Below are 112,234 nucleotides of genomic sequence, written 5' to 3'. Positions count from 1 at the left end.
AACTCCCCGGCCAGCGGCTTGCGGCTGTTCTCCCAGGCGGCGTTCGCCGGGTCGATCCGGCCGGGGGACAGGGTCAGCGCGGCCTCGCCCCGCTCCCGTACGACCGCCGTCGCGGTCGTCGCGTCGCCCCCCGGGCGGTCCGTGAACGAGACCCGCTCCGGGTTGAAGAGGAAGACCTGACGGATGTTGCCGCCGGGCTCGCCGCCGTCCTTGTTGTTCTCCGGGTCGACGGTGCGCCACTCGTACGCCGGGCCGCCCGCCGCCGTGATCGCGGCCGTGAACTTCTTCAGCGTCTCGCCGGCGGCCACGGTGCCGGTGTTCTTCGCACCGGTGTCGTCCTGGATCTCCTCCAGCGCGATGATGTCGGGCGAGGCGAGGTTGTTCACCACCGCGCCCGCCAGCGCGTCGAACTTCGCCTGCGGGTCGGACGGGTCGAGGTTCTCGACGTTGTACGTCGCGACCGCGAGCTCGTCGCGCCGCTGCGCGCGGGTCTTCTCCGGCTCCAGCGCCCGGCCCCGGTCGGTGACCGTGCCCAGCGTGCGGGCGACGAGCGTGTAGCCGCCGAACTGGTTGAAGTCCAGCGGGCCTTCGGTCGTCCCGGCCAGGTAGTCGCCGACGTTCGCCTTCGGGAAGGGCTGCTGGGCGATCGGGGCGAGCTGCTGGATCTGCAGCCGGCCGGTGTTCTGGGAGGTGTACGAGCCGTAGACGGTGCCGCCGCGGCGGTTGTCGTTCTCGTGCGGCTTGACCGTCACCCACAGCTCCGAGTACGGGTCGGTGGCGCCGACAATGCGGGAGGAGCCGATGCGTACGTTGCTGCCCTCCAGCGATTCGTACAGGTCAAGGGCGTACCAGCGGGGCTTCAGCGGCAGCGCGTTGATGCTGTTGGCCGCCGCGGGGTCGCCTTCGGGGGCGTATGCGTACGGCACGGACTTCGCGGAGATCGTGACGGGCGCGGGCAGCGCGTTGCCCGAGGAGACTACGGTGATCGTGGGCTTGGAGATCTGCGTGATCGACTGGTTGCCGGAGGAGGTGCCGCCGGGGATGTACTCGCCGACGAGGCCCGAGACCTTGACCGCGTCGCCCACGGCGACGGTCGGCACGGAGCTGGTGAAGACGAAGACGCCCTCGCTGGTGGCCGCGTCGCCGTCCGCCTGCGGGTCCTGGAACCAGAAGCCCCTGGAGCCGTAGGTCCGTACGCCGGTGACGATGCCGGAGACGTCGGTGACCTGCTGCCCCATCAGCGGGGATATGCGGGTGGAGCCCTGGATGTCGTGGATCCGTACCTCGGCGGTCGAGGCGGCGGAGGCGGCGGAACCGGCGAGCAGGCCCGCGGCGAGCGCGGCGGCGACGACGGCCGAGAAGGCGGCGGATCTCGGTACGGCGGAGGAAGGCATCACGGAACTCCGGAGTGAGGGTGGGGGAGCGGGCTGTGCGAAGAGTGGCCGAAAGAGTTCTACGCGCGTCAATCTCTTCTTTGGGCGGGGCAGTTGTCAAGGGTCGGCGGGTGTACGCGGACCGACGGGCGGATGAACCGGCTGCCGCGGGGCGCGGTGTCGTGGGCGAGGGCCCGCGGGGGTGGTCTGCGGGGCGGCCGGGGGTGGTCCGGGGTGGCCCGGGCGGTGCCCGCGTTTGTGCTGGGCGTACTCCCGGGGCGCGGCGAAACCCGGTGAAATGCGTCTACGCTGGGGGCTGCCCACGGGGCAGCCGTACCCCGTACGTCCGCACGCCCGAGGAGAACCACCAGATGCCCGAAGACCGCCCTACCCTGCCGCCGGTGCGGCTTCTCTCGGACGCGGAACTGGCGCGGCAGGCACTCGCAACACCGCTGCTGACGAGGGCTGTCAAGCTCGCTCGCTGGGCGGGGCCGGAGACGAGGGTCGGGGCCGGCGGGGAGTTGGTGGAAGAGCAACTGTCCGCGGCTGCCGAGGTGCTGGGACTCGGCGACGAGGACGGTGAGGGTTCCGCATACGCGAGCGAGGCGTGGCGTACGGCTGTTGACGCCGGGCTGGTGGATGTCCAGGAGCCGCAGGACGCGGGTATGGAGGACAGCGGCACGGTCACCGCGGGCGAGAGCCTCGCGCTGATCGCCTCGGGCGGGCCCCAGGACATCCTGGCGATCTGGCTGGACTCGCTGGAGGCTGTGCACGCGGATGCGACCGCTCCTGTGCTGGACGATCTGGCCGAGCTGGCGGACGCGATCGGCGAGGACGGCGAGATCGATTTCGACGCGCTGGACTGGGACCCGGACGAGGAGGCGGAGTTCCTCGACGGGGTCCTCGGGAACCTGTATCTGCTGACCGCGGTCGAGGACGGCGCGTCCGAGGAACCCGTGCCGCTGCCCGCGCTCGCCGCGTCGATGATCGTCCCCGACGACATGGGCGAGCCCACCGACGACATACTGGAGCAGGTGTCGGAGGCGATGATGCGGCTGGACGAACAGTTCCGGCTGCTGGAGCCGATCGGTCTGGTCGAATACCAGCCGGTGGACGAGGCGCTGATGGCGGAGGAGAGCGAGCTCTCCGGCGCGGAGCCCGCGGCTCCGGTCGATGAGGAGGACGTCTCCCGGTACGGGCTGGTCAAGCTCACCCCCCTCGGGCGGTACGGGATCAGGGCGCGGATGCTTCAGGCGGGCATCCACGCGCCGGCGGTCGGGGACCTGGCGGACAAGGGGGCGGACGTGCTCCTGGACGGGGTCGCGTACTTCCCCGAGCTGGCCGCGCGTGCCGAGACGGAGCAGTGGCTCGCCCGGCGCGACCCGGTCGGCGCGGCGCGCGAACTCCTCGCGGCTGCCCGCGGCACGGACAAGGGCGCACCGCTGCGCCGCCTGCACTGCCAGCAGGCGCTGGCCCTGGTGGGCCCGCAGGCGGAACCGGCGGTCCGGGAGGTCCTGGACGACGCGGAACTGGGCGGCCTGGCGAGGGTGTGGCTGGCGGAGCGGGGCGCGTCGGAGGTGCCGGTGCCGCCGGAGTCGATGATCTTCTGGCTGGCCATAGACACGATTGCCGCGCAGCTGGACGCGGAGGGGGAGCTGGAGGAGCTCCAGGACCTGGTGGAGGGCTTGGTCGGCAGGCACAGCGGCTTCTTCGACGCGGCGTGGCGGGTGGAGCATCCGGCGACGGCGGAGGTGCTGGAGGCGATGGGGAGGCTGCACCGGGAGAAGGGGGCGTCGAAGGACGCGCGCAAGGCGGCGTTCAAGGCGCGGTCACGGGCTGGTGGGTGACTGTGCCGCTCCCTGGGGCTTGCTGTAGCCGGGGCGGTGCGCCGGGGGCCCCGCGGGATGCGGGCTGAGTCCGCTTCGCGGGGCGGGGCGGGGCGGGGCGGGGGAGCCTAGGGTTCCGTTCCTCGCCCGAGGCCAAGCTGCGGCGGTGCGGGGTGCGGCGCCTGCGGCGGGCCTTTCCCCACCCCGCCCTTTCCCGTAACTGGGGGCTCCGCCCCCAGACCCCCCGGTCCTCAATCGCCGGACGGGCTCTAAAGAGCCCCGCCGGCGATTGAGGCGCTGGGGGTTCCCCCACGCCCGCCAGGGCGTAGGGGGCGGGTTCGGGGGCAGCGCCCCCGACACGGGCCCGCGCCGTAGACGTCAGGCTCGTACGGGATTCAGGACACCGAACCGCACGAGCAGCCGCACGCCGGGATGGAGCGAATCGCCGGTGCCGCGACACGGGACGTGACGTGGATCGCGGGGCGGGATCGAAGTGACCGTGACTCCTTCCGGTCTGCGGCCGGAGTCGGCAGGCGGGGCGATCGGCCTGGTCATATGGGGTGAGACCGACACCGGAGTCACCGTGCTCTATGTCATGTACCGCGACAGCCCGCGCTCGGCGCATAGCGCGCGCCGTCCCGACGTGGCGTGTCGAGGGCCCGAGGGCGCATACTCAAGGTAATGACAAAGTCAGCCGGATCCCGGCGCTACCTGCCCTCCAGTCCCTTCAACAAACCGGCCGCGGCTGCCCCACCGATTGAGCGTTATGAAGTGGGCGACCGGGTTTCGCATGACCAGTTCGGACTCGGAAGAGTCCTCGCAGTAGAGGGCGACAATGCCGCTGTGCTCGTCGACTTCTCCGGGCGTCAGGGAAGAATCCTGAGCCCTTATACCAAGTTGGCCAAACTCTGAGGACGCGGCCCCCGGGCCCGCCATCACGGTAAGGATGGCGGACCCGGAGGCGCCGGGTCCCAGCCTCGTTCCAGCCTTTATCCAGCGTCCCCAGCAGTCAGGTCACAGTGCCTGGGCGGCCGGTTTCACCATGCCGCGTACCGTGCGGGACTTCACAAAGTCGCCCATGGCCGTCATATCCCATTCGCCCGTGAACTGCTTGATCAGCTTCGCCATCATCACGCCGGTCTGCGGCTCCGTACCCGTCAGGTCGAAGCGGACCAGCTCCTCGCCCGTCGCCGCGTCCAGCAGGCGGCAGTACGCCTTGGCGACCTCGGTGAACTTCTGTCCCGAGAACGAATTGACGGTGAAGACCAGCCCCGTCGCCTCCGCCGGGAGCCGCCCCAGATCCACGACGATCACCTCGTCGTCACCCGCGCCCTCGCCCGTCAGATTGTCGCCGGAGTGCTTGATCGCTCCGTTCAGGATCGAGAGCTTGCCGAAGTAGCAGCTGTCCAGGTGATTGCGGTTCGGGCCGTACGCGATCACGGACGCGTCCAGGTCGATGTCCTTGCCGCGGAACGCGGGCTCCCAGCCCAGACCCATCTTGACCTGGGAGAGCAGCGGGCGGCCGCCCTTCACCAGGGAGACGGTCTGGTTCTTCTGGAGGCTGACCCGCCCCTTGTCCAGGTTGATCTTCCCGGGCGCGGCGGGGGCGGCGGGCGCCGACGGGGGCGACGGCGGGACGGGCGGAGCCTGCACCGCGGGGCGGGCCGCCGGAGCGGGCGGGGCCATCGGAGCGGCAGGGGCGGCCGGAGCAGCAGGAGTGGGTGTGGCCGTGGGCTCCTCGTCGACCGAGACGCCGAAGTCCGTGGCGATGCCCGCCAGCCCGTTCGTGTAGCCCTGGCCGACCGCGCGGGCCTTCCAGACGCCGTTACGCAGATAGATCTCCACCACGACCAGCGCGGTCTCCGCGCCGAGCCGCGGCGGAGTGAACGTGGCGAGCGCGCTGCCGTCGTCCGCGCTGCGGATGGTGGCCGTGGGCTCGACGCCCTGGAACGTCTGGCCCGCCGCGTCCGGGCTCGCCGTCACCACGATCTTCTCGATGCCCGGCGGGACGGCCGAGGTGTCCACCACGATCGCGTCGGGCGCGGTGCCGCCGCCGGAGCGGTAGCTGACACCGGGGCCCGTCGGCTGGTTGTAGAAAATGAAATCGTCGTCGGAGCGCACCTTGCCGTCGGCCGTGAGCAGCAGGCCCGATACGTCGAGCCGCACCGGGGCGGCGACGTCCACCGCCACGCGCGCGACGGAGAGAGGGATGTTCGAGCCGGGGGTCATAGCTGTCATGCCAGGGGTAACGAGCGAAGTCGCTTTGCCGTTCCCTTACTCTTCTCGGCTCTGCTCGGTTTCTAGCGGTTGCGGGGATGGTTCCTGGCAGTGCGCTCATTGCCGAATTTGTATGCGCCGGTCCAGCGCGCCATTACCACCTGCGCGTCCCCCGACTCCACCTCCGCCAGGAACTTCTCGGCCCGGGAGCCGCGCAGGGTCGCGGCCGTACGGCCACGGTGGGTGATCACGACGCTGCCGTCGCTGTGGACCGCGTAACTGAATCCGAAGGGCCTGGCCATCGCCGGTCGTCAGCCGGCCGTCAGTAGGGCCACTGGGGCGGGTTGATGGTGAAGTGCCCGCCCAGATGCGTGTGCTCCGGGTTGTCCGGGTCGAGTTCGCCCTGTTCCGCGATGAGCTTCGCGGCGTACGGCTCCGAGTCGTCCTCGGGCTCGTAGCCCAGCGAGCGCGCCGTCGACAGGTCCCACCACAGGCGCGTATTGGCCGAGGAGCCGTAGACGACGGTGTGGCCGACGTCCTCGGCGGTGAGCGCGGCGTGGAGGAGGCGCGCGCCGTCGCCGGGGCTCATCCACACCGACAGCATCCGTACGGACCTCGGCTCCGCGAAGCAGGAGCCGATGCGGACGGAGACTGTCTCCAGCCCGTGCAGGTCCCAGTAGAGCTGGGCCAGGTCCTCGCCGAAGCACTTGGACAGGCCGTAGAAGGTGTCGGGGCGGTGCGGGGTGTTGATGGGGATCAGCTGGTCCGGGCCGAACGGCGGCTCTCCGGCGGGGCGGGGGGTGAAGCCGACCGCGTGATTACTGGAGGCGAAGACGATGCGTTCGACGCCCTCCTCGCGGGCCGCCTCGTAGAGGTTGTACGTTCCCTCGATGTTCGCGCGCAGGATCTTCTCGAAGGAGGCTTCCAGCGAAATGCCCGCAAGGTGAATGATCGCGTCGACGCCCCGTACCGCTTCGCGCAGCGCCTTCTTGTCGGCGAGGTCGGCGATGATCGCGTCCGGCGCTCCCTCTATCGGGGTGATGTCGAGGAGCCGGAGTTCGTAGCCGTACGCGGGCAGCAGCCCCCGCATCAGTGTGCCGAGGCCGCCGGCGGCGCCGGTGAGCAGGACAATGCGGGGAGCGGGCATGGACGGATCTCCTTGAGATGCTGATGCCGGCGCTGATGCCGGTGCTGATGCTGAGGCTCAGAAATGCTCAGGTCCGTAGAGCAACGCTCAGGTTCCTAAACCGCATTCACATGTGTGGACACGCTAAGGAGTCGCCCCGGACGCCGTCAAGTGTTGCGCGGATGGACCGATTCCGCCGCTGATTTGCGGTTTTCGTCTTGACCGGCGCGGCGCGGCTGCCCTAGCGTGACGGCGTTCAGAAATATAGACAACGATCATAATTGTGCACGGAGCTTCTGGCTCGGTGCCCGGCCCAGGGAGTGCCCGTGACCTCAGCCCCGCTCGCCGCCCGGCTCACCCGGGTCCAGGCACCGCTGTTCTTCCCCGTCACCGCGTACGGGCCGGACGGCGGCCTCGACCTCGATGCCTTCCGCGCCCATGTGAGAAGCGGCGTCGACGCCGGCGCGGCGGCGGTCTTCGCCTGCTGTGGCACAGGCGAGTTCCACGCCCTGACGCCCGAGGAGTTCCGCGACTGTGTCGCCGCGGCCGTCCAGGAGACGGCGGGCGAGGTGCCGGTCGTCGCGGGCGCGGGCTACGGCACCGCACTCGCCACCCAGTACGCGAAGCTCGCGGAGGACGCGGGCGCCGACGGGCTGCTCGCCATGCCGCCGTACCTCGTCGTCGCCGACCAGGCGGGGCTGGTGCGCCACTACGCTGCGCTCGCCGCCGCGACCTCCCTCGATGTCATCGTCTACCAGCGCGACAACGCTGTCTTCACGCCCGAGACCGTCGTCGCGCTCGCCCAGGTCGAGGGCATCATCGGCCTCAAGGACGGCTGCGGCGACCTCGATCTGATGCAGCGCATCGTCTCCGCCGTCCGCCGCGAACTGCCTGACCAGGATTTCCTCTACTTCAACGGGCTGCCCACCGCCGAACTCACCGGCCTCGCCTACCGCGGCATCGGCGTCTCGCTCTACTCCTCCGCCGTGTTCGCCTTCGCCCCCGACATCGCCCTCGCCTTCCACCGCGCGCTGGCCACCGGCGACGACAAGACGGTGGGCCGGTTGCTGGACGGCTTCTTCGTACCGCTGGTCGAACTGCGCAATCTCGGCCGCGGATACGCTGTATCCCTCGTCAAGGCGGGCGTACGGCTCGAAGGGCTGGACGTCGGTGAAGTGCGGCCGCCGCTCAGCGAACCCCAACCCGCCCACATCGAGGCGCTCGCGGCGCTCATCGAGCGCGGGCGGGCGCTGCTGGAGGAGAGCGCGTGAAAACCTCGGCCTTTCTGTACCCCTGGGACGTCGTCGGCGACCCGGACGCCGCGGACCGTATCGCGGAGCTCGGCGTGCAGCAGGTCACCCTCGCCTCCGCGTACCACTCGACGCGCGCGCTGACCCCGCGCCATCCCCGGCACCGGATCGTCACGGCGGAGCACGCCGCCGTGCTCTATCCGCCGGACGCCGAGCGGTGGGCGGGCCGGGAGCTGCGCCCGTACACCGCCGGGGACTGGGCTCCGGGGGACGCGTACGGGGAGGCCGCCGCCGCGCTCGCCGACGCCGGGCTCGAGGTCCACAGCTGGGTGGTGCTGGCGCACAACTCCCGCCTCGGCGCGGAGCATCCGGAGACCTCCGTGGTCAACGTGTACGGCGACCGCTACCCCTGGGCCCCGTGCATCGCGCAGCCCGCGGTCCGCGAACTGCTGGTGGACCTCGCGGCGGAGGCGGGCGCGCGGCCGGGGGCGCGCGGCACCGAGCTGGAGTCGTGCGGCTGGTACGGCCTCGGCCATCTGCACGCGCACGACAAGACGGCCGGGGTGGGGCTCGGGCAGGCGGCGCAGTATCTGATGTCGCTGTGCTTCTGTGCGGCGTGCCGTGAGGGGTACGGAGGAGCGGGCGTCGAACCGGAACGGATCGCGGCGGCGGTGCGGAGCGGGCTGGAGCCGGTGTGGCGGGGGGCGGTGGCGTCCGACACCGGGATCGGTGATCTGCTGGGCGCCGAACTCGCCGCGGCGACGCTGGAGTTCCGGACGGGGGTCGCCCGTACGCTCCAGGAGGCCGCGGTCGCGGCGGTACGGGGGGCCGCGCCGGAGGGCTTCCAGGTGCTGCTGCACGCGGACCCGGTCGCGTACCGCTGCGGGGCGAACGCGGCGGTGGACCCGGCGCACATTCTGTCCGTCGCGGACGGCGTTGTGGTGCCTTGCGCGGGCGGGGTGGGGTTGCTCGCGGCGTTCGCGGAAGCGGAGGTGGAGGTGGAGGGTGCGGTGCCGGTGCTCGCTGCGAACTTCACGGTCGTGAGCGGGATGGGGGGCAGTCCGGGGACGCTGGCGAAGGATGCGGCGCGGGCGGGTGAGGCGGGGGCGAATGAGCTGCGGCTTTACCATGCGGGGTTGGCGTCGGACGGGGACCTGGGGGTTGTGCGGGAGGCGGTGGCGGGGCTGGGGTGAGGGGGTTGCGGGGTGCGGTGCGTTGCGGGTGCGCCTGCGGCGGGCTTTCCCCTGCCCGCCCTCCCCCAGAGCTTCGCCTGGGAGGGACCCCCATCCCGAACTGGGGCTCCGCCCCAGACCCTCCCCCTACGCCTAGCGGCGTGGGAGGTACCCCCAGTCCTCAATCGCCGGACGGGCTGGAAACCCAGCCTCGCCGGCGTTTGAGGCGCGGGGTTCGGGGCGGAGCCCCGACAAGGGCCCGAGCGCGCCCGACAGCGGACAACCCGTAACACGCGGATAACCTGAAACGCTCTCCCCACGGGAACAATCCAGCTACCCGCCAGCCGGATTGCCCCTACGAGGAGAGCCATGTCTGCACAGGTCGACCGCTACTTCCACATCAGCGCGCGAGGTTCGACCTACGCGCGCGAAGTACGCGGTGGCTTCGCCACGTTCTTTACGATGGCCTACATTCTTGTGCTCAACCCGATCATCCTGGGCAGCGCCGAGGACAAATTCGGCGCCCACCTCTCCGGGCCCCAACTCGTCACCGCCACCGCCCTGGTGGCCGCCGTCATGACCGTCATCATGGGGCTCGGCGGCAATCTGCCGCTCGCCATCGCCGCCGGGCTCGGGCTCAACGCCGTCGTCGCCTTCCAGATCGCGCCGCTGATGAGCTGGGCCGACGCGATGGGGCTCGTCGTCATCGAAGGCATCCTCATCTGCGTCCTGGTCGTCACCGGGCTGCGCGAGGCCGTCATGCATGCCATCCCGGCCGCGCTCAAGCAGGCCATCAGCGTCGGGATCGGGCTCTTCATCGCGTTCATCGGGTTCATCGACGCGGGCTTCGCCACCCGCATCCCCGGCGACACCGGCTCCGTACCCGTCCAGCTCGGCGCGAGCGGTCAGCTCTCCGGGTGGCCCGTGCTGGTCTTCTGCCTCGGCGTACTGCTCACCGTCGCGCTGATGGCCCGCAAGGTGAAGGGCGCGATCCTCATCTCCATCGTGGCGATGACCCTCCTCGCGATCGTCATCAACGAGATCGCCGACATCAAGCCGCTCGCCTGGGGCCTGACCGTCCCGTCCGTGCCCGACGACATCGTGGCCGCCCCCGACTTCGGGCTCGTCGGCGACTTCAGCCTCTTCGGCGCGTTCGACGAGATCGGGATCATCACCCTCGTCCTGCTGGTCTTCACCCTCATCCTGAGCGACTTCTTCGACACCATGGGCACGGTCGTCGGCGTCTCCAACGAGGCCGGGCTCCTCGACGAGAAGGGCAAGGTCCCCAACCTCGGCCGGGTGCTCCTGATCGACGGCGCGGCGGCCGTCGCGGGTGGCGCGGCCTCCGCGTCCTCCAACACCTCGTACATCGAATCGGCCGCCGGCGTCGGCGAGGGCGCGCGGACCGGGCTCGCCTCCGTGGTCACCGGCGCGCTGTTCGGGCTCGCGCTCTTCCTGACCCCGCTCGCCACGGTCGTCCCGGCGCAGGCCGCCGCGCCCGCACTCGTCGCCGTCGGCTTCCTGCTGATGGCGCAGGTGCGGCACATCGACTGGGAGCGGTACGAGATAGCCATCCCGGCCTTCCTGACGATCGCGGTGATGCCGTTCACGTACTCCATCACCAACGGCATCGGGGCCGGTTTCCTCGCCTACGTCGTCATCAAGACGGTGCTCGGCAAGGCGCGGGAGGTGCACTGGCTGCTGTGGGGCACGGCCGCGCTCTTCGCGGTCTACTTCGCCATCGACCCGCTTGAGCAGCTGCTTGGCGTCAACTAGGCCGTCACTCGGTCCGTCACTCAGTCCGTCACTTGAGGGCCGCCTCCATCATCTTCTGGGCGATCGGGGCGGCCAGACCGTTTCCGCTGACCTCCGAGCGCGCCGCCCCCGAGTCCTCGATCAGCACCGCGACCGCCACCTCCTTGCCGGTGGACGCGTCCTTCGCGTACGACGTGAACCAGGCGTACGGCGTCAGGCTGTTGTTCTCGCCGCGCTGGGCCGTGCCCGTCTTGCCGCCCACCTCCGCCCCGGCGATCTTCGCGTTGGAGCCGGTGCCGTCCTCCACGACCGTCACCATCGCGCTCCGCAGCTCCTCGGCCGTCGAGGCGGAGACGATCCGCTTACCCTCGTCGTCCGCGAAGGACTGCAGGGTGTTGCTGCCTGAGTCCACCACCTCGGAGACCATGTGCGGCGACTCCATCACACCGTCGTTGGCGATCGCCGCCGACACCATGGCCATCTGGAGCGGCGTCGCCGTCACGTCGAACTGGCCGATCCCCGACAGCGCCGTCTCCGCCTTGTCCATGCCCGTCGGGTACGTGCTCGCCAGCGCCCGCACCGGCACGTCCTGGCTCTGGTCGTTGAAGCCGAACTTCTCCGCCATCGCCCTGACCTTGTCCTGCCCCAGGTCGACGGCCATCTTCCCGAAGACGTTGTTGCAGGAGTACTGCAACGCCGTACGGATGGTGGCGTCCTCGCAGGGCGCGGCGGCGTCCTCGTTGTCCAGGAACCGAGTCGAGCCGGGCAGTTTGTACGGATTCGGGCTGTCGGTCTTCTCGTCCACCGAGCCGTAGAGACCGTCCTCCAGCGCCGCCGCCGCGACGACCAGCTTGAATGTCGAGCCGGGCGCCAGCGGCTGCCGCAGTGCCCGGTTCAGCAGCGGCTGGTCCTTGTCCGCGAGCAGCTTCCCCCAGGCGTCGCCGTCCGTCATCCCGCTGATCGTCGTCGGGTCGTACGAGGGCGTGGACACCATCCCCAGGATCTCCCCGGTCTTCGGGTCCGTGGCGACGGCCGCGCCCTTGTTGTCGCCGAGCGCCTCGTACCCGGCCTTCTGCACCGCCGGGTCGATGGTGGTCACCACGTCGCCGGGCTTCTCCCGCTTGCCGGTGAGCGCGTCGATGGGGTTCTTCAGCCGACTGTCGGTGCCGTCGAGAACCCCGCTGTAGATGCCCTCCAGCTGGGTGGCTCCGTACGCCTGCGAGCTGTAGCCGGTGACGGCGGCGTAGAGCGGGCCGTCGGTGTAGGTGCGCTCGTACGCGAGATCGCTGTCCTGTGTCTTCTTCGAGCCGGTGACGGGTGACCCGCCCACGATGATGTCGCCGAGCGGCTGCGCGTACTGCGCGATCACCGTTCGCCGGTTCTGCTTGTTGTCCGCGAGCGCCTGGCCCTCGTACGCCTGCACCCAGGTCGCCCGCACCAGCAGGGCGAGCACCAGCAGCAGACTGAAGACGGCGGCGTGCCTGATTGTCTTGTTCATCCCATACAAGGGACGTACGGAGGGGAGCGGGCGTTCCCCCCTCGAACGCCTTCTCAGCCAATCCTCATACGGGCAGCCAGGGCGGGCCCGCGCTCAGCGTGGCGAGATGAAACCCGACTCGTACGCCGCGATCACCGCCTGCGTACGGTCCCTGGCGCCCGTCTTCGCGAGCACCGCCGCCACATGCGTCTTCGTCGTCGCGGGGCCCACGCCCATCCGCCCGGCGATCTCCGCGTTCGTCAGCCCCGTCGCCATCAGCCGCAGCACATCGGCCTCGCGCTCCGTCAGCCGCGCCGCCCACGGCGGGGCAGCGGCGGGCTGCCCGCGGCCGTACTCGGCGGCCAGTGAGCGTACGGCGGACGGGAAGAGCAGCGAGTCGCTGCTGGCCACCAGCCGGACCGCCTGGACCAGTTCCTCGGCGGCGGCGCGCTTGAGCAGAAAACCGGCCGCTCCGGCGCGCAGCGCCTCGTACACATACGAGTCGTTCTCGAACGTCGTCACCACCACGATCCGCGGCGGCTCGGCCAACGTGCCCAGGATCTGTTCGGTGGCCCGGATGCCGTCGATCTCCGGCATCCGCACATCCATCAGGACCACGTCGGGGCGCAGCGCCCGCACTACCGACACCGCCTCCGCGCCCGTCGCCGCCTCGCCGACGACCGTCAGGTCCGGCTCGGCGTCGAGGATGACGCGCAGCGCCGTACGCACCATCCGCTCGTCGTCGGCGATGACGACCCGGAGGACCCGGATGGCGCTCACCGGAGGCCCAAGGCGCCCGCACCGCCGCCGCCCGCGCGGCCCGCCAGCGGGAGCCGGGCCGACAGCCGCCACACCGCGCCGTGCGGGCCCGCCTGCGCCTGTCCGCCGAGCAGCGCGGCCCGCTCGGCGATGCCGCGGATACCGCGGCCGCCTCCCGGGCGGACCACCGGGGCTTTGCCGGGCAGCGGATTCTCCATCGTTATCTCCAACTCCTCGCCGCGCAGGGCGATCCACAGGGACACCGGAGATGCTTCGGTGTGGCGCAGCGCGTTGCTGAGGCCCTCCTGGACGATGCGGTACGCCTCGCGCGAGACGGGCGCGGGGACCTCGGCCAGGTCACCGTCCGCGGCCAGCGACACGGACACACCGCTGCGGGACAGCAGGCCCTCCAGGGCGTCCAGGGTCGGGCCAGTGGTGACAGGGCCACCTCCGTCGTACTGGCGCAACAGGCCCAGTACGGAGTCGAGTTCGCCCACCGTACGCCGCGCGGTCTCCTCGATCGCCGTCAGCGCCTCCCGTACGAACTCCACATCGCTGTCCCGGTCGCTGTCCAGGACCCGGCGGGCCGCGCCCGCCTGGAGGGTGACCGCGCTCAGCGCGTGGCCCACCGAGTCGTGCAGCTCCCGGGCGAGGCGGTTGCGCTCGGCCAGTTCGGTGGCCCGCCGCTCGGCCGCGGCCAGCCGGTCCGCGGGGGTCGGGCCGAGCAGTACGGGGGCCTGGCGGGCCAGCAGCGCCCCGGCCGCCGCCGCGCAGGCGGCGAGGGCCAGCAGGCAGGCGATCCCGGCGAGTGGCGACAGGGCCAGGACCCAGGTCCGGTCGAGGGAGTCGGGGAGCCGTGCCCAGTCGCGTACCCCGGACGCGAGCGGCAGCAGCATCAGCGTCACCGCGAACGGCGGCACGGCGAGAGTGGCTCCGCTGACCAGCGCGCCGAGCCCGGCGTGCAGCGTGAACCAGGCCGAGGTCCGCAGCCGCGCGGCCCGCGAGCGCGCGGGCCCGTCAGCGAACCGGTCCGCGTCCACCCCGCACAGCGCCCTGGCCGCGGCGACCGACAGAGGCCTGGTGACCGGGAACAGCGCGACGACGGCGGCCATCGGCAGAGCGAAGACGTACGCCCCGAACTGGAGTGCCGGCGACCCCGAGAACGGGTCCCGCGCGCCGACGAACGGACCGACGACCGTGACGCCCACGAGCCAGCACGGCATCAACAGCGCGCCGCCCACGATGAGATGGAGCCAGCGCAGTCTGGTCCGCGAACCGAACAGCGCCCGGAGGGACGTCTTCACTGGCTGCGACGCCGCAGCAGCGCAGCAGCACCGCAGCAGAGGAGGACGCCGACGATCATCTCCACAGAGTAGGTCAGCGTCATCAGTCCCGTCGCGTGCTCGGTCTCGTCCTGTGCGGGCATCAGCGACGCGAGCGCCAGCCAGCCGCCCCACGCGGCCAGGACGCTCGACCCCACCCAGCTCAGCGCGAGGGGCGTCTTCACCGGCAGCCAGGGGGCGCGGCGGAAGGCGAGCAGCAGCGCGCCGGCGACGGCGGTGAGCACGAACAGGATCCGCACGCCCTCCAGGAGGTAGAAGTCGGCGGTGCGCTCCTCGATCCCGTCCAGGGGGAGCCCGGCGGTGGAGCCGGAGGCCCACAGGGCGTGCATGACGAGGGGGAACAGGGCGAGCAGCGAGCCGAGCACGGCGGTGGTGCGCGCGAAGGTGCCCGTCACAGCGGTGGGCAGCTCCCAGATCGAGCCGCGCCACAGATTGCTCCAGCGGCCCCTGGCGTACAGCAGGAACAGGGCGCCCAGGGCGAGACCCTGGACGATGAAGCCGCCGTAGACGACGCCGTAGACCCAGGAGTCGAGGAACTGCTCCTTCCCGCTGGAGCCCCGGGCCGGGGCGGAGCCGAACGCGGCGGCCAGCAGCTGGAGCGGGAAGCCCACCATGATCGGGGTCAGCAGCCCGGTCGCCACCCAGACCGGGAAGGCCAGCAGCCAGCCCTTGACGCGCGCTCCCCAGGGCTGGGTGAGCAGCAGGGCCAGCACAATGACGGCCGCGTCCATCACGACGGTGACGCTGTTGGCGACGAGCATCAGGGCGCGGTGCTCCAGGAGCATGCTGCCTTCGGGAACGCCGATGTGGCTGCCCGCGATCCATGCGGCCTTGAGCGAGAGATACGGCAGGCAGGAGGCGATCGCGACGGCGCGCAGCACCGCGCGAGCGCCTCCCGTGCCCCCGCCGGGTACCGGAGGAGCGGAAGTGAGCAGTGTCTGTGTCATGACACCCACGCTTCAGGACCGGGCGCTCCCGCACCTCCTGCCCCGCGATGATCCCCCTCCGCCGCGCGGGGGAGACCGGGCGGCGGAGGAGAGCTCAGAGCCTGCGGGTGGCGAGCGTGAGCCGGTCGCGTGCGTCGAAGAGCGCGTCCTTGATCATCTGCTCATGGCCGGGGGTGAGTCTGGCCACCGGCACCGAGCAGCTGATCGCGTCCCGCGCCGGAGTGCGGTACGGAATCGCGATGCCGAAGCAGCGCAGCCCGAGGGTGTTCTCCTCGCGGTCCACCGCATAGCCCTGCTCGCGGATGAGGTGCAGCTCCTCGATGAGCTTCTCGCGGTCGGTGATGGTGTGCTCGGTCAGCGACGCCATCGTCTCCGGCAGCAGCTTGCGCACCTGCTCGTCGCTGTGGGTCGCGAGCAGCGCCTTCCCCAGCGAGGTGGAGTGGGCGGGCAGCCTGCGGCCGACGCGCGTGAAGGGGCGCAGATAGTGCTGCGACTGGCGGGTGGCGAGATACACCACATTCGTGCCGTCGAGCCGGGCGAGGTGGATAGTCTCCGTGGTGTCGTCGGAGAGCCGGTCCAGCGTGGGACGGGCGGCGGCGACCACCTCGTCGCCGTCGATGTACGAGGTCCCCACCAGCAGGGCGCGTACGCCGATGCCGTACCGCGTGCCCGTGGCGTCGGTCTCCACCCATCCCAGCTCAACGAGGGTGCGCAGCAGCATATAGAGGCTGGATTTGGGGTACCCGACAGCCTCCTGCACGGCCGCGAGGGAGTGCATGCCGGGACGCCCGGCGAAATATTCGAGCAATTCCACCGTCCGTACCGCGGACTTGACTTGTGCTCCGCCGGAATCCGCAGTTGTCATTGCTCTTCCACCCCTTCTTGACCGCACATAACGCACGGAAATAGAGTCCCCATACATTCACCATCAGGAACGATGTTCAGAATACCGAACAACAACCCGCTCCTGATGGGTGACAGGAAGACCCGGAAGGAAACCCGCGGTGACAGCAGTACCAGTCTGGAGCGTCGACCCCCGTACCGGAAACCCGCGTGAGCAGGTTGCCATGGAGTCCACGGTCGAGGAGATCGACCAGGCCGTGCGCTCCGCGCACGCCGCTCGCCCCGCGCTCGCCGACCGGAGTGTACGCGCGCTCCTGCTCCGCACCGCCGCCGACCTCCTCGACGAGGCGAGCGAGCACGTCATCGAGGCCGCCGACGCCGAGACCGCGCTCGGCCCCACCCGCCTCACCGGTGAACTCAAGCGCACCACCGGCCAGTTGCGGGCATTCGCCGAGGCTGTCGCCGACGGCGGCTACCTCGACATCCGCATCGACCACGCGGACGCCACCAAGACCCCGCCGTGGCCGGATCTGCGCCGCTACAAGATCCCGCTGGGCGTCGTCGCCGTCTACGCCGCCAGCAACTTCCCGCTCGCCTTCTCCGTGCCCGGCGGCGACACCGCGAGCGCGCTCGCGGCCGGCTGCCCGGTCATCGTCAAGGCGCACCCGGACCACCCGGCCACCGCCGAACTGTGCGCGTCCATCCTGCGCAGGGCCGCCCAGCGCGTCGGCCTGCCCGAGGACGTCGTGATCCTGGTGCACGGCTTCGAGGCGGGCGTCGAGCTGGTCAAGCACCCGCTGATCTCCGCGGCCGGCTTCACCGGTTCGATCCGCGGCGGGCGCGCGCTCTTCAACGCCGCCGCCGCCCGGCCCGCGCCCATCCCCTTCCACGGCGAGCTCGGCTCCCTCAACCCCGTGGTGGTCACCGAGGCCGCCGCCGGGGAGCGGGCGGAGCAGATCGGCGCGGGGCTCGCGGGCGCGATGACCATGGGCGAGGGGCAGTTCTGCACCAAGCCCGGCTTCGTGCTGGCCCCCGCGGGCGACGCGGGCGACCGGCTGCTCAAGTCGCTGACGGCCGCGGTGAGCGAGACCGAGCCCGGCGTGATGCTCGACCACCGGATGCGCGGCGCCTTCGTCGATGGCGTACGCGAGCGGGCCGCGCTGCCCGAGGTGGAGGCCCCGATCACCCCCGGCGCGGGCGGCGAGCACACCGTGAGCGCGGGCTTCCTCTCCGTACCGGCCAGGCTGCTGGTCGCCGAGGGCGAGCACGACCTGCTACTGGAGGAGTGCTTCGGCCCGGTCACGGTCGTCGCGCGCTACGAGTCCGACGCGGAGATCACCGCGGTACTCGGCCGCCTCCCCGGCAACCTCACCGCCACCCTCCACCTCTCCGACGGCGAAGCCGCGGGCGAGGGCCGGGGCGCGGAGCTGCTCACCGAGCTCACCCCGCTCGCGGGCCGCGTCCTGGTCGGCGGCTGGCCGACCGGAGTGGCCGTCGCCGACGCCCAGCACCACGGCGGTCCGTACCCGGCGACGACCTCGACCTCCACCTCGGTCGGGGCCACCGCGATCGAGCGCTGGCTGCGCCCGGTCGCGTACCAGACGACCCCCGAGTCGCTGCTCCCGCCGGAGCTGCGCGACGACAACCCCCAGGGGCTGCCGCGCCGGGTGGACGGCCGTACGGAAACCACGGGAACCCCCGAAGGCAGCTGACCGCGACGGCAGCTGACCTGGCGGAATGCTTTGGGCACGGCGTGTGTTGAGAACGCGGCGGAGGGTTCCCCTTCGCCGCGTTCCCATACCCATTGATCCGTACGAACCAGCCTGAAGAGAGAAGCAGCATGCGCGTCGAGATCTGGAGCGATATCGCCTGCCCCTGGTGTTACATCGGGAAGGCCCGCTTCGAGAAGGGCCTCGCGGCCTTCGCCCACAGCGACGAGGTCGAGGTCGTACACCGTTCCTTCGAGCTGGACCCGAACCAGGCCAAGGGCGAGACCGCCCAGGTGATCGACATGCTGGCGCAGAAGTACGGGCGCACCCGTGAGCAGGCGCAGGCCATGGAGGCCAACGTCGCGTCCAACGCGCGCTCCGAAGGCCTCGGTTATCTCGTCGAGGGCCGCGACCACGGCAACACCTTCGACATCCACCGGCTGCTGCACCTGGCCAAGGCCCGCGGACGCCAGGACGAGCTGCTTGGCCTCGCCTACCGGGCGCACTTCGCCGAGGAGCGGTCGATCTTCGAGGCCGAGGTCCTCGTGGACCTCGCCGTCGCGGCCGGTCTGGACGCGGACGAGGCCAGGGCGGTCATCGCCGACGAGAACGCGTACGCCGACGACGTACGGGCCGATGAGCGCGAGGCCGCCGAGCTGGGCGCGAACGGGGTGCCGTTCTTCGTCTTCGACCGTCGCTACGGGGTCTCGGGCGGCCAGCCGGCGGAGCTCTTCACCCAGGCGCTGGAGCAGGCGTGGCAGGGCCGGGAGATCATCACCCCGCTCGCCGAGGACGCGGGCGTGTGCGATGCGGACGGCGCCTGCGAGGTTCCGCCGTCCGGAGCCCGTGCGTAATTTCCCGATTGACTGGCGGTTGAGAAAACCCGCAGGGTGATCCCATGGAGACCCTGGGCGGCGACGAGTTCGCGCCGGAGACGACGTATCTGAACACCTCCACCTGCGGGCTGCTGCCCCGCCGGACCGTCGCGGCGGTGAAGCTCCTGGCCGACGAGCTCGCCGCCGGGCGGCCCGGCGGCGCGGGTGACTTCTCGGAGGTGACCGCCGCCCGGCAGTCCTTCGCCCGCATCGCGGGTGTGGACGAGGAGCGGGTGGCGGTCGGCGCGTCGGTCTCCGTCCATGTCGGGCTCATCGCCGCCTCCATGGAGCCGGGTGCGGAAGTCCTCTTCCCCGAGGGGGAGTACGCCTCCGTCATCACGCCCTTCACCGTGCGCGGTGACCTCAAGCCGCGGTACGCGCCGCTGGAGAGCCTGGCCGACGCGGTCCGCCCGGGTACCGCTCTGGTGGCCTTCTCCTCGGTGCAGTCCGCGGACGGCCGGATCGCCGACATGGCGGCTGTCCGCGCCGCCGCCGCGGCACACGGCGCGCGCACGCTGGTCGACGCCAGCCAGTCGGCGGGCTGGCTGCCGCTGGACGCCGGTGACTGGGACTACACCGTCACCGGCGGCTTCAAGTTCTTGCTCTGCCCGCGCGGCGTCTCGTTCCTCACCGTGACCGAACAGGCGCAGGAGACGCTGGTGCCGATCCACGCTGGGACCTTCGCCGCCGAGGAGCTGTGGTCGACCACGTACGGACCGGTCGAGGAGCTGGCGCGCTCGGCCCGCCGGTACGACGAACCCGCTCCGTTCCTCTCGTACCACGGAGCCAGGCAGTCGCTCGCGCTGCTGGAGGAGATTGGCCTCGACGCGGTGTACGCGCATGACACGGCGCTCGCCCGGCGGTTCAGGGCGGGTCTGAGGGAGCTGGGCCACGAGCCGGTGCCCGCGTCCGTATCCGCGGCCGTATCCGCGTCCGTATCGGCGTCTGCCTCCGTGCCTGGCGGCGACTGCCCTGTCGTCGCCGTGCCGGGGCTCGGCCATCGTGTCCCCGAGCTGGCACAGGCCGGAATCATGGTCGCGGAGCGGGCGGGCAATCTACGGGTGACCTTCCACCTCTACAACTCGGCCGCGGATGTGGACCGGGTGCTGGACGTACTCTCCGGCTGAGGGCGCCTCTCCGGCTGAAGACGCCGCTCCGGGCAGTCAGCGGTCTCGGTGCACAGGTTCTCCTCGACCTTGGCCAGCAGCCGCGTCAGCTCGCTCCGCTCCTCCGCGTCGAGCCCGGCGACCGTGTGCTCCTCCAGCTCGCCCCAGGCGGCCGTCACATCGGCGAGCAGCGCGCAGCTGTTCTCCGTGGCCTCGACCAGCACCGCGCGCCGGTCGTCCGGGTCCGGGCGGCGGCGGACATGTCCGGTGTGCTCCAGACGCTGGAGCATCTTGGTCACGGTCGAAGGGTCGAGTTCGACGGCCTTGATGAGCTGCGACTGGCGTACGGGACCGACGTCCCACAGGTGCATCATCACGAACTCCTGGCCCGGGTAGAGGCCGAGCCCCTTGAGCCATTTGCCCGCGGCGATGCGATGGAGGCGGGCGACCCGGGAGATGGCATGGCTGACCGGGCCGTTGTCCGCGAACTGTGGCGGTGGCGGTGGTGCGCCGGCGCAGAGGGGAGCGGTGGCCTGCTCCGCGGGCTTGGCGGACATCGTGGCCTCCTCAGACCTCCGGGGTTCGAGCTGCGTACGTACGCGGTGCCTACTCTCGCACTACTCGCTGTCGAGCTGCTCCCCACCCGAGCTGTGGGCTACGGAGAGTACTCATGGAGAGATTACCTTGGTCGGCCAATGAATGCGCTACAGTTGCGCCGACCGGGATTACTTGGTCGACCATAGAAACCTGAGGGCACTGCTATGACCACCGCATTCGACCCGATTGACCTTTCCGGCACGCAGCTCGCCAACCGGATCGCCATGGCTCCGATGACTCGCAGCAGGGCGCACGGCGAGGGCCTGACCGTCACCGAATCCGTCGTCGAGTACTACGCCCAGCGCGCCTCGGCCGGTCTGATCATCACCGAGGGCATCCAGCCCTCGGTCGTCGGCCAGGGATACCCGTACACCCCGGGCCTGCACACCGCCGAGCACGTCGCCGCCTGGCGCAAGGTCACCGACGCCGTACACGCCAAGGGCGGGAAGATCTTCGCCCAGATCATGCACGCGGGGCGCATCGGTCACCCCTCGATCTGGCCCGACCAGGAACTCCTCAGCGTGGCGCCCTCCGCCGTCACCCCCGCCGGGCAGCTCTACACGGGGGAGGGGATGCAGGACTTCATCGCTCCGCGCGAGCTGACCGCCGACGAAATACTCTCCGTCATCGGTGAGTTCGTCCACGCCTCACGCAGTGCCATTGAGGCCGGTTTCGACGGCGTGGAGCTGCACGGCGCCAATGGCTACCTCATCCACCAGTTCCTCACCACCAACACCAACCTGCGCACCGACGAGTGGGGCGGCTCCGTCGAGAACCGCATCCGCTTCGCCGTCGAGGTGGCGAAGGCCGTGGCCGAGGCCATCGGCCCGGAGCGGACCGCCATGCGGCTCTCGCCCGGCAACCCGTACAACGACATGGCCGAGGCCGACACGGAGGTGATCTACCCCGCGCTGGTCAAGGAGCTGGAGCCGCTGGGCCTCGGTTACCTGCACGTCACCGAGGTCGCCCCGGGCTTCCGGGACGTGACGCTCGCGCTGCGCAAGCAGTTCAGCTCCACGTTCATCCTCAACCCGCTGACCGAGGGCCCGACGGACCACGAGGCGCTGAGCCTGATCGAGGACGGGATCGCGGACATCGTCGCCTTCGGCCAGCTCTTCCTGGCGAACCCGGACCTGCCGGCGCGCCTGAAGAACGCGGGCCCGTACAACCCGGCGGACGGGGCGACGTTCTTCGGCGGTCACGACGAGGGGTACATCGACTACCCCTCGCTGTAAGGCAGTCGCACTCGCAGTCACGGTCGTACGAGGGAAGGCCGGGCGCTCCTCGCCAACAGGAGAGCCCGGCCTCCCCGTTACGCGACGGGGGCCAGGGCGTGTTTGAGAAGTCCCTCCCCCTGGACTTCGTCCGGTGGGGGTCCCCTGGGGGCACTTCCCGTGCGAAGCCACGGGGGAGAAGCCGGGGGGAGGACCCCCAGCCCCGCGACGCCTGGCACGCGCACTCGCGGTGTTGCACGCGCACTCGCGGTGTTGTCGGAGTCGCCCAAGTACTCCCCCAGAGCTTCGCCTGGGGGTGCCCCCCATCGCCTTGCGATTGCACGCACCAGACGCCGCAGGGCCCGCCCTACGGGTGGACGGCGCTACTTCTCAAACACGCCCTAGCGCACAGGGGTGAAGTCCCGCGCCCCGATGAACGCCGGCCTCGGCACCGGCGCGGCGAAGGGCCGCACCGCCGCGTTCTCCACGCTGTTGAAGACGATGAAGACATTGCTGCGCGGGTACGGGGTGATGTTGTCCCCGGAGCCGTGCATGCAGTTGCAGTCGAACCAGGTCGCCGAACCGGCCTGCCCGGTGAAGAGCCTGATGCCGTGCTCGTCGGCCAACCGGGTCAGCGCCTCGTCCGACGGGGTCCCGGCGTCCTGCATCTGCAGCGACTTCTTGTAGTTGTCCGTCGGCGTCTCGCCCGCACAGCCGAGAAATGTCCGGTGCGACCCCGGCATGATCATCAGGCCGCCGTTGGTGTCGCGGTTCTCGGTCAGCGCGATCGAGACGGAGACGGCGCGCATATTCGGCATCCCGTCCTCGGCGTGCCAGGTCTCGAAGTCCGAGTGCCAGTAGAAGCCCGACGCGCCGAAGCCCGGCTTCACATTGATACGGGACTGGTGGACGTACACATCCGAGCCGAGGATCTGCCGGGCCCTGCCCACCACCCGCTCGTCGCGCACCAGGGCGGCGAAGAGCTCGCTGAGCCTGTGGACCTCGAAGACCGAGCGTACGTCCTGCGACTTCGGCTCGATGATCGAGCGCTCGTCCGCCCGTACCGCCGGATCGGCGATCAGCCGGTCCAGCTCGGCGCGGTAGAGGGCGACTTCGTCCGGGGTGATCAGTTCGTCGACGGTCAGGAAGCCGTCCCGCTCGAAAGCCGTCAGCTCGGAGCGGACGATCGGCCCCGGGGCGCCGGGCGCGGACCAGACGATCGGGTCCTGGCGCGAGGTCATCACCTCGCTCGCGCCACGGGTCGGGTACAGGTCGGCGCGTACAGGTGCGGTGGTCATCGTTCAGGCCTCCTCGGTCATCAGGGGATAGACGCCGTTCTCGTCGTGGTCCTCCCGTCCGGTGACGGGCGGATTGAAGACGCAGACACAGCGGAAATCGGTCTTGGGACGCATGGTGTGCCGTTCGTGGCCGTCCAGCAGATACATCGTGCCGGGCTCGATCCAATGCGTCTCGCCGGTCTCGTCATTGGTCAGCTCGGCCTCGCCCGCCACGCAGAGCACGGCCTCGATGTGGTTCGCGTACCACATGGACGTCTCGGTGCCCGCGTACAGCACGGTCTCGTGGAGCGAGAAGCCGGCCTTCTCCTTGGCGAGCACGATGCGTTTGCTCTCCCAGGTGCCTGAGGCGGCCCGCACATGGCGATCGGTGTTCTCGATGTCTTTGAATGATCGGACGATCACGGTGGCGTGTTGCCTTTCTCGTGTCTGCGTGTCTGCGTGTCTGCGGGGCTGTGGCTCTGTCAGGCCGTCTCGCGCACGGATCGGGCCAGGATGCGCAGCCCCTCGTCCAGCTCATCGGCGGAGATGGTGAGCGCGGGCAGCAGCTTCACCACTTCGCCCTCCGGGCCCGAGGTCTCCAGCAGCATCCCCAGCTCGAACGCGCGGCGGCAGACCGCTGAGGCGCGTGCCTTGTCGGTGAACTCCAGGCCCCAGACCAGGCCGCGGCCCCGGAAGCTCATGCCGGACTCGGCGCTCGCGGCGCTCTCGATGCTCTCGTCGACGATGGCCAGCAGCGCGCGTTCGACCTGCTGGCCGCGCGCGAAGGTCTGCTTCTCCATCTGGTTGTCGGTCCAGTACGCGTTGAGCGCGGCGGTGGCGGTGACGAACGCCGGGTTGTTGCCGCGGAAGGTGCCGTTGTGCTCGCCCGGCTCCCAGATGTCCAGCTCGGGCTTGAACAGGCAGAGCGACATGGGCAGTCCGTAGCCGCTGATGGACTTCGACAGCGTGACGATGTCCGGGGTGATGCCCGCCTCCTCGAAGGAGAAGAAGCCGCCGGTGCGTCCGCAGCCCATCTGGATGTCGTCGACGATGAGGAGCATGTCCTGGCGGTCGCACAGTTCCCGCAGCGCGTGCAGCCATTCGGCGCGGGCCACATTGACCCCGCCCTCGCCCTGCACCGTCTCGACGATCACGGCTGCGGGCTTGTTGAGTCCGGAGCCCTGGTCCCCCAGGAGGCGTTCGAACCAGAGGAAGTCCGGGACCTGGCCGTCGAAGTAGTTGTCGAACGGCATCGGCGTGCCGTGTACGAGCGGGATGCCGGCGCCGGCCCGCTTGAAGGCGTTGCCGGTGACGGCGAGCGAGCCCAGCGACATGCCGTGGAAGGCATTGGTGAACGAGACGACGGACTCGCGGCCCTTCACCTTGCGGGCCAGTTTGAGCGCGGACTCGACCGCGTTGGTGCCGGTGGGGCCGGGGAACATGACCTTGTACGGCAGGTCGCGCGGGCGCAGGATCACATCCTGGAACGATTCCAGGAAGGCGCGCTTGGCGGTGGTCGCCATGTCCAGGCCGTGCGTGATGCCGTCGCGTTCGATGTAGTCGATCAACGCGCGTTTCAGTACCGGGTTGTTGTGCCCGTAGTTGAGTGATCCGGCTCCGGCGAAGAAGTCGAGGTAGGTGTGTCCGTCCTCGTCGTGCAGGTGGCTGCCCTGCGCGCGGTCGAACACGGCGGGCCAGCCGCGGCAGTAGCTGCGTACCTCGGACTCCAGGGTCTCGAAGACACTCAGGGCGGGCGGGGTGATGGTCACGGCAGTCTCCAGTGAGATGGGGGTGTCAGACAGAGAGACGGACAGAGGCTCAGACGGGCAGAGCACCGATGGGGCCAATGCGGTAGAGCACTTCCGGCTGGTGTGCGGTCCCTTCCGGGAAGAGACCGCCGTCGAAGAGAACCTCGCGCTCCAGCCGCGCGCCGTGGCGCTGGGCGTACGAGGTGAACAGCCGGTCGGACGCGGTGTTGTCCGGGGTGACGGTCGTCTCGACCTCGCGTATCCCCGGCCCGCCGACGACTCTGGCCGTCAGCGCGTCCAGCAGGACGCCCGCGAGTCCCTGGCCGCGGTGGGAGCGGTCGACGGCGACCTGCCAGACGACGAGGGCCTCGGGGTGGTCGGGACGGACGTATCCGGTGACGAAGGCGATGGGCTCACCGTCGGAGCCGCGTGCCACGGCGGAGGTGGCGGCGAAGTCGCGACACCACAGCAGGTAGCTGTACGAGGAGTTCAGGTCCAGAACCTCGGAGTCACGGGCGATTCGCCAGATCGCGGCTCCGTCCTCCACTCGTGGGGCGTCGATCCGTACAAGGCTTTCTTGTGCGCCGGTCATAGGGAGGAAATTTACCGAGCAAATTCAGAAAATGCATTGAGGGAAGGGCTTGGGTGGCGGGCACATCTGTGTTATCGCGCGGGCGCGGTGGCGGTCGCGACAGGCCGAAGATTTGGGCGTTTCGTCCCGGGAATATGGCGCAAAACGGGCGCTCTGTGGGGTCGGTCACATATTTGTAACGTCCGTGAGAACTGTTCGAATTGCGTCTGATCGGGTCCGTCGATGCGGTGAAAAACACGGTGTTTAGGATCGGGAAACGGGGGCAGAAGAAAACGGGTAGCTGCCCGCAATAAAGCAATTTTCCGTTTCCTTCAATTCACGTCGACTTTAATATCCGGAAGAATGTTGTTCGTCGCCCGGTCGTCGCCCGGTGGTCAGTGCCGGGCGGCGGTGACCGCGCGCCGGGCCGCTTCCAGGTCCACCGTCGCACCCGTCTCGGCGAGCGCAGCGCCCAGCGCCGCGAGCGAGGACGCCACTACGTCCCGCGTGGCGTCCGCCCCGTAGTGGTTGACCCGTAGCATCTCCTTGGCCAGTGCTCCGCCGCCCGCGATCAGCGGCAGCGAGGGATCGGCCGCGAGCGCCCTCGCGACCAGGGCGGAGGCATCGGCCCCGGCCGGGACACGCAGCGTCGTCGCCACCGGAGCCGCGTCCCGCGCCTCGTACACATACGGCTCAAGACCGCCGCCGAGCGCCGACGCGCCCGCGCGAGTGGCCGCCGCGGCCGAGGCGTGCCGCGACATCACCGCGTCCATGCCCTCCGCGTCGATGCGCTCCATGCAGGCCTGCAGCGCCAGCATCTCCAACTGGGCGGGAGCGTGCGGCAGCACGCGGCGGCCACCGTCGATCCAGCGCTCCTTCCAGTCGAGGAGGGAGAGGTACGAGCGCCGGGGCGCGGCCGGATTGGCGGCGAACCGCGCCCAGGCGCGCTCGCTGACCGACACCGCGGACACCCCGGCCGGACCGCCCATCGCCTTCTGCGCGCCGATCACACACAGGTCCACGCCCCAGACGTCCGGCAGCAACGGCTCGGCGCCCACCGAGGCCACCGCGTCCAGCATGAACAGCGCCCCGTGTGCCCGGACCACCTCGCCGATCTCCGCGACCGGGTTGGTGTTGCCGGTCGCTGCCTCGGCGTGCACCAGCGACACGAAGTCGATCTCGGGGCCGGCGTCGAGCGCCTGCGCCACTTGCGCGGCACTCACCGCGGCGTGGAACGGGACTTCGAGGTCGACCACGTTGGCCCCGCTGTCGCGCAGCCAGTTGCCGAAGGTCTGCCCGTACGGTCCGGTGACCACGTTCAGTGCGGTGGATCCCGGCCGGGCGCCGCCGCGGATGCAGCCCTCCAGGGGGAGCAGCGCCTCGCCCTGGGTGATCACCACGTCCTGCTCGGTGGAGAGGAGCGAGGCGACCTGCCGTTCGATGGCCGCGAAGTGCGCGGCGGTGAGCGGGGCGAGGTCGAGGAGGTGGTGGGTGGGGTGGTGCGGGTGCGTCACGGCGGTGCTCTCTTCGCGCGGGTGGGGATGGGGCCGGGCTCTCGGTCGAGGGTACTGAGCGCCTCACACACAGCTCGTACAGTGCTGATATGAGCGATCGCACGGTGCTGCATGTGAAGGGGCGGGTCCTCGTCGGGCCCGATGAAGCGCGGGACGAACTGTGGGTGGTGGACGGCCGGATCTCGTACGAACGGCCCCGTGCCAGTGGTGAGACGGTCACCGTCCGGGGCTGGGCGCTGCCCGGTCTGGTCGACGCGCACTGCCATGTCGGACTCGACCACCACGGCGCGGTCGACGAGGCGACCAGCGAGAAGCAGGCACTCACCGACCGGGAGGCGGGCACGCTGCTCATCCGTGACGCCGGATCGGCGTCCGACACCCGCTGGATGGACGACCGTGCCGATCTGCCGAAGATCATCAGGGCGGGCCGTCATATCGCGCGTACCCGCCGCTACATCCGTAACTTCGCCCATGAGATCGAGCCGGGCGATCTGGTCGCGTATGTCGCGGCGGAGGCGCGGCGAGGGGACGGCTGGGTCAAACTCGTCGGCGACTGGATCGACCGGGAGGCGGGCGACCTGACCGCCTGCTGGCCGCGCGCCGAGGTCACGGCGGCGATCGCCGAGGCGCACCGGCTGGGCGCACGGGTGACCGCGCACTGCTTCGCCGAGGTCGCGCTGCGGGACCTGGTGGAGGCGGGGATCGACTGCATCGAGCACGCGACCGGGCTCACCGAGGACACGATCCCGCTGTTCGCGGAGCGCGGTGTCGCGATCGTCCCGACGCTGGTCAACATCGCGACGTTCCCGCACCTGGCGGCGGGCGCCGAAGCGCGGTTCCCCCGGTGGTCGGCCCATATGCGCCGCCTGTACGACCGCCGCTACGACACGGTGCGCGCGGCGTACGACGCGGGCGTCCCTGTCTTCGTCGGCACGGACGCGGGCGGCTCACTGGCCCACGGCCTGGTGGCGGCGGAGGTGGCGGAGCTGGTGAAGGCGGGCATCCCGTCCCTCCAGGCACTGTCGGCGACGACGTGGGGGGCAAGGCGGTGGCTGGGCCGCCCGGCGCTGGAGGAGGGCGCACCGGCGGACCTGGTGGTGTACGACGAGGATCCACGGGCGGATGTGAGGGTGCTGGCGGGGCCGCGGCGGGTGATCCTGAACGGGCGGGTGATCGGCTGAGGGATTGGTTGAGGGATTGGTTGAGGGGGGCGTGTCGGGCGCTTGTCGGGGCTCCGCCCCGAACCCCGCGCCTCGATCTCCCCCATAGCCTTCGGCATGGGAGGTGCCCCCAGCGAGGCTGAAAGCGGCTGACCGGCGGGTCAGGGTTTCAGTTGGCGTCGGCCGCGGTGAACGCTGCGGCGTGGTCGCGGACGAAGTCGGCGAGGTCGCGCGGGGGGCGGCCGAGCAGGTCGGCGACCGTATCGGTGGTGAAGTCGCCCCAGCCGGAGGCATACGCCTGCGCGTACTCCTCAAGCATGCTGACGATCCAGTTCGGAACGCCGTAGCCGAGCAGCGTCTTGCGCTGGGCGTCGTCGCTGACCGGCAGGTACGTGATGGACCTGCGGAGAGCCAGACTCAATTGGTCGGCGACCTGGTCAAACGTCAGCGAGCGCGGGCCGGTGAGGGTGTACGTCTGGCCGTGGTGGCGGTCCGGCGCGTCGAGGAGCACGCGGGCAGCGCACTCGGCGATGTCGCGTACGTCGACCATGCCGATCCGGGCCGAGGCCATGTTCAGCGACATCGCGCTGGTCGCGGAGATGTCACCCGCCTCGTTCAGCAGGTTCTGCATGAACCAGTGTGGACGCAGGATCGTCCAGCGCATGCCGCACCGTTCGGTCTCCCGGTCGGACAGCGCGTGCAGCCTGCCGCTGCGGTTCGGCGCGTCGTGTGCCGCGCCGACGACGGACAAGCGCACTATGCGCTCCACACCGGCCTGGCGTGCGGCCCACACGGCGTTCATGTTGTTCTCCGGAGCGCGCGGGCCGTTCGGGGTGAGCAGCCACACGTCCTGCACGCCCTCGAAGGCGGGCGGCAGCGACCGGGCGTCTTCGAGGTCACCGACGAAGACCTCGGCGCTCTGCTCGCGGGGGCCGTCCGCTTTGGATTCTTGGCGGACGAGGGCACGAAGGTCCACATCGGCCCCTTCCAGCGCGTTCATGAGTGCGGTGGACACGGTCCCGGTGGCTCCGGTGATCAGCACGGTGCGCGACATGTTCATTCTCCTTTGGCGGTAGCGGGGGTACGGACGAGGTTGCGGACGACGTCGGGGCTCAGCTGCGCGGCGGCGATGGCGGTCAGCGCGAGCAGGACCCCGACGCCCTGCCACGGCGTCAGGGATTCATCGAGGAACAGCCAGCCCAGGATCGCGGCAACCGCGGGTGAGAGCAGGGCGAGGAACGACGCGGCGACCACGGGCAGCTTGCCGATGCCGTGAAACCAGACCATGAAGGAAAGCAGGGCGCCTACGAGGGACAGCCATGCGTAGCCGCCGAGCGCACGAAGATCCAGTCCGGGTGGAAGTCCTTCGAACGCGAGCGCGAGCGGGACGAGTACGAGACCGCCGGCGGTGAGCTGCCAGCCGGCGATGGTCGCCGCGCCGGCGCCCTCCGGACGTCCCCAGCGTTTGGTCAGGACGATTCCGCCGGCCATCACCCCGGCGGCTGCGATGCCGGCCAGGATGCCGAGCAGGTCGAAGGAGAGCCGGCCGCGCAGAACGATCAACCCGACGCCCACCACGCCGACCAGGCCCCAGCCGAGCAGCCAGCGTGTGGGTTTCACATTCAGCAGCAGGAACGCCAGGCCGGCGACGAACAACGGCAGGACGGCGACGAGTATCGCCGCTATGCCACCCGGTAGTCGATAGGCGGCGACGAACAGCAGTGCGAAGAGCGCGCCGATGTTGAGGGTGCCGAGCAGCAACGAGCGCCACAGCCACTTGCCGTGCGGCAGCTTGCGCGTGATGGCGAGCAGGATCAGCCCTGCCGGCAGCGCGCGGATCACACCCGACATCAACGGGTAGCCCGGCGGGAGGAACTCGGTGGTGACCAGGTATGTGGTCCCCCAACTGATCGGCGCGGCAGCGGTCAGCGCGGTCAGTCCCAGGGTGCTGACGGGCAGGGACGCGCTGACCGCGTCCGACCGGCTTGAGGCCTGGGTCATCTAATCTCCTTAACGTTGAAATGTTCAACGTTGAGCGAGAGTAGCTGTCTGTTAGGCTAGCGTCAAACAGTTTCACGTTGAGATGTTCTGGAGGTGGCAGACTCGTGGAGGACAACGTCGACTGGCGGCTGAACCAGTGGCGGACCGAGCGGCCGGACATCGACCCCACGCCGATGGGCGTGGTGGCCCGGATCCAGCGCGCCTGCCGACTGCTCGAACGCGAGCTTCGTGACCACTTCGCCACGCATGACCTGCAGCTATGGGAATTCGACATGCTGGGGACGCTGCGCCGGTCCGGGCAGCCGTATCGGCTCACTGCGGGGCAGTTGGTCGAGTCGTCGATGGTCACCTCCGGAGCGATCACCAACCGGATCGACCGTCTTGTCGCCAAGGGGCTGGTGACCCGCGAGGTCGATCCCCTCAACCGGCGCAGCGTGTTGATCACGTTGACGGAGCGTGGCCGGGAGCTGATCGACGGAATCGTCGTTGACCATGTCGACCTGGAGGCGAAGCTCCTCAGTCGACTGAGCGGCCGTGACCAGGAACAGCTCGCCGGGCTACTGCGCAAGCTGCTGACCAGCCTCGGCGACTACTCGCCTGCCAATCCCCTGAGTTCCGCAGAGACTGACGTGTAGGGATCTTGTGTCCTTCGGGTCTGAGCGCCGTGTCAACCACCAGGCTGCCGCGGTGCGTAGTGCAGTTGACGCCTCCGACACCCAACATCGCCGTCACCACCGACGGCACCCCGACACCTGCCAGGCGTTCTGCCGGCACTTCTTGAGGCAGTTCAAATCTGACTCATGAGGTGTCGCTCAGGCTGATGAACGGGGCACTGTCTCACAGTGAGTCGGAGATGCTGCTGTTCTCGGTGGACTCGAAGGTGGCGACGCGCTACCTGGAGGGTCTTGCGTTGTCGGGCGAAGAGACCGCCCGGCTGTTGGAGTACCGGTCGATCGGGGACGGCTCGCCCTCCTTGCCGCGGCCCGCGCCGGGTCCAAATTCCGTGTACCGGAAGAGCCCTGCCCCGAAGAGCACGACGAGGACCGTAGCAATCATCGATATCCGCAGCCCGGCATCCATGCCTGCGGATGTACTCACGAACCCCGGCGCGAACCCCTGCGCTGTCCTGGCCCGCAGCGGGCGAATGGCGAGGCAGAGACCGTTGCGGCAGCATTGAAAGAGAACGGCTCTTCAGCTCAGGACGATGTCAGGAGCTACGCATGACCACGAACGACCGAGTCCAGCACACGGAAGACGCTGCATTCTTCGACGAGGTCAAGGCGGTCTCGGAGCGGTACCCAGAGGCGAAACTCAGGTATGCCATCGCGAACCTGGCGCTTGAGAACGAGATGGGGATCGATTACGACCGGCAGGTCGGGGTCTCCCGCATCGAGGACGGTCGGATCGTCAGAAGTTTCGTGGACCGTGACGACCCGATGCTGGCGAGAATGCAGCTCTGCCTCCTGCGTGACATACACGGCAAGTGCCTCGACTGGATGGAAGCCCCGGAATGACGCGGTAGTTGGCTGCCTCCCAGGGAAGCGGACGCTCCACCGGCTCCGCCATAGCGCGCCGGCACACGACGCGGAGGACGGCAGCTCAACGCCGATGCTGCCGGCCCGGGCACCGTCGACCCCTTGGCCGCTCCGAGGTGCACCGAGGTGACGCCCCGACGTCATACTCACCACCACCCCTGGCGGCCTGCACGAATAACAAGAGGGCCGCGCCCCTTGTCAGGGCTCCGCCCCGAACCCCGCGACTCAAACGCCGGCGAGGCTCACGTTGCCGGCGGCCCGGCAAACTGAGCCCGTCCGGCGATTGAGGACACTCCCCCTACGCCCCAAGTGGCGTGGGGGGACCCCCACCCGAAGGGCGGTACGGGGTCTGGGGGTGGAGCCCCAGTTGCGGGAAGGGGCGGGTAGGGGAAAGCCCGCCGCAGGCGCATCCCGCACGCAGGCTAATCGCCCACCATCGTCAGGGCCTGGTCCAGCGCCTGCAAGAAACGGTTCGTCGTCACGCGGTCGCGTACCGCCACCCGCAGCCACCCCGGCCCGAGCCCCGGGAACGTGTCACCGCGCCGGGCCGCGAACCCCAGGCCGCGCAGCCTCTCCCGTACCTCCGCCCCCCGCCGTACGTGCAGCAGCACAAAGGGCCCCTCGGCCGCCTCCACCACCCGTACCTCATCGAACTCCGCCAGCCCCGCCAGCAGATGCGCCCGCTGCGTCGCGATCTCCACCGCCGCGTCGGCCGCCTCCTTGAGCGCGCCCGGCTCCATGCACGCCTCGGCGGCGGCCAGCGCGGGCGTCGACACCGGCCAGAGCGGCTGGGCCCGTTCCAGCGCCGTGATCGTCTCCGGCTCGGCGAGTACGTAGCCGATCCGCAGCCCCGCAAGGCCCCACGTCTTGGTGAGGCTGCGCAGCACCACCAGACCCGGTATGTCGCTACGGCCCGCCAGCGCCTCCGACTCGCCTGGCACCGCGTCCATGAACGCCTCGTCCACCACCAGCAGCCGCCCGGGGCGGGCCAGTCCGGCGATGTCGGCGGCCGGATGCAGTACGGATGTGGGGTTGGTCGGATTGCCGATGGCGACCAGGTCCGCGCGGTCCGGGACGGCCGCCGGGTCGAGCCGGAAGCCGTCCGCCTCGCGCAGGACGAGCCGCGCCACCTGGTGGCCCGCGTTCCGCAGGGCCGCCTCAGGCTCGGTGAACTGTGGATGCACGACGAGCGGGTGGCGTACGGGCAGGGCGCGCGCGAGCAGTACGAACGCCTCCGCCGCCCCCGCCGTCAGCAGCACCCGCTCCACCGGTACGCCGTGCCGCAACGCGACCGCCGCTCGGGCCGCCCGTCCGTCCGGGTAGGCGGCCAGCCCGGACAGCGAACCGGCGATCCGTTCACGGAGCCAGTCCGGGGGAGTGTCCGCCCGGACATTGACGGCGAGGTCGGTGAGACGGGCGTCTCGCACCTCGGCATCGCCGTGGTGGAGGAGATCATGTCCGTCAGTGTGAGTGTGCATGGCTGCCGCGATGCGTGTGATGGTGCCCGTCGTCGTCCGGGTGGAAGTGCGGCTGCTGCGGCAGACCCACCTTGTCCTCGAAGCCCGGCAGTGCGATCCGGTACACGCAGGAGTCGCAGTTCATCCGCACGCCGCCCGCGACGGCCTCCCGGTAGCGCTCCATGACCAGGTCGAGCAACTCCTCGGCAGGCCCGATCACCTCCGCCGAGACCACCTCCACCTCGGGGTGCGCCTGAGCCCACTCCTGCGTCTGCAGGACCACCCGGTCCGGGAGGATGCCGGTGAAGAGGAAGTACGGGAGTACGACGATCCGCCGCGCCCCCAGCCGTACGCACCGGTCGAGACCGCTCGGCACATCTGGGGCGGCGAGGGAGACGAAGGCGGTCTCCACCCCGGCGTAACCCCGCCCCTCCCACAGCAGCCGGGACGCCTTGAGGACCTCGGAGTTGGCGTCCGGGTCGGTCGAACCGCGCCCCACCAGCAGCACGGTCACATCGGCGCGATCGGCGCGATCGGCCGATGAGCCCAGTGCCTCGTCGAGCCGCCGTTCCAGCACTCGCAACAGCCCCGGGTGTGGGCCGAGCGGGCGGCCGTAGGTGTACGAGATCCCGGGGTGGCGCTCCCGCTCGCGGGCCAGCGCCGCGGGGATGTCGCCCTTGGCGTGCCCGGCGGACACCAGCATCAGCGGCACGGCGGCGAAACGATTCACGCCCTGCCCGACCAGCTCGGTGACGGCATCGCCGAGAGGCGGCGCGGACAGCTCGATGAAGCCGCCGGCGACGGGGAGTTCGGGATGACGGCGCCCCAGCTCCCGTACGAAGTCCCGGAAGGCCTCGGCCCCCGCTTCGTCTCGGGTGCCGTGGCCGGCGATGAGTAGTGCGGGCGGCGGGGTGGTCACGCGTTCTCCTTGGTGTGCGGGTGGTAGAGCAGGGCGTTCAGCGCGGCTGCGGCGACGGCGCTGCCGCCCTTCTCGGACACGTTGCTGACGGCGGGCAGCCCGCTCTCGCGGAGCGCGGCCTTGGACTCGGCCGCGCCGACGAAGCCGACAGGCAGCCCGATCACGAGCGCGGGCGCGGCGTCGAGGACGAGCAGCTCTTCTAGGGCGGTGGGCGCGCAGCCGACGACCCAGATCGCGCCCGGCCCGACCTCCTCGTACGCCAGACGGACGGCGTGGGCGGAACGGGTCAGTCCGCCAGGGCCTGAGCGGGCGTCCTTGAGACGGCAGACGGTCTCGCGCCGGGTGATGCCCGCGGCGACCATCTCGACGTCCGCGACGACGGGCGCACCGGCGTGCAGCGCGTCGTGCGCGGCACGGAGAGCGGCCTCGTCGCAGACGAGATCGGTGGCGTAGCCGAGATCGGCGGAGGAGTGGATGACCCGCTCCACGACGGCGCGGGTGAGCGGCGGGAACCCGCTGGTGTCGAGGCGGGAGCGGAGCCGCCGGAAGGACTCCTGTTCGATGGGGTGAACGACGCGGGTCATGGGGCGACTCCGGTGCGGGGTGCGGGGGGAGTGGTGCGTATCGCGTCGTCGGCGCGGTGTCGGTCCGCGCTCGTGTGGGCGCGGTACGGCAGGTACGGCACGGGGACCCCCACCCCGCAGGCGCGGCGGGCACGCGACATCGGCGCTCGCGCGCGGGCCCCGCGACTGGTCGCCGCACGCGTCGTCGCGGCTCCCCGCGCCGCGCCGGGCGTCGGCCTCATGACTGCCACCGGTAGCCGCGCGGGGTCACCATGCGGCCCGCGATTTCTCGCGTGGCCGTGTTGCCCACCGTCACGACCGTCATCATGTCCACCGTCGCCGGATCCAGTCCGGCCAGTGTCGTGACGCGGCTGGATTCGTCCGCCCGCGACGCGTTGCGTACGACACCCACCGGCGTCCCCGGCTCCCGGTGCTCCGCGAGGATCGACAGCGCCTTCGGGAGCTGCCAGTCCCGGCCCCGGCTGCGCGGGTTGTAGAACGTCACGACGAAGTCTGCCTCCGCCACGGCCCGCACCCGTCGCTCGATGACCTCCCACGGCGTGTGCAGATCCGACAGGCTGACCGAGACATGGTCGTGGCCGAGCGGCGCGCCCAGGATCGCCGCAGCGGCCAGCGCCGCCGTCACCCCCGCCACCCCGACCACGTCGATGTCGTCGGACGCCTCAGCCAGCGCCGGTGACGCCATCGCGTACACGCCCGCGTCACCGCTGCCGATCAGCGCCACCGCATGCCCCGCACGCGCCTCGGCGACCGCCGTGCGGGCCCGTTCCTCCTCGGCCCCGAGGCCGGACTCGAGCACGCGCGTCCCGGGCCTGAGCAGATCGCGGATCTGGTCGACGTACTGGTCGAGGCCGACGAGCACCGAAGCGCGCCGCAGCTCCGCCGTGGCGCGCGGGGTGAGCAGATCACGCGCGCCCGGTCCGAGCCCCACCACGGCCAGCCGGCCGCGCGGCGGCCTGCGTACGATCGCGCACGTCGCCATCGCCGCGCCCGCCCCGGCTTCAGGCGTCGACTTCCGCTTCGGGACGAGGAGTTCGCCCCCGCCCGCGAGCGCCGCCGCCTCCGCCACGGACGGCGTCCCCACCGCCGCGAGCGGTGCGCCGGACGGGTTCGGCACCGCGATCCCCGCCAGCCGCTGCGCGCCGTACGTCACCAGGGGCACCCCGAGCCGCTCCGCGGCCCCGACGATCCCCGGCTCCGCCGCCTTCGCGTCGACGGTCGCCAGCTCGGCGACGCTCAGCGCCGAGAGCCCCGCTCCCCGCAGCGCCTCCTCGATCAGCCCGAGGACCTCATCGACGGGTGCGCCCTTGGACGCCCCCACCCCGACCACGAGCGACGGCGGGCGCAACACGGCCTCCCGAGCCCCCAGTTCTACGATCCGGTCCGTGACCCGCAGCACCGAGTCACCGTCGCCGCCCTCGCTCACATTCACCGGCAGCGGCGGCAGCGGCCACACCCCGCCCGGCGACCGCAGCGCCACCCGCTCCCCGTCCAGCACCGCCCGCGTCACCGCCGCGACCGCGCCCTCCACCGGCCACCCCAGCGTGTCCAGACCCGGGACGTCCGCCGCGTCCGTCGCCGTCGTCACCACCGGGGCGCAGCCCAGTACATCCGCGACCTCGGCCGCCAGCTCGTTCGCGCCGCCCCCGTGGCCGCCCAGCAGCGACACCGCGTACCGCTGCCCCTCGTCCACGCACACCACACCCGGGTCCGCCGCCTTGCCCGCCAGCAGCGGGGCGATCAGCCGTACCACCGCGCCCGTCGCCAGGAAGCACACCAGCTGCTCACACTCCGCGAACGCGCGCTCCACCGACTCACGCACCGACTCGCCCGCCGGGCCGCCCTCGTACACCCGGGTACGGCCGGGCCAGGCCGCGGCCAGCCGGTCGCGGGCCGCGGCGCCCGCCGCCGTCGCGGAGATCAGGCCGATCACTGAATCGCTCCTTCGTTCAGAACCACATCTGACACAGCTGTGGGGCGGTCGCCCCACAGCAGGAAGACCGGGTTCGCGGCAGCCAGCCGCGTCACATCTCCCGGCAGCGGCGCCAGCCGCGACGAGTGCAGCAGCACGCCCTCGGTCGCGAACCCCGCCGCGGCCAGCGCCCCCCGTACCGCGGGCACCCGGTCCACGGCCGCCAGCGCCACCACCACCGTGCGCCGGGCCCGCCGCGCGCACGCGGTCACGATCGTGGGCAGTTCCGCGCCCCCGCCCCCGATGAACACCGCGTCGGGGGCGGCGAGCCGGGACAGCACCGCGGGCGCCTCGCCGTGCACGGGCCATACGTCCACGCCGTGCGCCGCCGCGTTCGCGCGGATCCGCTCCACGCCGTCGGCGGTCTTCTCCACGGCGGCCACGGCCGCGCCGAACCGTGCGCACTCCACCGCCACCGAACCGGACCCCGCGCCGATGTCCCACACGAAGTCACCCGTACGCGGACCCAGCCGCGCCAGCGCCAGCGCCCGCACCTCGAACTTCGTGATCATCGAGTCGCGGTGCTCGAACTCGCCCTCGTCCAGCGCCCACCGGTCAGGGCCCCCGGGTACGGAGAGGGTGCGCTGCACCGGCGACAGCACGCGACTCTCGTCCAGGCAGAGCACCACGTTCGCCGCGTCGCCCCACTCACGCGCCGCCGCCTGAGCGGGCGTCAGCCGCTCGATCCGCTCGTGCGCCGGATCACCGAGCGCCGTCGCCACCACCAGGGTCCGCCGGCCCGACCCCTGCGCCGACCCCCGCGCCAGCTCGGCCCCCAGCTCCGCGGGGCCCGCGCCGGGACCTGTCAGCACGGCCGTCTTGGCGTGCGCCCGGCACACATTGACCGCGGTCCGCAGATCACGGCCGTGCGCGCTGACGACCACCGCGTCGTCCCACGGCAGCCCGATCCGGGCGAAGGCGACGGACACCGACCCCGCCCCCGGCCGTACGTCCAGCGCGTCCGCCCCGAAACGCTCGGCCAGCGCCCGTACGATCCCGAAGAACCCGGGGTCGCCCGAGGCCAGCACCACCACCCGCGCCTCGCCCCCCGCCCGCTGCTTCTCGATCGCGTCGAGCGCGGGCGCGAGCGGGCCCATTGCCAACTGTTCGGCGCCGGCCGGGATGTCGGCCGCTGTCAGATGGCGTCGCCCGCCCACCACCAGGGTGGCGTCGGCGAGCGCCTGGCTGTCGCGTACGGACAGCGGCGCGCCCGTCCCCGTACCGATGACGGTGATCACGGCTTCATGCCTTCCGCGCGCAGGGCCTTGCGGGCCGCCGGGTCCGCCTTCCGGTAACCGTGGAAGTGCCCCGGGTGGTACAGATGCGACCGCGTCCCCGACGCCGCCAGCGCCGGACCGACCAGGAAGAGCGTGTGCTTCCAGAGCCGGTGCTCCTTGACCGTCTCCTCCAGCGTGCCGATCGTGCAGCGCAGGATCAGCTCCTCCGGCCAGGTCGCCTGATAGGCGACGACCACCGGCGTACTCGTCGGATAGCCGCCCTCCAGCAGCTCCTGCGTCAACTGGCCCGAGCGCGCCGCCGACAGGAACAGCGCCATCGTCGTGCCGTGGCGCGCGAACTCCCGTACCTCCTCGCCCGGCGGCATCGGCGTCTTGCCGCCGCCGAGCCGGGTCAGGATCACGGACTGCGCGATCTCCGGGATCGTCAGCTCGCGCTGCGCGATCGCGGCGACCGCCGAGAACGACGAGACGCCCGGCACGATCTCGACGGCGAGACCCAGCTCCGTACACCGGTCGAGCTGTTCCTGCGTGCCGCCCCACAGGGCGGGGTCCCCGGAGTGGATCCTGGCGACGCGCAGGCCCTCGCCGCGGGCACGCTCGTACACGGCGACGACGTCTTCGAGCGACATCGCCGCGGAGTCGAGGATCTCGGCGTCCTCGCGGGCGTGGTCGAGGACCTCGGCCTGCACCAGGCTGGCCGCCCAGATGACGACGTCGGCTTCGGCGATGGCACGCGCGGCCCGGAACGTCAGCAGATCGGCGGCGCCCGGACCGGCGCCGACGAAGGTCACCTTGCCGTGAGTGTCGGCAGCGGCAGCGGCAGCGGCATCGGCCATGAGCGGGGGTCCTCTCGGGTTATTCGAGTCATTCGGGTGATTCGTACTGATCTCGCGCTCGCAGCGACGGATCAATCCGCTAGCAAGAGCGCATGGCGGTGTTCGTCGCGCTCGGCGCGTTCCTGATGACGCTGTTCGGCGGCTGGACGGCGCAACGCGTCACCGACCGCCGCCACCTCGTGCTCGGCCTGACGGGCGGCCTGATGCTGGGTGTGGTCGGCCTGGATCTGCTGCCCGAGGCACTTCGGGCGTCGCGCGACGAGGTGTTCGGCGTGGAGCGCGCACTGCTGCTGTTCGTCGGCGGCTTCCTGACGGCCCACATGGTGGAACGGCTGCTGGCGGTACGTCAGGCGGCACACGGCGCGGACGAGCGAGCCCCGCAGGTGGGACTGACGGCCGCGGCGGCGATGGTGGGCCACAGCCTGCTGGACGGGGTCGCGATCGGCGCGGCGTTCCAGGTGGGCGAGGGCATGGGCGCGACCGTGGCGGTCGCCGTCGTCACCCACGACTTCGCGGACGGCTTCAACACGTACACGCTCACCAGCCTGTACGGGAACACGCGCCGCAAGGCGATCGCGATGCTCATCGCCGACGCGCTCGCCCCTATCGCCGGTACGGCGTCCACAGTGCTCTTCACGCTCCCGGCGGAGCTTCTGGGCAGCTATCTCGGGTTCTTCGGCGGCGCCCTGCTCTATCTCGCAGCCGCCGAGATCCTGCCCGAGGCACACCACGCGCACCCCGCGCGGTCGACGCTGCTGTGCACGGCGGGAGGCGTGGGCTTCATCTGGCTGGTGGTGGGCCTCTCCGAGTGAGGAACTCACAGCTTGCCCCCGCGCCCGCCGTCGCGCGGCGCGGGCACGATCAGCGTCGACAGGTACGGCAGCGTTCCCGCGTCCAGCCCGGCCAGCTCGGCGGCCGGCCGGATGGACTCCCCGGGCAGCCCGAGCGCCGACCCCCACACCGCGCCCTCGGTACGCCCGGTCTCCCGCAGCGCGGTGGCCACCTCCGCCGCCAGCCGCCCGAACTTGTACGCCACGACCGTCCCCGGACCCTCCAGCGCGTCCTTGAGCACGGCCGCCCCCGCGGTCACCGGCACCAGCGTCAACGGCTCGGTCCCCTCGGTGAGGACCGCCCCGCTGCGGGCCGCGAGATCCTGCATGGCGGTGATGCCCGGCACGGTCTCCACGACCGTCCCCGGGACCAACTCCGCGACGGTCTGCGCGAGATAGGTGAACGTCGAGTACACATTGGGGTCGCCGATCGTCGCGAAGGCGACGGCGGAATGGGCGCGCAGCAGCTCGGCGACGCGGCGCCCGGCAGCGTCCCAGGCGGCCTCGCGGCGGGCGCGGTCGGTGCGCTCGTTGAGCGCGAAGACGACCCGTACGACCTTGTCGGCGGACACGTAGTGCAGAACGGTCGCCTCGGCACGCCCCTGCTCCAGGGTGTCCATCACGGGTACGACGACGACCTCGGCGTCGCGGAGGGCGTTGACGCCCTTGACGGTCACCAACTCGGGATCGCCGGGGCCCACTCCGACCCCGATGAGTCTGTTGCCGCTCATGCTCCACACCTCTCGATGAATCTCCGGGCCATGCCGGGCGCGCCCGCCCAGTGCGTATGCAGATAGCTCGCGTGCACGCCCTGTTGTACGAACCCCTCGACGCGCCGCTCCGGCCGGTGCATGCCCCATGCGGGCGCGGGCCCCGCTGCCGGTTCCACGACTGTCCGATGGAACTCGTGCCCGCGTGTCCGTGTCCCGGCGACAGCGAGAACGCTGTCGCTGACGGCGACAGCGTCCCGGTAGCCGAGCGTCAGCCGCTCCGACATCCGCGCGTCGGCGTCCAGGACGCCGCACATCGGCATTCCGTCCAGGGAGCGTGAGAGGTACAGCAGCCCGGCACACTCGGCGGCGACGGGCGCACCGGAGAGCGCGAGCTCGGCGACGGCCTTGCGCAGCGGCTCATTGGCGGACAGCTCGGGCGCGTACACCTCGGGGAAGCCGCCGCCGATGACGAGGCCGGTCGTGCCCTCGGGGAGTTGTTCGTCGCGCAGCGGGTCGAAGGGGACGACGTCGGCGCCGGCGGCTGTGAGGAGCTCGGTGTGCTCGGTGTACGAGAAACTGAAGGCGGGACCACCGGCGACGGCGACGACGGGGCGTGGGGTGCGCCTGCGGGCCCTTGTCGGGGGCGCTGCCCCCAGTTCGGGATGGGGGTCCCTCCCAGGCGAAGCTCTGGGGGAGGGCGGGTAGGGGACAGGCCCGCCGCAGGCGACCCCCGCGTCCCACGGCGCGTCAGGCACCGCCGCCGCACTGCGGGCCAACCCCAGCAGCCCCTCCAGGTCACACCCCTCCCGCACCCTCTCCCCCATCACCCGCACCGCCTCCACCGCCTCCGCCCGCCGCTCCGCCACCGGCACCAACCCCAGGTGCCGCGACGGCGTCCCCACCTCCTCAACCCGCCGCAACGCCCCCAGCACCGGCACCCCCGACTCGTCCAGCGCCTCCCGCAGCAGCTCCTCGTGCCGGTCCGACCCCACCTTGTTCAGGATCACGCCCCCGATCCGCACCTGCGGATCCCACGACGCGAAACCGTGCACCAGCGCCGCCACCGACCGCGACTGCGACGACGCGTCCACCACCAGCACCACCGGCGCCCGCAGCAACTTCGCGACCTGCGCCGTGGACGCCAGCTCGCCCGCCCCCGCCGCACCGTCGAACAGCCCCATCACACCCTCCACCACAGCCAGATCGCACCCCGCCGCACCATGCGCGAACAGCGGCGCGATCAGCTCCGTACCGCACAGATACGCGTCCAGATTCCGACCCGGACGCCCGGTGGCGATCGCGTGATAGCCCGGGTCGATGTAGTCAGGGCCGACCTTGTGCCCGGACACCAACAGACCCGCCGCGACGAACGCGGCCATCAGCCCCGTCGCGACAGTGGTCTTCCCACTCCCGGACGACGGCGCGGCCACGACAAGACGTGCTACCACTCGATGCCCCGCTGCCCCTTCTGACCGGCGTCCATCGGGTGCTTCACCTTCGCCATCTCGGTCACCAGATCGGCGATGGTGATCAGCTTCTCCGGCGCGTTACGGCCGGTGATCACCACATGCTGAGTCCCGGGCCGGTCGCGCAGCACCTGGATCACCTCGTCCGTGTCCACCCACCCCCAGTGCATGGGATACGCGAACTCGTCCAGCACATACAGCCGGTACGTCTGCGCCGCCAGGTCGCGCTTGACCTGCTCCCAGCCCTCGCGCGCCGCCTCCTCGTTGTTGAGCTGCCTGTCGCGCTGCACCCACGACCAGCCCTCGCCCATCTTGTGCCAGTCGACCGGGCCGCCCTCGCCCGACGCCCCCAGCACTCGTAGCGCGTTCTCCTCGCCCACCTTCCACTTCGCGGACTTCACGAACTGGAACACCCCGATCGGCCACCCCTGATTCCAGGCGCGCAGCGCGAGCCCGAAGGCGGCGGTCGACTTTCCCTTGCCGATGCCCGTGTGGACGACGACGAGCGGGCGGTTGCGGCGCTGGCGGGTGGTGAGCCCGTCGTCCGGTACGACGGACGGCTGTCCCTGCGGCATTACGCGGCCCTCCTGGCACTGTGAGCACTCTGCGCACTCTGAACGTCCTTCACGAGCCCGGCGATCGAGTCGGCGCGCAGCTCGTCGAGCGTGACGGCGGTCCCGCCGAGGTCCCGCGCGAGTTCGACGGCGAGCCCGAGCCGTACCGGCCCCGACTCGCAGTCCACGACGACCGACGCCGTGCCCTCGGCGGCGTGCAGCCGCGCCGCCCGCGCCCCGAGCGCGACCGGGCCGACCCCGCCGGTCGCCCGCCCGTCGGTCACCACGACCAGCAGCGGCCGACGCGACGGATCGCGCAGACGCTCCACCCGCAGTACGTCGTGCGCCCTGAGCAGCCCGGCAGCCAGCGGCGTACGGCCGCCGGTCGGCAGTGTCTCCAGCCGGACCGCCGCGGCCTCCACCGACGAGGTCGGGGGCAGCGCCAGCTCGGCGTCCTGCCCACGGAAGGTGACCAGACCGACCTTGTCGCGCCGCTGATACGCGTCCAGGAGCAGCGAAAGCACCGCGCCCTTCACGGCGCTCATGCGCTGCCGGGCCGCCATCGACCCCGAGGCGTCCACGACGAACAGCACGAGGTTGCCCTCCCGGCCCTCCCTGGTGGCCTGCCGCAGATCGTCGCGGCGTACCACCAGGCCCGGGCCGGTGCGCCCACGGGCCAGCTGATGCGGGGCGGCGGCCTGCACGGTCGCCGCCAAGTGCAGCTTGGTGAGCGCCCCTTGGGGCCGCCGCGCTCCGGTCGTACGCCCGTGCTCGGTGCGCGCCCGGGACCTGCGCCCGGCCGCGCCCTCGCCCAGACCGGGCACGCTCAGCACCTTCGTACGGAACGGTTCGGCGGCCCGTACGGCTTGCTGCTCACCGCCGCCCGCGGGAGCCTGCTGAGCTGACGTGTCCTCGGCCTGGCCGCCCTGCTCGCCCTCGGGCGACGCGTCGGGGGAGTCGGGCCCGCCCTGCGGCGGCTGCCCGCCCCCGTTCGGGCCGTCAGGGTCAGGGTCGGGATCGTCGTCCCCGAACTCCTCCAAGGTCTGGTCGAGCTTGTCCTCGTCCAGACCGGGCGCGTCGAACGGATTCCGCCGCCGCCGGTGGGGGAGCGCGAGGAGCGCCGCCTGCCGTACGTCCTCGGCGGTGACGACCGTACGCCCGGCCCAGGCGGCCAGCGCGGTCGCGGTCCGGGCCATCACGATGTCCGCGCGCATCCCGTCGACCTCGAAGGCCGCGCAGGTGGCCGCGATCTGGCGGAGCGGGCCGTCCCCGAGCCGTACTTCGGGCAACAGGGCGCGCGCGGCGACGATCCGCGACCGCAGCGACGTCTCCTCGTCTGCCCAGCGCCCGGCGAACCCGGCCGGATCGTCGTCGTACGCGAGCCGCCGCCGCACGACCTCCACCCGCTGATCGGGCTCCCGGGAGGCCGCGACCTCGACGGTGAGCCCGAAGCGGTCCAGCAACTGGGGCCGCAGCTCGCCCTCTTCGGGGTTCATCGTCCCGACGAGGAGGAAGCGCGCGGCATGCCGTACGGAGACGCCCTCGCGCTCGACGTACGAGGCGCCCATGGCGGCGGCGTCGAGCAGCAGGTCAACCAGATGGTCATGCAGCAGATTGACCTCGTCGACGTACAAGATCCCGCGGTGCGCGGCGGCGAGCAGCCCGGGTTCGAAGGCCTTCACGCCCTCCGAGAGCGCGCGCTCGATGTCCAGCGCCCCGACGAGCCGGTCTTCCGAGGCCCCGACGGGCAACTCGACCATCCGGGCGGCCCGGGCAGTGCCGTTACCGGGCTCGTGCGGACCGTCCGGGCACTGCGGATCGGGCGCGGTGGGGTCGCAGGAGAACCGGCATCCGGAGACCACCGGAACCTCCGGTATCAACACCGCAAGCGCGCGTACGGCGGTCGACTTGGCGGTCCCCTTCTCGCCGCGCACGAGCACACCGCCGACCTGCGAAGACACGGCGTTGAGCAGTAGCGCGAGACGGAGGTCCTCTTGCCCGACGATCGCGGTGAAAGGGTACGGGGTACTCATGCGGTCTCCTCGATCGTGTTCGGGCGGTGTGATTCCCCCACCCCGCCCCTTCCCGTAACCAGAGGGCTGCGCCCCCTGGACCCCCGCACCGCCCTTCGGGCGGTGTCCTCAATCGCCGGACGGGCTGGATTCTCCAGCCCCGCCGGCGTTTGAGGCGTGGGGTCTGGGGCGGAGCCCCAGTTAAGGGAAGGGACGGGGTGGGGAAAAGAAAAACCGCTCACACCTCCCCCTCCAATTCACCCTCAAGCTCCAGATACGTCGCCCGGAGCCGGTCCAGGGTCTCCTGGTCCGGCTCCGCCCAAAGCCCCCGCTCCGCCGCTTCCAACAACCGCTCCGAAATACCCCTCAGCGCCCACGGGTTGGACTTCTCCATGAACTCCCGGTTCTCCGGAGCGAAAACGTACTCCGACGCCAACTTCTCGTACATCCAGTCGTCCACGACGCCCGCCGTCGCGTCATACCCGAACAGGTAATCCACGGTCGCGGCCATCTCGAACGCCCCCTTGTACCCGTGCCGCCGCATCGCCGCCATCCAACGCGGATTGACCACCCGCGCCCGGAAGACCCGGTGCGTCTCCTCGCCCAAAGTCCTGGTCTTCACCTGATCCGGAGTAGCCGAGTCCCCCACATACGCCTCGGGCGACACCCCCGTCAGATGCCGCACCATCGCGACCATCCCACCGTGGTACTGGAAATAGTCGTCGGCATCGACAAGATCATGCTCCCTGGTGTCGACGTTTTTCGCCGCCACCGCAATCCGCCGGAACGCCGTCTCCATATCCCCCCGCGCCTCGCGCCCCTCCAGCCCCCGCCCATACGCATAACCGCCCCACACCGCGTACACCTCAGCCAAATCCGCATCGGTGCGCCAATTCCGCGCATCGATCAAAGGCAGCAACCCCGCCCCATAAGCCCCCGGCTTCGACCCGAAAATCCGTGCCGTCGCCCGCCGCCGGTCACCGTGTTCCGCCGTGTCCTCGTCCGCGTGCAGCCGCACATAATTGGCTTCCGCCGGCTCATCCAGCTCCGCCACCGCCCGCACCGCGTCATCGAGCATCCCCACCACATGCGGAAAGGCGTCCCGGAAGAACCCCGAAATCCGCACCGTCACATCAATACGAGGCCGCCCCAGCTCATCGAGCCCCACCACCTCGAACCCCGTCACCCGCCTCGACGCGTCGTCCCACACCGGCCGGCACCCCAGCAGCGCCAGGATCTCCGCGATGTCGTCGCCCTGCGTCCGCATCGCCGACGTGCCCCACACCGTCAGCCCCACCGACTTCGGGTAGTCGCCCGTATCCGCCAGATACCGCGCCACCAGCGAGTCGGCGAGCGCCCGGCCGACCTCCCACGACAGCCGTGACGGGATCGCCTTCGGGTCGACGGAGTAGAAGTTGCGGCCGGTCGGCAGCACGTTCACCAGGCCGCGCGTCGGCGACCCGGACGGCCCCGCCGGGACGTAGCCGCCCTCCAGAGCCAGCAGGATGTTGCCGATCTCGTCCGTCGTACGGGCGAGGCGCGGCACGAGCTCCTCGCAGGCGAAGCCCAGAACCGCCACCGCCGCGGGCAGTTCGACGCCCACCACCACCCGTACGAGCGCGGGCACCGCCACAACGTCCCAGCCGCTCGCTTCCATGCCCTCCGCGAGCCGCCTGCACAGCTGCTCCAGCAGGTCGATCGCATCGGCGCCGCTCCGCGCGGGCCCCTCCACCAGCGCCGTCAGCTCCGCCGGAGCCTTCACCGCCGCGCCGGGCTCGGCCAGCAGTTCCTTCTCCTCCAGGCCGAAGTGCTCGGCGAGGCACGCCCGCAGCCCCGGCAGGGCGTTGGCCCGGCCGCCCCACACCTGGGAGGCGCGCAGGACCGCCAGTACGAGGTTGATCCGGGCCTCGCCCTCCGGGCCGCCGCCCAGGATGTGCAGACCGTCCCTGATCTGCACATCCTTGATCTCGCACAGATAGCCGTCGATGTGCATGACGAACTCGTCGAACGCGTCGTCGTCCGGCTGCTCGTCGAGATGCAGGTCGTGGTGCAGCTGAGCCGCCGTCACCAGCGTCCAGATCTGCGCCCGCACCGCGGGCGTCTTCGTCGGGTCCAGGTCGGACACGAGCGCGTACTCGTCCAGCAGCTGTTCCAGCTTCGCCAGGTCCCCGTACGTATCGGCGCGCGCCATCGGCGGCACCAGGTGGTCCACCACCGTGGCGTGGCCGCGGCGCTTCGCCTGCGTGCCCTCGCCCGGGTCGTTGACGATGAACGGGTAGATCAGCGGCAGCTCGCCGAGCACCGCGTCGGGACCGCAGCCCGCCGACAGGCCGAGGCCCTTGCCCGGCAGCCACTCCATCGTGCCGTGCTTGCCCATGTGCACGATCGCGTCGGCGCCAAAGCTGCTGTCCAGCCACCGGTACGCCGCCATGTAGTGGTGCGAGGGCGGCATGTCCGGGTCGTGGTAGATCGCGATCGGGTTCTCGCCGAAGCCGCGCGGCGGCTGGATCATCACGATGACGTTCCCGAACTGGAGCGACGCCAGCACGATGTCGTCCCCGTCGACGTACAGGCCGCCCGGCGGCTCGCCCCAGGTCTCCCGCATGCTCTCCCGCAGGCCGGGTTCCAGCTTCTCGAACCAGGCGCGGTAGTCGGCGAGCGGCACGCGCGCGGGGGCCGCGGCCAACTGCTCCTCCGTCAGCCACTCCACATCGTGGCCACCGGCGTTGATGAGGCGGTGGATCAGCTCGTCGCCGTCGTCCGGGTGCCCTTCCACCGCGTATCCGGCGTCGCGCAGCGCGTCCAGGACCCGTACGGCGGAGACGGGCGTGTCGAGCCCGACCGCGTTGCCGACCCGCGAGTGCTTGGTCGGGTAGGCGGTGAAGACGAGTGCGATCTTCTTCTCGGCGTTCGGCTTGTGGGCCAACCGGGCGTGCCGTACGGCGATTCCGGCGACGCGCCCGGCCCGTTCCGGGTCCGCGACATAGACCGGTACGTCGTCGGGACCCTGCTCCTTGAAGGAGAACGGCACCGTGATGATCCGCCCGTCGAACTCGGGGATCGCCACCTGCATCGCCGCGTCCATGGGGGACAGGGCGGCGTCCGACGCCTCCCAGGTGGCCCGCGAGGAGGTCAGGCAGAGCCCTTGCAGCACCGGCACATTCAGTTCGGCGAGCGCGCCGACGTCCCAGGCGTCCTCGTCGCCGCCCGCGGACGCCTGCGAGGCGTGCGCGCCCCCCGCCGCGAGCACCGTGGCGACCAGCGCGTCCGCCGTGGCGAGCACCTCGTAGAGTTCGGTGTCGGCGCTCCGGAGCGAACCGCAGTACACGGGCAGGGCGTTGGCTCCGCGCGCCTCGATGGCGTCGCACAGGGTGTCGACAAAGGCGGTGTTCCCGGAGAGCTCGTGCGCCCGGTAGAAGAGCACGCCGATCGTCGGCCGCCCCTCGACGCACGCGCGCGTGCCGTGAACGCCCCATTCGGGCATCTTCCGCGGCTCACTGCTGTGCCTGCTGTCCGGTGTGCCGGCGGTAGGACCCGCCGTCAGTACGTCCTGTGTCAGGAACCGCGACAGCTCCACCAGGTTCTCCGGCCCGCCCTCCACCAGATAGCGCAGCGCCTCCGCGACCGCGCCCGCGTGCACCGTCGACTCGGCCATCAACTCCGCGTCCGGCACGGTCTCCCCGCCCAGCAGCACGCTCGGCACGCCCGACGCCTTCAGCGCCGCGAGCCCGTCCTCCCAGGCGCGCTTCCCGCCGAGCAGCCGCACGACGGCGACGGACACGCCCTCCAGCAGCGCGGGCAGCTCCTCCGCCACATCGATACGGGTCGGGTTGCCGATCCGGTAGGGCGCGCCGGAGGCACGGGCCGCCAGCAGGTCCGTATCGGCGGTGGACAGCAACAGCACTGTGCTCATGACGCTGCTCATGCGGGCGCTCCAGGTGCGATGAAGGGAAGTCCTGACGGCGCGCCCGACTCGATGAGCCGCAGCAACGCATCCGTATCCGCGTGTTCTTCGATCAGATCGCCGAGGCGGTCCAGCTGCTCCTCGCGCAGCGAGTTGAAGGACGTGTCGGGAGCCGGTACGAAGCGACGGCCCGCCGCCGAGGCGACCTCCCGCAGGAAGGCGCGCCGGAAGCCGTCGCTCTCCAGCGAGCCGTGCCAGTGGGTGCCCCAGACCTCCCCGACCCGGCAGCCGTCCAGGAAGGGGACACCGCCCCGTACGTCGGCGACTCCGTGGTGGATCTCGTATCCCTCGACCGGCTCGCCGAGCGCCTCGCCGACCGGCCGGGCAAGGGTCTTCTCGCGCGCGAACCGCACCCGTACGGGCAGCAGTCCAAGCCCCGGCACCCGCCCCGACCGCGACTCGACGTCGTCCTCGATGTGCTCGCCGAGGATCTGGAACCCGCCGCAGATGCCCAGCACCGGCCTGCCCTCGGCGGCCCGGCGCGCGATCGCGTCCGCGAGGCCCCGCTCGCGCAGCCACTCCAGGGCCTTGACCGTGCCGCGGGTGCCGGGCACGACGACCAGGTCGGCGTCGACCAGTTCCTCGGCCCGGTCCACGAACCGCACCACGACGCCCGGTTCGGCGGCCAGCGCGTCCACATCCGTGAAGTTGGACATCAGGGGCAGGGCGCACACGGCGATCCGCAGCACATCCTCGCCGACGGGCGGCGCGAGGGCCGACTCCCGTACGGAGCCCCGCAGGGAGACTCGCAGCCCGTCCTCCTCGTCGATGCCGAGGCCGTGCGCGAAGGGCAGCACTCCGTACGTCCGGCGTCCGGTGAGCCCCTCCAGCATGTCGATTCCGGGCTGAAGCAGCGACACATCGCCGCGGAACTTATTGATCAGGTAGCCCGCGATCAGGGCCTGGTCCTCGGGGCTCAGCAGCGCCGTCGTACCGAAGAAGGAAGCGAAGACCCCGCCGCGGTCGATGTCCCCGACCACCAGCACCGGCAGCTGGGCCGCCCGCGCCACGCCCATGTTGACGATGTCCGTACGCCGCAGATTGATTTCGGCAGGGCTGCCCGCCCCTTCGCAGATCACTGCGTCATACGTGCCCCGCAGCTCTTCCAGGCAGTCAACGACGGTGGACAGCAGGGCCTCCTGCCGACCGCCGTGGTAGCCGCGCGCGCTCATTTCGCCCACCGGCCTGCCCATCAGGACGACCTGACTGGAGCGGTCGCTGCCGGGCTTGAGCAGCACGGGGTTCATCAGCGCGCTCGGCTCCACGCGGGCGGCCTGTGCCTGCATGGCCTGGGCGCGGCCGATCTCCGCGCCCTCGCGCGTCACGAAGGAATTGAGGGACATGTTCTGCCCCTTGAAGGGCGCGACCTTCACCCCCCGCCGTACGAGCCAGCGGCAGATCCCCGCCGTGACGACGCTCTTTCCGGCGTCGGACGTCGTGCCCGCGACCAGCAGCCCGCCGCCCCCTCCGCCCCCGCCGTCCTTACGCCTGCTCATTTCCGCCCCTTGGCGAGGGCGGCGGACGCGGCCATACATCCGGCAGCGCACGCGGCCAGCGCCAGCCAGCTGATGCGACGCGAGAGTCGTATGGCGCGTTCGATGTCGCCGAACTCCACAGGGCGGCCCGAGCTGTTGAGCACGGGACGGTGCTCGATCCGGCCGCCGTACGAGAGCGTCCCGCCCAGGCGTACGCCGAGCGCCCCCGCGAACGCCGCTTCGACCGGGCCCGCGTTCGGGCTCGGGTGCTTCTTCGCGTCGGCCCGCCATGCCCGTACGGCTCCGGGCGCGTCCCCGCCCGCGAGCGCCGCGAGCACCGCCAGCGCGGCGGTGAGCCGGGCCCCCGGCCAGCCCGTCACATCGTCAAGGCGTGCCGAGGCCCAGCCGAACCGCCGGTAGCGGGGCGAGGTGTGCCCGACCATCGCGTCCAGGGTGTTGACCGCGCGGAAGCCGACGAGGCCCGGCACGCCCGCGACGGCCCCCCAGACCAGCGCGCCGACGACGGCGTCCGAGGTGTTCTCGGCGACGGACTCGACGACGGCGCGGGCGATCTGCTGCTCGTCCAGGGAGTGCGGGTCGCGTCCGCACAGATGCGGCAGGCGCTCCCGTGCGACGTCCACGTCCCCGGCGGCGAGCGCGCCGCCGATGGCGCGTGCCTCGCGGCCCAGGGTGGTGCCGCCGACGACGGCCCAGGTGGCGGCGGCGGTCAGGGCGGCGAGGGAGGCGGGGCCACGCCGTTTTACCGCTTGCGTGAGGAGCGCGGCGGCGGCCACCGCGCCTCCGGCGCACACGGCGGTGTGCAGCGCGCCCCAGCCACGGTGGTCGCGCCACAGGACACGTTCGACAGCGCCCGCGGCCCGCCCGAACGCGGCGACCGGATGCCCTCGGCGTGGATCGCCGAGCAGCAGGTCACCGGCGAGGCCGGCGGTGGCGCCGTACACGAATTCACGGTCGGCACGCATGGGTTCAGTCGGCCGTCACGCCTCGTGGAACGCTCGTACTCGAACTCGTACGCAAGCCCGTAGGCCCAGAAGCAGCAACAGCTGAAGAACCGCAGCCCGGCATGGCGATATGTCCTCACTCAGGGTCCGCGCCCTGGATCGACTTAACAGACCGGCGATGAGAGTTCCTGGCTTCCGGGGGATTGCTCCCCCGGTGACAGTGGCGGGACCGCGCCGGATTCGCACCGGCTTCCTCTTCATGTCGCCGTAGATGGCTCCGGCAGTTCACCACGCAGGCGAAGAGCAGTCAACCTGCCCTTGACCTGCGGCTGCTGTGGTCAGCCGGTCAGACGACGATCAGGTAGATCCCGTACGTCACGGCCGCCGCGCAGAGCGCGAAGCACGCGTACGCACCGGTGGTCCGCGCGAGAGCCACGGTTCCGCCGCCCGGCGCGGACGCCGACGGTTCCTGCTTGGTCAGGCCCACGATGCCCAGGGTGAAGAGGCCCACCAGGGCGACGGTGGCGGCGAGGCTCACGCCGAAGACGGAGCCGAGGGCTGCCCAGTCGATGTTCATGCTGCTGTGTCCTCTGTCCTTACACCGTGGCCGGGCGGGTCGGCTCGGGGTCGGCGGGCGCCGGAGCCGGGATGCTGGTCGTGAAGGGCTGCGCGAGCGTGCCCGCGGGCGGCGGGGTGACGGCCGCGATGGCGGCGGTGACGACGCCCGCGGGCTCCGCGTCGGCGTCCGCCTCCACGTCATTGACGTTGGTGTGGTCGATCACCTGGCGGCGGGAGACGACCCAGATCGCGACGCAGGCGGCGATCAGGAAGGCGGCGACGGCCGCGACACCCCAGTCGCCCTGCTTGGTCACGAACTCCGAGCCCGCCGCCACCAGTCCGGCGGCCGGCAGGGTCAGACCCCAGGCGACGAACATCCGGGTGGCGGTGGACCAGCGGACCACGCCGCCCTTGCGGCCCAGGCCCGCGCCCATCACGGCGCCCGAGCAGGAGTGCGTGGTCGACAGCGAGAAGCCGATGTTGGAGGAGGCGAGGATGACGCTCGCCGCGCTGGTCTGGGCGGCGAAGCCCTGCTGCGGCTGGAGGTCGGTGAGGCCCTTGCCCATGGTGCGGATGATGCGCCAGCCGCCGAGGTAGGTGCCCATCGCGATCGCGAGACCGGCGGAGAGGATGACCCAGGTCGGAGGGTTCGAGCCGGGGGAGAGGACACCGCCCGCGATGAGCGCCAGCGTGATGATGCCCATGGTCTTCTGCGCGTCGTTGGTGCCGTGGGCCAGGGAGACCAGGCCCGCCGAGGCGATCTGGCCCGCGCGGTAGCCCTTCGCGGTGGCCTTCGGATCGGCGTTCCTGCCGATCCGGTACGTCAGCCGGGAGGCGAGGTACGCGGCGACGCCCGCGACGAGCGGGGCGGCGATGGCCGGGATGAGCACTTTGGTGACGACGGTGCCGCCATTGACGCCGCTGATACCGACCGAGGCGATGGTCGCGCCGACCAGACCGCCCATGAGGGCGTGCGAGGAACTGGACGGCAGGCCGATCAGCCACGTCATCAGGTTCCACAGGATGGCGCCGACGAGCGCCGCGAAAATGACTTCAGGGGTGATGCCCGACTCGTTGACGATGCCGCTGGAGATCGTCTTGGCGACCTCCACGGAGAGGAACGCGCCGACCAGATTCAGCACGGCGGACATGGCCACCGCGGTCTTGGGCTTCAGGGCTCCGGTCGAGATTGTGGTCGCCATCGCGTTGGCGGTGTCGTGGAAACCGTTCGTGAAATCGAACACGAGAGCTGTGACGATCACAATCGCGAGCAGCAGCGTGATGTGTTCCATCTACCCAGGCAATCATTTGGCATCAGTGGCTCGGCGAACGTAGGCAATCTTGATGAACGGAAGATGAACTGAGACGGGCATTGCGGTGTCCACAAGTGAGGATGTGTAGCTCCGGTTCGTAAGTGGAGTGCCGGCAGGGGCCCTTTTTGCGCTGTTTGCAGGGATCGCCCGGCTTGGCCGTCGTCGGCGTGACCGGCAGGAGATCTCCGTCACTCGCCGTCGGCTCGGGGCGCGCTCCCCGCCCGGCTGGCAGGATCACCGCATGACGGACACGAACGCGGGTGCGGATGAGGCGCGGCAGGACGCGATCGGGCGGGCGTGGGAAGACCTCGTGGCCACGGCCCGCAGGACGGCGGTCGAGGGTCTGGTCGTGGGCACCTCGGGCAATGTCTCGGTACGGGTCGGCGGCCTCGTTCTGGTCACCCCCAGCGGTGTGCCCTACGACCGGCTCACTCCTGCGGACATCGTCGCCGTCGACCTCGAAGGGAACCAGGTCCTCGGCGAGCTCGCGCCCACCAGCGAGCTGCCGCTGCACCTCGCCGTGTACCGGAACACCCCCGCCGAGGCAGTCGTCCACACCCACGCCGTACACGCCACGGCCGTCTCCACCCTCGTCCCCGAGCTCCCGCTGATCCACTACATGGCGGCGGCGCTCGGCGGTCCCGTACGCGTCGCCCCGTACGCCCTGTACGGATCGGAGGAACTGGCCGCGAACATGCTGGGGGCCCTGCGCGACCGCACCGGCTGCCTCCTGCGGAACCACGGCACGGTCACCTACGGCGACTCCCTCGACCAGGCCTACGACCGCACCGCCCAGCTGGAGTGGATGTGCAGGCTCTGGCTGACCGCCGCGGCGCTGCCCGGATACTCGCCGACGCTGCTCTCCAGGTCCCAGCTGCACGAGGTGGCGGAGAAACTCCAGGGCTACGGCCAGCCCCGCTGACCCCCACCGCTGACCCGGTCGCCGTCGGCTCACGACGACGCACCGCGCCGAACACCCCGGCACCCGAACACCCCGGCACCCGAACCCCGCGGCAACCCGAACACCGGCGGCACCCGCCCACTGGCCGTGCGGCACACGCGTGCCGACACTGGAACGGTGCGTCCGGTTACCGCGACGGCAGCGGCCGTCACCACCCTCCTCGGTGTCGGCGCGGCCGCGGTGGCGGCCGGCCGGTACGCGAGCGACACCGTGCTCAAGGCACAGCCCGGCCGCCCGCTGCCCGGCGACCCCCGGCTTACCGTGCACGCCACGGCCCCGGGCCGACTGACCCTGACCCGCAGCCTCGCCTCACTGCGCCCCGGTACGTACGGACTCCTGGGCTCCGGTGTGCACGCCGTCGTCGGCCCCGTCCTCGACGACATCCCGCACACCGCCGACACCGTCGTACGCCGCCTGGAATACGTCAGCCACGGCGACCTGGCGCCGGGCACCCGCCTCCGCCTCACCCCGCAACTGCACAGCGGCGACCCCGCCGTCGCCCTCGGCCTCGAACACGGCGACGTCGACGTCCCCGGCGAGCTCGGCACGCTGCCCGCCTGGTTCGTGCCGGGCGCGCGCGATACCTGGGTGATCACCGTGCACGGCCTCGGCACCACCCGGGAACACCCCATGAACCTCATGAGGTTTCTCAGCGCCCAGCAGTTCCCGGTGCTCAACCTGGCCTACCGGGGCGACCTCGGCGCCCCCAGGTCCCCCGACGGGCTCGGTCACCTCGGCGACTCCGAATGGCGCGACCTGGACGCGGCCATCCGCTACGCCGTGCGCTACGGCGCCGAACGCGTCGTCCTGCACGGCTGGTCCACCGGCGCCTCCATGGCGCTGCACGCCGCGGCCGCGTCCCCGCTGCGCGACCGGATCAGCGGACTCGTGCTGGACTCCCCGGTACTCGACTGGGAGACCACGCTGCGCAACCTGGCAACCGCCCACTCCATCCCCCGCCTGCTGCTGCCACTCGCCGTCCGGGCGGCCGAGGGCAGCACGGGACTGCACGGTGACCGGCTGCTCGAAGCCGCGGACCCGAACGCCCTGCGCGTGCCGACCCTGATATTCCACGGCCCGGACGACACCGTGGCCCCCTGGCGGCCCTCACGCGAACTCGCCCGCCGCCGCCCCGAACTGATCACCCTCCACACCGTCCGCTTCGCCCCGCACGCGGCCATGTGGAACGTCGACCCCGCAGGCTACGAAGAGATCCTCCGCCGGTTCCTCACCCCCTTGATGTAGCGCTTGACGTAGTGAATCGACCGTCACGAGCGGGCCGGCGCGCACTCCCCGCGCCGCCCGATGAGCGGGCGGCGAGTCCGGCCGATCAGGTTCCGTTTGGGCTTTCGGGCTGTCAACGGGAAGACTGCTCCCCGTGACGTCCCGAAAGCCTGATGAGCAATTGGCGCGCAACTCCAGACTCCGTCTTGTCCGCCCGCGATCGTTGGCGACCGCACGGCAGGCCGTGACGGCCCGGCGAACCCGGCCCGCCCCCCGGCCTCCCGAAGGCACGCCCGCCCCCGCCGAGCTGGCCCGTCAGGCCAGGACGGTCCTCGCCGACGCCGTACGCATCGCCCGCTGGGCCGCTCTGGGGGTGCCTCCCATGCCCGAAGGGCTGTGGGGAAGCGACCCCGGCACGGCGCCTCTGGCCGACCGTGTCCAGGAACGGGCCGCCGCCGCACTGGAGCTGACCCCGGCCGAGGTGCGCGCGGGATGGGACCGCGCCCGCCTCGCGGGCCTGGTCGAGCTGCACGGCTCCACCGCCCGCCCCGGCTGGCGGCTGCGCGCCTGGGACCGTGACGACATGGCCGTGCTACGCGGCTGGGTCGCCCTCTTCGACGCCTGGTCGCTGGTCCACCCGGCCCCCGCCGGCGTCGAGCCGTACGCGGTCGCCGAGGTGGTCGAGGCCGTTCCCCAAATGCTCTCCCTTCTCCAGCTCTCGGCCGGTCCTGTGCTCATGCCGGTCCTGCTCGACCTGTTGCAGCAGCGCGTCGCGGAGCTCCGCGAGGAGCGCTGCGAGGTTCCCCAGTCGCAGTCGCAGTCCCAGCCACGGCCGTCCGAGCCGCAGCCCGCGGGCACCGAGGACCCCGAGTCCCGGCCCGGATCCCGTCTTGACGTTCCTGTCTCCCTTCTCCTCGACTGGGCCCTGGCAGGCCTGTCCGCCGTCGGCGCGCTGACCCTGGACCAGGGCCGCAGCGCCACCCTCACCCCCCTCGGCAACTGGGCGGTCTGGGTCAAGCTCGAGCAGATCTGCGTGGCCGCCCAGAGCCCCGCGGGCAATATCGAGCAGTCGGCCGAGGACATGCTGCGCGGCTGCGCCCGCCTCACCCCCGGCCCCGCCCGCGTCGAGTACCGCGCCTGGCTCGCCGCCCGTACCGTCTCCAGCGCCGTCACCGAACTCCTCGCCGTAGCCCGCGGTGAGGACGCCCTGCTGCGCGGGCTCGCCTTCGAGGCGCTGCGGGTGGTCGGCGCCCCCGCGGAGGCCGAGGTCCGCGCCGCCGCCGACGAACCCTCGCTGCGCCCCTACGTCCTGCTCTGGCTCGCCGAGTACGAGGGAGCCGACCCCGAGGACGCCGCCGATGTGCTCACCCGCGAGGAAGCGACCTGGCTCTGGGTGGACACCGCGGCGGCCGTGGCCGACCACGGCGAGCCCCAGCTGCTGCTGCGCCACCTCGACTCCGCGATGCAGGGCACGGTCCCGGCGCTGATCGAGGAGGTCAGGGCCGGCGGGCACCCCCGCACGGTGCAGGTGCTGGTCGCGCTGGCCGCCGCCCACCCCGATCCGGCCCTGGCCAAGGCCGTGCGCCGGGCGGCGTTCCAGGTGCACAGCGGAGGCGCCTGACCGGGCGCGCACGCACGGGGTGGCGGAGGCCACGACTGGCTGGGACGGACTGACCAGGACGGACTGGCCGGGGCGAACTGGCCGGCTCTACGCCTCCGCCCCCGGTGCGTACGTGCCGAAGCTCCACACATTGCCCTCCAGATCGCGCGCTATGTAGTCACGCGACCCGGACTCCTGGTCGGTCGGTGGCATCACGATCTCCACGCCGTGCTCCACGGCCCTGCTGTGGTGCGCGTCCACGTCATCGACCCGCACGTACACACCCATGGGACCGGCGTCCTGCATCAGCTTGTCGAACTCGCTGCCCGTGCCCTTGGTGCCGAGCATCACCATGCCGTTGCCGAAGGCCAGCTCGGCGTGCGCAACCATGCCGCCCTCGCCCTCGTAGAGTGCGTGCTGGGTGAAGCCGAAGCCCTCGGTGAGCTGCCTGATCGCGGCTTTCGCGTCCGCGTATGTCAGGGTGGGACAGATACTCGGTGACTTGGCCGATGACTTGGCCCGTGACTCCGCCATCTCGGCCACTCCTTCATGCTCGACGACGGGAATGTGATCTGTGCCTCAGTCTGGCACCCACCACTGACAGTCACCCCTGGAGGCCAGGCGCCCCGCGGGCAAATCTGGCGCAAAAGCAGTTGCACGGCCCCGTTAGACTGGGCCGTATGGCAATTCTCCTTGTGCATTAGACGGCGTCGAAGCGTCTACGCCCGTCCCTTCCGCCGTCCATACCGCCCTGGAGTATTTCCGTGATCACCGCTACCGGCATCGAGCTGCGTGCCGGCGCCCGTGTCCTGATCGAGTCCGCTTCCTTCCGTGTCGCCAAAGGCGACCGCATCGGCCTGGTAGGCCGCAATGGAGCGGGCAAGACGACCCTCACCAAGTGCCTCGCGGGTGAAGCCGTTCCCGCCGCAGGCGCCATCGCCCGCTCCGGCGAGGTCGGCTACCTCCCGCAGGACCCGCGCACCGGCGACCTGGACACGCTCGCCAGCGACCGCATCCTCTCCGCCCGCGACCTCGACTCCGTACTGAAGAAGATGCGCCAGAACGAGGAGCGCATGTCGAACGGCCAGGGCGCCACCCGCGCGAAGGCCATGAAGCAGTACGAGCGGCTGGAAACGGAGTTCCTCACCAAGGGCGGTTACGCCGCCGAGGCCGAGGCCGCCACCATCGCCGCCGCGCTCGGTCTGCCCGACCGGGTGCTCGGCCAGCCCCTCCATACGCTCTCCGGTGGTCAGCGCCGCCGCGTCGAGCTGGCGCGCATCCTCTTCTCGGACGCCGACACCCTGCTCCTGGACGAGCCGACCAACCACCTCGACGCCGACTCGATCGTCTGGCTGCGCGACTACCTGAAGACCTACCGCGGCGGCTTCATCGTCATCTCCCACGATGTCGACCTGGTCGAGACCGTCGTCAACAAGGTCTTCTACCTGGACGCGAACCGCTCGCAGATCGACGTCTACAACATGGGCTGGAAGCTCTACCAGCAGCAGCGCGAGGCGGACGAGCGGCGCCGCAAGCGCGAGCGCCAGAACGCCGAGAAGAAGGCCGCTGCCCTCAACTCGCAGGCCGACAAGATGCGCGCCAAGGCCACCAAGACCGTCGCCGCGCAGAACATGGCCAAGCGGGCCGAGCGCCTGCTGTCCGGCCTCGAAGCGGTACGCGCCTCCGACAAGGTCGCCAAGCTGCGCTTCCCGGACCCCGCGCCCTGCGGCAAGACCCCGCTCACCGCGGAGGGTTTGTCCAAGTCGTACGGCTCACTCGAAATCTTCACCGATGTGGACCTTGCCATCGACAAGGGCTCCCGGGTCGTCATCCTCGGCCTCAACGGCGCGGGCAAGACGACGCTGCTGCGCCTGCTCGCGGGAGTGGAGCGGCCGGACACCGGCGAGGTCACCCCGGGCCACGGCCTCAAGCTCGGCTACTACGCCCAGGAGCACGAGACCCTCGACCCGGAGCGCACGGTCCTGGAGAACATGCGCTCCTCCGCGCCCGACCTCGATCTCGTCCAGGTGCGCAAGACGCTCGGCTCGTTCCTCTTCTCGGGCGACGACGTCGACAAGCCCGCCGGCGTCCTCTCCGGCGGTGAGAAGACCCGTCTCGCACTGGCGACCCTGGTCGTCTCGTCCGCGAACGTCCTGCTCCTCGACGAGCCCACGAACAACCTCGACCCCGCCAGCCGCGAGGAGATCCTCGGCGCGCTGCGCACCTACAAGGGCGCCGTCATCCTCGTCAGCCACGACGAGGGCGCGGTCGAGGCGCTGGAGCCGGAGCGGATCATTCTGCTGCCGGACGGCGTCGAGGACCTGTGGGGCGCGGACTACGCGGACCTGGTGGCGCTCGCCTGAGGCCCGATGGCCGGATTGGTCCTGGGCCCGATGCTGATCCACTCCGTATGGATCATTCGGCTTACGGGTGATCCATCATCTGAATGAGAACGTCTCATACCCCGGCGTGGCACCGAGCGGATCGTCTCCGTCCGGTGACACGCCGCTCGTATGTCCATCGCATGCACGTTGAGCTCTCTCATGGGCCGCGCTGACCTGGCACTTCCTCCACAAAACCGTTCGGGTGTGCGAACGCGAGTAACCGGAATTTGTGATTCCGGTCGTGGCGGTCGCACATCGCAGAGCAAAGCCGGTCGCACAGACCTTGCCGAATGGGTGGCCAGGAAGCCCCCGAGGGGTGATCATGGAGAGTCCAGAGCGCACTTCCCATGAGGAGGCACGGGTGGCCGAGACTCTGAAGAAGGGCAGCCGGGTAACCGGCGCCGCGCGCGACAAGCTCGCGGCAGACCTGAAGAAGAAGTACGACTCCGGTGCGAGCATCCGGGCGTTGGCCGAAGAAACCGGCCGCTCCTATGGATTCGTCCACCGGATGCTCAGCGAATCCGGAGTCACGCTGCGAGGGCGCGGCGGAGCAACGCGAGGCAAGAAGGCTGCCTCGGCCTGAGGTCCTGGCTCCTTGGGTGCTTGGGCCGCTTGGCCGCTTCGGCCTGGGTTCACCGGTTCACCGGTTTACGGTGGCCACCCGGTCGGTCGCAGGGTCGACCGGGTGGTTACTGTGCAGTCACTTAGCTTTGTCGCACCACCGACTGCACCCGGACCGGAGGCGCCCTCATGACCTCGCAGGACTCTGTACTCGACGTATTCCACTTCGACAAGGACGGCGTACGGCTCACCGTCGAGGACGCGGTTGCCACGGTGACCTTGACCAACCCCAGCAGGCGCAACGCTCAGTCTCCCGCTCTGTGGCGGGCGTTGGCGCAGGCGGGGCGGTCATTGCCGGGCAGCGTGCGGGTCGTCGTGCTGCGCGGCGAGGGTAAATCCTTCTCCGCGGGCCTCGACCGGCAGGCGTTCACGCCCGAAGGCTTCGACGGCGAGCCGTCCTTCCTTGAACTCGCAGGCAGCTCCGACGCGGAGCTCGACGCGACCATCGCCGGGTACCAGGAGGCGTTCACCTGGTGGCGCCGCAATGACATCATCACGGTCGCGGCTGTCCAGGGGCACGCGATCGGAGCCGGTTTCCAGCTCGCCCTGGCCTGCGACCTCCGGGTCGTCGCGCAGGACGTGCAGTTCGCCATGCGCGAGACCGGCCTCGGGCTCGTCCCCGATCTCACAGGCACGCACCCGCTGGTGTCCCTCGTCGGCTACGCCCGCGCGCTGGAGATTTGCCTGACGGGCCGCTTCGTACACGCCGATGAGGCGGAGCGGATCGGCCTCGCCAACCTCGTCGTGCCCGCGGACGAACTGGACGGCGCGGTACGGGACCTGGCGTCCGCGCTGCTGGCGGCGGACCGGAACGCGGTGATCGAGACGAAGGCGCTGCTGCGGGGTGCGACGGCACGTTCGTACGAGGACCAGCGCGTCGCGGAGCGCGCGGCGCAGGCGCGTCGCCTGCGGGACCTGGCGGGGCTCGCGGAGTAACCCCCCGGCCTCGCCTTCCCCTTGCCCTCCCTCTGGCTCTCCTCCCTCTCGCTCTCCTTGCCTCGCTCGGCTCACGCTGCCGAGGTGACCAGCACCGCCACCGGGCGGCCGTCCGCGAGTGCCTTCGTCACCGCGGCCCGGACCGACCGGACCACCTCCAGGGGACGGTGACCGCTCGCCGCGGCGACCTCGATACGGACATGGTCGGGCGCGAGCCGCACCGCCGTGCCCAGGGCGGCCGTCAGATACGCGACACCCGGGGCCGAGACAGCGGCCCGGCCCGCAGGGTCCTCCGGGACGGCCGCCCGTACCTCGGGTGGCGGACTCGGCGCGGCGGGCGTCCGGGTGGCGCTGTCCAGCAGCTCTGTCACCCGTAGGTCCACCTCCGTGACCGCGAGATCCAGCAGCTCCGCCCCCGCGAACAGCGCGACGCGCAGGGCCGAGGCCGCGTCCGGCAGGGGTTCGCGCGCGGAGGCCGCGAAGTCCGCCTCGATACGCAGCGGCCCCGGCGGCAGCGCGCTCGGCGGAGCCGGAACGGCCGGAGCAGCCGCCGCGTCGGGGTCCACGAGAGACAGCCGCAGCCGCCCCAGCGCCACGCCGGGCACTCCGGCCGCCGCCCGCCGCAGCACCGCCTCGGCCGCCTGTTCGGTCAGCCAGGCCCCGTCCTGCGCTCCGCCCAGCGGCAGCAGTCTGCCGAGGCCGAGCCGTCTGCGTACCGCATCAGCAGTGGTCATTGCTCCAGCCTGCCGCATCCGCGGCGCGAGAGTGGGCAAGCGCACATAGTGTGGGCAGCGGAGTCCAGCAACGCCCGAAAGGTCCGTAAGACCCGGAAAGGACGTACGGCGATGGCCGACACCGCTCAGCAGAACCGCCCCGAGACCCCCGGCAGCGAGCCGGTGGGCCAGGAGCTCAAGAAGCCTTTGGTGAGCAGGCGCGGAGGCGGCGACCCCGGCGCCCGCGGCCGTACCACCATCGCCGACGGCGTGGTCGAGAAGATCGCCGGGCTGGCGGCGCGTGACGTGCTCGGCGTCAATGCGATGGGCAGCGGCCTGTCCCGTACGTTCGGCGCCGTGCGCGACCGAGTGCCGGGCGCAGCCAGGTCGACTGTCACCCGGGGAGTGAAGGCCGAGGTCGGCGAGGTGCAGACGGCACTCGACCTTGAGATCGTTGTCGACTACGGCGTCTCCATCGTCGAGGTCGCCGGCGCGGTCCGCGAGAACGTCATCGCGGCGGTCGAGCGGATGACGGGCCTGGAAGTCGTCGAGGTCAACATCGCCGTCAGCGATGTGAAACTGCCCGAAGAAGAAGAGGAAGAGCCGGAGCCGCGTCTCCAGTAGAGGAGCTCACGATGAGCATGGCGGTGGTCGGCATGTTGGCCGGCATGGCGCTCGGCTTTGCCGGGTACTTCGGCGGCTTCGGCGCGTTTTTGCTGGTGGCCGCGTTGGGAGCGGTCGGATTTGTGGTCGGCCGGTTCGCGGAAGGCGACCTCGAACCCGGCGATTTCTTCCGGGGCCGCGACCGCGGCGAACGGCGGCGGTGAGGCGCGGTGGCCGCGGAGGGCGGGGCGGCCGCGGAGCGCGGCGCGGCGACGGAGGACAGGGCGGCGGAGGGCACGGCGGCGGCCGGGCGTGGGGCGGGTGCCGGGCGCATCGCAGCCGCCGGGCGTGGGGCGACCAGGATCGCCGACCGGGTGGTGGCGAAGATCGCCGCGCAGGCGGCCCGGGAAGCGCTCCCGGGCGTACCGGAGGGCGGCGCTCCGCCGCAGGCCGCGGTCACGGTGCACCATGACGCGGCCCGGGTGCGGATCAGCCTCGAACTGGACTATCCCTCCGACATCGGACGTCAGTGCGGTGCTGTGCGTCGCCAAGTCGTCCAGCGGGTACATGCGTTGGCGGGGATGCAGGTCCCCGAGGTGGCCGTTCAGGTCGAGCGGCTGCACTCCGCCCAGACGCGCGGAGCGTCACAGGGGAGGATCCGATGAGCGAACCCGTACAGCCCCCACCGTCGACGCCGTCGGCCCCGTTCGGACCGGCCGTGCTTGATCGGGACCAGTCCGCATCGGCCGCGGCGTACGAACCGGGACCGGCGGTGACCGACGGTGAAGGCGGCAGAGCCGGGCGCTTCTGGTCCGTACGCAGGGTGCCGGCCGGGCTGCTGGCGCTGGTGGTGCTCGGCGGCGCGGGACTGCTGCTCTACGACATCGCGGCGGTACGGGCCGGGAGGCCAGCCATGCACTGGCGCCGCGTCTTCGCGGAGCGCCTCGCGAGCTGGCGGCTGGAGGAGGTGGGCGTGCTGGCCGCCGCGGGGGTCGCGGTGCTCCTCGGTGTCTGCCTGCTCGTCCTCGCCGTGACGCCCGGACTGCGGGGGCTGCTGCCGATGCGCCGCGACACCCCTTCCGTACGCGCGGGTCTCGACCGCGATGCCGCGGCGCTCGTCCTGCGGGACCGGGCGATGGAGGTGTCCGGGGTGCGGTCGGTACGGGTACGGGTCGGGCGGGCGAAGGTCCTGGCGCGCGCGCAGTCCCACTTCCGTGAGCTCGACGACGTACGGGCGGATCTGGACGCGGCGCTGTCCACCGGCATCAAGGAACTCGGCCTCGCCAGGTCGCCCGCGCTGTCGGTGCACGTTGCCCGGCAGTCGGCGTCGGCGTCGGCCAAGAAGGGGTGAGGACGGGATGCTACGGGTGGTCAACCGAGTACTGCTGGGCCTCGCCGGGCTGGTACTGGTGTGCGCGGGCGGCGCGGTGCTGGCGGCGGGGGCGGGGCTGTCCGTGCCGTCCTGGTGGCCGTACAGCGGACGCGACGATGTGCTGCTGAGCGGGGCGGACCGGGATCGATGGCGCGACGAGGGCTGGTGGTGGCCCGCGGTCATCGCGGCGCTGGCGGTGCTGGTGCTGCTGGCCCTGTGGTGGCTGCTCGCGCAGTTCCGGCGCGCCCGGCTGGCAGAGGTCCTGGTCGACAGCGGCGACGGGGAGGGGGCGCTGCTGCGGGGGCGCGCGCTGGAGGGGGTACTGGAGTCCGAGGCGCAGTCCCTGCCGGGCGTGTCCCGCGCCCACGTCATGCTGACGGGCCGCCGGAGCGCGCCGGAGGCGCGGGTGGGCCTGGTGCTGGAACCGCATGCGGCGCCGGGCGCGACGCTGAAGGGCCTGACGGAGGAGGCGCTGGCGCACGCGAGGGACTCGGCGGGGCTGGCGGTGCTGCCGGCGGAGGCGAGGCTGAGGGCGACGAGGCATGGGGCGCGGAGGGTGAGCTGAGGGGGCGGGGCGGTGCGGAGGGTGAGCTGAGCGGTGGCGTGCGGGTTGCGCCTGCGGCGGGCCTTTCCCCACCCCGCCCCCCTACTCCCCCTACGCCCTGAGGGCGTGGGGGGACCCCCAGCGCGGCGTGGGTGGGGGGCACCTCCCACGCCGCTAGGCGTAGGGGGAGTACCCCCATCCCGTAACTGGGGGCTCCGCCCCCTATGCCCTGGCGGGCGTGGGGTGACCCCCAGCTCCTCAATCGCCGGACGGGCTGGATTTTCCAGCCTCGCCGGCGTTTGAGGCGCGGGGTTCGGGGCGGAGCCCCGACAAGGGCCCGAGGGCAAATCAAGCCCCGCCGGCGATTGAGGCGCGGGGGCCCCACGGGGCAGCGCCCCCGACACGGGCCCGCGGCCTAGAAGCCGTGGCGCATCCCGCCGTCCACCGGCATCATGATGCCCGTCAGGTACGACGCCGCCGGCGACAGCAGAAACGCCGCCGTCCTGCCGAACTCCTCCGGCCTGCCGTACCTCCGCAGCGGAATGCGGGACTCGTTCGCCGTACGCGCCGCCTCCGCGTCCCCCGACAGCGCGTCCAGTTCCCGTACCCGGTCCGTGTCGATGCGCGCGGGCAGCAGGCCCACCACCCGGATGCCCCGCGGGCCCAGTTCGTTCGCGAGGGACTTCGCGAAACCCGCCAGCCCGGGGCGGAGGCCGTTCGAGATCGTCAGGCCAGGGATGGGCTCGTGGACCGAGCCGGAGAGGACGAAGCCGATGACGCCGCCCTCACCCAGCTCCGCCGCGGCCGTGCGGGCCAGCCGGACCGCGCCCAGGAAGACCGATTCGAACGCCGCCGTCCACTGCTCGTCCGAGTTGTCCGCGGCGAACCCCGGCGCCGGGCCGCCCACGCTGATCAGTATCCCGTCCAGCCGCCCGAACTGCGCCCGCGCCGCCGCGATCAGGCGGTCCGGTCCGGCCGGGTCGGCGTTGTCCGAGGCGACGCCGATGGCGTTCGGGCCCAGTTCCGCGGCGGCTTTCGTGACCGTTTTCTCGTCGCGGCCGGAGATGACGAGTTTCGCGCCATCGGCGATGAGCGCGTGGGCCGAGGCGTTGCCCAGCCCGCGCGAACCACCGGTGACGATATAGACGCGGTCCTTCAGTCCAAGATCCATGGCCCTATTATCCTTCCGCCTCCTCCCGCGACAGCGCGAGGGCCGTTGTCACCAGCGCGATATGGCTGAAGGCCTGGGGGAAGTTCCCGACCTGGCGCTCACGGGCCGGGTCGTACTCCTCGGCGAGCAGCCCGACGTCGTTGCGGAGCGCGAGCAGCCGCTCGAAGAGCTCCCTGGCCTCCCGCACCCTCCCCGTCATCCGCAACGCGTCCGCCAGCCAGAACGAGCAGGCCAGGAACGCCCCTTCGCTCCCCGGCAGCCCGTCCACCGTCAGACCGTCCGTGGAGTAGCGGCGCACGAGACCGCCGCCCACGCCCAGTCCCTTCTGTACCGCGTCGACCGTCCCCCGCACCCGCGGATCGTCGGGCGGCAGAAATCCGACCTTCGGGATCAGCAGCGTCGCCGCGTCGAGATCGGTGGAGCCGTACGACTGGGTGAAGGCGTTCTGCTCAGGGTCGTACCCCTTCTCGCACACGTCCCGGTGCACTTCGTCCCGCATTGTTCGCCATCTCTCCACGTCCCCGCGGAGTGAGGGGTACTGCTCCAGGGTCTGTACGGCACGGTCCGCCGCGACCCATGCCATCACCTTCGAGTGCACGAAGTGGCGGCGTGGGCCCCGCACTTCCCACAGCCCCTCGTCCGGCTCACGCCATGTGGACTCCAGGAAGCCCAGCAGGCTCAGCTGCATGGACCAGGCGTGCTGCTCGGCGGACAGACCCGCCTGCCGGGCCACATGGAGGGTGTCCAGGACCTGTCCGTACACATCGAGCTGCAGCTGATGTACGGCCGCGTTGCCCGTGCGGACGGGCGCTGAGCCCGCGTAGCCGCTCAGCCAGGGCAGCTCCGTCTCCGGCAGCCGCCGTTCGCCCGCCAGCCCGTACATGATCTGCAGATCGGCCGGAACGCCCGCCACCGCCCGCAGCAGCCAGTCGCGCCAGGCCGCGGCCTCCTCCAGATACCCGGCCGACAGCAGCGCGCTCAGCGTGAGAGTGGAGTCGCGCAGCCAGCAGTAGCGGTAGTCCCAGTTGCGTACGCCGCCGAGCTCCTCCGGCAGGGATGTGGTGGGCGAGGCGACGATCCCGCCTGTCGGGGCGTACGTGAGCGCCTTCAGGGTGATCAGCGAGCGCACGATTGCCTGGTGGTACGGGCCCTTGCCGAGGCAGTGGCAGGACCACTGGTCCCAGTCGTCCAGGCTGCCTTCCAGTGCCTCGTACGGGTCGACAAGTTCCGGCCGCGGTTCGTGCGAGGGGTGCCAGGTGAGGACGAACGCCACCCTCTCGCCCTCGCCGACCGTGAACGACGAGCAGGTGGAGAAGTGCTGACCCCAGGTACTGACCGGCGGCTCGCTGCGCAGCCAGACGGAGTCGGGGCCCGCGATCGCCACCCGGTGGTTGTCCGCGCGCCGCATCCACGGCACGACGGAGCCGTAGTCGAACCGGATCCGCAGAACCGCGCTCATCTCGACCGTGCCGCTGACGCCTTCGACGATGCGCATGACGTCGGGGGACCTGTCGCGCTGCGGCATGAAGTCGGTGACCTTGACGGTGCCGGTGCGGGTCTCCCACACCGACTCCAGGACGAGGGAGTTACCGACGTAGCGGCGGCGGGTGCAGCGGTCCGCGTCCTTGGGGGCGAGCCGCCAGTGGCCGTTGTCCTCGTTGCCGAGCAGCGCGGCGAAGCAGGCGGGCGAGTCGAAGCGGGGCAGGCAGAGCCAGTCGATGGAGCCGTCCATGCCGACGAGCGCGGCCGTCTGCAGATCGCCGATGAGGGCGTAGTCCTCAATGCGTTGCGTGCGTTGCGTGCGTTGCGTCACGCTTTGGGGTGTTCCCGCCGGTGCGGCGGCTAAGCAGGGCTAAGCAGCCGCGGTGGCCCGCTCCGGGGCGGTGCTGCTTCCGGCAGCAGCGGCAGCGGCCCGGCGGTCGCTCCTCTCACGCCGTACGAGAACCACCCAGCCGACCGGCACCGCCGCCGTGAACAGCCACCACTGGACCGCGTACGCCATATGCGCGCCGATGGACTCGTGATCCGGCTCGGGAATCAGCTCCGGGGCGCCTCCCGCGGGCTCCGGCGCGCTCTGCTCCAGATAGCCGCCGAGCACCGTCCTTCCCAGCGACTTCGCCTGCTGCGCACTGCTGATCAGCATGACCTGGCGGGGCGGCAGACCGGACAGGTCCTTGATGCCGCTGGCGCTCGTCGTCTCGTCCGCCTTGAGCCTGCCGGTGACGGTCACCGTGCCCTTGGGCGGGGCCGGCACGGCGGGGAACGACCTCTGGTCGGCGGCGGCCGGAACCCAGCCGCGGTTGACCAGGACCGCCCGGCCGTCGGCGAGGATCAGCGGGGTCAGCACATGGAAGCCGATCCGGTCGTCGGCGGAGGTGCGGCGGCGTACGACGACCTCACCCGCGGTGTCGTAGACCCCGGTGGCGGTCACCTGACGCCAGTAGTCGGCGCGCGGGACGGTGTGCCCGGGCGAGGTGGCCTCGGTCATCGGGAGAGGCTTCGCCTTGAGGTTCCGTGAGATCAGGCTGTTCTGCTCGACCCGCCGCTCGTGCCGGTGGAGCTGCCAGAAGCCCAGCTCGACCATCGTGGGGATGAGGACGAGGGCGATGAGGGTGAGGCTCACCCACTGCCGGGTCAACAGGAAGCGGTACACGACTTCGACGGTACCCGCTGCGGCCCGCGGCCCGGACGGTGGGTCCCGCCCGTGGAACGAGCCGGAGCTCAGCGGCTCACACCTTGTCGACGATGCCGACCTTCCCTTCGGAGCGGGCGCAGTGCGCGCCGCAGTACCAGTGGCCCTCCGCCTCCACACCCTGCCCGATGATCTGGACCCGGCAGTGCTCACAGATCGGCGCCATACGGTGGATGGCGCAGGCGAACGAATCGAACGCATGCCGTGCGCCGTCCTGGGTCTCCACGAAGAACGCCAGGGCGTAGTCATTGCCGCATACCTCGCAACGTGTCATGCGCCACAGGGTGGGACGCGAGACGGTCACGGCGCGAGCCGGCGCCGGGCGAGTCGCGCCGGGTTCACTCCGATGCGGGTGCGGGTGCGGGTACGGATGTGGTTGCCGGAGCCACGTCCCGCAACAGCTGCGTGAACGCCCCCTCGTCGACGACCGGCGTGCCGTACGACTTCGCCTTGACCGTCTTCGAGGTGGCCGCCTCCGGATCGTTGGTCACCAGCAGACTCGTCACCCGCGAGACGCTGGTCGCGACATGCAGCCCCGCCTCGATCGCCCGGTCCTCCAGCAGCTCGCGGTCCACAGAGGTGTCGCCGGAGAACGCCACCCGCATCCCCTGGAGCAGCGGCTTGCCCACCTCGTACCGCCCGGGGTTGGGGAAGGGGCAGGGCGGCCGCTTGCGCGAGGGACGCCAGCTGCCCTGTCCGTACGAAGGCTGGTAGCCGACGCGGGGAGTGGCGGGGGAGTCCGACCACTCGGTCAGCGGACGGCACTCCAGCAGCGGCAGCCGCACCCCGTCGCGCGCCGCGGTGTGCAGACTCGGCCGGAACGCCTCCGCCAGCACGCGCGCGTCGTCCAGCGCGTGGTGCGCCCGCTGCTGTACGACTCCGAAGTGGGCGGCGAGCGACTCCAGCTTGTGGTTGGGCAGCGGCAGCCGCAGCTCCTTGGAGAGCGCGATGGTGCACAGCCGCTGCCGGGTCGGCGCGGTCCGCTCCGCGCGTGCGTACTCCCGGGCGATCATCGACCAGTCGAAGACGGCGTTGTGCGCGACAAGGACGCGGCCGTCGAGCCGCTCGGAGAACTCACCCGCGATGTCGCCGAAGAGCGGCGCGCCGGCCAGCACATCCTTCGTCAGACCGTGGATCCATACGGGACCTGGGTCCCGCTCGGGGTTGACCAGGGTGTACCAGTGGTCCTCGACATTGCCCCGCGCGTCGAGGCGGTACACGGCAGCGGACACTATCCGGTCGTCGCGGGCGAGTCCGGTGGTCTCCACGTCGACAACCGCGTACCCCTGGGGGTACGAGGCCGGCCACGCCGTTGCTGCGGTCGTACGGTCGTCGAGCATGGTCACAGAGAATACGGGCCCGGACTGACAGTCCCCTATCCGCCCATACCTGTCACCCCGTCGGAGAACCAAAACGCCCGAGGGTCACACCGGTTCGTTTGTTGACGCGGGCGAACTCGCGCGCGCATGCCTCTGGACCCTTCGCGCGGCCCGGTGTAACCAAGGGCTTCCACGAAGGGCGGTACGGTATGGCACGCGTACGGTACGGAGCACGCACCGAGGCGGAGATCGCCGCGGCCCGCGCAGCCGGTTCCCGGCTCCCCGACATCTGGTCCACCGGCGTGAGCGCCGTGTGGGAGAGCGATCCTGACGCGGTGGCGGCCGTACTCCCGCCGCCGCTCAAGCCCACCGAGCGGCCTCTTGTACGCGCCGCAGTCAGCCACGTCGACCTGCCCGGCTATCCCCTCGGCGCGGGCTCCGTGGCGGTCGCCGCGCTGCACGACGGGCACGCGGGCTGGTACCCCCTGGTCATGCCGATGACCCATGAGCGCGCCCTGATCGGCGGACGTGAGGTGTTCGGCGAGCCGAAGAAGCTGGGCGAGGTGACCGTCGAACGCGAAGGGCCGGTCGTACGGGCCGTACTCGCCCGGCACGGCATCGCCTTCTTCGAGGTGAGGGGAGTGGTGGACGGACCCCTTCCGCTGCCCCGGCCGGCCGACAAGCTCGACTTCTACTTCAAGTTTCTGCCCGCCGTGGACGGTCAGGGCTTCGACGCCGACCCCGTACTCGTCCACTGCACGCGCCATGAGGAGTTCCGCCGGCTCGAAAGCATCACCGGCGATGTGGTGCTGCGCGAGTCGCGCTACGACCCCGTCGCCGACCTTCCCGTACGCCGCGTCGTGGACATCACCATCGGCGAGAAGACCAGCGACCAGAAGGGCCGGATCGCCGAGCGGGTGAGCGCGCGGGCCCTCCTCCCGTACATCCATCAGCGCTACGACGACCCCCTCCAGATCCTCGACGGGCCGCCCGAGGGGAATGTCCGGTGAAGCTGACGGCAGGACAGGTCGCCGTCGTCACGGGCGCGGCGAGTGGTATCGGCCGGGCGATGGCGCGGCGGTTCGCGGCGGAAGGGCTGAAGGTCGTCCTCGCCGACATCGAGGAGGAGGCGCTGCGCAAGGCCACCGACCAACTCGCCGAGGAAGGTGCCCAGGTGCTGGCCCACACCGTCGACGTCGGCGACCGGGCGTCCGTGGAGGCCCTGTCGGACGCCGCGTACGACACCTTCGGCGCCGTCCATGTGCTGTGCAACAACGCGGGCGTCGGCTCCGGCGCCGAGGGCCGGATGTGGGAGCACGAGCCCAACGACTGGAAGTGGGCCTTCGCCGTCAACGTCTGGGGCGTCTTCCACGGCATCCAGGCCTTCGTGCCGCGCATGCTCGCGAGCGGCGAGCCGGGCCATGTCGTCAACACCTCATCGGGCGACGGCGGGATCGCGCCGCTGCCCACCGCCTCCGTGTACGCCGTCACCAAGGCGGCCGTCGTGACGATGACCGAGTCCCTGTACGCGCACCTTCGGGCGGAGCACGCGCGCGTGGGCGCTTCCGTCCTGTTCCCCGGGCCGCACATGCTGCGCACCGGACTGTGGGAGTCGCACCGCAACAGGCCCGAGCGGTACGCCAAGGAGCGCCCGCGCAAGAGCCCGTACCGCAGCCTCGGCCAGTGGGAGACGGCGATGCGGGAGGCCGGGCACGAGGTGACGTTCACACCGGTGGAGGAGGTCGCCGCGTTCGTCGTGGAGTCGATCCGCGCGGACCGGTTCTGGATGCTGCCGGCGGGCGAGCACAGCGACCGGCAGATCCGCGCGCGGTCGCAGTCGATGCTCGACCGGGCCAACCCGTCGTACCTGGAGAGCTTCATTCTCGACTGAGAGAACTGAGGGATGCGTGATGTCAGAAACGGATCCGTACCTGATCATCTCCTCCGACTGCCACGCCGGACTGCCCACCGAGGAGTACCGGCCCTACCTGGACCGCGCGTTCCACCGCGACTTCGACGAATTCCTCGCCGGGCGCGACGCCCGCCGCGAGGCGATGACCCGGCTGGGCATACGTAACGAGGCCTTCGCCGACAAGTGGTTCAGCGACAACGAGGAGGGGCTGCGAGGCGGCTGGGACGCCACCCAGCGGCTCAAGGAACTCGACGGCGACGGTGTGGCGGCCGAAGTCGTCTTCCCCGACGCGGACGCCGTCGACAGCCGCACCGCGGCGCCCTTCGGAGTGGGCCTCGGGCTCTCCGGCGACCAGGACCCGGGCCTCGGCATGGCGGGCGCGCGGGCGCACAACCGCTGGCTCGCCGAGTTCGTGGCGCAGAACCCGCGGCGCCACTGCGGGGTCGCCCTGCTGCCCGTGACCGGCGAGACGGACCGGGTCGTCGCCGAGATCCACCGCGCCAAGGAGTCCGGGCTGGGCGCGCTGATGATCCCCTCGATGTGGGTGGACAAGGAGCCGTACCACGACCGGCGTTACGACCCCGTCTGGGCCGCCGCCGCCGAGACCGGCATGCCGGTGGTCACCCACTCCGGCGCGGCTCCGCGCCATGAGTACGGTGACCACCTGGGCATCTACGTCTCCGAGGTCACCTGGTGGCCGGCCCGCCCGCTGTGGTTCCTGCTCTGGTCCGGGGTCTTCGAGCGCCACCCGGGCCTGAGGTTCGGCGTCGCCGAGTCCGGCTGCTGGTGGCTGCCCAATCTCCTCTGGTTCATGGACCGGCTCTACCTCGGCGCGCACGGCGGAAAGAAACTGTCGCCGTTCGCGGAGCTGAAACGGCCGCCGAGCGAGTATCTCGACCGGCAGGTCTTCATCTGCGCGACCAACACCAAACGGCGCGAGCTCGCCCAGCGGTACGAGATCGGCGTCGACAACATCCTCTGGGGCAGCGATTTCCCGCACCCCGAAGGCACCTGGCCGAAGACGGGGGAGTGGCTGCGGAACACTTTCCATGACATTCCGGTCGCCGAGACGCGCCGCATGCTGGGCCTGGCGGCGGCGGAGGTCTTCGGCTTCGACGTGGAGTCGTTGGAACCGATCGCCCGGCGGATCGGTCCGAGCCCCGCCGAACTGGGCCAGTCCGCCGACCAGCGGTCCGTGGAAGCCTCCTGGGCGAGGTCGCGCGCGGTGGGCCGCCACTGGCTGACCGACCACGACTTCCCGGTCCTGGGAGCCTCCTCATGAGCCACGAGCACTACACCGTCATCTCGGCCGACTGCCACGCCGGGGCCGATCTCCTCGACTACAAGCCGTACCTGGAGAAGAAGTACCACGACGACTTCGACGCCTGGGCAGCCACGTACATCAATCCGTACGAGGACCTGCTCGCCGACACCGCCGACCGCAACTGGAACTCCGAGCGCCGCGTCAGCGAGCTGGAGGCGGACGGCATCGTCGCCGAGGTTGTCTTCCCCAACACCATCCCGCCCTTCTTCCCCAGCGCCTCACTGATGGCTCCGGTCCCGACGCGGGAGGACTACGAGCAGCGCTGGGCCGGGCTGCGCGCCCACAACCGCTGGCTCGCCGACTTCTGCGCGGCCGTCCCCGGGCGTCGCGCCGGCGTCGCGCAGATCCTGCTCAACGACGTCGGCGATGCGGTACGGGAGATCCGCCGGACCAGGGAAGCGGGGCTCACCGGCGGGATCATGCTGCCCGGCACACCACCGGGCTCCGGCCTGCCCGAGCTGTACTCGCGTACGTACGACCCGATCTGGGCGGTCTGCGACGAACTCGGCATACCGGTCAACCACCACGGCGGTTCGGCGTCCCCGCCACTGAGGGAGGAACCGGCGGCCCGCGCGGTGTTCATGGTGGAGACCACCTGGTTCTCGCACCGCGCCCTGTGGCACCTGATCTTCGGCGGGGCCTTCCGCCGCCATCCGGCCCTGAAGCTGGTCCTCACCGAACAGGGCTCGGGCTGGATCCCGGGCGTGCTGGAGATGCTGGACTACTACCACGACCGGCTCGTCGCGGCAGGCTCGCCCGCCGCCCCCGCCCCCGCCCCCGCCACCGCCGAGTCCAAGTTCGGCGCGGGGCTCGCCGCGTCGATGGGCAAGGGCCCGAGCGAGGTGTGGCGCGACAACTGCTTCGTCGGCGCGAGCTTCATGCGCCCGCACGAGGTGCCGCTGCGCGACCGGATCGGCCTCGACAAGATCATGTGGGGCAGCGACTACCCGCACGACGAGGGCACAGCCCCGTACTCCCGCGAAGGCCTCCGCATCGCCTACGCGGATCTGCCCCGGGCCGAGGTCGCGGCGATGACCGGCGGCAACGCCGCCCGCGTCTACGGCTTCGACCTCGGCCTCCTCGACCCGATCGCGGCACGGGTCGGCCCGACGGTGGAGGAGCTGGCAGAGCCGTTGCGGGAGATCCCGGCGGACGCGACGAGCCCGGCGTTCGCCCGGGGCGGGTCGGTGCGCGTCTGGTGACAGCCCTCAGAGCCGACCATACTTGTCGGTAACAACGTCTAGCCGCAGCCGGACCGCCGCCTCTACGGTGCACCCATGCCGAATCTGCCCGATGTCGTGCTGTGGTCGATACCCGCCTTCGTGCTGCTCACCGTCCTGGAGCTGGTGAGCTACCGGCTCCATCCCGACGAGGACGCCGCGGGCTACGAGACCAGGGACGCCGCCACCAGCATCGGCATGGGGCTCGGCAGCCTCGCCTTCGACCTGCTGTGGAAGATCCCCATCGTCGCGATCTACACCGCGGTCTACGAGCTCACCCCCGCCCGGGTGCCCGTCCTGTGGTGGACGGTCCTGCTGATGCTGCTCGCGCAGGACTTCCTGTACTACTGGTCGCACCGGGGCCACCATGTCATCCGCATCCTGTGGGCCTGCCATGTCGTGCACCACTCCAGCCGGAAGTTCAACCTCACCACCGCGCTGCGCCAGCCCTGGACGACCCTGACCGTCTGGCCGTTCTATGTGCCGCTCATCGCGTGCGGGGTGCATCCGGCGGCGCTGGCGTTCTGTTCGTCCGCCAACCTCGTGTACCAGTTCTGGGTGCACACCGAGCGGATCGACAAGCTGCCGCGCCCCTTCGAGTACGTACTGAACACGCCGTCCCACCACCGGGTGCACCACGCCTCCCAAGGCGGCTATCTGGACCGGAACTTCGGCGGGATCCTGATCGTCTGGGACCGGCTCTTCGGGTCGTTCGCGCCCGAGACCGAGCGGCCCGTCTTCGGGCTCACCAAGAACATCGAGACGTACAACCCGCTGCGGGTCGCCACGCACGAGTACGCGGCGATCGCCCGGGATGTACGGGCGGCCCGCAGCTGGAGCGAGCGCGCCGGGCGCGTGTTCCGCGGGCCGGGCTGGCAGCCGAGGCCTTCCAGGGATGGTGAGTTCGTGGGACGCGCTCAGGAGGGCGGCGCGGCGTGAGCGGGGACGGCGGACCCGGACCCGGGCACACTGCGGACTCGCCTCGCGGGCGCTGTCACGACGTCTGGGCCTGCCACCTGCGGGGCTCCGGTGGCCGAGGCCGACGTGGAGCGTGCCCGTGAGGGCGGGTGGGTGGCGGGAGTCGGCGTACGAATCCTGCCGACGCCGACAGGCACCGCGCGGGTGGCCGTTGCGGCGGCACCGGCCCCCGGGGGACACGGGACCGGGACTGCGGCAGTCCACGCCCGGGTGCCCGGCCGGCGCGGGGTCCGTGGGCCTCGACGTGGAGTGTGCCCATGAGCGCCGGTGGGTGGCGGGGGTCGGGCGTACGAATCCTGCCGACGCCCACGCCCGGGTACCCGGCCGGTGCGGGGGCCCGGCAGACCTGGCGGCTCCGAGGGCCGGGACCGGGGGCCGGGCCGCTGATACGGCGTCCTGGGCTGGCGGCCGCCTTCCAGCCCGACTGCGGGGCCCCAGTGGTCGACACTGACGTGGAGCGCGCCCTATGAGCGCCGGTTGGTGGCGCGAGCGGGGCGTACGAGCCTTGCCGACCCGCGCCACCACCCCGACCGCCGCCTCGCCGCAACTGCTCTACGCCGCCTTCCTCCTCGCCGTCGCCGCCGACCTGGTCTTTCTCGCCGTCGGCTCGGACACCGGGCACCTCGTCTGCAAGCCGCTGCTCATGCCGCTGCTCGCGGCGTACGCGGCGGTGTGCCACGCACCCCCGCTGCTGCTCGCGGCGCTGCTCTGCGGCTGGGGCGGCGATGTCTGCCTGCTCGCCGACGCGGAGTGGGCGTTCCTCGTCGGCATGGGTTCCTTCGCCGCCGGGCACGTCTGCTATCTGCTGCTCTTCCGCCCGCTCCTGAAGCCCGCCCGTACGTCGCCGCTGTCGGCCGCCGGATACGGTGCCGCCCTCGTCGTCACCGTCGCGCTCCTGTGGGGTGACCTCCCCGCCGAACTGCGTATCCCCGTCGCCGGATACTCGCTCCTGCTCACCGCCGTGGCCCTCGGGGCGAGCGGCCTCGGGCTGCGTGCGGGTGCGGGCGGTGCGCTGTTTCTGCTCTCCGACACGCTCATCGCGAGCGGTGTCGCCGATTGGCCGCAGCCGCCCGTACCCGACTTCTGGATCATGCTCACCTACAGCGCGGCCCAGCTGCTGCTGGTCACCACGTGGGCGCGTCCGTTCCCCAAAGACCCGGTGGGCGCGACCAGTTGACCGGACCGCCGGTGAAGGAGACCGCGGGGAGGGCGTGGCGCAGCCGCCCCATCGGGCCGTCCGTCTCCGTGAGCCACGGCCCGGGGTCGTACGCCGACGCTGCCTTCTCCTGGGCGGGGCCGGCGAGGCCGTTCACCAGCCAGGCCGCGGTCTGAGCGAGCGCGAGGCGCACCAGCCTGGCCCCGCCCTCCTCGTGCTGCTCGGTGAGCGCGCGCAGTACGCCCGCCGCCAGCAGATACCCGGTCCCGTGGTCCAGGGCCTGGGCAGGGAGCACACCGGGCCGCTCCTCGGCGCTGTCGGCACCCTCGGCACCCTCGGCGCTCTCGATCGCGGCGATGCCCGTGGCCACCTGCACCAGGCTGTCGAAGCCGCGCCGCTCGCCCCAGGGCCCGTACCGGCCCCACGCGGAGAGCTGGGCGACGACCAGCCCGGGGCGGCGGGCGGCGAGGGCCTCGGGGGTGAGGCCGAACCGGTCCAGGGCGCCCGGCCGGTAGCCCATGACGACCACATCGGCGTCGGCCAGCAGTTCGTCGAAGAGTCGTCGGTCGCCCGGGTCGCCGAGATCGAGCCGCGTCGAACGCTTGCCCATCCCCGTGTCGTTGTGCGCCTCCTGACTCTCCGGAAGCTGGGGAGCGTCGATGCGCAGCACATCCGCGCCGAGCAGCGCGAGCGTACGGGTGGCGACGGGCCCGGCCAGCACACGGCTGAGGTCCAGGACCCGCAGCCCGGCGGCAGGCAGCAGTACGTCTCCGGTCAAATCGGGGAGCCTGCGCGGTGACTGCGGGCCCGCCTCAGCGACCGGTGCGATCGTCAGCAGCGGCGCGGCGGCGGCCAGCGCCCCCTGCGCGTGCGCCGCCCACTGCTCCGGCCCCCGTGCCGCCACGGCGAGCCCGCCCGCCGCGTACACCGCCTCCTCGACCTCCGCCGCCCCGCGTCCGCCGATCGCCTCCGCGACGGCATCCACGCCCGCGTCGCCGGGCAGCCCGAGAGCGGTCAGCAACCGGGCCCTGTGGTGCGGGTAGTTGGCGTGCGTACGGATCCAGCCGTCGGAGGCCCGCCAGAAGCGCGACAGCGGGGCGAACGTCGTCCACGGCCGGCCGTCGACCCGTACCAGCCGGTCGCTCAGGAACGCCGCGGTCACGGCCCCGTCATCGACCCGTACGGGCGGGACCGGCCCGCCGGTGCGGCGCGCGGCGAGCTCGGCGGCGGCCAGCGAGCAGACCGCCACACAGGAGCGCGCAAGCTCCATGACGGGCAGTTGTGCGGGCAGCCCGCCCGTGCCTTCGTACCGGACGCGGTCGAGGAGAGCGGGATCGCCGCCGAGGGCCGCCCACGCCTGGGCCGTACCGCTCGGAGCCGTACCACTCAGTGATGTGTGAACCATCCACGCACTATGGCAAAGGGGGCCGGACGCGGCACTCCGCGTCCGGCCCCCTTGCCTACGCAAGAGCGCTATTACCGGAGTTACCGGCGAACCGCGTCCAGAGCGTCGGCGACGCCCGTTCCGTAGAACGCGTTGTCGCGCGTGCTGCCCTCGCACACCGCGTCGACAGTGCCGTCACTGTTGATGTCGTACGGGTTGGTGCACGCGGTGTCGTCCGCCTGCTTGTAGAGCAGCGCCTTCACCAACGCCGGAGGGGCGTACAGGTGAGTCGACTTGATCAGTGCCACCACGCCCGCGACATGCGGGGAAGCCATCGACGTACCGGCCTTGTAGCCGTACCCGCCGCCCGGCAGCGTCGACAGGATCCGGCCGTCCACAGCCGGAGCGTCCGGCTTCTGGAAGGCGGTCGAGTCGCCGCCCGGCGCGGAGATGTCGATGACGCCGAGGCCGTAGTTCGAGAACGACGACTTCAGGTTCTTCGCACCCAGAGCCGACACGGTCACCACACCCGACATCTGGGTCGGGATGTCCAGGCACTCACTCGGGTCGATGACCCGCTCGACCGGAGTGGTGTCGTTCGGGCTCGTCGTGTCCGTGAGCTCGTCGGCCGCGAGGTCCATCCGCGAGTTGCCGGCCGCCGCGACGTTCACGGCGCCCTTGCGCTCCGCATACCGCAGCGCGCGGGCGTGCGCGTCGATCAGGGCGCTCTGGTCCGGGTCGTTCTTGCAGTTGAACAGCCACGGGTCGGTGTAATAACTGTTGTTCGTCACATCCACGCCGTGCTCGGCGGCCCAGATGAAGCCGCAGACGACAGCCTCGGTGTAGAAGAAGCCGTCGGGCTGAGACACCTTGATGCCGGAGACCTTCACGCCCGGCGCGACGCCGGTGACGCCGACGCCGTTCTTCGCCGCGGCGATCGTGCCCGCGACATGCGTGCCGTGGTCGCTCTCGCCGGGACCCGGACGCCATGCGCCGTCCGCCGTGTTCGGTACGCCGCCCACGCAGCTGACCGACGCCGCGCGGTCGAAGTTCGGCGCGAGGTCCGGGTGGGTGTCGTCGACACCCGTGTCGATGACCGCGACCGTGACCTTCTTGCTGCCCAGCGACTTCTCGTGGGCCTTGTCCGCCTTGATGGCGGGCAGGTCCCACTGCAGAGGCTCCAGCGGGTCCTGGCCGGCCTCCGCCTGCGCCGCCGCGGTCCTGGCCTCCTGGGCCGTGAGCGGGCGCTCCGACTCGATGGCCGTGTCGGACGCCGCGAGCAGCGGGGCCGTACGCGTGGCACCGGCCGACTCGACGCCCCGTACCTTACGGATCGTCTTGGCGAAGTCCGGGTTCTGCGAGTGGACGACGATGACGCCTATCTGGTCATAGGCGATCACCACCGAGCCGCCGGCCTTGGCAATCGCCTTCTTGACCGACTTGGCGGTGGCGTAACCGCCCTTCACGTTCACGACATACGACAGCTTCGGGCCGTCGGTCGCCACAGCGGCGGGTATGTCCTCCGCGGGGGTCGCCGAGGCGGCTCCCGCCGGAAGGAAACCGAGCGAGGCTGTGAGCGCCAGACCGGCGGGCAGAGCAAGTGCGCGCCGCCGTCTGGATCCCAGATGAGCCATGGGTTCTCCACATCATCCGTGACAACCGCCCACACACGGTACGAGTGGGCGGGTACATGACGAATGAAGCTATCGCCGATCATGCTGGCTCATCAATGCGTTCGAGAAGAAATTCGAGAAGAAACACGCAAGAAATGGGCCGATGTTGAACCGGCCCGGTGTGGACTACGTGTCGTTGGCAGGGGGAGGGAGCAACATCAAACCGTCCCCACCGTGAGGTCCTCTTGTCCCAGTCCAACCACACCGCGCCCGCGTCGCGAGGAGATTCCGTGGCCACCGATGCACCGCCGCCCGAGGGCGGTACGGACACCACCACCCCCGCCCAGCCCACGACAGCGTCCTACGTCGAGGTGCAGGAGAGTGCGGAATTCGGCGAACTGCGCCGCGTATACCGCTCCTTCGCCTTCCCCCTGACCGTCGCCTTCATCGCCTGGTACCTGCTTTACGTCCTGCTGTCCAACTACGCGGGCGGCTTCATGGGCACCAAGCTCTTCGGCAACATCAACGTGGCCTTCGTCTTCGGTCTCGCCCAGTTCGCCACCACCTTCCTCATCGCCTGGCTCTACTCGCGGCACGCCGCCGTGAAGCTCGACCCGAAGGCGGAAGCGATCAAGTCCCGTATGGAGGCCGACGCATGAGCGCCGCGTACGCCGCGTATCCAACCATCCAGCTCGCCGCCGCGGGCGACGCGAGCGAACACCGGCCGCTGATCATCTCGCTCTTCGCGTGCTTCGTCGTCGCGACCCTGTTCATCACCGTATGGGCGGGCCGCCAGACCAAGAGCGCCGCCGACTTCTACGCGGGCGGCCGGCAGTTCACCGGCTTCCAGAACGGCCTGGCGATCTCCGGCGACTACATGTCCGCCGCGTCCTTCCTCGGCATCGCCGGCGCCATCGCCCTCTTCGGCTACGACGGCTTCCTCTACTCCATCGGATTCCTGGTGGCCTGGCTGGTCGCGCTGCTGCTGGTCGCCGAGCCGCTGCGCAACTCCGGCCGGTACACCATGGGCGACGTCCTCGCGTACCGCATGCGCCAGCGCCCGGTCCGTACCGCCGCGGGCGTCTCCACCATCGTGGTGTCGATCTTCTATCTGCTTGCCCAGATGGCAGGCGCGGGCGTGCTCGTCTCGCTGCTGCTCGGCATCACCACCGACGCGGGCAAGGTTGTCATTGTCGCCCTGGTCGGCATCCTGATGATCCTGTACGTGACCATCGGCGGGATGAAGGGCACCACCTGGGTCCAGATGGTCAAGGCCGTCCTGCTCATCGCGGGCACCCTGCTCGTCACCTTCCTGGTGCTGCTGAAGTTCAACTTCAACGTCTCCGACCTGCTGGGTTCGGCGGCCGAGAACAGCGGCAAGGGCGCGGCCTTCCTGGAGCCGGGACTGAAGTACGGTCTCACCCCGACCACCAAGCTGGACTTCATCTCGCTGGGTATCGCGCTGGTCCTGGGCACGGCGGGCCTGCCGCACATCCTGATCCGCTTCTACACCGTCCCGAGCGCCCAGGCCGCCCGTAAGTCGGTGAACTGGGCGATCGGCATAATCGGTGGCTTCTACCTGATGACCATCGCGCTCGGCTTCGGCGCCGCGGCGCTGCTCAAGCCCGAGGACATCATCGCCTCCAACAAGGCGGGCAATACGGCGGCTCCACTGCTCGCCATGGAAATCGGCGGCGGCGGAGACTCCGCGGGCGGCGCGATCCTGCTTGCCGTGATCTCCGCGGTCGCCTTCGCCACCATCCTCGCGGTGGTCGCGGGCCTGACCCTGGCGTCGTCCTCGTCGTTCGCGCACGACATCTACGCCAATGTCATCCGCAGGGGCAAGGCCACCGAGAAGGAAGAGGTCCGCGCCGCCCGCTGGGCGACGGTCGCCATCGGCATCGTCTCCATCGCGCTCGGCGCGCTGGCCCGCGACCTGAACGTGGCGGGCCTGGTGGCGCTCGCCTTCGCGGTCGCCGCCTCGGCGAATCTGCCGACGCTCCTCTACAGCCTGTTCTGGAAGAAGTTCACTACGCAGGGCGCCCTGTGGTCCATCTACGGCGGTCTGACCTCGTCCGTGGTGCTGGTGCTGTTCTCGCCGGTCGTCTCGGGCAAGCCCACCTCGATGTTCAAGGACGCGGACTTCTACTGGTTCCCGCTGGAGAACCCGGGCATCGTCTCGATTCCGCTGGGCTTCCTGCTGGGCTGGCTCGGCACGCTCATCTCCAAGGAGAAGCCCGACACGGGCAAGTACGCGGAGCTTGAGGTCAAGTCCCTCACCGGCACCGCGGCGCACTGACCGAATCAGGGCGCGGTCACCTCGTACGAATCCGTGGGACTCCACGGACTCTGCGAGGTGACCGCGCCCTTTCTCGTGCCCAGGGGCCCCCTGGCTGTCAGAGCCCTGGCGTAGGCTCGAACGCATCGAATCAGATAATCGATCAGCCAATCAGGGAGGGGCCCCACAGTGCTCATCGACACTTACGGCCGTGTGGCCACTGACCTGCGTGTCTCGCTCACCGACAAGTGCAATCTCCGGTGCACGTACTGCATGCCGGAAGAGGGCCTTCAGTGGCTGGGCAAGTCCGAGCTGCTCTCCGACGACGAGATCGTCCGGCTGATTCGCATAGCCGTCACCGATCTCGGCATCACCGAGGTCCGGTTCACCGGCGGGGAGCCGCTGCTCCGGCCCGGTCTGGTCTCCATTGTCGAGCAGTGCGCGGCGCTGACGCCCCGCCCCCAGATGTCCCTGACGACCAATGGCATAGGTCTCAAGCGCACGGCGACTGCCCTCAAGGCCGCCGGCCTGGACCGGGTCAATGTCTCGCTCGACACGCTGCGCCCCGACGTCTTCAAGACGCTGACCCGCCGCGACCGGCACCAGGACGTCCTGGACGGCATGGCCGCGGCGCGCGACGCGGGCCTGAGCCCGGTCAAGGTCAACGCCGTGCTCATGCCGGGGCTCAATGACGACGAGGCCCCCGAGCTGCTCGCCTGGGCCGTGGAGAACGAGTACGAGCTGCGCTTCATAGAGCAGATGCCGCTCGACGCCCAGCACGGCTGGAAGCGCGACGGCATGATCACCGCGGGGGACATCCTGCAGTCCCTGCGTACGCGCTTCACCCTCACCGAGGAGGGCGACACGGAGCGCGGCTCCGCGCCCGCCGAGCGCTGGCTGGTGGACGGCGGACCGCAGCGGGTCGGCGTCATCGCCTCCGTCACCCGGCCGTTCTGCCAGGCCTGCGACCGCACCAGGCTCACGGCGGACGGTCAGGTCCGCACCTGTCTGTTCGCGCGCGAGGAGACGGACCTGCGCGGAGCGCTGCGCTCGGACGCGCCGGACGAGGAGATCGCCCGCCTGTGGAAGCTGGCGATGTGGGGCAAGAAGGCGGGCTCGGGTCTCGACGACCCGACGTTCCTGCAGCCCGACCGGCCGATGTCGGCGATCGGCGGCTGATCCGGAGCGGCTGATCCCTAGCTCCGGAGCTCCGAAGCCCGGGCGGGCTCTATCCGGAGCCGGGGCTCTGCTCCCGTTCGTCCCACTGCGGGAGCGTCACAACATCCTTGAGGAAGCCGCGCAGGTCGAGGAAGTGGGAGAGATGCTCGCGATGCTCGTCGCAGGCGAGCCAGGTCTTGCGGCGCTCGGGAGTGTGCAGCTTCGGGTTGTTCCACGCGAGGACCCAGACGGCGTGGGCGCGGCAGCCCTTCGCGGAACAGATCGGGGTCTCGTCACTCACTCTTACGCCTTACCGTCCGTACGGAAAAGGTGACCACATGGCGACGCCGGGCAGCCACGGGGGGAGCTGCCCGGCGTCGGTCCGTCGCTCCGACGGGGGATGCGGAGCGCCTACGAAGTATGTCACGGGGAGTGGGGTGTGGTGCACCGGAACTTCATGATTGATCTGAGCTTTTCTTGAGCTTTGCGCGCATGCTGGATTCAGCTCTGCCCGGTCCCTTGTTGGTCCCGCTCGGTGTTTCCGGCATTCGGCTCGGATTCCCCGGAGACATGCGTGGAAACCGGTGCGGAAGCGGAAGCGGATCCAGCCGTGGACATCGGCGAGATCATCGGCCGGGAAGGCGCGGGCAGGAACGTCGAAGGCAGCGATGGTGTGTTCTCCCGGCCGCCGTTGGCGATAACCACGGCGATGTACGGAAGAAGAACCCCGATCACCAGCGCCACAATCGCCACATGGCGTTGTACGTCCCACAGAACGGCGGCGAGAACCACCGCCACGGTGCGCACCAGCATGGAGATCACATAGCGGCGCTGTCGCTTGCGTACATCGTCCGCCAGGCCCTGCCGGGCGCCCGTGATCCGGAAGACCTCCGCGGTGCCATGCTTCCGCGCCACGCCAACCACCCGATTTCCTGTCGGACGCTCCCCGGTCCGTACCTTTTCCACGGTACGCCGCGCCTGCGGCGGCTACGAGAGCGGGGCGGTCGGGGAGTGTCCCGGCTGCGCCGTACCTCGTATGGCCGCACACAGCATGCGCTGTAGGGCGGCCGAGCCGAGACTGACGGCATACGGCGGACGAGGAGGCAGCCATGGGCTGGTTGTGGGCGATCATTGTGGGATTGGTGCTGGGCCTGCTCGCGAAGGCGATCATTCCCGGCAAGCAGCACCTTCCCCTGTGGCTGACGACCATTTTGGGCATCGGCGGTGCCCTTCTGGGCAACTGGCTTGCGCGAGGGGTCGGCATCGAGGAGACCGAGGGCATCGACTGGGGCCGCCACGTGCTGCAGGTCGTGGCGGCCGTGGTCCTCGTGTTCCTGGGCGATATGGCCTACAACTCGATGAAGGGCAAGCGCAGACACAGAGTGTGAGCCGGTACGGCCGGGGTACGGCGACGGCCGGGGTGGGCAATCACGCCCACCCCGGCCGTCTCCACGTCACCCGGCAGCGACCTCGACCGCGGCCAGGCTCTTCTTGCCCCGGCGCAGCACGAGCCACCGGCCGTGCAACAGCTCGTCCCCCGCCGGAACGGCGTCCTCGGCGGCCACCTTCACGTTGTTCACGTACGCCCCGCCCTCCTTCACCGTGCGGCGCGCCGCCGACTTGCTCGGCGAGAGACCGACCTCGGCGAACAGGTCCACGACCGGGCCGAGCTCGGCGACCAGGGCGTGCGGCAGCTCCGAGAGCGCCGCCCGCAGCGTCGGCTCGTCCAGATCCGCCAGCTCGCCCTGCCCGAACAGCGCCTTCGACGCCGCCACCACGGCCGCGCACTGGTCGGCGCCGTGGACCAGCGTTGTCAGCTCCTCGGCCAGCGCCCGCTGGGCCGCCCGCGCCTGCGGCCGGTCCACCGTCAGCTGCTCCAGTTCCTCGATCTCCTCGTGGGACCTGAAGCTGAAGAGCCGCAGGAACTGGGAGACATCCCGGTCGTCCGCGTTCAGCCAGAACTGGTAGAAGGCGTACGGCGTGGTCCGCTCCGGGTCGAGCCAGATCGTGCCGGACTCCGTCTTGCCGAACTTCGTACCGTCGGCCTTGGTGATCAGCGGGGTGGCGATGGCGTGCACGCCGGCCTCGGGCTCGACCCGGTGGATCAGGTCGGTGCCCGCGGTGAGGTTGCCCCACTGGTCGCTGCCGCCGGTCTGCAGCGTGCAGCCGTACCGCCGGTACAGCTCCAGGTAGTCCATGCCCTGCAGGATCTGGTAGCTGAACTCGGTGTAGCTGATGCCCATGTCGGAGTTCAGCCGCCGGGCGACTGCCTCCTTCGTGATCATCTTGTTGACCCGGAAGTACTTGCCGACATCGCGCAGGAAGTCGATCGCCGACAGCCCCGCCGTCCAGTCCAGGTTGTTGACCATGGTCGCGGCGTACGGCCCCTCGAAGTCCAGGAACCGTTCGATCTGCTCCCGCAGCCGCACCACCCAGTTCGCGACGACCTCGGGCGCGTTCAGCATGCGCTCGGAGTTCGGCTTCGGGTCGCCGATCAGCCCGGTGGCGCCGCCGACCAGACCCAGCGGCCGGTTCCCCGCCAGCTGGATCCGGCGCATGGTGAGGATCTGGACCAGGTTGCCGAGGTGCAGGCTCGGCGCGGTCGGGTCGAAGCCGCAATAGAACGTGACGGGACCGTCCGCGAACGCCTTGCGCAATGCGTCCTCGTCAGTGGAGAGGGCAATCAGCCCACGCCACTGCAGTTCATCGACGATGTCCGTCACTTCTCTCGCGTCTCCTTCGGTACCTGCGATGTGCTTGCGATGCGCTTGCGATGTGCTCGCAGACTCCTTTGAGGTTATACGCCCTGGCTGACTGAACTCATATTGAAATCCGGGATGCGGAGTGCGGGCATCGCCGCCCGCGTGAACCAGTCGCCCCACTCGCGCGGCAGCGTCTTCTCGGTACGGCCCGCCTCGGTGGCCCGCGACAGCAGATCGACCGGTGATTCGTTGAAGCGGAAGTTGTTCACCTGGCCGACGACCTCGCCGTTCTCCACGAGATAGACACCGTCCCGGGTCAGCCCGGTCAGCAGCAGCGTCGCGGGATCCACCTCGCGGATGTACCAGAGGCAGGTCAGCAGCAATCCGCGATCAGTGCCCGCCACCATTTCCTCCAGCGAACGCTCACCGCCGCCGTCCAGAATCAGATTGCCGGTCCCGGCCGCGACCGGCAGCCCCGTCAGCCCGGCGGTGTGCCGGGTGGTGACCAGGTGCTCCAGCTTTCCGGCGCGTACCCAGTCCGTGGCCGACAGCGGCAGACCGTTGTCGAACACCGAGGCGTCGTCGCCGGAGGAGTGCGCGATCACAAAAGGCGCGGACTCCAGACCGGGTTCGTGCGGATCGCTGCGCAGGGTCAGCGGCAGCGGGGAAAGCGTCTCGCCGACCCGGGTGCCGCCGCCCGGCTTGGAGAAGACCGTACGGCCCTCCGCCGCGTCCCGAGCCGCGGACGACCACAGCTGGTAGATCAGCAGATCCGCCACGGCGGTCGGCGGCAGCAGCGTCTCGTACCTGCCCGCGGGCAGGTCGGTACGGCGCTCCGCCCAGCCGAGCCGTACCGCGAGCTCCGCGTCGAGGAGACCGGGGTCCACGTCCTTGAAGTCCCGTGTGGAGCGGCCCGCCCAGGCGGAGCGCGAGCGGTCCGGCGATTTGGCGTTGATCTCCAGCGTGCCGACGGGCTGGTCGTGGCGCAGCCGCAGCCCCGTCGACGTACCGAGGTAGGTCGAGGTCACCTCGTGGTTGGCGAAGCCGTACAGCTCACGCCCGCCGGCCCTGGCCCGGGCGAAGGCCTCGCCGAGCGCCGGCGCGAAGTCCCCGAAGACGGCGGACGAGGTCTCGGCGGGCGCGTCGGTGAAGTCCGGGGACGCGGGGACTCCCGTGACGAGCGGCTGGGCGTCCTCGGCGGGCTCGCTGCCCCGGGCGGCGGCCTCCGCGGCGCGTACCAGCGGCTCAAGATCCTCCGCGGTGACGGCGGACCGGGTCACGACACCGGCGGCGGTGCCCTTGGCGCCGTCGACGGTGGCGATCACGGTGAGCGTGCGCCCGCGGGTGACGCCGTTGGTGGTGAGGGTGTTGGCGGCCCAGCGCAGATTGGCGGAGGAGTGCTCGTCGGCGATGACGACACAGTTGTCGGCGGTGGACAGTTCGAGGGCCCGCTCGACGATCTCGTACGGCTTGCTGCTGTTCCGGCTCATCGTCCGGCCTCCTGCGTGGTGTTGAGGATGTTCACGCCCCGGAACAGGGCCGACGGGCAGCCGTGGGAGACCGCGGCGACCTGGCCCGGCTGGGCCTTGCCGCAGTTGAAGGCCCCGCCGAGCACGTACGTCTGCGGGCCGCCGACCTGCTCCATCGAGCCCCAGAACTCGGTGGTCGTCGCCTGGTACGCCACATCGCGCAGCTGGCCGGCCAGCCGGCCGTTCTCGATCCGGAAGAAACGCTGTCCGGTGAACTGGAAGTTGTAACGCTGCATGTCGATCGACCACGACCGGTCGCCGACCACATAGATCCCGCGCTCCACGCCGCCGATCAGGTCCTCCGTGGAGAGCCCGCCGGGGTCGGGACGCAGCGAGACGTTCGCCATGCGCTGCACCGGCACATGGCTGGGGGAGTCCGCGTACGCGCAGCCGTTGGACCGCCCCAGACCCGTCAGCTTCGCGATCCGCCGGTCCAGCTGATAGCCGACGAGTGTGCCGTTCTTGATCAGGTCCCAGGACTGCGCCTCGACGCCCTCGTCGTCGTAACCGACCGTGGCGAGCCCGTGCTCGGCGGTCCGGTCGCCCGTCACATTCATCACGGACGAGCCGTAGGCCAGCTTCCCGAGCTTGTCCAGGGTGGCGAAGGAGGTCCCGGCGTACGCCGCCTCATACCCCAGCGCCCGGTCCAGCTCGGTGGCGTGGCCGATCGACTCATGGATGGTCAGCCAGAGATTCGACGGGTCGACCACCAGGTCGTAGCGCCCGCCCTCGACGCCGGGCGCGCGCATCTTCTCGGCCAGCAGCTCCGGGATCTGCTCCAGCTCGGCGTCCCAGTTCCAGCCGGCACCCGTCAGATACTCCCAGCCACGGCCCGCCGGCGGCGCGATCGTGCGCATCGAGTCGAACTCGCCGGTCGTGTCGTCGACGGCGACGGCGGTCAGCTGGGGATGCAGCCGCACCCGCTGCTGGGTGGTGACGGTGCCCGAGGTGTCCGCGTAGAACTTGTTCTCCTGGACCGTGAGCAGCGAGGCGTCCACATGCGCGACGCCGTCCGCCCCCAGCAGCCGCCTGCTCCACTCCGCGAGCAGCGCCGTCTTCTCCTCGTCGGGCACCTCGAACGGATTGATCTCGTACGACGAGACCCAGCTCCGCTCCCCGTGCACCGGCTCCGGGGCCAGCTCCACCCGCTCCTCGGAGCCCGCCGCCGCGATCACCTTCGCGGAGAGCTTCGCCATCGCGACGGCCTGGCCCGCGACCCGCGCGACGGCGTCCATCGTCCGGTCGACCCCGGAGGCGAAACCCCAGGCGCCGCCGTGCACCACCCGTACCGCGTACCCGAGGTCCGTGGTGTCCGAGGATCCGGCGGGCCTGGCGTCGCGCAGCCGCCAGGACGCACTGCGTACGCGCTCGAAGCGGAAATCGGCGTGCTCGGCGCCGAGAGCGCGCGCCCGGGCGAGCGCCGCGTCGGCGAGCGCGCGTAGCGGCAGTGCTACGAATGTCTGATCCACCTGATGGGCCACGAAGGGCTCCCTTTCTCTCAAGGTGCTTCGGAGTGAACCATGCCGCGACTCGGCCCTGACGGGCCACACATTCTCAGTTGAGGAAGATGATCGCCCGGGGACCGCTCCGGCGTCGCACTACCTACGGGAGGCTGCTTGGGCGGAGCCACGAGCGAGCCAATCTGTAGGGACCCGACAGTGACTGCGGGTAGGCGCTGTCAGGGACCAGTTCTTCGTAAGCAAGGGTGGACCGATAGATTTTCTATGTGCCAGACAGCTACCAGAAGGGTGAACCGTTGAGCCGCTCGGTTCTCGTCACCGGAGGAAACCGGGGCATCGGCCTCGCGATCGCCCGCGCTTTCGCCGACAACGGCGACAAGGTCGCCATCACCTACCGCTCCGGTGATCCGGAAGCCCTCGAAGGAATGGGGTTCCTCGCGGTGCGGTGCGACATCACCGACAGCGAGCAGGTGGAGCAGGCCTACAAGGAGATCGAGGAGAAGCACGGTCCGGTCGAGGTGCTGGTGGCCAACGCCGGCGTCACCAAGGACCAGTTGCTGATGCGGATGTCCGAAGAGGACTTCGTCTCCGTCCTCGACACCAACCTCACCGGGGCCTTCCGGGTCGTCAAGCGCGCCAACCGCGGCATGCTGCGCGCCAAGAAGGGCCGCGTCGTGCTGCTCTCCTCCGTCGTTGGGCTGATGGGCTCGGCGGGGCAGGCCAACTACGCCGCGTCCAAGGCAGGTCTCGTCGGCTTCGCCCGTTCCCTGGCTCGTGAGCTCGGCTCGCGGAACATCACGTTCAACGTCGTCGCCCCCGGATTTGTCGACACCGACATGACCCGGGTGCTCTCCGAGGAGCAGCGCGCGGGCATCGTCGCCCAGGTGCCGCTCGGCCGCTACGCGCAGCCCGATGAGGTCGCCGCCGCGGTGCGCTTCCTCGCCTCCGACGACGCCTCGTACATCACTGGAGCCGTCATCCCCGTTGACGGCGGATTGGGCATGGGTCACTGATCACATGAGTGGAATCCTCGCCGGCAAGCGCATTCTCGTCACGGGCGTCCTCACTGAGGGGTCCATCGCCTTCCACGCCGCCAAGGTGGCGCAGGAGGAAGGCGCGGAGGTCATCCTCACCGGCTTCGGCCGCCTCACTCTGGTGGAGCGCATCGCCAAGCGGCTGCCCAAGCCCGCTCCGGTCATCGAGATGGATGTGACCAATCAGGAGCACCTGGACAGCCTCGCGGCCAAGATCAGCGAGCACGCCAGCGACGACTCGGGCCTCGACGGCATCGTGCACTCGATCGCCTTCGGCCCGCAGGGCGCGTTCAACTTCCTGGAGGCCAGCTGGGAGGACGTCTCGACCGCCGTGCACGTCTCGGCGTACTCCTACAAGTCGCTCACCATGGCCTGCCTGCCGCTGATGAAGCGTGGCGGCTCGGTCGTCGGCCTCACCTTCGACGCGACGATCGCCTGGCCCAAGTACGACTGGATGGGCGTGGCCAAGGCGGCACTGGAGTCCACCAACCGCTACCTCGCCCGCGACCTGGGCGCCCAGAACATCCGCTGCAACCTGGTCTCGGCCGGTCCGCTCAAGTCGATGGCCGCGAAGTCCATCCCGGGCTTCGAGCAGCTCGCGGACGTGTGGAACCACCGCGCCCCCATCGGCTGGGACCTGTCCGACCCGGAGCCCGCGGGCCGCGGTGTCGTGGGTCTGCTGTCGGACTTCTTCCCGCGTACGACGGGCGAGATCGTCCACGTCGACGGCGGCGTGCACATGATGGGCGCCTGAGCCCTCGTACTCGTAACTCGTAACTCGTACGGAAACGACGCCCCGGTCCCCGCTCCGCGCGGGGACCGGGGCGTCGCCCGTTCGGCCCACGGAGCGCGCGGGACGGCGCGGGGGCGGCGAGGCTGGAGAGGCAATCCCCCTTGAGGTGCCGCCGCGGCCCACCGGGCCGCAGTACAGCCGAGGAGGTCCTGCTTGTGCGTACGACCTGCTGCTCCGCCTCCTGGTGCTCAGCCTCCGCCGCCGCGCTGGCCGCGGTGACAGTCCTGCTGTGGACGACGCCGGTCGCCGTTGGCCGCCCGCTGCCTCCGGAGAAGCCGCCGTCGTACGAGGCCGACTGCGGAGCCTTCGTCGACGGCTCCCGGGCCATCGCGTACTGCCACAACCCCTACCCCGTGACCGACCGCGTCCGGCTGCACGTCGAGTGCGAGCGCTGGTGGGACGTCGACGCGGACAGCGCGCCCGTCGAGATCGACCCGGCCGGGTACGCGCGGCTCACCGAGCGGTGCTGGAAGGAGGTACGCGCGGTCTGGGTCAGCCACCAGTCCCTGCGGGGTTCCGCGGGCGCAGACACATGAGGGCGTAGCTCGCCGCCTCCGCTGCCGCCGCTTCGCCTTCGCCCGCGCGGATCGCGTCGACCAGCACGGAGTGGTCCATATGGTTCTCCGGGCGCAGCTCGCCGCCGACGTCGTCGCGCAGCCAGTGGCGCAGCACATCGCCCAGGTCGGCGTAGAGCTCGGTCAGCACCTCGTTGTGCGAGGCGGCCACCACCGCCAGATGGAACGTCGTGTCCGCGGCGACGAAGTCCTCCACGACACCCGTGGACCACGCCGCCTCGCGGCGGGCGAGCAGGGTGTCCAGCTGCGCCAGATCGCGGTCCGTGCGCCGCTGCGCCGCGAGCCTGGCGGCCGAGGACTCAAGGGTGGAGCGGAGTTCGGCGATGTGCCGGGGGTCGGCGTCGGCGAAGCGGCGGTGCATGACTCCGGCCAGCTCGCTGGTGGCGATGACGTACGTCCCTGAGCCCTGCCGGATGTCCAGCAGGCCATTGTGCGCGAGCGCGCGTACCGCCTCGCGGACGGTGTTACGGGCTACGCCCAGCTGCTCGACGAGTTCCGGTTCGGTGGGGATCCGGGAGCCGACCGGCCACTCGCCCGAGGTGATCTGGTTCCGCAGCTGGGCGATCACCTGGTCGGAGAGGGCGGAACGCCGGGGTGAGGTCAGCGCCATGGAGCTCCTTCTCGCGGCATTGGACAACCAATCATCCCATGATTCTATGATGGATTCATGCCTGACGAGACCGATACCGATACCGATACCGACATCAAGACCGACATCAAGCCCGTGTCCCAGCGCCCTGCCGCGGCCGGCTCTCCGGCCGCGCGGCCCTCCGTCTGGCTCACCCGGCTCGTGGTGGCCGGGATCGTCCTCGCCGCGCTCAACCTCCGCCCCGCGATCACCAGCCTCGGCGCGCTGCTGGAAGAGGCGCGGGTTGGGCTGCACATGAGCGGCAGCGTGGCCGGTGTCCTCACCTCCGTACCGCCGCTCTGCTTCGCGATCTTCGGGATCGCGGCGCCCCGGCTCGCCCGCCGCTTCGGCTCCGGCGCCGTCGTCTGCGCGGGCATGGCCGCCATCGCGACCGGGCTGCTGATCCGGCCCTTCGCCGGCGGCACGGCCGGTTTCCTCGCCGCCAGCGCGCTCGCGCTGATGGGCATCGCCGTCAGCAACGTCCTGATGCCGGTGATCGTCAAGCGGTACTTCCCCGACCGCGTCGGCTCCATGACCGGGCTCTACTCGATGGCGCTGGCACTCGGCACCGCAGCAGCCGCCGCCGTGACCGTGCCCGTGACGCAGGCGCTGGGCGGCAGTTGGCGGCTCGGCCTCGGGATCTGGGCGGTCCTGGCCGCTCTGGCCGTACTGCCCTGGCTCGGGCTGGTCCGCGACCGCGGGGCCGCCGCGCACACCGAGGCGCACACCGGGGCGCATACGGAGGCGCATACGGAGGCGCGGGCGCCGGGCGGGCAGGCGTCGGCCGGGCAGGCACCGGTCACGGCTCCCCGGATCACCCGGTCTCCCACCGCCTGGGCGCTCGCCTGCTACTTCGGCCTCCAGGCCACCGGCGCGTACATCACCATGGGCTGGATGCCGCAGATCTTCCGCGACGCGGGAGTCCCGGCATCCACCGCCGGTGTGCTGCTCGCCGTGATCATGGTGATGGGCGTGCCGCTTGCCTTCGTCATCCCGCGACTGGCCACCCGGATGAAGACCCAGGGGCCCATCGTCGTCGCACTCGCCCTGTGCGGACTGACCGGCTACGCGGGCCTGCTCCTCGCGCCCGCGGCCGGAGCCTGGGTCTGGGCGGTACTGCTGGGCATCTCCAACTGCTCGTTCCCGCTCGCCCTCACCATGATCGGCATGCGGTCGAGGACCGGCGCCGGTGTCGTACGGCTCTCGGCCTTCGCGCAGTCCACCGGCTATCTGATCTCGATCCCCGGCCCGCTGCTGGTGGGCGTGGTCTACCAGCACAGCGGCGGCTGGGAGCTGCCGATCGGGCTGATGGCGGGGCTGCTGCTGCCGCAGATCGCCATGGGTGTGCTGGCCGGACGGGACCGGAGGATCGAGGACGAATGCTGAGATGCGAGACTGGCGCCATGCCTGTCCTCGACCCGAACCCCCAGAACGGCCAGAAGAAGCTCCTCCTCGTGTTCGGAGCGATGATCGCCATTACGGTGGTGATCGGCGTGATCGCGTCCATCGCCTCACCCTGACGCGGGCGTTGAGCGCCCGCCCGCGGCCTCCATGGTGGTGCTGGCACCACCATCCCCTAGGGGGCCAGGGTCAGGGTGAAGTGGGTAGTTCACCGGATGGGCCCGCGAACCGGTGATCCGTAGATTTGTGGCATCAACCGCAGACCTGCAGACCTACGGAGGCGGCCATGTCGGCCCACGCGCACACCCGGTCCCACCCCCAGGCCTCGGGCAGCGTCGGCACCCGGCTGCCGTGGTGGGCCCTCGCGCTGCCCATGCTCGCCTTCGTCGTCCTGCTCCTGCTGATAGCGGACTCCGGCCATGCGCAGGCGGCGGCCGGTGACCCGGCGCACGATCCGGCGGTCGGCCAGCTCTTCGAGCGCGTCCAGGAGACACTGTCCCGCTGACAGCCCGCCGAGACGGATTCACCTCCCTGGCGGCTCAGGGCCGGCTCGCACCGGCCCCGCAATGGCCCCGCGCCGACTCTGCGGTGGCCCCGCGTGGGCTCCGTAACCCCACGCCTGTTGCTTCATTTCATGCGAAGCTGGGGTGCATGAGTGCCGCTGTGTCTTCCGGGGGTACACCCCCAGGAACCCCCGAATCCCGCAGGCTCGTCCTCCTCCGGCATGCGAAGGCCGACTGGCCACAGGTGTTGGACTATGAGCGTCCGCTCGCCGAGCGCGGTCGCAAGGACGCCCCGGTGGCCGGCCGCAAACTGGCCGATACCGGTATCGCCTTCGACCTGGCTCTGTGCTCGACCGCAGCCAGGACCCGCGAGACCTGGAAGCTGGCGGTGCACGAGCTGCCGCACCGGCCCAGGACGGTGTACGAGGAGCGGCTGTACGAGGCGACTCTCGGCGATCTGCTCGCGCTGCTCAACGAGACCCCGGACGAGGTGACCAACCTCCTCGTCATCGGCCACAACCCCGGCATGGAGGCGCTCGCGGACGCCCTCACGGCCAGGGCGGAGGGCGACGCGCTGGCCAGGATGACGCAGCGCGGCTTCCCGACGGCGGCGCTCGCGGTCATCGGCTTCAGCGGTTCGTGGAAGTCCCTGGAGCACGGCGTGGGCACGCTGCTCGATTACTGGGTGCCGCACCCGTAAGCCCCTGCGAGCCCCTGCGGCCTCTGCTGCTTCTGTCAGGTAAGTGAAACGGCCCCGGTGCGGAGAGCGCGCCGGGGCCTTCGTACGTACGTGGGTCTGGTCCGTCCGTCAGTGCTCCGCACCCTCGTCGTCGGCCGCCTCGACCTCTTCGCGGGTGATGCCCAGCAGGTAGAGAACCGTGTCGAGGAAAGGCACATTGAGTGCGGTGTGGGCGGCCTGGCGGACTATGGGCTTGGCGTTGAAGGCGACGCCGAGACCCGCCGCGTTGAGCATGTCCAGGTCATTGGCGCCATCGCCGATCGCGACGGTCTGCGCGAGCGGAACGCCCGCCTCGGCGGCGAACCGGCGCAGCAGCCTGGCCTTGCCCGCGCGGTCGACGACCTCGCCGACGACGCGGCCGGTGAGCTTCCCGTCCACGATCTCCAGCGTGTTCGCCGAGGCGAAGTCAAGCCCGAGCCGCTGCTTGAGGTCATCGGTGACCTGCGTGAATCCGCCCGAGACGACGCCCACTTGGTAGCCGAGCCGCTTGAGCGTACGGATCAGGGTGCGGGCGCCGGGGGTCATCCTGACCTCCGCCCTGACCTTCTCCACGGCGGAGGCGTCGAGCCCCGCCAGCAGCGCCACGCGCGCGTGCAGCGACTGCTCGAAGTCCAGCTCCCCGCGCATGGCGGCGGCGGTGACCTCGGCGACCTCGTCCTCACACCCCGCGTGCGCGGCGAAGAGCTCGATGACCTCGTCCTGGATGAGCGTCGAGTCCACGTCCATGACGACCAGACGCTGGGCACGCCGGTGCAGTCCGGCCGACACGACGGCCACATCGACGCCGATCTTGTGCGCCTCGATGGCCAGCGCGGTGCGCAGCGGCGCGGTCTCCGTACCGGACACCGCGAACTCCACGGCGGTGACGGGATATTTCGCGAGCCGGAAGATCCGGTCGATGTTCCCGCCGATGGCGGTGATCCGCCCCGCTATGGCGGCGGTCGACTCGGCGGTGAGCGGATGCCCGAGCACGGTGACATGGGAACGCCCGCTGCCGCGCGGCCGGTTGTCGCCGGTGCCCGAGATGATCTCGGCCTGGAGTTTGAGCGACTCGGCCCAGCTGTGCACGGTGGCCCGCAGCTCACCCTCGGTGGTCCCACCGGCGGTGGGCGAGGTGACAAGCGCGCAGAGGACGAGACGGCCTCGGGAGACGACCTGCTCGATATCGATGACGTCGACGGAGTAGGCGGCGAGGGTGTCGAAGAGCCCGGCGGTGATCCCGGGACGGTCCTTGCCGAAGATCTTGACGAGAAGGGTGGGGATGTCGGGGGTCTGCGATGCGCTCATGGTGTGTCCACCGTATAGGGAGGGGGTGCGGGGAGAGGAGTGCGTCCGAGCACCGGACAGGCGGGGAGCCAGGGTGCGGGGCGCGCCTGCGGCGGACTTCCCCTTACCCGCCCCTTCCCGTAGCCAAGGGGCTGCGCCCCCTGGACCCCCGTACGGCCTTCGGCCGTGTCCTCAAGCCCGTCCGGCGATTGAGGCGCGGGGTTCGGGGCGGAGCCCCGACAACGGTCTCAGCGTCGTCTCCCGCCCGGAACCCCCGGAGGAGGCGGCCCCTCCTCCGGGGGATCCGCGTCCTCCGGGTGGTCACGCGGGGGCGCGGGCGGCAGCGGCCCCGCGAGCGTCGGGGCGCTGTGGATTTCCGGGGGCATGCGCAGATACGGGTTCGTGTCGGGGTTCGGCGGGCGGTACGGGGCCGCCGGCCGGTACGGCCCCGGTCCCGGCCCCCGCACGACATCCGGAGCCGGAGCCGGGGCCGGGGCAGAGGCAGCCCCAGCCGCAGGCACACGCGCCTCTGGCCGAGACACCAGGCGCACCAGCAGCGCCCCCGCCCCGCCCGCCCCAGCTCCCCACGCCGCACCCAGCAGCAGCGCCATCCCCGCCCGGCCGCGCAGCTCAATGCCCGCGTCCACCGCGTCGATGCCCAGCACCGACAGCGACGCGTCCGCCGAGACCTCCGTCAGCCACACCAGCAGCGGCAGCGTCAGCGCCGTCACCACGCCCAGCCGCACCGCGCACCGCCCCGCGAAACCGAATGCCCCCCGGCCCTCCGACCGCGTACGCGACGCCGCCAGCACCCCCGCGTACAGCATCGCCACCGCCGCCGCGATCGCCAGCAGCCACACCCGCTCGTCCAGCTCCGCCAGCCTGCCCACCGTCACCGGCTCGTCCTCCGACACCCGCAGCAGTTCGTCCACCGGATCCGGCAGCAGCTTGGCCAGCTCGCCCGTCGCCTCCCCGTCCCACGGCACGAACAGCCCGAGCGGAATCCCCAGCCACACCCCGTTCGGCGCTCCGAGCAGCGCCGCGCCCGCGATCCGCTTCGGGTGGTCGTCCCCGATCGCCGCGTACGAGGCCGCCGCGTACCCCGCCAGGACCGTGACCAGCAGCATGCTCACGATCGCGGACACCGCCGGACGTACCGTCCGCCGCAGCGTCTCCCACACCGCGCCGCGCGGCAGCGGCGTACGGCGTGACGTGAGGAGCGCGATCGCCACCACCCCGAGCACCCAGAGCAACGCGCCCGCGAGCGAATCCGCGGTGTTCACGCTGAACCCCACCGCCGCATCCGCCTCGACCAGGTCCCCGAGCCGGTCCGGCAGTAACCCCCCGATATCACCCACGCCGGGAACCTCGACGCCACCACCGCCCCCGCCACCCACATCGTCCAGGCCCAGCGCCGCCCCGTCGATCGTGATGACGTCGTGACCCGCCCATGCCAGCCCGCCGACCATCGCGACGAACAGGGTCACCACTCCGCCCACCCGTGCGGCGAGTTCGGTCGCCGAGATGTACGGCCCGGCCCCACGCAGTGAACGTAGAAAGAAGTACGCAAGGAACAGCGCCCCGATGAGCCCCACACCAAGTGGCGTGATGTCGACGGCCGTCTGAGCCTGTGTACCTTCCAACCCGAACGCGGACACATCACCTGTGGGGGTAACGGTTCCGCCGACCGCGAGCACCACCACGGCCGCCGTCATGGGCCCGAGCGCCCCGGCCGCGTCCGCTCCCAGCAGGTGCAGCCCGAGTGCGGCGGCGCCCGCCATTCCGACGAGTGCCCAGCTCACCGCAGCGATCGACCCCAGGAGCACATCGCCCCAGCGCACCCTTCTGCCGCTGTCGACCGCGTCCATCCGGACCCCCCGATCCCCATTGGGTTTGCCCCAGTTACCCCTATTCGCGCATGATCCATACGCACTCATGCCTACTCATGGGTGCTTACCACTCTCCGGGCGTGTTTCGTCCGCGTCAACGGTCATCCCGAACGGGGTCTTCACAAGGCCCGACTTTCGGATAGGTGACCGGGCCTGAAATAGTTCCTCACGATGTTCGCCATCCCTAGACTCCCTGTGATGGGGGTAACTCGGGGGACAAGTAGTGGGGCATGGAGTGCCGGAACTCGTACTGGAATTGAACGGAAGTACCTGGACGCTCGATCCGTCCAGGTCGTACACCCTTGGCCGTGATCCGCAGGGCGACCTGGTGATCGACGACCCCAGGGTCTCGTGGCGGCACGCCAGCATCAGCTGGGGCGGCCGCAGTTGGGTGATTGAGGATCACGGCTCGACCAACGGTACATATGTGCAGGGTCAGCGGATCCATCAGCTGGAGATCGGGCCGGGCTCGGCCGTACACCTGGGCAACGCCACCGACGGGCCGCGGCTGAGCCTGTCCGGCGTAGCCGCCGCCGCGTACAGCGCCCAGGCAGCCGCGCCTCAGCAGGCGGCCGTACAGCAGGCCCCACCCCAACAGCAGCAGCAACATCCACAGCCGCACCCACCGCAACAGCAACAGCAAGGCTGGCAGCAACAGCCACAGAATCAACCGCCACCCACCCCGTTCCCTCAGCAGCAGGGACCAGGCGGCGCAGGCGGTGTCGGCGGTGTCGGCGGTGTCGCGGGGGCCCCGCCGGTGTACGGAGACCGCAGCCCGACCACCTTCCATCAGCTGGCCCTCGGCCGGGTGATGCGCATCGGTCGTGCGCTGGAGAACGAACTGGTCGTTTCCGACCTCCAGGTCTCGCGCAACCACGCGGAATTCGTGGCGACCCCGGACGGCCGCTGTGAGATCCGCGACCTCGGTTCCCACAACGGCACCTACGTCAACGGTCAGCCGATAGCCAAGTCCGGCACCGTACTGCTCGGCCCGAACGACATCGTCGGCGTCGGCCACTCGACGTTCCGTCTCGTCGGCGACCGGCTCGAAGAGTTCGTGGACACCGGTGAGGTCTCCTTCTCCGCGCGCCACCTCACGGTGACCGTCGACGGCGGAAAGCAGATCCTGCGGGACGTCTCCTTCGGCGTACCGGAGAAGTCGCTGATCGGCGTCATCGGCCCCTCGGGCTCGGGCAAGTCCACCCTCCTCAAGGCGCTCACCGGCTACCGGCCCGCCAACGAGGGCGACGTCCTCTACGACAACCGCTCCCTCTACAAGCAGTTCGCCGAACTGCGCCAGCGCATCGGTCTGGTCCCGCAGGACGACATCCTGCACACGGAACTCACCGTCCGTAAGGCGCTCAAGTACGCGGCCAAGCTCCGCTTCCCCGGCGACACCGCCGAGTCCGAGCGTGAGGCGCGTATCGGCGAGGTGCTGCGCGAGCTCAAGCTCGACGTCCACAAGGAGAAGAAGGTCAGTTCGCTCTCCGGCGGCCAGCGCAAGCGCGTCTCGGTCGCCCTGGAGCTGCTGACCAAGCCGTCGTTGATCTTCCTCGACGAGCCGACCTCGGGTCTCGACCCGGGCATGGACCGCGATGTCATGCAGCTGCTGCGCGGCCTCGCCGACGACGGCCGTACGGTACTGGTGGTCACCCACTCCGTGGCCGAGCTCGGGCTCTGCGACAAGCTCCTCGTGATGGCCCCCGGCGGCTCGGTGGCGTACTTCGGCCCGCCGGAGGAAGCGCTCAACTTCTTCGGCTACACCACCTGGGCCGACGTCTTCTCCGCGTTCGAGAACTACCGCGACTACGACTGGGCGGGCCGCTGGCGCGGTTCGCAGCACTACCAGATGTACGCCGCGGACATCGACGCCGTCGCCGCGCAGTCGGTGTCCATGCCGTCGCCGCAGCAGATGCGCCCGCCGAAGGCGCAGAGCTGGGGCTCCCAGCTGTGGACGCTGATCCGCCGCTACTCCACGGTGATCGCGTCCGACAAGGGCTTCCTGGGGCTGATGGTGATTCTGCCCGCCGTCCTCGGCGTGGTCAGTGTCGTCATCCCGGCGAAGTTCGGCCTCGGCCCGGCCGTGGCGCCGAGCAAGTTCAACGCCGACGCGGGCACGATCATGCTGATCATCGCGGTCGGCATGTGCTTCTCGGGCGCCGCCAACTCCGTACGAGAGCTGATCAAGGAACGGGTCATCTACGAACGGGAACGGGCCACCGGCCTGTCCCGCTCGGCGTATCTGATGTCCAAGGTGATCGTCCTCGGCGTGATCACGGCCATCCAGGGCGTCATCATCTGCGGTATCGGCTTCGCCACCCGCGATCTGCCCGCCGAGGGCCTGATCATGCCGCCGGCCGTCGAGATCTGCCTCGTGGTCATCGCACTCGGCTTCACCTCGATGATGTTCGGCCTGGTGATCTCCTCGCTGGTGAAGACCGCCGAGAAGACCATGCCGCTGCTGGTCATGTTCGCGATCGTCCAGGTCGTCTTCACCGGCGTTCTCTTCCAGGTCTACAGTTCGCCCGGCCTGGAGCAGTTCGCCTGGCTGATGCCGTCCCGCTGGGCGATCGCGGGGGCGGGCGCGACGCTCGACCTGGGGCACCTGATGCCGCCGTGGGACCCGAACAAGCCCACCGACCTGGATCCGCTGTGGGAGCACTCCGCGGGCCAGTGGGGCCTCAACATCACGATCCTGCTGGCGATCGGCGTCGTCTGCGGCATCGCGGTCGCGCGGCTGCTGCGCCGCCACGAGCCCGAGGTCATGCGCAAGTAACGCGCGGCTCGCGCACGCCAAAGGGCGGCACCCCTTGTGGGGGTGCCGCCCTTCACCGTATGCCTCGGTCAGGTCAAGCAGGTCAAGCAGGTCAAGCGGCGGAGCGGGTTCGCTCAGTAGGCGCTGTCCACGTTGTCCATGGAGCCGTAGCGGTCGGCCGCGTAGTTGCAGGCGGCGACGATGTTGGCGACCGGGTCGTACTGGTTCTTGGCCGTGCCCGCCACGTGGTACGCGTCGAACGTCGGCTTGATCACCTGCAGCAGGCCGATCGAGGGGACACCGTTGATCGCGTTGATGTCCCAGTTGTTGATGGCGTTCGGGTTGCCGCTGGACTCACGCATGATGTTGCGGTGAATCCCCTCGTACGAGCCGGGGATGCCGTGCTTCTTCATGATGGACAGGGCCTCGCGGATCCAGCCGTCCAGGTTGTTCGCGTACACCGGCTTGGCGGCGGCCTTCTTGGCCGGGGCGGCCTTGGCGGCGGCCGGCTGCGCGGTAGCGGCCGGGGTGGCCACGGCGGCGGCCGGGGTGGCCACGGAAGCGGAGGTGCTCGCTCCGGTCGTCACGGTGTCGGCGGAGGCGCTGCCCGGGACGAGCGAGAGCGCGAGGGCCGCCGCTCCGGCGGTGGCGATACCGGCGATGGAGAACTTCTGGGTCTTCAGGCGGGTGAAGGCAGGGGTGCGGAACGTAGGCATACGGGGCGTACCTCTTCGAATAGCGGAAGTCGCAATCAGGCCGGGTGCGGCGCTGCGCTCCTCGGCGGCGACGTTCGCAATTCTTAGCGGCAGCAAAATGATGTGGCAAAGGTGTGACGTACTACCCGTAATAGTGGATCAATAGTGGATCAGGGCCTTGGTGAAACCCCATTTTTCCCGCGCAATTCCGCCCAGTCCCTGTCCAGAAGGCGGTCTCCTGCCCCTTATATGTCCACTATGCGGGTTCGTACGTGATGTACGCCCTATGTGCGGGCTCACATCGCGCGCCCGGCGACTTCACGACGCGTTGCGTCAGCAATGCAAAGAGTGAGGGCTCTCGTCCGGAAGTATGAGGTGGGTATCGCCGAACTCATGCCAGAGGTAAAGACGGCGCAATGCCTCGGTATAACTACGGCACAACGCCTCCCGTCCGGCGATCGCCTCCAGCATCAGAAGATGGGAGGCCTCGGGCTCGTGCAGCCCGGTCAGCAGCCCGTCCACGGCCCGCACACCACGCCCCGGCGTGATGACCAGCCCCGTCCATCCCGAGGCCGCACGCACCACCCTGTCAGGGCCCGTGGCCGACTCCAGGGCGCGTACGGCGGTCGTGCCGACCGCCACGATCCGGCCGCCACCCGCCCGCGCCGCGTTCACCAGCCACGCCGTCGTCACCGGCACCTCGAAACGCTCCGGATACGGCGGCTCGTGCGCCTCCGCCGACGCCACCCCCGTATGCAGGGTGATCGGCGCGAACTGCACGCCCCGGCTCACCAGCTCCGCCACCAGCCGCGCCGTGAAGGGGCGCGCCGCGCTCGGCATCTCCGCGGAGCCCGCGCCGTCGGGGGAAGGGAGCGCGAAAACCGTCTGATACGCCTCCAGGGGCTGGTCCCGCGCCGTGTACCCGTACCGGATCGGCCTGCCGTACCGGTACAGCAACCCCCGCACATCCGCCGGCCCCGACGCCCACCACAGCCGGTCCGCGCCGGGCGCGAGCGGCTCCTCCAGTACGAGCCGCTCGCCCCCGGGAAGCCGTACGACCGCCCCAGGGGGCCCGCCGGGGCGCGGCAGAGTGGTGCCGGAGCCGTCCGGGCGGCGCAGCTCCACCGCCCACCGCCCGTCGTCTCCACGCGTCGAGAAGTGCACGACGACCGCCTCTCCGCCGACCCGCCCGCTGACGGCGGCGGGCAGCGTGGCCGACGTATTGACCACGAGGACGTCCCCGGCGCGCAGCTGTCCGGGAAGGTCGCGGAAGGCGTGGTGGGAGACCTCGGTCCCGCGCGAGACCATCAGGCGTACGTCGTCCCGCCCCGAACCGCGCTCCTCGGCGGGCACCCGGGCGGAGAGCTCCTCGGGCACCCACAGCGCCTCCAGCACGTTCACCGCTCGTCCAGGGCATCCAGGGCATCCAGGGCGTCCTGCGCGTCAGCGGCCACGTCCAGCAGCGCGGGCGCCGCGTACCGCCCGCTCACCGGCCGCTCGTCCAGCAGCCGCAGGAATCCCGGCACCACCGCTTCCGGCGCCGGGCGCGGGCCCTCGTCGTCCGGTACGGCCGCCGCGTACAGATCCGTACGCATGTCACCCGGGTCGACCGTCCACACCCGCAGTTCCGGCTCCTCGACCGCGAGGACCGCCGCGAGCTGGTCGAGCGCCGCCTTCGACGCTCCGTAACCACCCCAGGTCTCGTACGCCTCCGCGGCGGCGTCCGAGCTGACCGCGATCAACGCGCCCGCGCCGGAGGCCCGCAGCAGCGGAAGCGCCTCCTGTACGAGTCCGAGCGCGGCGACCACATTGGTCTCCAGCGCCGCCCGCAGGCCCTCCAACGGCAGCGCGTCCAGCCGCACCAGCGGCTCGGCGCCCAGCGCGCTGGCACTGCTGACCAGCAGATCGAGGCCGCCGAGCCCGCGGGCCGCGGCCACCAGCTCCGTACGGTGCCCCGCATCGGTGACATCACCCGCCACCGCCGCCACCCGTGTCCCGTACGTCTCGCCGATGTGCCGCGCGCTGTCCTCCAGTACGCTCGCGGTCCTGGCACTCAGCACCAGGTCCCAGCCCCGATGGGCGAGGCCCGCCGCGAGAGCACGTCCCAGGCCTTTTGACGCTCCGGTGATCACTGCAACCGCCATGATTCCCATCCCCTTGCTCGGCTTGCTCCGCCTGCTTCCGTCCGGCCCCAACCTAGGAACGCGGCAGCGACCGCCGCTTCGTGCGAGAGGCCCCGTCCACCAGGGAATTCGACCTAGGTCCGCAGCCCTGAGCAGGTGCCGTCTCCAGCCCGATACGGACTGTCACACCACGCCGGTACGGTGAGTTCATGAGTCATCGACCAAGCTCCGGCCTTGCCGCCGTGAGCACCGCGCTCCTCGCGATGAGCAGGCATCTGGAGGTGCGTGACGTGCTGAAGACGATCGTGGCCTCGGCGCGCGATCTCCTCGACGCCGAATACGCGGCGCTGGGCGTGCCCGACGATCACGGCGGCTTCGCGCAGTTCGTGGTCGACGGCGTCAGCGAGGCGCAGTGGAGGGCGATCGGCCCGCTCCCGCGGCAGCACGGCATCCTGGCCTCGATGCTGCGCGACGCGAAGCCGGAGCGCCTCGCGGATGTGCGCAAAGATCCCCGCTTCGAGGGCTGGCCGTCCGCGCACCCGGACATGTCGGATTTCCTCGGCGTTCCGATCAAGGACGGTGACGAGACCCTCGGCGCGCTCTTCCTCGCCAACAAGAGGTGCCCGAAGCCGGAGGGCGGTTGCGGCTTCACCGCCGAGGACGAGGAGCTGCTCACGATCCTCGCCCAGCACGCCGCGATAGCCCTCACCAACGCCCGGCTGTACGAGCGCAGCCGCGAGCTCACCATCGCCGAGGAGCGCTCGCGCCTCGCCCATGAACTGCACGACGCGGTGAGCCAGAAGCTCTTCTCGCTGCGGCTGACCGCACAGGCCGCGACGGCCCTGATAGACCGCGATCCGGCCCGCGCCAAGGGCGAGCTCCAGCAGGTCGCCGCGCTCGCCGCCGAGGCCGCGGACGAACTGCGGGCAGCCGTTGTGGAGTTGCGCCCCGCCGCGCTGGACGAGGACGGCCTGGTCAACACCCTCCGTACGCACATCCAGGTCCTCGACCGGGCACACGCCCCGCGGGTCACCTTCGACAGCTCCGGCGTCCGGGCGCTGCCCGCGGCACAGGAGGAGGCCCTGCTCCGGGTCGCCCAGGAGGCCCTGCACAACGCGCTGCGCCACTCCGGGGCGGACGAGGTCGCTGTGGTCCTGCTCCGCCGCGGCCAGGGCGTGGCCCTCAGCATCACCGACAACGGCAAGGGCTTCGAACCGAGGTCGGTCCGCCGGGCCGGCCGCCACCTGGGACTGGTCTCGATGCGAGACCGGGCGGGCGGGGTCGGCGGCAGGCTCACGGTGGAGTCGGCGCCGGGCAAAGGCACCACGATCGAGATGGAGGTCCCCGGTGGCTGACACCGCGCCCAGGTCGACGACCGGCATCAAGGTCCTGCTCGTCGACGACCACCAGGTGGTCCGCCGGGGCCTGCGTACGTTCCTGGAGATCCAGGGCGACATAGAGGTGGTCGGGGAGGCGGCCGACGGCGCGGAGGGGGTCGCCCGCGCGGAGGAGCTCAAGCCGGACGTGGTCCTCATGGACATCAAGATGCCGGGCATGGACGGCATCGAGGCCCTCCGCAAGCTGCGTGAGCTGGCCAACCCCGCCAAGGTGCTGATCGTCACCAGCTTCACCGAACAGCGCACGGTCGTCCCCGCCCTGCGCGCGGGCGCCTCGGGTTACGTCTACAAGGACGTCGACCCGGAGGCGCTGGCGGGAGCCATCCGCTCGGTCCACGCGGGGCACGTCCTGCTCCAGCCGGAGGTCGCGGGCGCCCTGCTCGCCCAGGACGACCCGAGCAGCGGCACGGGCCGCGGCTCCAACCTCACCGAGCGGGAACGGGAGGTACTGGCCCTGATCGCCGATGGCCGGTCCAACCGCGAGATCGCCCGGGCGCTGGTCCTGTCCGAGAAGACCGTCAAGACGCATGTCTCGAACATTCTGATGAAGCTGGACCTGTCGGACCGCACGCAGGCGGCGCTGTGGGCCGTCCGGCATGGCCTGACGGGCTGACCGGACCGTCTCGTTCCGATCTGAGATTCATACTGTCGGGTGTATGTCACCCACTCGGCGCATCCTGAGGGGCTGAGGGCCGTTCTTCATGGCGTGCTGCGGCGGTAGGCCGCGGCGAACGCTCAGGAGGATTTCGAAGTGAAGAACCTGAAGAGGGCCGCTGCTCTCACCATGGTCGCGGGCAGCCTGGTCGCGGCGGGCGCGGGTGTGGCGTCCGCCACGTCGGGCACGGGCGCGGAGGCGCATGGGGCGGCCGTCAAGTCCCCGGGCATCGCCTCCGGCAACCTGGTCCAGGCCCCGGTCCACGTCCCGGTGAACGTGTCCGGCAACACGGTGAATGTGGTCGGCGCGCTGAACCCGACGTTCGACAACGCCGCCTACACCGACTGACAACCGGGCCCTTGGGCGTTGCGTGGGGGCTGCGCCCCGAGGCCGCGTGGCGGGGGACTTTGCTCCGTGACGGGGGGTGTTTCCCCCGCCCCGCCTCCGGGTGCTCCGGCGGTTCCCTGGCGGGAGGGGGGAGGTTACGTGGGGGCTGACACCCCCACACCCCGTGCCCCGGACCGGAGAGAAGATACGCGGTGGCGCGTGGGGCCGACGCCCCAAGGTGCTCCGGCGGCTCCGCCGCGTAGGGGACGGGCCCGTCGTCCGTGCCGGCCAAGCCGGCCGACCTCGTGCCCGGGGGCACCCACCCCGTACCGGGCGAGACCGATGGCGACCTGTGCCCCGGCCATACGCCACCCGCGCCGAGCAGGACGGGGTCAACCCCGTGCCCCAGGCCACACGGGCCCGCACCCGTGCCGGGCGAGACCGGCGGCGACCCGTGCCCGGGCCGCATGGGCCCGCGCCGAGCAGGACGACAGGGCACACGGCCCCCGCCCGTGCCGGGCGAGACCGGCCGCCACCCGTACTCCCGGCCACACGCCACCCGCGCCGAGCAGGACGGGGTCAACCCCGTGCCCCAGGCCACACGGGCCCGCACCCGTGCCGGGCCAGACCGGCGGCGACCTGTGCCCCACGCCACACGCACCCGCACCTCACCCGCACCGCACCCGCACCGCACCCGCGCCAAGCGCACAGGTCACACGTCCCGTTCCTGCGCCTCCACATACGCGTTGTACGCCGCCACCTGCGCCCGTCTCGCCACCCGCTCCACCGGCCGCAGCGCCTCCCCCCTCGCCGCCATCTCCGACGCGCTCACCGCACCGCCGGGCCCCTTCTCGTACGCCACCGAGACCAGCAGCCTCACCCGCTGCGCCAGCTCCAGCACCCGCACCGCCCGCGGCGGATACCCCGGAGCCAGCATCTCGCCCGGGCCTCGCCCCGCCCGTGCCCGGTACGCGTCCACCGCCGCCTCCGCCACCGGGCCCGACCCCGCCACATCCAGCCGGGTCAGCGCGGCCGTCGCGTCCCGCAGCGCCTCCGCCAGCTCACGTTCCGCCTCCGAGAGCGAGGGCACATCCGCCGGCGGCGCCTCCCGCACCGGCAGGCAGCGCCAGACCACCTCCACATGCACGTCCCCGGCCGGCCCCGCCTCGTCCACCTCCGGCACCAACCCGTACGCGCCACCCGAGGCGACGACCGCCTCCTCCGCGTCAAGGGCCCGCGCGTTGAACTCGGGCGGTCCGCTGAGCCCCAGCGGATGCCCCGGCGCGGGCAGCGCCACCCGGTACCCGGTCACCCCGAGCGCCCGCAGCCGCCCCAGCGCCAGCGTGAGCCCCACCGGCCCCGTCTCGCCCGGCAGCCCCTCCACCCGGTGCAGCGCGTCGTCGCCGACGATCGCGTGCGCCGCGTCATCCGGTGATACAAATCCGGCCAACAGGGCATTTCCCCATGCGGCCAGCCGTCCTGAGCGTGGTTCCGAGAGCATGGACCCAGCCTAGAGACCGGGCCTGCGGGCCGGGCCACCCGACCGGTGGCGTAGGTTTTCCCTGGGAGCCGCGCCCACAGGCGCACGAAAGGCCCCAATACCTCACCTCAAGACGAATGCATGGGGAGACAACGCGCTCATGAGCGATGTACTGGAGCTGGTGGACGTATCCGTGGTCCGCGACGGACGCGCTCTGGTGGACGACGTCTCCTGGTCGGTCAAGGAGGGGGAGCGCTGGGTCATCCTCGGCCCCAACGGCGCGGGCAAGACCACCCTCCTCAACATCGCTTCCAGCTACCTCTACCCGACCACGGGCACGGCGATGATCCTCGGCGAGCGGCTCGGCGCCGTCGACGTGTTCGAGCTCCGCCCCCGTATCGGCATGGCGGGCATCGCGATGGCCGAAAAGCTCCCCAAGCGCCAGACCGTGCTGCAGACCGTGCTCACCGCCGCGTACGGCATGACCGCCACCTGGCACGAGAACTACGAAGCCGTCGACGAGGAGCGCGCCCGCGCCTTCCTCGATCGCCTCGGCATGACCGACTTCCTGGACCGCAAGTTCGGCACGCTCTCCGAGGGCGAGCGCAAGCGCACCATGATCGCGCGCGCGATGATGACCGACCCCGAGCTGCTGCTCCTCGACGAGCCCGCCGCCGGCCTCGACCTCGGCGGGCGCGAGGACCTGGTCCGCCGCCTGGGCCGCCTTGCCCGCGACCCGTATGCCCCGTCCATGATCATGGTTACGCACCATGTCGAGGAGATCGCTCCGGGCTTCACCCACGTCCTGATGATCCGTCAGGGCAAGGTGACGGCCGCCGGTCCCATGGAGACCGAGCTGACCTCCCGTAACCTCTCGCTCTGCTTCGGCCTGCCGCTGCTGGTCGAGCAGAACGGCGAGCGCTGGACGGCGCACGGCCTCCCCCTCGGCTGACGCCGAACGCCGGACGCCGAACGCCAACCGCGGAGCACCGGAGCACCGGCGTATCCGGGACCGACCGATCTCGCCCCCTGTCCGACCATGACGGGCGGAACTACCATGATGACGTGGACATCGACGCATGGGTGTGGTGGCTGATAGGCGCGGTCGGTCTGGGCATTCCGCTCGTCCTCACCGCGATGCCCGAATTCGGCATGTTCTCCGCGGGAGCGGTGGCCGCGGCCGTCGTCGCGGCAATCGGCGGCGGCACAGTGGCCCAAGTGCTCGTCTTCGCCGTGGTCTCCGTCGCGCTCATCGCGGTCGTACGTCCCATAGCGACCCGGCACAGAGTCCAGAGCCCCCAATTCGCCAGCGGCATCGACGCGCTGAAGGGCCGTCAGGCCGTCGTCCTCGAACGGGTCGACGGCAACGGCGGCCGGATCAAGCTCGCCGGTGAAATCTGGTCCGCGCGCTCACTCGACGCGGACATGTCCTTCGAAGCCGGCCAGCAGGTCGACGTCGTGGAGATCGACGGCGCCACCGCTGTGGTCATGTGAGATAACAGCCCGAATACCCCCCACTCCAGCCCGTGTTCTGACAAACTCGATCATCAGAATCATCCGGCAGCGAAGGGCACAGGGAACGCGATGCAACCGATCATCATCGTCCTGATCATTCTGGTGGTGCTGGTCTTCATCGCCCTGATCAAGACGATCCAGGTCATCCCGCAGGCCAGCGCCGCCATCGTCGAACGGTTCGGCCGCTATACGCGCACCCTCAACGCGGGCCTGAACATTGTCGTCCCGTTCATCGACTCGATCCGCAACCGCATCGACCTCCGCGAACAGGTCGTGCCCTTCCCGCCCCAGCCGGTGATCACCCAGGACAACCTCGTGGTGAACATCGACACCGTCATCTACTACCAGGTGACCGACGCCCGCGCCGCGACGTACGAAGTCGCCAGCTACATCCAGGCGATCGAGCAGCTCACCGTCACCACCCTGCGGAACATCATCGGCGGCATGGACCTGGAGCGGACACTGACCTCCCGCGAGGAGATCAACGCGGCCCTGCGCGGCGTACTGGACGAGGCCACCGGCAAATGGGGCATCCGCGTCAACCGCGTCGAGCTCAAGGCCATCGAGCCGCCCACCTCCATCCAGGACTCGATGGAGAAGCAGATGCGCGCCGACCGCGACAAGCGCGCCGCGATCCTGACCGCCGAAGGCATCCGCCAGTCCGCGATCCTGACCGCCGAGGGTGAGAAGCAGTCCGCGATCCTGCGCGCCGAAGGTGAGGCCAAGGCGGCGGCGCTGCGCGCCGAGGGCGAGGCCCAGGCCATCCGTACGGTCTTCGAGTCCATCCACGCCGGAGACGCCGACGAGAAGCTCCTCGCCTACCAGTACCTCCAGATGCTTCCGAAGATCGCCGAGGGCGACGCCAACAAGCTCTGGATCGTGCCGAGCGAGATCGGCGACGCGCTCAAGGGCCTCAGCGGGGCCATGGGGAACATGGGCCCGATGGGCGGCGGCTCGGGTGGCGCCATGAAGAAGTCCGGCACCAGGGGCAACGGCGGCAACGGCGGCAACGGTGACAACGGCGGCAGTGGCTCAGAACGCCGCGAACGGCCCCCCATCGACTGAAGCGGAACGCTCTCATGCATGATCGGCGGTGGCCCCTCGACCTTTAATGGCGGGGAGGCGACTCGCTGAGCATGTAAGGAGATGGCTTTGTCCATCTGGGAAGCACTCGCCGTCTTCGGCGCGGGCATCGGCGCAGGCACCATCAACACCATCGTCGGTTCGGGAACGCTCATCACCTTCCCGGTTCTTCTCGCCACCGGCCTCCCGCCGGTGACCGCCACCGTCTCCAACGGCCTCGGCCTGCTCCCCGGCGCGATCAGCGGAGCCATCGGCTACCGCGCGGAGCTCAAAGGCCAGCGCGCCCTCATCCTGCGGCTGTCCGCCGCCGCCGCGATCGGCGGCATCAGCGGAGCCGTGCTGCTCCTGACACTGCCATCGACGGCCTTCGAGACGATCGTGCCCGTACTGGTCGGGCTCGCGCTCGTCCTGGTGATCCTCCAGCCGTACATCACGAAGGCGGTCCAGCGCCGCCGCGAGGACAACGGCACCCACGCCCACCCCAAGGGCGGCCTGCTCCTGCTCACGGGACTGCTCTTCGCCAGCGTCTACGGCGGCTATTTCACCGCGGCCCAGGGGATCATCTACCTCTCCCTGATGGGGATGTTGCTCGACGAGAGCCTGCAACGCCTCAACGCCGTCAAGAATGTTCTCGCCGCCGTCGTCAACAGCGTCGCCGCGATCTTCTTCCTCTTCGTCGCGCACTTCGACTGGACGGCGGTCCTGCTGCTCGCGGTCGGCTCCGCGATCGGCGGCCAGCTCGGGGCCAAGGTCGGCCGCCGCCTCCCGCCGACAGCGCTGCGCGTGCTGGTCGTGGTCGTCGGCACGGTCGCGATCGTTCAGCTGCTGCTGCGCTGACGCACGAGAGCGCCCGCCTTCGCGTACGAAGACGGGCGCTCTCACCAGAACCTGCGGGCTACGCGGCGGGCTGCGCCGCCAGCCACTGCGGCAGCTCCGACCGCTCACCGGCGCGCATCCCGAGCAGCATCGCCTGCGCGGGAGACGGTATGAACGGCTCGCGCAGCAGCGGCATCCCCGCCTGCTCCGGCGTACGGTCCGCTTTGTGGTGGTTGTCCTCGGCGCAGGAGGCAACCGTGTTCAGCCAGCTGTCCGCACCGCCGTGCGACCGCGGCACCACATGGTCCACGGTCGTGGCGCGCCTGTCGCAGTACGCGCACCGGTGCTGGTCCCGTATCAGCACGCCACGTCTTGACCACGGGGCCTGTCTTCGAAACGGCACCCTGACATAGCGGCAGAGTCTGATCACCCGGGGCACCGGAAGATCGACCGCGGCGGCGCGCATACGGAGTCCGGGGTGGGTCTGCTCGACGACGGCCTTGTCCTGGAGCACCAGCACCACCGCCCGGTTGAGCGTCACTGTCGACAGCGGCTCGAAGCTCGCGTTCAGTACCAGGGTGTCCCGCATCTCGCCCACCTCCCGTTCGCCGGCCCAGCCCATGTGCGGGCCGTCGGCTTGGATCAACTCTCGCCGGGCGCGCCGAAATGGACAACGCAATAAAAAATGCCCTGCCCTGATCTCTCCAAGACCAGGGCAGGGCAAACAACGAACGAACGCTCGGCTCCTACGAGGAGGGGCCCTCGTACTCGCCGATCAGCTGAGCACGGGCCAGCGTGTGGAACCGCAGATTGAAGCCAACAGCCGCGGGCGAGGCGTCCGCGTCCGGGCCGAGCTTCTCGCTGTCCACCGCGTACACCGTAAACACATAGCGGTGCTTCTCACCGGCGGGCGGCGCGGCGCCGCCGAAGTCCCTCGACCCGTAGTCGTTACGGACATGCGCGGCGCCCTGGGGCAGCCCCTCGAACTTGCCGCTGCCCGCACCCGCCGGCAGCTCCGAGACCGACGCCGGGATGTCGAAGAGCACCCAGTGCCAGAACCCGCTGCCCGTCGGCGCGTCCGGATCGAAGCACGTCACGGCGAAACTCCTGGTCTCCGCCGGAAAACCGTCCCACCGCAGGTGCGGCGAGGTGTTGCCCGCCGCGTAGACCTGGGCGTCCTTCAGCACCGACCCTGGCGCGAGGTCATCACTCACCACCGTGAACGACGGCACCGCCGGGTGAAAGTCGTGCGGAAGGGGCGCCCTCTTGAGCTCGGTCACGTCTCAACCTCCGATTTCGGCTGCCTGGCTGCCTGGCTGCCTGTACGTGGGACTGTAGAGGCCTAGAGCCAGTTACGACGCCCGCCGACATCGGCGAGCCACTGGTTGAGGTACGCCGCCCAGTCGGTCGACTGGAAGTCGTGGTGCCCCACCGTGAAAGCCTTGTACGAGTCACTGCTCTCGCTGAACAGCCCCGGCTTCTTGTCCATCTCCAGGATGACGTCCATCTCGCGGGCGTCCGCGACGAACGTCAGCTCGATCTGGTTCAGCCCGCGGTACTGCTGGGGCGGGAAGAACTCGATCTCCTGGTAGAACGGCAGCTGCTGCCGCGTCCCCCGGATGTGCCCCCGCTCCATGTCCGCGCTCTTGAAGCGGAAGCCCAACTGCACAAAGGCGTCCAGGATGGCCTGCTGCGCCGGCAGCGGATGCACGCTGATCGCGTCCAGGTCGCCCGAGTCCAGGGCCCGCGCGATCTCCAGCTCGGTGGTCACACCGATGTTCATCCCGCGCAGCTGCTGCCCGGCGATGCTCGTGACCGGGGTCTCCCACGGAATCTCGAGCCCGAACGGCACCACGTGCACCGCCCCCGCCTTCACCTCGAAGGCGCCACCGAGCCGCTGCTTGGTGAACTCGATGTCCTGCTTGACCTCCTGCTGGTCACCACCCTCGACCTCGACCTTGGCCTGCAGACCGACGGAAAGCCCCTCGATCTGCTGATCCACCGAGCCGCCCTGGATGCGCACCTCGCCCTGCACGACACCGCCCGGCACGACGTTCGCCTCGGTCAGCTCCGTCTCCACGGAAGCACCGCCGGCGCCCATGCTCGCAAGCAGCCTCTTGAAGCCCATGTCTGTCCCCTTCTCGGTCCCGCTGGTTTCTGACCTCTACATACGCGTCTACATACGCGCGACGACCGTGGCCGGTTCCCGTGGCCGGTTCCCCGGTACCCTCGGGCGTCATGATCGAGAGCCCCGACCGTACGCCGCTCGCCCGGGAGTTTTTCGACCGCCCTGTACTGGAGGTCGCTCCCGAACTCCTCGGCTGCACCCTGGTACGCCTCACCGACGACGGACCCATCGAGGTGCGCCTGACCGAGGTGGAGGCATATGCGGGCGATCTGGACCCGGGGTCCCACGCTTTCCGTGGTCGCACAGCGCGCAACGACGTGATGTTCGGCCCGCCCGGTCACGCGTACGTCTACTTCACCTACGGAATGTGGCACTGCCTCAACGTGGTGTGCGGCCCTGAAGGCAGGGCGAGCGGGATCCTGCTGCGCGCGGGAGAGATCCAGCGAGGTGCTGAACTGGCGCACAAACGTCGATTCTCGGCCCGCCATGCGAGAGAACTGGCCAAAGGCCCCGCCCGCCTGGCCACGGCCCTGGACGTCGACCGCACCCTCAATGGCACCGACCTCTGCGCAGGCCCCGCTGCACCTCTGTACCTACTGACCGGTACGCCGCCGGAGCCTGACCAGGTGCGCAGCGGCCCTCGTACGGGAGTGGGCGGAGCCGGGGCCCACCACCCCTGGCGGTTCTGGATCGACAGTGACCCTACGGTCAGTCCCTACCGGGCACACATCCCGCGCCGCAGGGCAACTTGACTCGCCTCGCGGGGACGCCTAACGTAGCCCGAGCCGCTTGACACGGGCCCTGCTGTTCAGCAACCCGAAGTGGCCATCCACTACATATGACGAACCCAACCGGGTGCGGTTTCGCTATGTCGAAATTCAAGCCCAGTGACTCGATTATGAGTCACCCGGTAAATCGGTTAACGTAGTGAACACGCCGAAAGGCAAAGAGGCTCTCCAACAGCCACTGAAATCGAATTCCGAAGCTGGTAACAGAAGCGGAAAAGGTTCTGGTAAAGTTGGAATCGCCGGAAAGCCGAAAGGCTGGAAAGTGAAACCCCGCCGACTGGGGAATCGGACACGAAAGTGTCTGGTAGAGTCGGAAACGCAGGACCGAAGGGAAGCGCCCGGAGGAAAGCCCGAGAGGGTGAGTACAAAGGAAGCGTCCGTTCCTTGAGAACTCAACAGCGTGCCAAAAGTCAACGCCAGATATGTTGATACCCCGGCCTGATGCAGTCTGTGTCAGGTTGGTGGTTCCTTTGAAGAACAAAACATAGCGAGGACGCTGTGGACAGTCGGGCTTATTCCGCCCGGTCTGTCCCGCTCTTGTG

107 protein-coding genes and 1 riboswitch (1 of these 108 cut by a window edge) are annotated in these 112,234 nt (G+C 70.6%); of the genes, 50 read left to right on the top strand and 57 right to left on the bottom strand.

What is annotated here, in order from left to right; translation table 11 throughout:
• A protein-coding gene (locus ACIHCQ_RS14310) for an endonuclease/exonuclease/phosphatase family protein (protein ID WP_399661680.1) crosses the window boundary here: on the bottom strand, positions 1-1,394 show its 5' portion. The gene continues 448 nt to the left of window position 1, outside the view; 1,394 of the gene's 1,842 nt are visible here — the first part of the coding sequence; its start codon is at positions 1,392-1,394; its stop codon lies off the left edge, out of view.
• A gap of 350 nt (positions 1,395-1,744) precedes the next feature.
• Here ACIHCQ_RS14310 and ACIHCQ_RS14305 point away from each other — a divergent pair, with 350 nt between their 5' ends.
• Together ACIHCQ_RS14305 and ACIHCQ_RS14300 are read left to right on the top strand one after the other, a co-directional pair.
• On the top strand, positions 1,745-3,220 hold the full coding sequence (locus ACIHCQ_RS14305; protein WP_399661678.1) for a hypothetical protein: 1,476 nt from the start codon (positions 1,745-1,747) through the stop codon (positions 3,218-3,220).
• 660 nt (positions 3,221-3,880) lie between these two features.
• Positions 3,881-4,111 carry a hypothetical protein gene (locus ACIHCQ_RS14300; RefSeq protein WP_399661676.1) on the top strand — a complete coding sequence of 77 codons (231 nt, stop codon included), beginning with the start codon at positions 3,881-3,883 and terminating at the stop codon, positions 4,109-4,111.
• Between the two features lie 102 nt (positions 4,112-4,213).
• On the opposite strand, the gene ACIHCQ_RS14295 is transcribed toward ACIHCQ_RS14300, so the two are convergent.
• The 3 genes from ACIHCQ_RS14295 to ACIHCQ_RS14285 form a co-directional block, all read right to left on the bottom strand.
• Positions 4,214-5,437 (bottom strand): TerD family protein, encoded by a 1,224-nt coding sequence (locus tag ACIHCQ_RS14295; protein ID WP_399661674.1) that lies wholly within the window; start codon positions 5,435-5,437, stop codon positions 4,214-4,216.
• 62 nt (positions 5,438-5,499) lie between these two features.
• Positions 5,500-5,718, bottom strand: coding sequence for a hypothetical protein (locus ACIHCQ_RS14290; protein ID WP_399661671.1), 219 nt, complete (start codon positions 5,716-5,718; stop codon positions 5,500-5,502).
• A gap of 20 nt (positions 5,719-5,738) precedes the next feature.
• Positions 5,739-6,563 (bottom strand): NAD-dependent epimerase/dehydratase family protein, encoded by an 825-nt coding sequence (locus tag ACIHCQ_RS14285; RefSeq protein WP_399661669.1) that lies wholly within the window; start codon positions 6,561-6,563, stop codon positions 5,739-5,741.
• 305 nt (positions 6,564-6,868) lie between these two features.
• On the opposite strand from ACIHCQ_RS14285, the gene ACIHCQ_RS14280 reads away from it, so the two are divergent.
• The 3 genes from ACIHCQ_RS14280 (at position 6,869) to ACIHCQ_RS14270 (ending at position 10,740) form a co-directional block, all read left to right on the top strand.
• Positions 6,869-7,813: a 5-dehydro-4-deoxyglucarate dehydratase gene (locus tag ACIHCQ_RS14280; protein WP_399661667.1), complete on the top strand. Its 945-nt coding sequence runs from the start codon at positions 6,869-6,871 to the stop codon at positions 7,811-7,813.
• A complete protein-coding gene (locus tag ACIHCQ_RS14275; RefSeq protein ID WP_399661665.1) occupies positions 7,810-8,985 on the top strand; it encodes a hypothetical protein in 1,176 nt (391 codons plus the stop codon). Before ACIHCQ_RS14280 ends, ACIHCQ_RS14275 begins: the two co-directional genes overlap by 4 nt.
• A gap of 348 nt (positions 8,986-9,333) precedes the next feature.
• A complete protein-coding gene (locus tag ACIHCQ_RS14270) occupies positions 9,334-10,740 on the top strand; it encodes an NCS2 family permease (protein ID WP_399661663.1) in 1,407 nt (468 codons plus the stop codon).
• Positions 10,741-10,768: 28 nt separating this feature from the next.
• Here ACIHCQ_RS14270 and ACIHCQ_RS14265 read toward each other — a convergent pair whose 3' ends face one another.
• From ACIHCQ_RS14265 to ACIHCQ_RS14245, 5 genes are all read right to left on the bottom strand, one after another.
• Positions 10,769-12,217, bottom strand: a complete 1,449-nt coding sequence (locus ACIHCQ_RS14265) for a peptidoglycan D,D-transpeptidase FtsI family protein (RefSeq protein WP_399661661.1) — start codon at positions 12,215-12,217, stop codon at positions 10,769-10,771.
• A 93-nt stretch (positions 12,218-12,310) separates the two neighbouring features.
• Entirely contained in the window at positions 12,311-12,967 is a 657-nt protein-coding gene (locus ACIHCQ_RS14260; protein ID WP_399662025.1) for a response regulator, read from the bottom strand.
• A gap of 5 nt (positions 12,968-12,972) precedes the next feature.
• Positions 12,973-14,259, bottom strand: a complete 1,287-nt coding sequence (locus ACIHCQ_RS14255) for a sensor histidine kinase (protein WP_399661660.1) — start codon at positions 14,257-14,259, stop codon at positions 12,973-12,975.
• A complete protein-coding gene (locus ACIHCQ_RS14250) occupies positions 14,256-15,245 on the bottom strand; it encodes a hypothetical protein (RefSeq protein WP_399661658.1) in 990 nt (329 codons plus the stop codon). Before ACIHCQ_RS14250 ends, ACIHCQ_RS14255 begins: the two co-directional genes overlap by 4 nt.
• A gap of 94 nt (positions 15,246-15,339) precedes the next feature.
• Positions 15,340-16,110 (bottom strand): IclR family transcriptional regulator, encoded by a 771-nt coding sequence (locus ACIHCQ_RS14245; protein WP_355837518.1) that lies wholly within the window; start codon positions 16,108-16,110, stop codon positions 15,340-15,342.
• Between the two features lie 139 nt (positions 16,111-16,249).
• Here ACIHCQ_RS14245 and ACIHCQ_RS14240 point away from each other — a divergent pair, with 139 nt between their 5' ends.
• The 3 genes from ACIHCQ_RS14240 (at position 16,250) to ACIHCQ_RS14230 (ending at position 19,799) form a co-directional block, all read left to right on the top strand.
• Positions 16,250-17,800 (top strand): aldehyde dehydrogenase (NADP(+)), encoded by a 1,551-nt coding sequence (locus tag ACIHCQ_RS14240; protein ID WP_399661655.1) that lies wholly within the window; start codon positions 16,250-16,252, stop codon positions 17,798-17,800.
• Between the two features lie 128 nt (positions 17,801-17,928).
• Positions 17,929-18,651: a DsbA family oxidoreductase gene (locus ACIHCQ_RS14235; RefSeq protein WP_399661653.1), complete on the top strand. Its 723-nt coding sequence runs from the start codon at positions 17,929-17,931 to the stop codon at positions 18,649-18,651.
• A gap of 44 nt (positions 18,652-18,695) precedes the next feature.
• Positions 18,696-19,799, top strand: coding sequence for an aminotransferase class V-fold PLP-dependent enzyme (locus tag ACIHCQ_RS14230; RefSeq protein ID WP_399661651.1), 1,104 nt, complete (start codon positions 18,696-18,698; stop codon positions 19,797-19,799).
• Here the strand turns inward: ACIHCQ_RS14230 and ACIHCQ_RS14225 are convergent.
• Complete coding sequence (locus tag ACIHCQ_RS14225; protein ID WP_399661649.1) at positions 19,748-20,335, bottom strand: MarR family winged helix-turn-helix transcriptional regulator; 588 nt, start codon at positions 20,333-20,335, stop codon at positions 19,748-19,750. The two genes, ACIHCQ_RS14230 and ACIHCQ_RS14225, sit on opposite strands and share 52 nt — an antisense overlap.
• Before the next feature lie 204 nt (positions 20,336-20,539).
• Between ACIHCQ_RS14225 and ACIHCQ_RS14220 the strand changes: the two genes are divergently transcribed.
• The gene (locus ACIHCQ_RS14220) at positions 20,540-21,610 is read left to right on the top strand and encodes an alkene reductase (protein ID WP_399661647.1); all 1,071 of its coding nucleotides are present in this window, start codon (positions 20,540-20,542) and stop codon (positions 21,608-21,610) included.
• 380 nt (positions 21,611-21,990) lie between these two features.
• Here ACIHCQ_RS14220 and thpD read toward each other — a convergent pair whose 3' ends face one another.
• From thpD to ACIHCQ_RS14195, 5 genes are all read right to left on the bottom strand, one after another.
• Positions 21,991-22,887: an ectoine hydroxylase gene (gene thpD / locus ACIHCQ_RS14215; RefSeq protein WP_399661645.1), complete on the bottom strand. Its 897-nt coding sequence runs from the start codon at positions 22,885-22,887 to the stop codon at positions 21,991-21,993.
• A gap of 3 nt (positions 22,888-22,890) precedes the next feature.
• Positions 22,891-23,289: an ectoine synthase gene (locus ACIHCQ_RS14210; RefSeq protein WP_399661644.1), complete on the bottom strand. Its 399-nt coding sequence runs from the start codon at positions 23,287-23,289 to the stop codon at positions 22,891-22,893.
• 59 nt (positions 23,290-23,348) lie between these two features.
• The gene (gene ectB / locus ACIHCQ_RS14205; RefSeq protein ID WP_399661642.1) at positions 23,349-24,635 is read right to left on the bottom strand and encodes a diaminobutyrate--2-oxoglutarate transaminase; all 1,287 of its coding nucleotides are present in this window, start codon (positions 24,633-24,635) and stop codon (positions 23,349-23,351) included.
• A gap of 49 nt (positions 24,636-24,684) precedes the next feature.
• Positions 24,685-25,206, bottom strand: coding sequence for a diaminobutyrate acetyltransferase (ectA, locus tag ACIHCQ_RS14200; RefSeq protein WP_399661641.1), 522 nt, complete (start codon positions 25,204-25,206; stop codon positions 24,685-24,687).
• Between the two features lie 374 nt (positions 25,207-25,580).
• Entirely contained in the window at positions 25,581-26,699 is a 1,119-nt protein-coding gene (locus ACIHCQ_RS14195; RefSeq protein ID WP_399661639.1) for a pyridoxal-phosphate-dependent aminotransferase family protein, read from the bottom strand.
• 89 nt (positions 26,700-26,788) lie between these two features.
• Between ACIHCQ_RS14195 and ACIHCQ_RS14190 the strand changes: the two genes are divergently transcribed.
• The gene (locus ACIHCQ_RS14190; protein WP_399661637.1) at positions 26,789-27,880 is read left to right on the top strand and encodes an amidohydrolase family protein; all 1,092 of its coding nucleotides are present in this window, start codon (positions 26,789-26,791) and stop codon (positions 27,878-27,880) included.
• A gap of 148 nt (positions 27,881-28,028) precedes the next feature.
• Here the strand turns inward: ACIHCQ_RS14190 and ACIHCQ_RS14185 are convergent, their stop codons facing one another.
• Together ACIHCQ_RS14185 and ACIHCQ_RS14180 are read right to left on the bottom strand one after the other, a co-directional pair.
• Positions 28,029-28,913 (bottom strand): NAD(P)H-binding protein, encoded by an 885-nt coding sequence (locus ACIHCQ_RS14185; RefSeq protein ID WP_399661635.1) that lies wholly within the window; start codon positions 28,911-28,913, stop codon positions 28,029-28,031.
• 2 nt (positions 28,914-28,915) lie between these two features.
• Entirely contained in the window at positions 28,916-29,860 is a 945-nt protein-coding gene (locus ACIHCQ_RS14180) for an EamA family transporter (protein WP_399661634.1), read from the bottom strand.
• A 104-nt stretch (positions 29,861-29,964) separates the two neighbouring features.
• Between ACIHCQ_RS14180 and ACIHCQ_RS14175 the strand changes: the two genes are divergently transcribed.
• Positions 29,965-30,495 carry a MarR family winged helix-turn-helix transcriptional regulator gene (locus tag ACIHCQ_RS14175; protein ID WP_399661632.1) on the top strand — a complete coding sequence of 177 codons (531 nt, stop codon included), beginning with the start codon at positions 29,965-29,967 and terminating at the stop codon, positions 30,493-30,495.
• A 256-nt stretch (positions 30,496-30,751) separates the two neighbouring features.
• Here the strand turns inward: ACIHCQ_RS14175 and ACIHCQ_RS14170 are convergent, their stop codons facing one another.
• Positions 30,752-30,958: a hypothetical protein gene (locus ACIHCQ_RS14170; RefSeq protein ID WP_399661629.1), complete on the bottom strand. Its 207-nt coding sequence runs from the start codon at positions 30,956-30,958 to the stop codon at positions 30,752-30,754.
• A gap of 122 nt (positions 30,959-31,080) precedes the next feature.
• Between ACIHCQ_RS14170 and ACIHCQ_RS14165 the strand changes: the two genes are divergently transcribed.
• Positions 31,081-31,374 (top strand): hypothetical protein, encoded by a 294-nt coding sequence (locus ACIHCQ_RS14165; protein WP_399661627.1) that lies wholly within the window; start codon positions 31,081-31,083, stop codon positions 31,372-31,374.
• 443 nt (positions 31,375-31,817) lie between these two features.
• Here ACIHCQ_RS14165 and cobC read toward each other — a convergent pair whose 3' ends face one another.
• The 6 genes from cobC to cobM form a co-directional block, all read right to left on the bottom strand.
• Entirely contained in the window at positions 31,818-32,873 is a 1,056-nt protein-coding gene (gene cobC, locus ACIHCQ_RS14160) for an Rv2231c family pyridoxal phosphate-dependent protein CobC (protein WP_399661625.1), read from the bottom strand.
• Positions 32,857-33,771, bottom strand: a complete 915-nt coding sequence (locus tag ACIHCQ_RS14155; RefSeq protein WP_399661623.1) for a sirohydrochlorin chelatase — start codon at positions 33,769-33,771, stop codon at positions 32,857-32,859. Before ACIHCQ_RS14155 ends, cobC begins: the two co-directional genes overlap by 17 nt.
• The gene (locus ACIHCQ_RS14150; RefSeq protein WP_399661621.1) at positions 33,768-34,355 is read right to left on the bottom strand and encodes a precorrin-8X methylmutase; all 588 of its coding nucleotides are present in this window, start codon (positions 34,353-34,355) and stop codon (positions 33,768-33,770) included. The genes ACIHCQ_RS14155 and ACIHCQ_RS14150 overlap by 4 nt, the downstream gene beginning before the upstream one ends.
• A gap of 217 nt (positions 34,356-34,572) precedes the next feature.
• The gene (cobJ, locus tag ACIHCQ_RS14145) at positions 34,573-36,288 is read right to left on the bottom strand and encodes a precorrin-3B C(17)-methyltransferase (RefSeq protein WP_399661619.1); all 1,716 of its coding nucleotides are present in this window, start codon (positions 36,286-36,288) and stop codon (positions 34,573-34,575) included.
• On the bottom strand, positions 36,285-37,565 hold the full coding sequence (gene cbiE / locus ACIHCQ_RS14140) for a precorrin-6y C5,15-methyltransferase (decarboxylating) subunit CbiE (protein ID WP_399661617.1): 1,281 nt from the start codon (positions 37,563-37,565) through the stop codon (positions 36,285-36,287). The genes cobJ and cbiE overlap by 4 nt, the downstream gene beginning before the upstream one ends.
• Positions 37,562-38,401: a precorrin-4 C(11)-methyltransferase gene (gene cobM, locus ACIHCQ_RS14135; RefSeq protein ID WP_399661615.1), complete on the bottom strand. Its 840-nt coding sequence runs from the start codon at positions 38,399-38,401 to the stop codon at positions 37,562-37,564. The genes cbiE and cobM overlap by 4 nt, the downstream gene beginning before the upstream one ends.
• Positions 38,402-38,493: 92 nt before the next feature.
• Here cobM and ACIHCQ_RS14130 point away from each other — a divergent pair, with 92 nt between their 5' ends.
• Positions 38,494-39,213, top strand: coding sequence for a ZIP family metal transporter (locus ACIHCQ_RS14130; protein ID WP_399661613.1), 720 nt, complete (start codon positions 38,494-38,496; stop codon positions 39,211-39,213).
• 5 nt (positions 39,214-39,218) lie between these two features.
• Here ACIHCQ_RS14130 and cobI read toward each other — a convergent pair whose 3' ends face one another.
• The 9 genes from cobI to ACIHCQ_RS14085 all read right to left on the bottom strand — a co-directional run bounded on the left by cobI (position 39,219) and on the right by ACIHCQ_RS14085 (position 52,227).
• Complete coding sequence (cobI, locus tag ACIHCQ_RS14125; protein WP_399661610.1) at positions 39,219-39,962, bottom strand: precorrin-2 C(20)-methyltransferase; 744 nt, start codon at positions 39,960-39,962, stop codon at positions 39,219-39,221.
• The gene (locus ACIHCQ_RS14120; protein ID WP_399661608.1) at positions 39,959-41,392 is read right to left on the bottom strand and encodes a cobyrinate a,c-diamide synthase; all 1,434 of its coding nucleotides are present in this window, start codon (positions 41,390-41,392) and stop codon (positions 39,959-39,961) included. Before ACIHCQ_RS14120 ends, cobI begins: the two co-directional genes overlap by 4 nt.
• Entirely contained in the window at positions 41,386-41,985 is a 600-nt protein-coding gene (gene cobO, locus ACIHCQ_RS14115; protein WP_399661606.1) for a cob(I)yrinic acid a,c-diamide adenosyltransferase, read from the bottom strand. Before cobO ends, ACIHCQ_RS14120 begins: the two co-directional genes overlap by 7 nt.
• On the bottom strand, positions 41,985-43,997 hold the full coding sequence (locus ACIHCQ_RS14110) for a putative cobaltochelatase (RefSeq protein ID WP_399661604.1): 2,013 nt from the start codon (positions 43,995-43,997) through the stop codon (positions 41,985-41,987). Before ACIHCQ_RS14110 ends, cobO begins: the two co-directional genes overlap by 1 nt.
• Positions 43,998-44,214: 217 nt before the next feature.
• Entirely contained in the window at positions 44,215-47,889 is a 3,675-nt protein-coding gene (gene cobN, locus ACIHCQ_RS14105; RefSeq protein WP_399662023.1) for a cobaltochelatase subunit CobN, read from the bottom strand.
• An 8-nt stretch (positions 47,890-47,897) separates the two neighbouring features.
• Entirely contained in the window at positions 47,898-49,436 is a 1,539-nt protein-coding gene (locus ACIHCQ_RS14100; protein WP_399661603.1) for a cobyric acid synthase, read from the bottom strand.
• Complete coding sequence (locus tag ACIHCQ_RS14095) at positions 49,433-50,398, bottom strand: cobalamin biosynthesis protein (protein WP_399661601.1); 966 nt, start codon at positions 50,396-50,398, stop codon at positions 49,433-49,435. The genes ACIHCQ_RS14100 and ACIHCQ_RS14095 overlap by 4 nt, the downstream gene beginning before the upstream one ends.
• 140 nt (positions 50,399-50,538) lie before the next feature.
• Positions 50,539-50,683, bottom strand: a riboswitch (cobalamin riboswitch).
• 40 nt (positions 50,684-50,723) lie between these two features.
• A complete protein-coding gene (locus ACIHCQ_RS14090) occupies positions 50,724-50,954 on the bottom strand; it encodes a hypothetical protein (protein WP_399661599.1) in 231 nt (76 codons plus the stop codon).
• Positions 50,955-50,973: 19 nt separating this feature from the next.
• Positions 50,974-52,227, bottom strand: coding sequence for an anion permease (locus tag ACIHCQ_RS14085; RefSeq protein WP_399661597.1), 1,254 nt, complete (start codon positions 52,225-52,227; stop codon positions 50,974-50,976).
• 262 nt (positions 52,228-52,489) lie between these two features.
• Here ACIHCQ_RS14085 and ACIHCQ_RS14080 point away from each other — a divergent pair, with 262 nt between their 5' ends.
• From ACIHCQ_RS14080 to ACIHCQ_RS14070, 3 genes are all read left to right on the top strand, one after another.
• On the top strand, positions 52,490-53,170 hold the full coding sequence (locus tag ACIHCQ_RS14080; protein WP_399661595.1) for a class II aldolase/adducin family protein: 681 nt from the start codon (positions 52,490-52,492) through the stop codon (positions 53,168-53,170).
• 156 nt (positions 53,171-53,326) lie between these two features.
• Positions 53,327-54,454 (top strand): alpha/beta hydrolase family protein, encoded by a 1,128-nt coding sequence (locus ACIHCQ_RS14075; protein ID WP_399661593.1) that lies wholly within the window; start codon positions 53,327-53,329, stop codon positions 54,452-54,454.
• Positions 54,455-54,587: 133 nt separating this feature from the next.
• Positions 54,588-56,054, top strand: a complete 1,467-nt coding sequence (locus tag ACIHCQ_RS14070) for a hypothetical protein (RefSeq protein ID WP_399661591.1) — start codon at positions 54,588-54,590, stop codon at positions 56,052-56,054.
• An 87-nt stretch (positions 56,055-56,141) separates the two neighbouring features.
• Here ACIHCQ_RS14070 and ACIHCQ_RS14065 read toward each other — a convergent pair whose 3' ends face one another.
• Positions 56,142-56,567: a VOC family protein gene (locus ACIHCQ_RS14065; RefSeq protein ID WP_399661589.1), complete on the bottom strand. Its 426-nt coding sequence runs from the start codon at positions 56,565-56,567 to the stop codon at positions 56,142-56,144.
• Positions 56,568-56,797: 230 nt separating this feature from the next.
• On the opposite strand from ACIHCQ_RS14065, the gene ACIHCQ_RS14060 reads away from it, so the two are divergent.
• From ACIHCQ_RS14060 to ACIHCQ_RS14050, 3 genes are all read left to right on the top strand, one after another.
• Positions 56,798-58,396: an ABC-F family ATP-binding cassette domain-containing protein gene (locus ACIHCQ_RS14060; RefSeq protein WP_399661587.1), complete on the top strand. Its 1,599-nt coding sequence runs from the start codon at positions 56,798-56,800 to the stop codon at positions 58,394-58,396.
• A 382-nt stretch (positions 58,397-58,778) separates the two neighbouring features.
• A complete protein-coding gene (locus tag ACIHCQ_RS14055) occupies positions 58,779-59,000 on the top strand; it encodes a helix-turn-helix domain-containing protein (protein ID WP_006123601.1) in 222 nt (73 codons plus the stop codon).
• 167 nt (positions 59,001-59,167) lie between these two features.
• The gene (locus ACIHCQ_RS14050) at positions 59,168-59,974 is read left to right on the top strand and encodes an enoyl-CoA hydratase/isomerase family protein (protein ID WP_399661585.1); all 807 of its coding nucleotides are present in this window, start codon (positions 59,168-59,170) and stop codon (positions 59,972-59,974) included.
• A 71-nt stretch (positions 59,975-60,045) separates the two neighbouring features.
• Here ACIHCQ_RS14050 and ACIHCQ_RS14045 read toward each other — a convergent pair whose 3' ends face one another.
• Positions 60,046-60,708 (bottom strand): hypothetical protein, encoded by a 663-nt coding sequence (locus tag ACIHCQ_RS14045; RefSeq protein WP_399661583.1) that lies wholly within the window; start codon positions 60,706-60,708, stop codon positions 60,046-60,048.
• 111 nt (positions 60,709-60,819) lie between these two features.
• On the opposite strand from ACIHCQ_RS14045, the gene ACIHCQ_RS14040 reads away from it, so the two are divergent.
• The 5 genes from ACIHCQ_RS14040 to amaP all read left to right on the top strand — a co-directional run bounded on the left by ACIHCQ_RS14040 (position 60,820) and on the right by amaP (position 63,227).
• On the top strand, positions 60,820-61,311 hold the full coding sequence (locus tag ACIHCQ_RS14040) for an Asp23/Gls24 family envelope stress response protein (RefSeq protein WP_399661581.1): 492 nt from the start codon (positions 60,820-60,822) through the stop codon (positions 61,309-61,311).
• An 11-nt stretch (positions 61,312-61,322) separates the two neighbouring features.
• Positions 61,323-61,514 (top strand): hypothetical protein, encoded by a 192-nt coding sequence (locus ACIHCQ_RS14035; RefSeq protein ID WP_399661579.1) that lies wholly within the window; start codon positions 61,323-61,325, stop codon positions 61,512-61,514.
• A 108-nt stretch (positions 61,515-61,622) separates the two neighbouring features.
• Positions 61,623-61,955 (top strand): hypothetical protein, encoded by a 333-nt coding sequence (locus ACIHCQ_RS14030; protein ID WP_399662021.1) that lies wholly within the window; start codon positions 61,623-61,625, stop codon positions 61,953-61,955.
• The gene (locus ACIHCQ_RS14025) at positions 61,952-62,641 is read left to right on the top strand and encodes a DUF6286 domain-containing protein (RefSeq protein WP_399661577.1); all 690 of its coding nucleotides are present in this window, start codon (positions 61,952-61,954) and stop codon (positions 62,639-62,641) included. Before ACIHCQ_RS14030 ends, ACIHCQ_RS14025 begins: the two co-directional genes overlap by 4 nt.
• Positions 62,642-62,648: 7 nt before the next feature.
• Complete coding sequence (gene amaP / locus ACIHCQ_RS14020) at positions 62,649-63,227, top strand: alkaline shock response membrane anchor protein AmaP (protein ID WP_399661575.1); 579 nt, start codon at positions 62,649-62,651, stop codon at positions 63,225-63,227.
• Positions 63,228-63,621: 394 nt separating this feature from the next.
• On the opposite strand, the gene ACIHCQ_RS14015 is transcribed toward amaP, so the two are convergent.
• From ACIHCQ_RS14015 to ACIHCQ_RS13995, 5 genes are all read right to left on the bottom strand, one after another.
• Positions 63,622-64,377: an SDR family oxidoreductase gene (locus ACIHCQ_RS14015; RefSeq protein ID WP_399661573.1), complete on the bottom strand. Its 756-nt coding sequence runs from the start codon at positions 64,375-64,377 to the stop codon at positions 63,622-63,624.
• Between the two features lie 7 nt (positions 64,378-64,384).
• On the bottom strand, positions 64,385-66,190 hold the full coding sequence (locus ACIHCQ_RS14010; RefSeq protein ID WP_399661571.1) for a glycoside hydrolase family 15 protein: 1,806 nt from the start codon (positions 66,188-66,190) through the stop codon (positions 64,385-64,387).
• Positions 66,191-66,229: 39 nt separating this feature from the next.
• Positions 66,230-67,030, bottom strand: coding sequence for an SURF1 family protein (locus ACIHCQ_RS14005; RefSeq protein WP_399661569.1), 801 nt, complete (start codon positions 67,028-67,030; stop codon positions 66,230-66,232).
• A 76-nt stretch (positions 67,031-67,106) separates the two neighbouring features.
• A complete protein-coding gene (locus ACIHCQ_RS14000) occupies positions 67,107-67,343 on the bottom strand; it encodes a hypothetical protein (RefSeq protein WP_399661567.1) in 237 nt (78 codons plus the stop codon).
• A 64-nt stretch (positions 67,344-67,407) separates the two neighbouring features.
• Positions 67,408-68,409 carry a DEDDh family exonuclease gene (locus ACIHCQ_RS13995; protein WP_399661565.1) on the bottom strand — a complete coding sequence of 334 codons (1,002 nt, stop codon included), beginning with the start codon at positions 68,407-68,409 and terminating at the stop codon, positions 67,408-67,410.
• 188 nt (positions 68,410-68,597) lie between these two features.
• Here ACIHCQ_RS13995 and ACIHCQ_RS13990 point away from each other — a divergent pair, with 188 nt between their 5' ends.
• The 6 genes from ACIHCQ_RS13990 to ACIHCQ_RS13965 all read left to right on the top strand — a co-directional run bounded on the left by ACIHCQ_RS13990 (position 68,598) and on the right by ACIHCQ_RS13965 (position 74,999).
• Positions 68,598-69,398, top strand: a complete 801-nt coding sequence (locus tag ACIHCQ_RS13990; protein WP_399661563.1) for an acetoacetate decarboxylase family protein — start codon at positions 68,598-68,600, stop codon at positions 69,396-69,398.
• On the top strand, positions 69,395-70,279 hold the full coding sequence (locus ACIHCQ_RS13985; protein ID WP_399661561.1) for an SDR family NAD(P)-dependent oxidoreductase: 885 nt from the start codon (positions 69,395-69,397) through the stop codon (positions 70,277-70,279). Before ACIHCQ_RS13990 ends, ACIHCQ_RS13985 begins: the two co-directional genes overlap by 4 nt.
• A gap of 19 nt (positions 70,280-70,298) precedes the next feature.
• Positions 70,299-71,582 (top strand): amidohydrolase family protein, encoded by a 1,284-nt coding sequence (locus ACIHCQ_RS13980; protein WP_399661559.1) that lies wholly within the window; start codon positions 70,299-70,301, stop codon positions 71,580-71,582.
• Complete coding sequence (locus ACIHCQ_RS13975; RefSeq protein WP_399661557.1) at positions 71,579-72,826, top strand: amidohydrolase family protein; 1,248 nt, start codon at positions 71,579-71,581, stop codon at positions 72,824-72,826. Before ACIHCQ_RS13980 ends, ACIHCQ_RS13975 begins: the two co-directional genes overlap by 4 nt.
• Before the next feature lie 75 nt (positions 72,827-72,901).
• Positions 72,902-73,783, top strand: coding sequence for a sterol desaturase family protein (locus tag ACIHCQ_RS13970; RefSeq protein WP_399661555.1), 882 nt, complete (start codon positions 72,902-72,904; stop codon positions 73,781-73,783).
• Positions 73,784-74,288: 505 nt separating this feature from the next.
• Positions 74,289-74,999 (top strand): lysoplasmalogenase, encoded by a 711-nt coding sequence (locus ACIHCQ_RS13965; RefSeq protein ID WP_399661553.1) that lies wholly within the window; start codon positions 74,289-74,291, stop codon positions 74,997-74,999.
• Here ACIHCQ_RS13965 and ACIHCQ_RS13960 read toward each other — a convergent pair.
• A complete protein-coding gene (locus ACIHCQ_RS13960; RefSeq protein ID WP_399661551.1) occupies positions 74,947-76,383 on the bottom strand; it encodes a CoA transferase in 1,437 nt (478 codons plus the stop codon). The genes ACIHCQ_RS13965 and ACIHCQ_RS13960 overlap by 53 nt on opposite strands.
• An 80-nt stretch (positions 76,384-76,463) precedes the next feature.
• Positions 76,464-77,996, bottom strand: coding sequence for a S8 family peptidase (locus ACIHCQ_RS13955; protein ID WP_399661549.1), 1,533 nt, complete (start codon positions 77,994-77,996; stop codon positions 76,464-76,466).
• 269 nt (positions 77,997-78,265) lie between these two features.
• Between ACIHCQ_RS13955 and ACIHCQ_RS13950 the strand changes: the two genes are divergently transcribed.
• From ACIHCQ_RS13950 to moaA, 3 genes are all read left to right on the top strand, one after another.
• Entirely contained in the window at positions 78,266-78,634 is a 369-nt protein-coding gene (locus ACIHCQ_RS13950; RefSeq protein WP_399661547.1) for a DUF485 domain-containing protein, read from the top strand.
• Positions 78,631-80,274 carry a cation acetate symporter gene (locus tag ACIHCQ_RS13945; protein WP_399661545.1) on the top strand — a complete coding sequence of 548 codons (1,644 nt, stop codon included), beginning with the start codon at positions 78,631-78,633 and terminating at the stop codon, positions 80,272-80,274. Before ACIHCQ_RS13950 ends, ACIHCQ_RS13945 begins: the two co-directional genes overlap by 4 nt.
• 168 nt (positions 80,275-80,442) lie before the next feature.
• Positions 80,443-81,432 carry a GTP 3',8-cyclase MoaA gene (gene moaA, locus ACIHCQ_RS13940; RefSeq protein ID WP_399661543.1) on the top strand — a complete coding sequence of 330 codons (990 nt, stop codon included), beginning with the start codon at positions 80,443-80,445 and terminating at the stop codon, positions 81,430-81,432.
• 49 nt (positions 81,433-81,481) lie between these two features.
• On the opposite strand, the gene ACIHCQ_RS13935 is transcribed toward moaA, so the two are convergent.
• Both ACIHCQ_RS13935 and ACIHCQ_RS13930 read right to left on the bottom strand, forming a co-directional pair.
• Entirely contained in the window at positions 81,482-81,712 is a 231-nt protein-coding gene (locus ACIHCQ_RS13935; RefSeq protein WP_399661541.1) for a hypothetical protein, read from the bottom strand.
• Between the two features lie 200 nt (positions 81,713-81,912).
• On the bottom strand, positions 81,913-82,326 hold the full coding sequence (locus tag ACIHCQ_RS13930) for a DUF3099 domain-containing protein (protein ID WP_399661539.1): 414 nt from the start codon (positions 82,324-82,326) through the stop codon (positions 81,913-81,915).
• Between the two features lie 194 nt (positions 82,327-82,520).
• Between ACIHCQ_RS13930 and ACIHCQ_RS13925 the strand changes: the two genes are divergently transcribed.
• Complete coding sequence (locus tag ACIHCQ_RS13925) at positions 82,521-82,799, top strand: GlsB/YeaQ/YmgE family stress response membrane protein (RefSeq protein WP_399661537.1); 279 nt, start codon at positions 82,521-82,523, stop codon at positions 82,797-82,799.
• A gap of 66 nt (positions 82,800-82,865) precedes the next feature.
• Here ACIHCQ_RS13925 and tyrS read toward each other — a convergent pair whose 3' ends face one another.
• The 3 genes from tyrS to ACIHCQ_RS13910 form a co-directional block, all read right to left on the bottom strand.
• Entirely contained in the window at positions 82,866-84,134 is a 1,269-nt protein-coding gene (tyrS, locus tag ACIHCQ_RS13920; RefSeq protein ID WP_399661535.1) for a tyrosine--tRNA ligase, read from the bottom strand.
• A gap of 74 nt (positions 84,135-84,208) precedes the next feature.
• Positions 84,209-85,603 carry a metallopeptidase TldD-related protein gene (locus ACIHCQ_RS13915; RefSeq protein ID WP_399661533.1) on the bottom strand — a complete coding sequence of 465 codons (1,395 nt, stop codon included), beginning with the start codon at positions 85,601-85,603 and terminating at the stop codon, positions 84,209-84,211.
• Complete coding sequence (locus tag ACIHCQ_RS13910) at positions 85,600-87,123, bottom strand: TldD/PmbA family protein (RefSeq protein WP_399661531.1); 1,524 nt, start codon at positions 87,121-87,123, stop codon at positions 85,600-85,602. Before ACIHCQ_RS13910 ends, ACIHCQ_RS13915 begins: the two co-directional genes overlap by 4 nt.
• Positions 87,124-87,398: 275 nt before the next feature.
• Here ACIHCQ_RS13910 and fabG point away from each other — a divergent pair, with 275 nt between their 5' ends.
• The 3 genes from fabG (at position 87,399) to ACIHCQ_RS13895 (ending at position 89,465) form a co-directional block, all read left to right on the top strand.
• The gene (gene fabG / locus ACIHCQ_RS13905) at positions 87,399-88,115 is read left to right on the top strand and encodes a 3-oxoacyl-[acyl-carrier-protein] reductase (RefSeq protein ID WP_399662019.1); all 717 of its coding nucleotides are present in this window, start codon (positions 87,399-87,401) and stop codon (positions 88,113-88,115) included.
• Between the two features lie 4 nt (positions 88,116-88,119).
• Positions 88,120-88,890 (top strand): enoyl-ACP reductase FabI, encoded by a 771-nt coding sequence (gene fabI / locus ACIHCQ_RS13900; protein WP_399661530.1) that lies wholly within the window; start codon positions 88,120-88,122, stop codon positions 88,888-88,890.
• Positions 88,891-89,084: 194 nt separating this feature from the next.
• Positions 89,085-89,465: a hypothetical protein gene (locus ACIHCQ_RS13895; protein WP_399661528.1), complete on the top strand. Its 381-nt coding sequence runs from the start codon at positions 89,085-89,087 to the stop codon at positions 89,463-89,465.
• On the opposite strand, the gene ACIHCQ_RS13890 is transcribed toward ACIHCQ_RS13895, so the two are convergent.
• Complete coding sequence (locus ACIHCQ_RS13890; protein ID WP_399661526.1) at positions 89,422-90,114, bottom strand: FadR/GntR family transcriptional regulator; 693 nt, start codon at positions 90,112-90,114, stop codon at positions 89,422-89,424. The genes ACIHCQ_RS13895 and ACIHCQ_RS13890 overlap by 44 nt on opposite strands.
• Positions 90,115-90,171: 57 nt before the next feature.
• On the opposite strand from ACIHCQ_RS13890, the gene ACIHCQ_RS13885 reads away from it, so the two are divergent.
• The 4 genes from ACIHCQ_RS13885 to ACIHCQ_RS13870 all read left to right on the top strand — a co-directional run bounded on the left by ACIHCQ_RS13885 (position 90,172) and on the right by ACIHCQ_RS13870 (position 92,736).
• Complete coding sequence (locus ACIHCQ_RS13885) at positions 90,172-91,518, top strand: CynX/NimT family MFS transporter (RefSeq protein ID WP_399661524.1); 1,347 nt, start codon at positions 90,172-90,174, stop codon at positions 91,516-91,518.
• Positions 91,519-91,535: 17 nt separating this feature from the next.
• Positions 91,536-91,652: an SGM_5486 family transporter-associated protein gene (locus ACIHCQ_RS13880; RefSeq protein WP_399661522.1), complete on the top strand. Its 117-nt coding sequence runs from the start codon at positions 91,536-91,538 to the stop codon at positions 91,650-91,652.
• 167 nt (positions 91,653-91,819) lie between these two features.
• Complete coding sequence (locus ACIHCQ_RS13875; RefSeq protein WP_399661520.1) at positions 91,820-92,038, top strand: hypothetical protein; 219 nt, start codon at positions 91,820-91,822, stop codon at positions 92,036-92,038.
• 146 nt (positions 92,039-92,184) lie between these two features.
• Positions 92,185-92,736 (top strand): SixA phosphatase family protein, encoded by a 552-nt coding sequence (locus ACIHCQ_RS13870; protein ID WP_399661518.1) that lies wholly within the window; start codon positions 92,185-92,187, stop codon positions 92,734-92,736.
• A gap of 108 nt (positions 92,737-92,844) precedes the next feature.
• Here the strand turns inward: ACIHCQ_RS13870 and serB are convergent, their stop codons facing one another.
• Both serB and ACIHCQ_RS13860 read right to left on the bottom strand, forming a co-directional pair.
• On the bottom strand, positions 92,845-94,062 hold the full coding sequence (gene serB / locus ACIHCQ_RS13865) for a phosphoserine phosphatase SerB (protein ID WP_399661516.1): 1,218 nt from the start codon (positions 94,060-94,062) through the stop codon (positions 92,845-92,847).
• A gap of 227 nt (positions 94,063-94,289) precedes the next feature.
• Positions 94,290-95,909: a streptophobe family protein gene (locus tag ACIHCQ_RS13860; RefSeq protein ID WP_399661514.1), complete on the bottom strand. Its 1,620-nt coding sequence runs from the start codon at positions 95,907-95,909 to the stop codon at positions 94,290-94,292.
• Positions 95,910-96,153: 244 nt separating this feature from the next.
• On the opposite strand from ACIHCQ_RS13860, the gene ACIHCQ_RS13855 reads away from it, so the two are divergent.
• Entirely contained in the window at positions 96,154-98,706 is a 2,553-nt protein-coding gene (locus ACIHCQ_RS13855) for an FHA domain-containing protein (RefSeq protein ID WP_399661512.1), read from the top strand.
• Between the two features lie 113 nt (positions 98,707-98,819).
• Here the strand turns inward: ACIHCQ_RS13855 and ACIHCQ_RS13850 are convergent, their stop codons facing one another.
• The 3 genes from ACIHCQ_RS13850 to ACIHCQ_RS13840 form a co-directional block, all read right to left on the bottom strand.
• A complete protein-coding gene (locus ACIHCQ_RS13850) occupies positions 98,820-99,401 on the bottom strand; it encodes a transglycosylase SLT domain-containing protein (RefSeq protein WP_399661510.1) in 582 nt (193 codons plus the stop codon).
• Between the two features lie 312 nt (positions 99,402-99,713).
• On the bottom strand, positions 99,714-100,781 hold the full coding sequence (locus tag ACIHCQ_RS13845) for an S-adenosylmethionine:tRNA ribosyltransferase-isomerase (RefSeq protein WP_399661508.1): 1,068 nt from the start codon (positions 100,779-100,781) through the stop codon (positions 99,714-99,716).
• Complete coding sequence (locus ACIHCQ_RS13840; RefSeq protein ID WP_399661506.1) at positions 100,778-101,524, bottom strand: SDR family NAD(P)-dependent oxidoreductase; 747 nt, start codon at positions 101,522-101,524, stop codon at positions 100,778-100,780. Before ACIHCQ_RS13840 ends, ACIHCQ_RS13845 begins: the two co-directional genes overlap by 4 nt.
• Before the next feature lie 188 nt (positions 101,525-101,712).
• Between ACIHCQ_RS13840 and ACIHCQ_RS13835 the strand changes: the two genes are divergently transcribed.
• The 3 genes from ACIHCQ_RS13835 (at position 101,713) to ACIHCQ_RS13825 (ending at position 103,903) form a co-directional block, all read left to right on the top strand.
• Positions 101,713-102,858 (top strand): GAF domain-containing sensor histidine kinase, encoded by a 1,146-nt coding sequence (locus ACIHCQ_RS13835; RefSeq protein ID WP_399661504.1) that lies wholly within the window; start codon positions 101,713-101,715, stop codon positions 102,856-102,858.
• Positions 102,851-103,513 (top strand): response regulator, encoded by a 663-nt coding sequence (locus ACIHCQ_RS13830; RefSeq protein WP_399661502.1) that lies wholly within the window; start codon positions 102,851-102,853, stop codon positions 103,511-103,513. The genes ACIHCQ_RS13835 and ACIHCQ_RS13830 overlap by 8 nt, the downstream gene beginning before the upstream one ends.
• Before the next feature lie 138 nt (positions 103,514-103,651).
• On the top strand, positions 103,652-103,903 hold the full coding sequence (locus tag ACIHCQ_RS13825) for a chaplin (RefSeq protein ID WP_399661500.1): 252 nt from the start codon (positions 103,652-103,654) through the stop codon (positions 103,901-103,903).
• 691 nt (positions 103,904-104,594) lie between these two features.
• Here ACIHCQ_RS13825 and ACIHCQ_RS13820 read toward each other — a convergent pair.
• A complete protein-coding gene (locus tag ACIHCQ_RS13820) occupies positions 104,595-105,383 on the bottom strand; it encodes a hypothetical protein (protein WP_399661498.1) in 789 nt (262 codons plus the stop codon).
• Positions 105,384-105,522: 139 nt separating this feature from the next.
• Between ACIHCQ_RS13820 and ACIHCQ_RS13815 the strand changes: the two genes are divergently transcribed.
• The 4 genes from ACIHCQ_RS13815 to ACIHCQ_RS13800 all read left to right on the top strand — a co-directional run bounded on the left by ACIHCQ_RS13815 (position 105,523) and on the right by ACIHCQ_RS13800 (position 108,797).
• The gene (locus tag ACIHCQ_RS13815) at positions 105,523-106,314 is read left to right on the top strand and encodes an ABC transporter ATP-binding protein (protein ID WP_399661496.1); all 792 of its coding nucleotides are present in this window, start codon (positions 105,523-105,525) and stop codon (positions 106,312-106,314) included.
• A gap of 113 nt (positions 106,315-106,427) precedes the next feature.
• Positions 106,428-106,856 (top strand): NfeD family protein, encoded by a 429-nt coding sequence (locus ACIHCQ_RS13810; protein ID WP_399661494.1) that lies wholly within the window; start codon positions 106,428-106,430, stop codon positions 106,854-106,856.
• A gap of 90 nt (positions 106,857-106,946) precedes the next feature.
• Positions 106,947-107,942 carry an SPFH domain-containing protein gene (locus tag ACIHCQ_RS13805; protein ID WP_399661492.1) on the top strand — a complete coding sequence of 332 codons (996 nt, stop codon included), beginning with the start codon at positions 106,947-106,949 and terminating at the stop codon, positions 107,940-107,942.
• 81 nt (positions 107,943-108,023) lie between these two features.
• Positions 108,024-108,797, top strand: a complete 774-nt coding sequence (locus tag ACIHCQ_RS13800) for a sulfite exporter TauE/SafE family protein (protein ID WP_399661490.1) — start codon at positions 108,024-108,026, stop codon at positions 108,795-108,797.
• Positions 108,798-108,855: 58 nt separating this feature from the next.
• Here the strand turns inward: ACIHCQ_RS13800 and ACIHCQ_RS13795 are convergent, their stop codons facing one another.
• From ACIHCQ_RS13795 to ACIHCQ_RS13785, 3 genes are all read right to left on the bottom strand, one after another.
• Positions 108,856-109,365 (bottom strand): HNH endonuclease, encoded by a 510-nt coding sequence (locus tag ACIHCQ_RS13795; protein ID WP_399661488.1) that lies wholly within the window; start codon positions 109,363-109,365, stop codon positions 108,856-108,858.
• A gap of 157 nt (positions 109,366-109,522) precedes the next feature.
• Positions 109,523-110,056 carry a YbhB/YbcL family Raf kinase inhibitor-like protein gene (locus ACIHCQ_RS13790; protein ID WP_399661486.1) on the bottom strand — a complete coding sequence of 178 codons (534 nt, stop codon included), beginning with the start codon at positions 110,054-110,056 and terminating at the stop codon, positions 109,523-109,525.
• 62 nt (positions 110,057-110,118) lie between these two features.
• Positions 110,119-110,904 carry a sporulation protein gene (locus ACIHCQ_RS13785; protein ID WP_399661484.1) on the bottom strand — a complete coding sequence of 262 codons (786 nt, stop codon included), beginning with the start codon at positions 110,902-110,904 and terminating at the stop codon, positions 110,119-110,121.
• Between the two features lie 110 nt (positions 110,905-111,014).
• Here ACIHCQ_RS13785 and ACIHCQ_RS13780 point away from each other — a divergent pair, with 110 nt between their 5' ends.
• Positions 111,015-111,656, top strand: coding sequence for a DNA-3-methyladenine glycosylase (locus ACIHCQ_RS13780; protein ID WP_399661482.1), 642 nt, complete (start codon positions 111,015-111,017; stop codon positions 111,654-111,656).
• The last annotated feature ends 578 nt before the right edge of the window (positions 111,657-112,234 follow it).

The sequence above is a fragment of the Streptomyces sp. NPDC052236 genome, assembly GCF_044548015.1.
GTDB lineage: Bacteria > Actinomycetota > Actinomycetes > Streptomycetales > Streptomycetaceae > Streptomyces.
The sequence above is the reverse complement of the archived record's forward strand: the minus strand, read 5'-3'. Positions and strand labels throughout refer to the sequence as shown.

Excerpts from the sequence above, each read along its gene's own strand:
- ACIHCQ_RS14185 (WP_399661635.1), bottom strand. The coding sequence starts at position 28,913 with ATGTCGCGCACCGTGCTGATCACCGGAGCCACCGGGACCGTGTCCACC.
- ACIHCQ_RS13965 (WP_399661553.1), top strand. The coding sequence starts at position 74,289 with ATGAGCGCCGGTTGGTGGCGCGAGCGGGGCGTACGAGCCTTGCCGACC.
- ACIHCQ_RS14015 (WP_399661573.1), bottom strand. The coding sequence starts at position 64,377 with ATGGATCTTGGACTGAAGGACCGCGTCTATATCGTCACCGGTGGTTCG.
- amaP (WP_399661575.1), top strand. The coding sequence starts at position 62,649 with ATGCTACGGGTGGTCAACCGAGTACTGCTGGGCCTCGCCGGGCTGGTA.
- cobI (WP_399661610.1), bottom strand. The coding sequence starts at position 39,962 with ATGAGCGGCAACAGACTCATCGGGGTCGGAGTGGGCCCCGGCGATCCC.
- ACIHCQ_RS14165 (WP_399661627.1), top strand. The coding sequence starts at position 31,081 with ATGACCACGAACGACCGAGTCCAGCACACGGAAGACGCTGCATTCTTC.
- ACIHCQ_RS14305 (WP_399661678.1), top strand. The coding sequence starts at position 1,745 with ATGCCCGAAGACCGCCCTACCCTGCCGCCGGTGCGGCTTCTCTCGGAC.
- ACIHCQ_RS14035 (WP_399661579.1), top strand. The coding sequence starts at position 61,323 with ATGAGCATGGCGGTGGTCGGCATGTTGGCCGGCATGGCGCTCGGCTTT.
- ACIHCQ_RS14150 (WP_399661621.1), bottom strand. The coding sequence starts at position 34,355 with ATGACCCGCGTCGTTCACCCCATCGAACAGGAGTCCTTCCGGCGGCTC.
- ACIHCQ_RS14245 (WP_355837518.1), bottom strand. The coding sequence starts at position 16,110 with ATGACAACTGCGGATTCCGGCGGAGCACAAGTCAAGTCCGCGGTACGG.
- ectA (WP_399661641.1), bottom strand. The coding sequence starts at position 25,206 with ATGACCGGCGCACAAGAAAGCCTTGTACGGATCGACGCCCCACGAGTG.
- ACIHCQ_RS13870 (WP_399661518.1), top strand. The coding sequence starts at position 92,185 with ATGAGTGCCGCTGTGTCTTCCGGGGGTACACCCCCAGGAACCCCCGAA.
- cobC (WP_399661625.1), bottom strand. The coding sequence starts at position 32,873 with ATGCACACTCACACTGACGGACATGATCTCCTCCACCACGGCGATGCC.
- ACIHCQ_RS13980 (WP_399661559.1), top strand. The coding sequence starts at position 70,299 with ATGTCAGAAACGGATCCGTACCTGATCATCTCCTCCGACTGCCACGCC.
- fabI (WP_399661530.1), top strand. The coding sequence starts at position 88,120 with ATGAGTGGAATCCTCGCCGGCAAGCGCATTCTCGTCACGGGCGTCCTC.
- ACIHCQ_RS14250 (WP_399661658.1), bottom strand. The coding sequence starts at position 15,245 with ATGACACAGACACTGCTCACTTCCGCTCCTCCGGTACCCGGCGGGGGC.
- ACIHCQ_RS14100 (WP_399661603.1), bottom strand. The coding sequence starts at position 49,436 with ATGAGCAGGCGTAAGGACGGCGGGGGCGGAGGGGGCGGCGGGCTGCTG.
- ACIHCQ_RS13815 (WP_399661496.1), top strand. The coding sequence starts at position 105,523 with ATGAGCGATGTACTGGAGCTGGTGGACGTATCCGTGGTCCGCGACGGA.
- ACIHCQ_RS13800 (WP_399661490.1), top strand. The coding sequence starts at position 108,024 with ATGGCTTTGTCCATCTGGGAAGCACTCGCCGTCTTCGGCGCGGGCATC.
- ACIHCQ_RS14290 (WP_399661671.1), bottom strand. The coding sequence starts at position 5,718 with ATGGCCAGGCCCTTCGGATTCAGTTACGCGGTCCACAGCGACGGCAGC.
- ACIHCQ_RS14085 (WP_399661597.1), bottom strand. The coding sequence starts at position 52,227 with ATGGAACACATCACGCTGCTGCTCGCGATTGTGATCGTCACAGCTCTC.
- ACIHCQ_RS13875 (WP_399661520.1), top strand. The coding sequence starts at position 91,820 with ATGTCGGCCCACGCGCACACCCGGTCCCACCCCCAGGCCTCGGGCAGC.
- ACIHCQ_RS14095 (WP_399661601.1), bottom strand. The coding sequence starts at position 50,398 with ATGCGTGCCGACCGTGAATTCGTGTACGGCGCCACCGCCGGCCTCGCC.
- ACIHCQ_RS14000 (WP_399661567.1), bottom strand. The coding sequence starts at position 67,343 with ATGACACGTTGCGAGGTATGCGGCAATGACTACGCCCTGGCGTTCTTC.
- ACIHCQ_RS13885 (WP_399661524.1), top strand. The coding sequence starts at position 90,172 with ATGCCTGACGAGACCGATACCGATACCGATACCGACATCAAGACCGAC.
- ACIHCQ_RS13850 (WP_399661510.1), bottom strand. The coding sequence starts at position 99,401 with ATGCCTACGTTCCGCACCCCTGCCTTCACCCGCCTGAAGACCCAGAAG.
- ACIHCQ_RS13795 (WP_399661488.1), bottom strand. The coding sequence starts at position 109,365 with ATGCGGGACACCCTGGTACTGAACGCGAGCTTCGAGCCGCTGTCGACA.
- ACIHCQ_RS13785 (WP_399661484.1), bottom strand. The coding sequence starts at position 110,904 with ATGGGCTTCAAGAGGCTGCTTGCGAGCATGGGCGCCGGCGGTGCTTCC.
- ACIHCQ_RS14270 (WP_399661663.1), top strand. The coding sequence starts at position 9,334 with ATGTCTGCACAGGTCGACCGCTACTTCCACATCAGCGCGCGAGGTTCG.
- ACIHCQ_RS14230 (WP_399661651.1), top strand. The coding sequence starts at position 18,696 with ATGGAGACCCTGGGCGGCGACGAGTTCGCGCCGGAGACGACGTATCTG.
- cobN (WP_399662023.1), bottom strand. The coding sequence starts at position 47,889 with ATGAGCACAGTGCTGTTGCTGTCCACCGCCGATACGGACCTGCTGGCG.
- ACIHCQ_RS13945 (WP_399661545.1), top strand. The coding sequence starts at position 78,631 with ATGAGCGCCGCGTACGCCGCGTATCCAACCATCCAGCTCGCCGCCGCG.
- ACIHCQ_RS13915 (WP_399661533.1), bottom strand. The coding sequence starts at position 85,603 with ATGAGCCGGAACAGCAGCAAGCCGTACGAGATCGTCGAGCGGGCCCTC.
- ACIHCQ_RS14110 (WP_399661604.1), bottom strand. The coding sequence starts at position 43,997 with ATGAGTACCCCGTACCCTTTCACCGCGATCGTCGGGCAAGAGGACCTC.
- thpD (WP_399661645.1), bottom strand. The coding sequence starts at position 22,887 with ATGACCACCGCACCTGTACGCGCCGACCTGTACCCGACCCGTGGCGCG.
- ACIHCQ_RS13960 (WP_399661551.1), bottom strand. The coding sequence starts at position 76,383 with ATGGTTCACACATCACTGAGTGGTACGGCTCCGAGCGGTACGGCCCAG.
- ACIHCQ_RS13820 (WP_399661498.1), bottom strand. The coding sequence starts at position 105,383 with ATGCTCTCGGAACCACGCTCAGGACGGCTGGCCGCATGGGGAAATGCC.
- ACIHCQ_RS13990 (WP_399661563.1), top strand. The coding sequence starts at position 68,598 with ATGGCACGCGTACGGTACGGAGCACGCACCGAGGCGGAGATCGCCGCG.
- ACIHCQ_RS14045 (WP_399661583.1), bottom strand. The coding sequence starts at position 60,708 with ATGACCACTGCTGATGCGGTACGCAGACGGCTCGGCCTCGGCAGACTG.
- ACIHCQ_RS13925 (WP_399661537.1), top strand. The coding sequence starts at position 82,521 with ATGGGCTGGTTGTGGGCGATCATTGTGGGATTGGTGCTGGGCCTGCTC.
- ACIHCQ_RS13840 (WP_399661506.1), bottom strand. The coding sequence starts at position 101,524 with ATGGCGGTTGCAGTGATCACCGGAGCGTCAAAAGGCCTGGGACGTGCT.
- ACIHCQ_RS13860 (WP_399661514.1), bottom strand. The coding sequence starts at position 95,909 with ATGGACGCGGTCGACAGCGGCAGAAGGGTGCGCTGGGGCGATGTGCTC.
- ACIHCQ_RS13970 (WP_399661555.1), top strand. The coding sequence starts at position 72,902 with ATGCCGAATCTGCCCGATGTCGTGCTGTGGTCGATACCCGCCTTCGTG.
- ACIHCQ_RS14265 (WP_399661661.1), bottom strand. The coding sequence starts at position 12,217 with ATGAACAAGACAATCAGGCACGCCGCCGTCTTCAGTCTGCTGCTGGTG.
- ACIHCQ_RS14190 (WP_399661637.1), top strand. The coding sequence starts at position 26,789 with ATGAGCGATCGCACGGTGCTGCATGTGAAGGGGCGGGTCCTCGTCGGG.
- ACIHCQ_RS14235 (WP_399661653.1), top strand. The coding sequence starts at position 17,929 with ATGCGCGTCGAGATCTGGAGCGATATCGCCTGCCCCTGGTGTTACATC.
- ACIHCQ_RS14285 (WP_399661669.1), bottom strand. The coding sequence starts at position 6,563 with ATGCCCGCTCCCCGCATTGTCCTGCTCACCGGCGCCGCCGGCGGCCTC.
- ACIHCQ_RS13890 (WP_399661526.1), bottom strand. The coding sequence starts at position 90,114 with ATGGCGCTGACCTCACCCCGGCGTTCCGCCCTCTCCGACCAGGTGATC.
- cobO (WP_399661606.1), bottom strand. The coding sequence starts at position 41,985 with ATGCCGCAGGGACAGCCGTCCGTCGTACCGGACGACGGGCTCACCACC.
- ACIHCQ_RS13995 (WP_399661565.1), bottom strand. The coding sequence starts at position 68,409 with ATGCTCGACGACCGTACGACCGCAGCAACGGCGTGGCCGGCCTCGTAC.
- ACIHCQ_RS14080 (WP_399661595.1), top strand. The coding sequence starts at position 52,490 with ATGACGGACACGAACGCGGGTGCGGATGAGGCGCGGCAGGACGCGATC.
- cobM (WP_399661615.1), bottom strand. The coding sequence starts at position 38,401 with ATGGCCGATGCCGCTGCCGCTGCCGCTGCCGACACTCACGGCAAGGTG.
- ACIHCQ_RS14220 (WP_399661647.1), top strand. The coding sequence starts at position 20,540 with ATGACCACCGCATTCGACCCGATTGACCTTTCCGGCACGCAGCTCGCC.
- ACIHCQ_RS14130 (WP_399661613.1), top strand. The coding sequence starts at position 38,494 with ATGGCGGTGTTCGTCGCGCTCGGCGCGTTCCTGATGACGCTGTTCGGC.
- ACIHCQ_RS14300 (WP_399661676.1), top strand. The coding sequence starts at position 3,881 with ATGACAAAGTCAGCCGGATCCCGGCGCTACCTGCCCTCCAGTCCCTTC.
- ACIHCQ_RS14065 (WP_399661589.1), bottom strand. The coding sequence starts at position 56,567 with ATGGCGGAGTCACGGGCCAAGTCATCGGCCAAGTCACCGAGTATCTGT.
- ACIHCQ_RS14180 (WP_399661634.1), bottom strand. The coding sequence starts at position 29,860 with ATGACCCAGGCCTCAAGCCGGTCGGACGCGGTCAGCGCGTCCCTGCCC.
- ACIHCQ_RS14295 (WP_399661674.1), bottom strand. The coding sequence starts at position 5,437 with ATGACAGCTATGACCCCCGGCTCGAACATCCCTCTCTCCGTCGCGCGC.
- ACIHCQ_RS14050 (WP_399661585.1), top strand. The coding sequence starts at position 59,168 with ATGACCTCGCAGGACTCTGTACTCGACGTATTCCACTTCGACAAGGAC.
- ACIHCQ_RS13835 (WP_399661504.1), top strand. The coding sequence starts at position 101,713 with ATGAGTCATCGACCAAGCTCCGGCCTTGCCGCCGTGAGCACCGCGCTC.
- ACIHCQ_RS13975 (WP_399661557.1), top strand. The coding sequence starts at position 71,579 with ATGAGCCACGAGCACTACACCGTCATCTCGGCCGACTGCCACGCCGGG.
- ACIHCQ_RS14040 (WP_399661581.1), top strand. The coding sequence starts at position 60,820 with ATGGCCGACACCGCTCAGCAGAACCGCCCCGAGACCCCCGGCAGCGAG.
- serB (WP_399661516.1), bottom strand. The coding sequence starts at position 94,062 with ATGAGCGCATCGCAGACCCCCGACATCCCCACCCTTCTCGTCAAGATC.
- ACIHCQ_RS14025 (WP_399661577.1), top strand. The coding sequence starts at position 61,952 with ATGAGCGAACCCGTACAGCCCCCACCGTCGACGCCGTCGGCCCCGTTC.
- ACIHCQ_RS14225 (WP_399661649.1), bottom strand. The coding sequence starts at position 20,335 with ATGTCCGCCAAGCCCGCGGAGCAGGCCACCGCTCCCCTCTGCGCCGGC.
- ACIHCQ_RS13955 (WP_399661549.1), bottom strand. The coding sequence starts at position 77,996 with ATGGCTCATCTGGGATCCAGACGGCGGCGCGCACTTGCTCTGCCCGCC.
- ACIHCQ_RS13780 (WP_399661482.1), top strand. The coding sequence starts at position 111,015 with ATGATCGAGAGCCCCGACCGTACGCCGCTCGCCCGGGAGTTTTTCGAC.
- ACIHCQ_RS13805 (WP_399661492.1), top strand. The coding sequence starts at position 106,947 with ATGCAACCGATCATCATCGTCCTGATCATTCTGGTGGTGCTGGTCTTC.
- ACIHCQ_RS13880 (WP_399661522.1), top strand. The coding sequence starts at position 91,536 with ATGCCTGTCCTCGACCCGAACCCCCAGAACGGCCAGAAGAAGCTCCTC.
- ACIHCQ_RS14090 (WP_399661599.1), bottom strand. The coding sequence starts at position 50,954 with ATGAACATCGACTGGGCAGCCCTCGGCTCCGTCTTCGGCGTGAGCCTC.